Origin of the sequence: Nocardia brevicatena NBRC 12119, from assembly GCF_000308495.1 — a bacterium.
GTDB classification, from domain to species: domain Bacteria; phylum Actinomycetota; class Actinomycetes; order Mycobacteriales; family Mycobacteriaceae; genus Nocardia; species Nocardia brevicatena.
Genome location: NZ_BAFU01000023.1, coordinates 1 through 115343, shown reverse-complemented (window position 1 = coordinate 115343; position 115343 = coordinate 1). Strand labels below are relative to the sequence as shown.

General features: G+C 68.0%; 102 protein-coding genes, 2 tRNA genes and 1 pseudogene (1 of these 105 running past the window's edge). 42 read left to right on the top strand and 63 right to left on the bottom strand.

Annotated features, from left to right (window positions below):
- The 18 genes from ON20_RS05425 to argS all read right to left on the bottom strand — a co-directional run.
- Positions 1-609 carry the 5' portion of a F0F1 ATP synthase subunit gamma gene (locus ON20_RS05425; protein WP_040833855.1) on the bottom strand. The gene continues 363 nt to the left of window position 1, outside the view, so the window shows 609 of its 972 coding nt (coding positions 1-609); it begins with the start codon at positions 607-609; the stop codon falls past the left edge of the window.
- Between the two features lie 137 nt (positions 610-746).
- Positions 747-2381, bottom strand: coding sequence for a F0F1 ATP synthase subunit alpha (gene atpA, locus ON20_RS05420; protein WP_040833818.1), 1635 nt, complete (start codon positions 2379-2381; stop codon positions 747-749).
- 67 nt (positions 2382-2448) lie between these two features.
- The gene (locus ON20_RS05415; RefSeq protein WP_040833817.1) at positions 2449-3258 is read right to left on the bottom strand and encodes a F0F1 ATP synthase subunit delta; all 810 of its coding nucleotides are present in this window, start codon (positions 3256-3258) and stop codon (positions 2449-2451) included.
- Between the two features lie 19 nt (positions 3259-3277).
- The gene (locus ON20_RS05410; RefSeq protein WP_040833816.1) at positions 3278-3838 is read right to left on the bottom strand and encodes a F0F1 ATP synthase subunit B; all 561 of its coding nucleotides are present in this window, start codon (positions 3836-3838) and stop codon (positions 3278-3280) included.
- 5 nt (positions 3839-3843) lie between these two features.
- Positions 3844-4089: an ATP synthase F0 subunit C gene (locus tag ON20_RS05405; RefSeq protein WP_040833815.1), complete on the bottom strand. Its 246-nt coding sequence runs from the start codon at positions 4087-4089 to the stop codon at positions 3844-3846.
- 80 nt (positions 4090-4169) lie between these two features.
- A complete protein-coding gene (gene atpB / locus ON20_RS05400; RefSeq protein ID WP_498043792.1) occupies positions 4170-4949 on the bottom strand; it encodes a F0F1 ATP synthase subunit A in 780 nt (259 codons plus the stop codon).
- 329 nt (positions 4950-5278) lie between these two features.
- Positions 5279-5722 carry a Cg1360 family ATP-synthase-associated protein gene (locus ON20_RS05395; protein WP_174361854.1) on the bottom strand — a complete coding sequence of 148 codons (444 nt, stop codon included), beginning with the start codon at positions 5720-5722 and terminating at the stop codon, positions 5279-5281.
- Between the two features lie 11 nt (positions 5723-5733).
- On the bottom strand, positions 5734-6900 hold the full coding sequence (locus tag ON20_RS05390; protein WP_051161685.1) for an MraY family glycosyltransferase: 1167 nt from the start codon (positions 6898-6900) through the stop codon (positions 5734-5736).
- A 57-nt stretch (positions 6901-6957) separates the two neighbouring features.
- Complete coding sequence (locus tag ON20_RS05385; protein ID WP_040833852.1) at positions 6958-7623, bottom strand: L-threonylcarbamoyladenylate synthase; 666 nt, start codon at positions 7621-7623, stop codon at positions 6958-6960.
- Positions 7624-8240: 617 nt separating this feature from the next.
- Positions 8241-9113, bottom strand: coding sequence for a peptide chain release factor N(5)-glutamine methyltransferase (gene prmC, locus ON20_RS05380; protein WP_040833813.1), 873 nt, complete (start codon positions 9111-9113; stop codon positions 8241-8243).
- A gap of 60 nt (positions 9114-9173) precedes the next feature.
- Entirely contained in the window at positions 9174-10253 is a 1080-nt protein-coding gene (prfA, locus tag ON20_RS05375; RefSeq protein WP_040833812.1) for a peptide chain release factor 1, read from the bottom strand.
- Between the two features lie 96 nt (positions 10254-10349).
- Positions 10350-10580, bottom strand: coding sequence for a 50S ribosomal protein L31 (gene rpmE / locus ON20_RS05370; protein WP_040833811.1), 231 nt, complete (start codon positions 10578-10580; stop codon positions 10350-10352).
- 815 nt (positions 10581-11395) lie between these two features.
- Positions 11396-13405, bottom strand: a complete 2010-nt coding sequence (gene rho / locus ON20_RS05365; protein ID WP_040833810.1) for a transcription termination factor Rho — start codon at positions 13403-13405, stop codon at positions 11396-11398.
- A 321-nt stretch (positions 13406-13726) separates the two neighbouring features.
- Complete coding sequence (thrB, locus tag ON20_RS05360) at positions 13727-14671, bottom strand: homoserine kinase (RefSeq protein WP_040833851.1); 945 nt, start codon at positions 14669-14671, stop codon at positions 13727-13729.
- Positions 14672-14696: 25 nt separating this feature from the next.
- Positions 14697-15791: a threonine synthase gene (gene thrC, locus ON20_RS05355; RefSeq protein WP_040833808.1), complete on the bottom strand. Its 1095-nt coding sequence runs from the start codon at positions 15789-15791 to the stop codon at positions 14697-14699.
- Positions 15788-17143 (bottom strand): homoserine dehydrogenase, encoded by a 1356-nt coding sequence (locus ON20_RS05350; protein WP_051161683.1) that lies wholly within the window; start codon positions 17141-17143, stop codon positions 15788-15790. Before ON20_RS05350 ends, thrC begins: the two co-directional genes overlap by 4 nt.
- Positions 17144-17163: 20 nt before the next feature.
- Entirely contained in the window at positions 17164-18582 is a 1419-nt protein-coding gene (lysA, locus tag ON20_RS05345) for a diaminopimelate decarboxylase (RefSeq protein WP_040833807.1), read from the bottom strand.
- Positions 18583-18649: 67 nt separating this feature from the next.
- The gene (argS, locus tag ON20_RS05340) at positions 18650-20308 is read right to left on the bottom strand and encodes an arginine--tRNA ligase (protein WP_040833806.1); all 1659 of its coding nucleotides are present in this window, start codon (positions 20306-20308) and stop codon (positions 18650-18652) included.
- 92 nt (positions 20309-20400) lie between these two features.
- On the opposite strand from argS, the gene ON20_RS05335 reads away from it, so the two are divergent.
- The 5 genes from ON20_RS05335 to ON20_RS05315 all read left to right on the top strand — a co-directional run bounded on the left by ON20_RS05335 (position 20401) and on the right by ON20_RS05315 (position 24611).
- Complete coding sequence (locus ON20_RS05335) at positions 20401-21321, top strand: thioredoxin-like domain-containing protein (protein ID WP_040833805.1); 921 nt, start codon at positions 20401-20403, stop codon at positions 21319-21321.
- Positions 21321-22067 (top strand): DUF305 domain-containing protein, encoded by a 747-nt coding sequence (locus ON20_RS05330; RefSeq protein ID WP_438803381.1) that lies wholly within the window; start codon positions 21321-21323, stop codon positions 22065-22067. The genes ON20_RS05335 and ON20_RS05330 overlap by 1 nt, the downstream gene beginning before the upstream one ends.
- A gap of 103 nt (positions 22068-22170) precedes the next feature.
- Positions 22171-22243 (top strand) — tRNA-Arg (locus ON20_RS05325).
- 426 nt (positions 22244-22669) lie between these two features.
- Positions 22670-23182: an Rv0361 family membrane protein gene (locus ON20_RS05320; protein WP_245547065.1), complete on the top strand. Its 513-nt coding sequence runs from the start codon at positions 22670-22672 to the stop codon at positions 23180-23182.
- 16 nt (positions 23183-23198) lie between these two features.
- On the top strand, positions 23199-24611 hold the full coding sequence (locus tag ON20_RS05315; RefSeq protein ID WP_040833804.1) for a metallophosphoesterase: 1413 nt from the start codon (positions 23199-23201) through the stop codon (positions 24609-24611).
- Between the two features lie 43 nt (positions 24612-24654).
- Here the strand turns inward: ON20_RS05315 and ON20_RS05310 are convergent.
- Positions 24655-24728, bottom strand: a tRNA-Cys gene (locus ON20_RS05310).
- Between the two features lie 119 nt (positions 24729-24847).
- Here ON20_RS05310 and ON20_RS05305 point away from each other — a divergent pair.
- Together ON20_RS05305 and ON20_RS05300 are read left to right on the top strand one after the other, a co-directional pair.
- Complete coding sequence (locus ON20_RS05305; RefSeq protein ID WP_051161704.1) at positions 24848-25420, top strand: MarR family winged helix-turn-helix transcriptional regulator; 573 nt, start codon at positions 24848-24850, stop codon at positions 25418-25420.
- A gap of 118 nt (positions 25421-25538) precedes the next feature.
- Entirely contained in the window at positions 25539-26585 is a 1047-nt protein-coding gene (locus tag ON20_RS05300; protein WP_040833803.1) for an Hsp70 family protein, read from the top strand.
- A 19-nt stretch (positions 26586-26604) separates the two neighbouring features.
- On the opposite strand, the gene ON20_RS05295 is transcribed toward ON20_RS05300, so the two are convergent.
- Positions 26605-27381 carry an enoyl-CoA hydratase gene (locus tag ON20_RS05295; protein ID WP_040833802.1) on the bottom strand — a complete coding sequence of 259 codons (777 nt, stop codon included), beginning with the start codon at positions 27379-27381 and terminating at the stop codon, positions 26605-26607.
- A gap of 26 nt (positions 27382-27407) precedes the next feature.
- Here ON20_RS05295 and ON20_RS40445 point away from each other — a divergent pair, with 26 nt between their 5' ends.
- Positions 27408-28199, top strand: coding sequence for a helix-turn-helix domain-containing protein (locus ON20_RS40445; protein WP_368853918.1), 792 nt, complete (start codon positions 27408-27410; stop codon positions 28197-28199).
- A 75-nt stretch (positions 28200-28274) separates the two neighbouring features.
- Here the strand turns inward: ON20_RS40445 and mmsB are convergent, their stop codons facing one another.
- From mmsB to ON20_RS05265, 5 genes are all read right to left on the bottom strand, one after another.
- Entirely contained in the window at positions 28275-29177 is a 903-nt protein-coding gene (mmsB, locus tag ON20_RS05285) for a 3-hydroxyisobutyrate dehydrogenase (protein WP_040833801.1), read from the bottom strand.
- Complete coding sequence (locus tag ON20_RS05280) at positions 29174-30262, bottom strand: enoyl-CoA hydratase/isomerase family protein (RefSeq protein WP_040833800.1); 1089 nt, start codon at positions 30260-30262, stop codon at positions 29174-29176. The genes mmsB and ON20_RS05280 overlap by 4 nt, the downstream gene beginning before the upstream one ends.
- A complete protein-coding gene (locus tag ON20_RS05275) occupies positions 30259-31416 on the bottom strand; it encodes an acyl-CoA dehydrogenase family protein (RefSeq protein ID WP_040833799.1) in 1158 nt (385 codons plus the stop codon). Before ON20_RS05275 ends, ON20_RS05280 begins: the two co-directional genes overlap by 4 nt.
- A 10-nt stretch (positions 31417-31426) precedes the next feature.
- A complete protein-coding gene (locus tag ON20_RS05270) occupies positions 31427-32926 on the bottom strand; it encodes a CoA-acylating methylmalonate-semialdehyde dehydrogenase (protein ID WP_040833798.1) in 1500 nt (499 codons plus the stop codon).
- Positions 32927-33109: 183 nt separating this feature from the next.
- Positions 33110-34168 (bottom strand): DUF2157 domain-containing protein, encoded by a 1059-nt coding sequence (locus ON20_RS05265; RefSeq protein WP_040833797.1) that lies wholly within the window; start codon positions 34166-34168, stop codon positions 33110-33112.
- A gap of 210 nt (positions 34169-34378) precedes the next feature.
- Here ON20_RS05265 and ON20_RS05260 point away from each other — a divergent pair, with 210 nt between their 5' ends.
- Entirely contained in the window at positions 34379-35443 is a 1065-nt protein-coding gene (locus ON20_RS05260) for an amidohydrolase family protein (protein ID WP_051161680.1), read from the top strand.
- Between the two features lie 40 nt (positions 35444-35483).
- On the opposite strand, the gene ON20_RS05255 is transcribed toward ON20_RS05260, so the two are convergent.
- Both ON20_RS05255 and ON20_RS05250 read right to left on the bottom strand, forming a co-directional pair.
- Positions 35484-36248: an SWIM zinc finger family protein gene (locus ON20_RS05255; RefSeq protein WP_040833796.1), complete on the bottom strand. Its 765-nt coding sequence runs from the start codon at positions 36246-36248 to the stop codon at positions 35484-35486.
- 37 nt (positions 36249-36285) lie between these two features.
- The gene (locus ON20_RS05250) at positions 36286-39111 is read right to left on the bottom strand and encodes an SNF2-related protein (protein ID WP_040833795.1); all 2826 of its coding nucleotides are present in this window, start codon (positions 39109-39111) and stop codon (positions 36286-36288) included.
- Between the two features lie 405 nt (positions 39112-39516).
- Here ON20_RS05250 and ON20_RS05245 point away from each other — a divergent pair, with 405 nt between their 5' ends.
- Both ON20_RS05245 and ON20_RS05240 read left to right on the top strand, forming a co-directional pair.
- A complete protein-coding gene (locus tag ON20_RS05245) occupies positions 39517-39879 on the top strand; it encodes a hypothetical protein (RefSeq protein ID WP_040833794.1) in 363 nt (120 codons plus the stop codon).
- 64 nt (positions 39880-39943) lie between these two features.
- On the top strand, positions 39944-40651 hold the full coding sequence (locus ON20_RS05240; protein ID WP_040833793.1) for an HNH endonuclease family protein: 708 nt from the start codon (positions 39944-39946) through the stop codon (positions 40649-40651).
- Between the two features lie 43 nt (positions 40652-40694).
- On the opposite strand, the gene ON20_RS05235 is transcribed toward ON20_RS05240, so the two are convergent.
- The 4 genes from ON20_RS05235 to pdhA all read right to left on the bottom strand — a co-directional run bounded on the left by ON20_RS05235 (position 40695) and on the right by pdhA (position 45305).
- On the bottom strand, positions 40695-41513 hold the full coding sequence (locus tag ON20_RS05235; RefSeq protein WP_083864667.1) for a sulfurtransferase: 819 nt from the start codon (positions 41511-41513) through the stop codon (positions 40695-40697).
- Between the two features lie 134 nt (positions 41514-41647).
- The gene (locus ON20_RS05230) at positions 41648-43147 is read right to left on the bottom strand and encodes a dihydrolipoamide acetyltransferase family protein (protein ID WP_040833792.1); all 1500 of its coding nucleotides are present in this window, start codon (positions 43145-43147) and stop codon (positions 41648-41650) included.
- A 53-nt stretch (positions 43148-43200) separates the two neighbouring features.
- A complete protein-coding gene (locus ON20_RS05225; protein WP_040833791.1) occupies positions 43201-44175 on the bottom strand; it encodes an alpha-ketoacid dehydrogenase subunit beta in 975 nt (324 codons plus the stop codon).
- On the bottom strand, positions 44172-45305 hold the full coding sequence (pdhA, locus tag ON20_RS05220; RefSeq protein ID WP_040833844.1) for a pyruvate dehydrogenase (acetyl-transferring) E1 component subunit alpha: 1134 nt from the start codon (positions 45303-45305) through the stop codon (positions 44172-44174). The genes ON20_RS05225 and pdhA overlap by 4 nt, the downstream gene beginning before the upstream one ends.
- Before the next feature lie 146 nt (positions 45306-45451).
- On the opposite strand from pdhA, the gene ON20_RS05215 reads away from it, so the two are divergent.
- From ON20_RS05215 to ON20_RS05205, 3 genes are all read left to right on the top strand, one after another.
- Positions 45452-45946: an Lrp/AsnC family transcriptional regulator gene (locus tag ON20_RS05215; protein ID WP_040833843.1), complete on the top strand. Its 495-nt coding sequence runs from the start codon at positions 45452-45454 to the stop codon at positions 45944-45946.
- A gap of 203 nt (positions 45947-46149) precedes the next feature.
- Positions 46150-46974 (top strand): SDR family oxidoreductase, encoded by an 825-nt coding sequence (locus ON20_RS05210; RefSeq protein WP_040833790.1) that lies wholly within the window; start codon positions 46150-46152, stop codon positions 46972-46974.
- A gap of 903 nt (positions 46975-47877) precedes the next feature.
- Positions 47878-50499, top strand: a complete 2622-nt coding sequence (locus tag ON20_RS05205) for a helix-turn-helix transcriptional regulator (RefSeq protein WP_040833789.1) — start codon at positions 47878-47880, stop codon at positions 50497-50499.
- 326 nt (positions 50500-50825) lie between these two features.
- On the opposite strand, the gene ON20_RS05200 is transcribed toward ON20_RS05205, so the two are convergent.
- Positions 50826-51299 (bottom strand): acyl-CoA thioesterase, encoded by a 474-nt coding sequence (locus tag ON20_RS05200; RefSeq protein ID WP_051161679.1) that lies wholly within the window; start codon positions 51297-51299, stop codon positions 50826-50828.
- A gap of 5 nt (positions 51300-51304) precedes the next feature.
- Positions 51305-52282 (bottom strand): AraC family transcriptional regulator, encoded by a 978-nt coding sequence (locus tag ON20_RS05195; protein WP_040833841.1) that lies wholly within the window; start codon positions 52280-52282, stop codon positions 51305-51307.
- Between the two features lie 163 nt (positions 52283-52445).
- On the opposite strand from ON20_RS05195, the gene ON20_RS05190 reads away from it, so the two are divergent.
- Entirely contained in the window at positions 52446-53588 is a 1143-nt protein-coding gene (locus ON20_RS05190) for an MFS transporter (RefSeq protein ID WP_040833788.1), read from the top strand.
- Positions 53589-53622: 34 nt separating this feature from the next.
- Here the strand turns inward: ON20_RS05190 and ON20_RS05185 are convergent, their stop codons facing one another.
- The 4 genes from ON20_RS05185 to ON20_RS05170 all read right to left on the bottom strand — a co-directional run bounded on the left by ON20_RS05185 (position 53623) and on the right by ON20_RS05170 (position 57824).
- Positions 53623-54765, bottom strand: coding sequence for a DUF5925 domain-containing protein (locus ON20_RS05185; RefSeq protein ID WP_040833840.1), 1143 nt, complete (start codon positions 54763-54765; stop codon positions 53623-53625).
- 117 nt (positions 54766-54882) lie between these two features.
- Positions 54883-56301: an NAD(P)(+) transhydrogenase (Re/Si-specific) subunit beta gene (locus ON20_RS05180; RefSeq protein ID WP_040833787.1), complete on the bottom strand. Its 1419-nt coding sequence runs from the start codon at positions 56299-56301 to the stop codon at positions 54883-54885.
- A 3-nt stretch (positions 56302-56304) separates the two neighbouring features.
- Positions 56305-56640, bottom strand: a complete 336-nt coding sequence (locus ON20_RS05175; protein ID WP_040833786.1) for an NAD(P) transhydrogenase subunit alpha part 2 — start codon at positions 56638-56640, stop codon at positions 56305-56307.
- Positions 56640-57824 (bottom strand): Re/Si-specific NAD(P)(+) transhydrogenase subunit alpha, encoded by a 1185-nt coding sequence (locus ON20_RS05170; protein WP_245547064.1) that lies wholly within the window; start codon positions 57822-57824, stop codon positions 56640-56642. Before ON20_RS05170 ends, ON20_RS05175 begins: the two co-directional genes overlap by 1 nt.
- 230 nt (positions 57825-58054) lie before the next feature.
- Here ON20_RS05170 and ON20_RS05165 point away from each other — a divergent pair, with 230 nt between their 5' ends.
- The 5 genes from ON20_RS05165 to ON20_RS05145 all read left to right on the top strand — a co-directional run bounded on the left by ON20_RS05165 (position 58055) and on the right by ON20_RS05145 (position 62371).
- Entirely contained in the window at positions 58055-58498 is a 444-nt protein-coding gene (locus tag ON20_RS05165; protein ID WP_051161678.1) for an HIT family protein, read from the top strand.
- Between the two features lie 53 nt (positions 58499-58551).
- The gene (locus ON20_RS05160) at positions 58552-59388 is read left to right on the top strand and encodes a maleylpyruvate isomerase family mycothiol-dependent enzyme (protein ID WP_051161676.1); all 837 of its coding nucleotides are present in this window, start codon (positions 58552-58554) and stop codon (positions 59386-59388) included.
- 3 nt (positions 59389-59391) lie between these two features.
- On the top strand, positions 59392-60069 hold the full coding sequence (locus ON20_RS05155) for a Type 1 glutamine amidotransferase-like domain-containing protein (RefSeq protein WP_051161674.1): 678 nt from the start codon (positions 59392-59394) through the stop codon (positions 60067-60069).
- A gap of 303 nt (positions 60070-60372) precedes the next feature.
- Positions 60373-61059, top strand: a complete 687-nt coding sequence (locus tag ON20_RS05150; protein WP_040833783.1) for a TetR/AcrR family transcriptional regulator — start codon at positions 60373-60375, stop codon at positions 61057-61059.
- A gap of 151 nt (positions 61060-61210) precedes the next feature.
- Positions 61211-62371 carry an acyl-CoA dehydrogenase gene (locus ON20_RS05145; RefSeq protein ID WP_040833782.1) on the top strand — a complete coding sequence of 387 codons (1161 nt, stop codon included), beginning with the start codon at positions 61211-61213 and terminating at the stop codon, positions 62369-62371.
- A gap of 101 nt (positions 62372-62472) precedes the next feature.
- Here ON20_RS05145 and ON20_RS39790 read toward each other — a convergent pair whose 3' ends face one another.
- The 4 genes from ON20_RS39790 to ON20_RS05130 all read right to left on the bottom strand — a co-directional run bounded on the left by ON20_RS39790 (position 62473) and on the right by ON20_RS05130 (position 65674).
- Positions 62473-62607, bottom strand: coding sequence for a hypothetical protein (locus tag ON20_RS39790; protein WP_281032841.1), 135 nt, complete (start codon positions 62605-62607; stop codon positions 62473-62475).
- A gap of 153 nt (positions 62608-62760) precedes the next feature.
- Positions 62761-63096 (bottom strand): GNAT family N-acetyltransferase, encoded by a 336-nt coding sequence (locus ON20_RS05140; RefSeq protein WP_438803380.1) that lies wholly within the window; start codon positions 63094-63096, stop codon positions 62761-62763.
- Positions 63083-64441 carry an FAD-binding oxidoreductase gene (locus tag ON20_RS05135; RefSeq protein ID WP_040833780.1) on the bottom strand — a complete coding sequence of 453 codons (1359 nt, stop codon included), beginning with the start codon at positions 64439-64441 and terminating at the stop codon, positions 63083-63085. The genes ON20_RS05140 and ON20_RS05135 overlap by 14 nt, the downstream gene beginning before the upstream one ends.
- A gap of 219 nt (positions 64442-64660) precedes the next feature.
- Positions 64661-65674, bottom strand: a complete 1014-nt coding sequence (locus tag ON20_RS05130; RefSeq protein ID WP_040833837.1) for an NAD(P)/FAD-dependent oxidoreductase — start codon at positions 65672-65674, stop codon at positions 64661-64663.
- Positions 65675-65847: 173 nt separating this feature from the next.
- On the opposite strand from ON20_RS05130, the gene ON20_RS05125 reads away from it, so the two are divergent.
- Positions 65848-66375 carry a GtrA family protein gene (locus ON20_RS05125; protein WP_051161693.1) on the top strand — a complete coding sequence of 176 codons (528 nt, stop codon included), beginning with the start codon at positions 65848-65850 and terminating at the stop codon, positions 66373-66375.
- Positions 66376-66465: 90 nt separating this feature from the next.
- Here ON20_RS05125 and purE read toward each other — a convergent pair whose 3' ends face one another.
- Together purE and ON20_RS05115 are read right to left on the bottom strand one after the other, a co-directional pair.
- Positions 66466-66939, bottom strand: coding sequence for a 5-(carboxyamino)imidazole ribonucleotide mutase (gene purE / locus ON20_RS05120; protein ID WP_040833835.1), 474 nt, complete (start codon positions 66937-66939; stop codon positions 66466-66468).
- A 61-nt stretch (positions 66940-67000) separates the two neighbouring features.
- Positions 67001-68221 carry a 5-(carboxyamino)imidazole ribonucleotide synthase gene (locus ON20_RS05115; RefSeq protein WP_051161672.1) on the bottom strand — a complete coding sequence of 407 codons (1221 nt, stop codon included), beginning with the start codon at positions 68219-68221 and terminating at the stop codon, positions 67001-67003.
- A 98-nt stretch (positions 68222-68319) separates the two neighbouring features.
- On the opposite strand from ON20_RS05115, the gene ON20_RS05110 reads away from it, so the two are divergent.
- Positions 68320-68865 carry a GtrA family protein gene (locus ON20_RS05110; protein WP_040833779.1) on the top strand — a complete coding sequence of 182 codons (546 nt, stop codon included), beginning with the start codon at positions 68320-68322 and terminating at the stop codon, positions 68863-68865.
- Between the two features lie 430 nt (positions 68866-69295).
- Here the strand turns inward: ON20_RS05110 and ON20_RS05105 are convergent, their stop codons facing one another.
- The 5 genes from ON20_RS05105 to ON20_RS05085 form a co-directional block, all read right to left on the bottom strand.
- Positions 69296-70606 carry a sensor histidine kinase gene (locus ON20_RS05105; RefSeq protein ID WP_040833778.1) on the bottom strand — a complete coding sequence of 437 codons (1311 nt, stop codon included), beginning with the start codon at positions 70604-70606 and terminating at the stop codon, positions 69296-69298.
- 1 nt (position 70607) lies between these two features.
- The gene (locus ON20_RS05100; RefSeq protein ID WP_040833777.1) at positions 70608-71285 is read right to left on the bottom strand and encodes a response regulator transcription factor; all 678 of its coding nucleotides are present in this window, start codon (positions 71283-71285) and stop codon (positions 70608-70610) included.
- Between the two features lie 49 nt (positions 71286-71334).
- Positions 71335-71844: a PH domain-containing protein gene (locus ON20_RS05095; protein ID WP_040833776.1), complete on the bottom strand. Its 510-nt coding sequence runs from the start codon at positions 71842-71844 to the stop codon at positions 71335-71337.
- A gap of 414 nt (positions 71845-72258) precedes the next feature.
- Positions 72259-73059 (bottom strand): biotin--[acetyl-CoA-carboxylase] ligase, encoded by an 801-nt coding sequence (locus ON20_RS05090; protein WP_040833775.1) that lies wholly within the window; start codon positions 73057-73059, stop codon positions 72259-72261.
- Positions 73060-73104: 45 nt separating this feature from the next.
- Positions 73105-73305 (bottom strand): hypothetical protein, encoded by a 201-nt coding sequence (locus ON20_RS05085; RefSeq protein ID WP_040833774.1) that lies wholly within the window; start codon positions 73303-73305, stop codon positions 73105-73107.
- Between the two features lie 689 nt (positions 73306-73994).
- Here ON20_RS05085 and ON20_RS05080 point away from each other — a divergent pair.
- The 3 genes from ON20_RS05080 (at position 73995) to ON20_RS05070 (ending at position 76797) form a co-directional block, all read left to right on the top strand.
- A complete protein-coding gene (locus ON20_RS05080; RefSeq protein WP_040833773.1) occupies positions 73995-75632 on the top strand; it encodes an acyl-CoA carboxylase subunit beta in 1638 nt (545 codons plus the stop codon).
- Between the two features lie 144 nt (positions 75633-75776).
- A complete protein-coding gene (locus tag ON20_RS05075; protein WP_040833772.1) occupies positions 75777-76112 on the top strand; it encodes an acyl-CoA carboxylase epsilon subunit in 336 nt (111 codons plus the stop codon).
- 19 nt (positions 76113-76131) lie between these two features.
- Complete coding sequence (locus ON20_RS05070; RefSeq protein WP_040833771.1) at positions 76132-76797, top strand: Maf family protein; 666 nt, start codon at positions 76132-76134, stop codon at positions 76795-76797.
- Here the strand turns inward: ON20_RS05070 and ON20_RS05065 are convergent.
- Positions 76726-77610, bottom strand: coding sequence for a helix-turn-helix transcriptional regulator (locus ON20_RS05065; protein WP_040833770.1), 885 nt, complete (start codon positions 77608-77610; stop codon positions 76726-76728). The two genes, ON20_RS05070 and ON20_RS05065, sit on opposite strands and share 72 nt — an antisense overlap.
- Positions 77611-77774: 164 nt before the next feature.
- On the opposite strand from ON20_RS05065, the pseudogene ON20_RS05060 reads away from it, so the two are divergent.
- Together ON20_RS05060 and ON20_RS05055 are read left to right on the top strand one after the other, a co-directional pair.
- Positions 77775-78666 (top strand): annotated as a pseudogene (locus ON20_RS05060) (sulfurtransferase).
- 748 nt (positions 78667-79414) lie between these two features.
- Positions 79415-81205, top strand: coding sequence for an acetyl/propionyl/methylcrotonyl-CoA carboxylase subunit alpha (locus tag ON20_RS05055; protein WP_040833769.1), 1791 nt, complete (start codon positions 79415-79417; stop codon positions 81203-81205).
- Between the two features lie 370 nt (positions 81206-81575).
- Here ON20_RS05055 and amaB read toward each other — a convergent pair whose 3' ends face one another.
- A complete protein-coding gene (amaB, locus tag ON20_RS05050; RefSeq protein ID WP_083864663.1) occupies positions 81576-83108 on the bottom strand; it encodes an L-piperidine-6-carboxylate dehydrogenase in 1533 nt (510 codons plus the stop codon).
- A 109-nt stretch (positions 83109-83217) separates the two neighbouring features.
- Here amaB and ON20_RS05045 point away from each other — a divergent pair, with 109 nt between their 5' ends.
- The 3 genes from ON20_RS05045 (at position 83218) to ON20_RS05035 (ending at position 86423) form a co-directional block, all read left to right on the top strand.
- A complete protein-coding gene (locus ON20_RS05045) occupies positions 83218-83670 on the top strand; it encodes an Lrp/AsnC family transcriptional regulator (protein ID WP_040833768.1) in 453 nt (150 codons plus the stop codon).
- Between the two features lie 65 nt (positions 83671-83735).
- Positions 83736-85103 (top strand): L-lysine 6-transaminase, encoded by a 1368-nt coding sequence (gene lat, locus ON20_RS05040; RefSeq protein ID WP_083864661.1) that lies wholly within the window; start codon positions 83736-83738, stop codon positions 85101-85103.
- Positions 85104-85181: 78 nt separating this feature from the next.
- Entirely contained in the window at positions 85182-86423 is a 1242-nt protein-coding gene (locus ON20_RS05035; RefSeq protein ID WP_051161670.1) for a YncE family protein, read from the top strand.
- A 4-nt stretch (positions 86424-86427) separates the two neighbouring features.
- Here the strand turns inward: ON20_RS05035 and ON20_RS05030 are convergent, their stop codons facing one another.
- Positions 86428-86772 carry a hypothetical protein gene (locus ON20_RS05030; protein WP_040833766.1) on the bottom strand — a complete coding sequence of 115 codons (345 nt, stop codon included), beginning with the start codon at positions 86770-86772 and terminating at the stop codon, positions 86428-86430.
- 197 nt (positions 86773-86969) lie between these two features.
- On the opposite strand from ON20_RS05030, the gene ON20_RS32820 reads away from it, so the two are divergent.
- Positions 86970-88676 carry a serine/threonine-protein kinase gene (locus ON20_RS32820; RefSeq protein WP_169332315.1) on the top strand — a complete coding sequence of 569 codons (1707 nt, stop codon included), beginning with the start codon at positions 86970-86972 and terminating at the stop codon, positions 88674-88676.
- A 42-nt stretch (positions 88677-88718) separates the two neighbouring features.
- Here the strand turns inward: ON20_RS32820 and ON20_RS36100 are convergent, their stop codons facing one another.
- Positions 88719-89285, bottom strand: coding sequence for a histidine phosphatase family protein (locus tag ON20_RS36100; RefSeq protein WP_040833830.1), 567 nt, complete (start codon positions 89283-89285; stop codon positions 88719-88721).
- Between the two features lie 255 nt (positions 89286-89540).
- Between ON20_RS36100 and ON20_RS36095 the strand changes: the two genes are divergently transcribed.
- Positions 89541-90203 (top strand): pentapeptide repeat-containing protein, encoded by a 663-nt coding sequence (locus ON20_RS36095; protein ID WP_051161667.1) that lies wholly within the window; start codon positions 89541-89543, stop codon positions 90201-90203.
- Between the two features lie 293 nt (positions 90204-90496).
- On the opposite strand, the gene ON20_RS05010 is transcribed toward ON20_RS36095, so the two are convergent.
- Positions 90497-91129, bottom strand: a complete 633-nt coding sequence (locus tag ON20_RS05010) for a hypothetical protein (RefSeq protein ID WP_040833765.1) — start codon at positions 91127-91129, stop codon at positions 90497-90499.
- Between the two features lie 137 nt (positions 91130-91266).
- Positions 91267-91446, bottom strand: coding sequence for a hypothetical protein (locus ON20_RS05005; protein ID WP_040833764.1), 180 nt, complete (start codon positions 91444-91446; stop codon positions 91267-91269).
- Between the two features lie 594 nt (positions 91447-92040).
- Between ON20_RS05005 and ON20_RS05000 the strand changes: the two genes are divergently transcribed.
- Positions 92041-93279 (top strand): helix-turn-helix domain-containing protein, encoded by a 1239-nt coding sequence (locus ON20_RS05000; RefSeq protein WP_157228699.1) that lies wholly within the window; start codon positions 92041-92043, stop codon positions 93277-93279.
- Here ON20_RS05000 and ON20_RS04995 read toward each other — a convergent pair.
- The gene (locus ON20_RS04995; RefSeq protein WP_040833763.1) at positions 93276-93617 is read right to left on the bottom strand and encodes a hypothetical protein; all 342 of its coding nucleotides are present in this window, start codon (positions 93615-93617) and stop codon (positions 93276-93278) included. The two genes, ON20_RS05000 and ON20_RS04995, sit on opposite strands and share 4 nt — an antisense overlap.
- 216 nt (positions 93618-93833) lie before the next feature.
- Here ON20_RS04995 and ON20_RS04990 point away from each other — a divergent pair, with 216 nt between their 5' ends.
- From ON20_RS04990 to ON20_RS37795, 3 genes are all read left to right on the top strand, one after another.
- Complete coding sequence (locus tag ON20_RS04990; RefSeq protein WP_040833762.1) at positions 93834-94403, top strand: hypothetical protein; 570 nt, start codon at positions 93834-93836, stop codon at positions 94401-94403.
- A gap of 132 nt (positions 94404-94535) precedes the next feature.
- Positions 94536-94895, top strand: a complete 360-nt coding sequence (locus tag ON20_RS04985) for a hypothetical protein (RefSeq protein WP_218002439.1) — start codon at positions 94536-94538, stop codon at positions 94893-94895.
- A gap of 53 nt (positions 94896-94948) precedes the next feature.
- Positions 94949-95305, top strand: a complete 357-nt coding sequence (locus ON20_RS37795; RefSeq protein ID WP_040833760.1) for a hypothetical protein — start codon at positions 94949-94951, stop codon at positions 95303-95305.
- A 105-nt stretch (positions 95306-95410) separates the two neighbouring features.
- On the opposite strand, the gene ON20_RS04975 is transcribed toward ON20_RS37795, so the two are convergent.
- On the bottom strand, positions 95411-95749 hold the full coding sequence (locus ON20_RS04975; RefSeq protein WP_040833759.1) for a zinc-binding metallopeptidase family protein: 339 nt from the start codon (positions 95747-95749) through the stop codon (positions 95411-95413).
- Positions 95750-95908: 159 nt separating this feature from the next.
- Between ON20_RS04975 and ON20_RS04970 the strand changes: the two genes are divergently transcribed.
- The 4 genes from ON20_RS04970 to ON20_RS04955 all read left to right on the top strand — a co-directional run bounded on the left by ON20_RS04970 (position 95909) and on the right by ON20_RS04955 (position 102236).
- A complete protein-coding gene (locus tag ON20_RS04970; protein WP_245547062.1) occupies positions 95909-100567 on the top strand; it encodes an ATP-dependent helicase in 4659 nt (1552 codons plus the stop codon).
- 200 nt (positions 100568-100767) lie between these two features.
- Positions 100768-101088, top strand: a complete 321-nt coding sequence (locus ON20_RS37595) for a hypothetical protein (protein WP_051161663.1) — start codon at positions 100768-100770, stop codon at positions 101086-101088.
- A gap of 9 nt (positions 101089-101097) precedes the next feature.
- Positions 101098-101877, top strand: a complete 780-nt coding sequence (locus ON20_RS04960; RefSeq protein ID WP_040833758.1) for a DNA-formamidopyrimidine glycosylase family protein — start codon at positions 101098-101100, stop codon at positions 101875-101877.
- 176 nt (positions 101878-102053) lie between these two features.
- Positions 102054-102236, top strand: a complete 183-nt coding sequence (locus tag ON20_RS04955) for a hypothetical protein (RefSeq protein WP_040833757.1) — start codon at positions 102054-102056, stop codon at positions 102234-102236.
- Between the two features lie 44 nt (positions 102237-102280).
- Here ON20_RS04955 and ON20_RS04950 read toward each other — a convergent pair whose 3' ends face one another.
- A complete protein-coding gene (locus ON20_RS04950; RefSeq protein WP_040833756.1) occupies positions 102281-104014 on the bottom strand; it encodes a glycerol-3-phosphate dehydrogenase/oxidase in 1734 nt (577 codons plus the stop codon).
- A 432-nt stretch (positions 104015-104446) separates the two neighbouring features.
- Between ON20_RS04950 and glpK the strand changes: the two genes are divergently transcribed.
- A complete protein-coding gene (gene glpK / locus ON20_RS04945; RefSeq protein ID WP_040833755.1) occupies positions 104447-105943 on the top strand; it encodes a glycerol kinase GlpK in 1497 nt (498 codons plus the stop codon).
- Positions 105944-106095: 152 nt separating this feature from the next.
- Here the strand turns inward: glpK and ON20_RS04940 are convergent, their stop codons facing one another.
- From ON20_RS04940 to ON20_RS04925, 4 genes are all read right to left on the bottom strand, one after another.
- The gene (locus ON20_RS04940; RefSeq protein ID WP_040833754.1) at positions 106096-107271 is read right to left on the bottom strand and encodes an aminotransferase-like domain-containing protein; all 1176 of its coding nucleotides are present in this window, start codon (positions 107269-107271) and stop codon (positions 106096-106098) included.
- A 474-nt stretch (positions 107272-107745) separates the two neighbouring features.
- The gene (locus ON20_RS04935) at positions 107746-108852 is read right to left on the bottom strand and encodes a DUF8176 domain-containing protein (RefSeq protein ID WP_040833753.1); all 1107 of its coding nucleotides are present in this window, start codon (positions 108850-108852) and stop codon (positions 107746-107748) included.
- A 75-nt stretch (positions 108853-108927) separates the two neighbouring features.
- Positions 108928-109956: a hypothetical protein gene (locus tag ON20_RS04930; RefSeq protein ID WP_245547061.1), complete on the bottom strand. Its 1029-nt coding sequence runs from the start codon at positions 109954-109956 to the stop codon at positions 108928-108930.
- Between the two features lie 317 nt (positions 109957-110273).
- Complete coding sequence (locus tag ON20_RS04925) at positions 110274-111677, bottom strand: NAD(P)H-quinone dehydrogenase (RefSeq protein WP_040833752.1); 1404 nt, start codon at positions 111675-111677, stop codon at positions 110274-110276.
- 194 nt (positions 111678-111871) lie between these two features.
- On the opposite strand from ON20_RS04925, the gene ON20_RS04920 reads away from it, so the two are divergent.
- A complete protein-coding gene (locus ON20_RS04920) occupies positions 111872-112351 on the top strand; it encodes a gamma-glutamylcyclotransferase family protein (RefSeq protein ID WP_040833751.1) in 480 nt (159 codons plus the stop codon).
- A gap of 192 nt (positions 112352-112543) precedes the next feature.
- On the opposite strand, the gene ON20_RS04915 is transcribed toward ON20_RS04920, so the two are convergent.
- Both ON20_RS04915 and ON20_RS04910 read right to left on the bottom strand, forming a co-directional pair.
- Positions 112544-113740, bottom strand: coding sequence for a M20 family metallopeptidase (locus tag ON20_RS04915; RefSeq protein ID WP_051161687.1), 1197 nt, complete (start codon positions 113738-113740; stop codon positions 112544-112546).
- Between the two features lie 17 nt (positions 113741-113757).
- Positions 113758-114984: a M20 family metallopeptidase gene (locus tag ON20_RS04910; RefSeq protein ID WP_051161661.1), complete on the bottom strand. Its 1227-nt coding sequence runs from the start codon at positions 114982-114984 to the stop codon at positions 113758-113760.
- Between the last annotated feature and the right edge of the window lie 359 nt (positions 114985-115343).

Below are 115343 nucleotides of genomic sequence, written 5' to 3'. Positions count from 1 at the left end.
CCGGCGCACCTCCGGGGTCTGGGTCAGCATGGTCACGAACCGGGTGTAGACGATGTGCAGTTCGTCCACGCCCGCGGTATTTCCCGTGCCGTTCGGCGCCGGTACTTCGCCCTCGGAGCCCGCCATGAAACTGGCCACCAAGTGGTCGCAGGCCATCCGGGCATCCGAGTACTTCGGCTGCTGTGAGAACCCGGTCCACGAGGCCGTCGGCGTCCGGTTGCGGAAGGTGTAGTACGTCAGGCCCTTGTTGCCCATGACGTACAGCACCGGCTCCTTGCCCTCTTCGCGCAGGGTGGTCATCAGCTCCTCGGCGCGCTTGAGCACGTTCGAGTTGTAACCACCGCACATACCGCTGTCACTGGTGATGACCAGCACGGCCGCCCGCCGCGGATTCGGACGCTCGGTCAGCAACGGATGCGCCAGATTCTTCGACGCGCTCGCCAGCTCGGCGACCACCTTGGTGATCTCCTCCGAGTACGGCTTCGCGGCGGCGACCCGGGCCTGGGCCTTGGTGATACGCGAGGTGGCGATCAGTTCCTGGGCCTTGGTGATCTTCTTGATCGAATTGACACCGCGAATACGGGAGCGCAATTCACGCAAGCTTGCCATCAGCGGTTCACACTCCTGGCTCATCCCCGCATGAGCGGGGAGCTGGGGTGAATCGACGGCGAGCGCACGCCGGCGCACGGCCGTGCGCTCGCCTTTCGCTCCCGCCGAGGATTGTATGACTCATCACGGACCGCCGATTACTTCTCGACGTGCTTGCGGGTGACCGACAGCGACTCGACCTCTTCGTGATCCAACTCACCGGCCGGCTCTTCCACCACCCGGCTGCCGTCGGAGGCCAGGAAGCCTTCCTTGAACTGCTGGGTGGCCGCCTTGATCTGCTCGGCCGCCTCACCCTCGAGCACCTTGCCGCCCCCGATGGACGCGAAGGCCTCGGCCGCGGTGCGGTGCAGGTCTTCGATCAGCTCCCGGTTGAAGCGGCGGATATCGGCGACCGGCACCGAGTCGTAGTAGCCGTTGTCGACCAGGAAGATGGACACGATCTGGTCCTCGACCGGAATCGGGGAGTACTGCTCCTGCTTGAGCAGCTCGACCCAGCGGGCGCCGCGCTCGAGCTGGGCCAGCGAGGCGGCGTCCAGGTCGGAGGCGAACGCGGAGAACGCCTCCAGCTCGCGGTACTGCGCCATTTCCAGACGCAGCGAACCGGCGACCTTCTTCATGCCCTTGGTCTGGGCGGCGCCACCGACGCGGGAGACCGAGGTACCGACGTTGATCGCCGGACGGACACCCTTGTTGAACAGATCGGACTCGAGAAAGACCTGACCGTCGGTGATGGAGATGACGTTGGTGGGGATGAACGCCGAGATGTCGTTGGCCTTGGTCTCGATGATCGGCAGACCGGTCATCGAACCGCCACCCATTTCGTCGGACAGCTTCGCGCAGCGCTCCAGCAACCGCGAGTGCAGGTAGAAGACGTCACCCGGGTAGGCCTCGCGGCCCGGCGGGCGGCGCAGCAGCAGCGAGATCGCGCGGTAGGCCTCGGCCTGCTTGGTGAGGTCGTCGAATACGATCAGCACGTGCTTGCCCTGGTACATCCAGTGCTGGCCGATGGCCGAACCGGTGTAGGGAGCCAGCCACTTGAAGCCGGCGGAGTCGGAGGCCGGGGCCGCGACGATGGTGGTGTACTCCATCGCGCCGTGCTCCTCCAGCGCGGTCTTCACGCCCGCGATGGTGGAACCCTTCTGACCGATGGCGACGTAGATGCAGCGCATCTGCTTCGTGGGGTCGCCGGACTCCCAGTTCGCCTTCTGGTTCAGGATCGCGTCGATGCAGACCGCGGTCTTACCGGTCTTGCGGTCGCCGATGACCAACTGGCGCTGGCCGCGGCCGATGGCGGTCAACGCGTCGATGGCGGTGATACCCGTCGCCATCGGCTCCTCGACAGGCTGGCGCTCCAGCACGGTCGCGGCCTGCAGTTCGAGGACGCGACGCTCTTCGGCATCGATCTCGCCCAGGCCGTCGATCGGCTGACCGAGCGGGTTCACGACGCGGCCGAGGAACTTGTCGCCGACCGGAACCGAGAGCACGTCGCCGGTGCGGCGGACCTGCTGGCCCTCCTCGATCTCGGCGAATTCGCCGAGGATCACGGCACCGATCTCACGGTCCTCGAGGTTCAGCGCTACGCCGAGCACACCGCCCGGGAATTCGAGCAGCTCGTTGGCCATGGCCGAAGGCAGGCCACTGACGTGCGCGATGCCGTCACTGGTATCGGTGACGACACCGACTTCCTCGATGGAGGTTTCCGGGGTGTAGCTCTGGGTGTAGCTTGCGATCGCGCTACGGATCTCGTCGGAGGAGATCGTCAGCTCCGCCATGTTCTTCCTGCTCTCGGTGTCTGGTCTGGAATGTCGGGGGTGGGATGGGCCGGCCGGCGGCGAACCGCTAGCTCAGTTCGCGGCGCAGCCGTTCCAGTCGGCCGGTGGCGCTGCCGTCGATCACATCGTCGCCGATGCGCACGACGAGCCCGCTCAGCAGACCGGGATCGACCTCGACGTGCACCGTGACGGCTTGGCCGTAGATGCGCTGCAGCGAACTGGCGAGCCGTTCCCGCTGCTGGTCGGACAGCGTGATCGCCGAGCGCACATGCGCGACGACCTGGTGTCGCCGGGCCGCGGCCAGGTCGGACAGTTCATCGAAGGCCGTACCGATCCCGGCCCGGTTCCGGGTCACCACCTGCTCGGCCAGGGTCTGGGTGATGTCCTCGGTCTTACCCGAAAGCAGCCGGGACAACAGTTCGCGTTTGGCCGCGGCGGGTTTGCCGCGGTCGGACAGCGCCTGCTCCAGGTCGGGGTTGTCGGCGATAATCCGGCCGAGTCGGAACAGTTCGTCCTCGACCGCGTCCAGGCGGCCTCGTTCGGCGGCCGACTCCAACAGGGCCTGCTGCCCCAGCAAGACCAGGGTATCGACCAGATCGGCGGGGCGCGACCAGTCCTGGGCGACCGCAGTGGTCAGCACCGCCTGGGTGGCGGCGCTGACCTTGCCGCCGAAGACTCGCTCGCTCAGCTCGGCGCGCACCGAGCCGGGCACCGACACGTCCGCGAGCGCCACACGCAGCGAACGCTGGTCGTCGAGCACGGAGACAACGGCGAACAGTTCGGACCCCGTGGTGACCGCGACACCGTTGCTTCCGCTCAGCGCGGATGTCAGCGCCTCCCGGGACCGGGAACTGGCCTCGCGGCTCGCTGCGTACATGGTTCTCACGCCTCCGTCGTTACCTTCCGACCCCGATGCCGGCATTCGACTTGTCGATCTCGTCGAGGAATCGCTCGATCGTCGCCGCCTGCTTGGCCTCGTCCGACACCGACCGGCCGATGATCTTCTCGGCCAGATCCACGGCGGTGCGGCCCACATCGGCCCGCAGTTCGGTGAGGATCTGCTGGCGCTGGGCTTCCAGCTGGGTGTGCCCGGCCGCGACGATGCGGTCGCTTTCCGCCTGGGCTTCGGCGCGCATCTGCGCGAGAATCTGCTGCCCCTGGGCACGAGCGTCCTCGCGGATCTTCGCCGCCTCGAGTCGCGCTTCGGCCAGCTGCTGCTGGTACTGCTGCAGAGTCTGCTGGGCTTCTTCCTGCGCGGCCTCGGCCCGCTGGATTCCCCCCTCGATCTTGTCCGAACGCTCGTCCAGCACCTTGGACAGGCGCGGAATCACGTACTTGTAGAAAATAACGGCGATAATCGCCACACACACCGCCGACCAGACGATGTCGTACGTCGCGGGCAGAAGAGGATTCACATCCTCTCCTTCTTCGGCTGCGAGCAGAGTGAATTCGATCATCGGAATCAGAAGATGAAGCCGGCGACGAGGCCGATCAGGGCAAGCGCTTCGGTGAACGCGATACCGAGGAACATGTTGGTACGGATCTGACCGGCGAGTTCGGGCTGCCGGGCAATACCCTCGATCGCCTTACCGACGACGATACCGACGCCGATGCCCGGACCGATGGCTGCCAGACCGTAGCCGACGGCGCCGAGGCCTTTCAGCGTCGACTCGTTGGCAGCTTCCTGGGCCAAGTACGAGAGGCTCATGAGTCTTCCATTCCCTTTCTTTTGCTCACCCGCCGGTCGGCGTGGTGTAGCAGGTCTTCTGTGCGGTTGTTGCGGTCAGGTCAGTGTGAGTCTGCGTGTTCGGCGAGACCGATGTAGACGGCGGTCAGCAGGGCGAACACATACGCCTGCAGGAAGATCACCAGCAGCTCGAACAGCGTGAAGGCGAAACCGCCCAGCAGCGAGAACGGCGAGAACCCCTTCATCCACGCGGCGTCGGCGTCGAAAAGGAAGAACTGCGTCGCGCTGAAGAACAGCACCAGCATGATGTGACCGGCCAGCATATTGGCCATGAGTCGGACGGTCAGCGTGAACGGGCGCAGCAGGAAGGTCGAGATGAACTCGATCGGAATCAGCAGCACGTGCATGGCGGCCGGAACATTCGGAACCACGATGCTGCTGCGCATGTACTTGACGAAGCCGTACTTCTTGATACCCACGTAGTTGAACGCGATATAGGCCAGCACTGCCAGCACCAGCGGCATACCGATGCGGGCATTCGACGAGATATTCAGGAACGGGATCACGCCGGTGAAATTGAGGAAGAGGACGGTGAAGAAGATCGTCGCGATGAGCGGGAAGAACCTGCGCCCGGTTTCCTTGCCGAGAACCTCTTCGCAGATCTGCTCCTTGACGAAGACGAGACCCATCTCGGCGGCATTCTGCAGGCCGCGCGGCACGATACGCGGGGTGCGGAATGCCAGGAACATGACACCGGCCAACACCGCCGTCATGAGGATGCGGATCAACATCAGACGATCGAGTTCGAACGGTGTCCCCTCGAACAGCACCGCCGGAGGGAAGAAGTCGGTTAGCGATGGCGCGTGGAATTCCGCGGCCAAGGTGGTGACGCTCAGCGTTCTCTCCCGTGTTCGGGCCGCGGGGCCTGTACGCTCCCGCGGTTCGATCGGACATTGACGATCAGTGTGGGTCGACTCAGGTCGGCTCGAAGTTCGTCAGCAGCTGCGCGGCGTTCCCGCTCGGGCGTCTGTACGTGTCGGCGACATCGTCGACATGCAGAACCAGGCCTTTCGAGCCCGGTACGGCAGTTAGCATAGCGGCAGCCGGTGGGACCGCTTCATCCTCCCGCGCGGTCGCTTTGCTTACCAATACTTTACCAAGTTATCTACGACAACGTGTAGGTGGGGGCGGGCAACATGGATCACGCCCCTCAACTGCTCTCATCGGATTCGGGCACCGTCACGTACGGAACCTTCTGCCGTAATACACCATAAGTCTCCGCACCGAGCACGACGACCAGCGCGCCGACCACGGTCAGGAACAGGGCGACCCGGTCATAGAAATCGAACCGATTCAGCACGGCGATGACGATCAACGCCACCAACAATTTTCCCACCCAACTCACCAGCATAACCAATCCCGCGGTGGTGGGTGGCAGCTTCGCGCCGAACAGCACCACCACAACAGTGGTGAGAATGAACCCTCCGCCGATCGCCGCGCCCAGCAGCGCGCCCCACAAACCCGCCATGCCGCCGAGCACACCCCCCAGAACGACCGCGAGCACGGTCAGCACGGCCAACCCCACCACCCCGTAGCGCAGAGCTGCGCGCAGCGGGGCGTCGGCGCCGGCGGATCGGGTCGATGGTGTGTGCACGACCCGCAACTCTACCCGGCCTCCTCTTCGGCTTCCGCGGGCTCCCGCAGCGCCTGTCGTCGCCACAGGCCCGGCAGGGCGGTGGCGACCAGCGCGAACAGCAGACCCCCGGCCATCAGCAGCACCACCACGCGGCGGTCCATCAACGAGGTGCCCACCGCGCCGAAAGCCAGTACACAGACCCACAGGTAGATCAGCAGCACCACGCGCCGGTGCGAATGGCCGATCTGCAGCAGCCGGTGGTGCAGATGCATCTTGTCCGGAGTGGAGAAACTCACGCCCGCCCGCACCCGGCGCACCACCGCCAGGACGAGGTCCAGCACCGGGATGAACATCACAGCGCCGACCAGCAGCACCGGCGAGAGCAGACCGACGATATCCCGCGGCCCGTACCCCTGCAGCGGAATACGCCCCGAAGCACTGGTGGACACCGCCGCCAGGACCAAGCCGATCAGCATGGACCCCGAATCCCCCATGAAGATCCGCGCCGGCGAGAAATTGTGCGGCAAGAAACCGAGACAGGCACCGGCCATGGCGGCCGCCAGCAGGGCGGGTGGATAGGTGTCCACCGAACCGCCCTGTTCGGTGAGCAGGCCCACGGTGAACGCGAAAACCGCCGCGGACGCGATCAGGCCGAGTCCGGCGGCCAAACCGTCCAGACCGTCGACGAAATTCATGGCGTTGATCAGGGTGACCGCGACCGCCACGGTCACCAGGCCACCCTGCAGAGCGTCCAGTACCACGGTGCTGTTGTTGAACGGGTTGTAGATGACATACCAGCTCAGACCCATCACCGCCATCACCCCGGCGGCGGTGACCTGTCCGGCGAATTTCGTCAGCGCGTCCAAGCCCCATCGGTCGTCCACGATGCCGACCACCACGATGATCGACGCGGCCACCAGCACCGCGGAGATATCGGGCAGATAGTCGAACCCGCGCCGCAGCGCGGGCAGTTGATGGGCGAACAACACCGCCGCGACCACGCCGATGTACATGCCGACCCCGCCCATCCGGGGAATCGGTTTGACATGCACATCCCGATCGCGCGGCACCGCCACCGCGCCGAACCCGATGGCCACGACTCTGATCCCGCCCGTGGCCAGGAAAGTGACCACGGTGGAGATCAGCAGGACCAGCAGGAGTTCCCGCAGCGGGACGACCGCACCGGAACCGCTCATAGCACCAACCACCCCATCACCGGGGGTACCGCCTGTTCATCAGTAGATTGCGTTCCCTCACCGGGCGACAGGGCCGGCCAGGGCTTCGGGCTCCATACCGAGTACCGCGGCGACCTCGTCCACCGGCACCGCACCCGCGCGCAGAATACGCGGTTGGTCGGCGGTGAGATCGACGATGGTGGAGGCGACCGAATGCCGGGCCGGGCCTCCGTCGAGATATACGCCCACATGATCGCCGAGCTGTTCCCGGGCCTCGGTCACGGTCGTGGCCGCCGGGCGCCCCGACACGTTCGCGCTGGAGACCGCCAACGGGCCGACCTCGCGCAACAACTCCAGCGCGACCGGATGCAGGGGCATCCGCAGCATCACCGTGCCCCGAGCCTCACCGAGATCCCAGGCCAGCGACGGCGCCTGCTGCACCACGATGCTCAACCCACCCGGCCAGAACGCCCGAATCAACTCCCGCGCCTGCGGGCGCACCGAGAACACCAGCCCGTCAATGGTGTTCCACGAACCGACCAACACCGGTACCGGCATATCGCGCCCACGTCCCTTGGTGGCCAACAGCGCGGATACGGCCGCACTGTCGAATGCGTCGGCACCGAGCCCGTAGACGGTATCGGTGGGTAGCACCACCAACCGCCCGGACTTCAGGGCGCTGGTGGCGGCGGACAGTCCGGCGGCACGCGAATCGGAGTCGGCGCAGTCGTAGACGGTACTCACGGCATCCATCCTGTCATGCTGTGTTTCCGACGCCGCCTTCGGCGGCGCGGGGTTGCTGTGTTGAATTGCCCGCGCGTTCGCGCGGGCGGGGTTGCGGCCCTGGCGGGTCTCGCGTTTCGGCACCCGAGACTCGCGCCTTCGGCGCATGCGCTTCGGATGCCGAAACGCGAGACGGGCCGCAACCCTTTGTGGTTCTCGTGACCTCGGGTATCGCCCTTCCTGCGCACCACCGCTGCGCGAGGGCGCTCCGGTCGGGGCCCGACCACAGTAAGACCCAGGGAAGATGCCGTGGACGCTACCCGGGCGCACTTGCTCAGGCTCTCGCGAGAACGTGTTTTCTCCGGCCGAGCGATTTCGACACGACTGTATCGCTCCGGTCGGTTCAGGACCGGGACGGGCCCCGACCATCGGGTGAGCCGGTCCGGGCAGTGTCGTGGACGCTGCTCACGGTGCACGGCTCGGGCTCTCATGAGAGCGCGCTTCTCCGGCCGAGCGATTCCGCAACGGTTATATCGCTCCGGTCGGTCGGAGCCGGGACGGGCCCGACCACTGAAAGGCCGCTCGAGAACGGTTGCGGTGGTGCGCTTCTCGGAGAAAGCCGCTCGGCGGACGGGGACTCATGTGCGGGTGGCGGCGACGAAGCGTGGCTTTCCCGCCAGATCGGGGTGTTCGACGATTCCGGCGAAGCGACCGTCGTCGGCCAAGAGTTTGGCCAGGAGCGCGCCATTGGTGTCGTCGTGCTCGATGGCGACGCCGCCGCCCGGGCGCAAGAGGCGCGCGATGGTCGGGATCATGGGGCGGATGACGTCGAGACCGTCGGGACCGCCGAACAGGGCGCGATGTGGGTCGTGGTCGAGGACTTCCGGCGCCAGGTCGGCACCTTCGGGAATGTAGGGCGGGTTGGCGACCACGATGTCCACCTGTCCGTCGCGCCCGGTGAGCAGCTCCGGATCGGTGACATCGCCGTCGTACAGCGTGATCGGGGTATCGCCCGCGGCGATACGGATATCGGCGTTGCGCCGGGCCCACCGCAGCGCGTCCGGATCGATTTCCACCGCGTGCACGTCCGCGTCCGGGCGGGCGTGGGCCAGGGCCAGCGCCAAGGCGCCCGAGCCGGTGCACAGATCCACCACGACGGGTGGGCGATCGTGCGGGACGGCCTCCAGATGCGCCAGGGCCCACGCGAACAGCAGCTCGGTCTCCGGGCGCGGGATGAAAACCCCCGGTCCCACCTCTAGGTCGATATCGCCCATGACGGCCTGCCCGGTCAGATGCTGCAGCGGAATCCGCGCGGCCCGTTGGGCGACCAGCTTCCGATAGTCGTCGAGCTGCTCGATTCCGATCATCGGATGCAGCATCAGCCGGGACCGCTCCACCGACAGCACATGCGCCGCGAGCTGCTCGGCATCCGCCCGCGGACTCGGCACACCCGCCACCCGCAGTGTTTCGGTTGCCTCGACGATAATCGGACGCAGCTGCGCGCGACTCATGCGCCCCTATCCTTCACTTCGCGATGCCCACCGGAACCGGATCGAAGCACGGATTCCGCCTTATTCGACCGCCATCCGGGCGGCCCGATCCGCAGTGGCCAGCGCGTCCAACAGAGCATCCATATCCCCGTCCAGCACCGCGTCCAGGTTGTGCGCCTTGAACCCGATCCGGTGGTCCGCGATCCGGTTCTCCGGGAAGTTGTAGGTGCGAATCCGTTCCGATCGGTCCACGGTGCGAATCTGATCCGCTCGGCCGGCCGCTGCCTCTCGGTCGGCCTCCTCCTCGGCGAGGGCCTGCAGGCGAGCGGCCAGCACCTGCATGGCGCGGGCCTTGTTCTGCAACTGGGAGCGCTCGTTCTGGCAGGTGACCACGATCCCCGTGGGCAGATGGGTGATACGCACGGCGGAGTCGGTGGTGTTCACTCCCTGGCCACCCTTACCCGAGGACCGGTAGACGTCGATACGCAGGTCGTTCTCGTCGATCTGCACCTCCTGCACCTCGTCGGGCTCGGGATAGATGAGCACTCCCGCCGCGGAGGTATGCACCCGTCCCTGCGATTCGGTGACCGGAACGCGTTGGACCCGGTGCACCCCGCCCTCGAATTTGAAGCGCGACCACACCCCGTCGCGGGCGGCGTCCCGGCTCTTGATCGACAGTGTGGCTTCCTTGTATCCGCCCAGATCGGAGATGGTCGCGTCGAGAATCTCGACCTTCCATCCGTGCCGCTCGGCGTACCGGATGTACATCCGGGCCAGGTCCGCGGCGAACAGGGCGGATTCCTCGCCCCCTTCTCCGGACTTCACCTCGAGCACCACATCGTCACCGTCGTGCGGGTCCCGTGGGGCCAGCAGATCGGTCAGGGCCTGCTCGAGTTGGTCGACCTGCGCCTCGAGTCCGGGCACTTCGGCCGCGAACGCGGAATCGTCGGTGGCCAGTTCCCGAGCGGCCTCGAGATCGTCCCGCGCGGCGGCCAGCTTCTTGTAGGTGGTCATCACCGGCGCGAGTTCGGCGAACCGCTTGCCCACCCGACGTGCCGCCCCCGGGTCGTTGTGTAGTGCCGGATCGGCCAGCTGCGTCTCCAACCCGGCATACTCTGCCAGGATGTCGTCGATAGCGGACGGTGCAGCTCGATCGGCCATGACGTGAACTCCTCCTCGAGGACTGATTCCGGATACGGCAGCAGATAAGCGCGGACGCCCGGCCCTGCCGAGCAGGTCCGGGCGTCCGCGGTGAAGCTACTTGGAGTCGGCCTTCTTACCGGCGCGCTTGCCGTACCTGGCCTCGAACCGCGCCACACGGCCACCGGTGTCCAGAATCTTCTGCTTGCCGGTGTAGAACGGATGGCACTGCGAGCAGACCTCGACGGTGATATGCCCGGATTCCTTGGTGGACCGGGTCTGGAAGGTATTGCCGCAACCACAGACGACCGTGGTCTCGACGTAGGGCGGATGGATTCCTGCCTTCATGGATGTCCTCTCGATATCGGTCGCCGGGTCGCCCGCGCAAGCGTCGGGCGTGAACCGGAACCGGACCAGGCGTACATCCGCCTTCGCTCGGGCCGGTCTCGGGCCTCGTTCCGCGGCCCGAGCTCCAGCCGGCCGGTGACGGACCGATGTCCGACACCACCCTCAGGCGGGATTGCCCGCGGGGATCCGCGGGCGCACGGCGATCCAGTATGCCAGAAGCACCGTTGCCCGCTATAACGCGCCCACCCACGCAGTTGTTCCCTCGCGCCGAGTTATCCCCGGTTGCTATCGACCCTGGAAATGGGGGCAGCGGCGAACGCGAAGACGTGAAACCCTCGAACGAGGTAGTCGGTTACTCACCAATGCGCGGCGGTTGTGTTCACAACCCGGGATCTGGATACGCATGGGGCATGAGGGAGATACACATGAGGAGCCGAATCGCTTGGACGGTAATGATCGCGCTGTTCTCGGCCGCCGCGGCGGGTCTGCTCACCGGCCCTCATCCCCACACCGCCATGCACACGGTTCCCATCCCGGAAAACGGAAGCACACCCACTGTGAGCACGAAATTCACTTCCGCACCGCCACCGGGCGGGTATCCGGATAGAACCGCACGCGATACCGCGCCTATCGCAGCACAGCCGCCGAGAACACCGCCGGCGACCGCCCTGGTGGCGTGGATTCTCCTGCCCCTCGTCGTGGGAGCCGCCGCTATAGGAGCGATATTCTTCGCCCCCGCTCCCGAAAACGACCGAGGGCCCCGCGTACACGGGACCCTCGGTGCGATTCGAACCGGTATGGAATTCCGGAGACGGCTATTCGTCCAACGCGCCCGGCGCGGTCTTGGACACCTGCATCAGGAACTCCAGGTTGTTCTTGCTCTTCTTGAGCCGATCGAGCAGCAGATCGATCGCCTGATGCGAATCCAGCCCGGACAACACCCGACGCAGTTTGTGCAGTACTCCGGCCTCGTCCGGGCTCAGTAGCAGTTCGTCCTTGCGGGTACCGGACGGATTGACGTCCACCGCCGGGAACACGCGGCGCTCGGCGATCTTGCGGTCGAGTTTGAGCTCGGCGTTACCGGTGCCCTTGAACTCTTCGAAGATGACCGTGTCACCGGTGGACCCGGTTTCCACCATGGCGGTGGCGATAATGGTCAGCGAGCCGCCGTTTTCGATATTGCGGGCCGCGCCGAGGAACCGCTTCGGCGGGTACAGCGCGGTGGAGTCGACACCACCGGACAGGATGCGGCCCGAAGCCGGCGAGGAGTTGTTGTAGGCGCGACCCAGTCGGGTAATCGAGTCGAGCAGCACCACCACGTCCTTGCCCATCTCGACCAGGCGCTTGGCCCGTTCGATGGCCAGTTCTGCGACCGAGGTGTGATCCGACGGCGGCCGGTCGAAGGTGGAGGCGATGACCTCACCCTTCACCGAACGCTGCATATCGGTGACCTCTTCGGGACGTTCGTCGACCAACACCACCATCAGGTAGCACTCGGGGTTGTTGGTGGCGATCGCGTTCGCGATGTCCTGCAGGATCGTGGTCTTGCCGGCCTTCGGCGGCGAGACGATCAGCGCGCGCTGCCCCTTACCGATCGGCATGATCAGGTCGATCACCCGGGTGGTCAGCTTCTGCTGCGTGGTTTCCAGGCGCAGCCGCTGGTTCGGGTAGAGCGGGGTGAGTTTGCCGAACTCGGGGCGACGCTTGGCCGCCTCCACATCGCTGCCGTTGACGGTGTCCAGCCGCACCAGCGGATCGAATTTCTGCCGCTGATTGGACTGTTCGCCCTCGCGCGGCGCGCGCACCGCGCCGGTGATCGCGTCACCGCGGCGCAGACCGTTCTTACGCACCAGGTTCATGGAGACGTACACGTCGTTCGGGCCCGCCAGGTAGCCGGAGGTGCGCACGAAGGCGTAGTTGTCCAGCACGTCGAGGATGCCCGCGACGGGCTGGAGCACATCGTCCTCGCGGATCTCGAGCTCGCGCGACTCGCCACCGTCGCGCTCGCGACCACGGCGCCGTTCCCGGAACCGGCGTCCGCGCCGACCGCGTCCGCCTTCCTCGTCGTCCCGTCCGCCGCCGGAGCCGCGCTGCTCGGTTTGGGTGGACTGGTTCCGGTCACGACGGCGTTCGCCCTGGTCGGTGTCCGGTTTACCGTCCTGTTTGGCGTCCGACCGGCCGTCCTGCTTGGCGTCCTCGGTGCGGGTGTCGCCGACGGTCTCGGTCCCGGCCTTGGCCTGCTCGCGGCCGCCCTGATTGCGCTCGCGGCGCTGCCGGCCCCGGCCGCGCTGACCTTGGTCGCGCCCGGATTCCTCGGCCTCGCCCGCCGGTTTGCCGGGGGTCTCGGCCGCTCCGTTGGTTTCCGCGGTCTTGCCGGTCTTGTGCCCGGCGTCCGCGGGCGTGCCCGGCGCGACGGACTCGGCTGCCGGCGCGGCCGCCTTGGCCGCGCGCCGCGCGGCCGGGGCCTCGGCCTGTTCGAGCGGCTGGGTTGGCAAAGCGTCCTGGGTCGGCTGCTCGGCAGTCTTGCGGGTGTTCTTGGGGGCGGACGACTTCGTCGCACGGGCTCTGCCCGCGGTCGCCGCCTGAGCCTGATTCTCCTTGATGGCGGCGATGAGATCGCCCTTGCGCATCCCGGAGGTACCTCGGATACCGAGCTCCCCCGCCAGTGCGCGCAACTGCGGCAACAACATTCCAGTCAGCCCCGATCGTGCGACGTCGGTGTATTCGCTCATCTTCGAAATCTGTCCGGAGTCACTTTCGCGGTCGCCCGAGGGTTGGGTGTCGGATTCCACCCCGGGTGTCGCGAGCAGGTCCGTATCTGTCACGGAGATCCTTTCCTTCCCTCGGCGGCCGTGTGCTGAGTCGAGGGTTCGTTCCGTAGTCCGAACGCATACCGGACTCGGATTTATAGCCGTACCGCCTGCTCCGCCGGGCCCGGAGGCTTCACCACCGGTGATGAATGGTGGGAGAGATCATTCCAGCTGCGTAGCTTCCGAAGCTGCGCAGCACCCCCATGGCCTGGAGGCTCGAGCCAGGAGCCTGCTGGAGCGATTGCCCTGATGAAGCACCGGCGTCTGATGCGCGCGATGTACGGACTCGCCCAGGATAGCTGCCCACTGTCGACCTCGGCAAGGTGGGCGCGCCCGTCAGCCCACCCGAACACCTTCGGCCAGCCCCGGCTCCACCACCCGCAGCCCGTCCGCGACCGCAAGGTCGCGAAGTTCGGCCGGGAACGGCTCGGTGCCGAGGGCCAACACGGTGGGCCCGGCGCCGGATACCGTGGCGGCGATACCGGCGGCCCGCAGCCGTTCGATCCAGGCCGTGGTCAACGGGAGCGCGGGTGCCCGCTGAGCCTGGTGCAGCCGGTCCTCGGTGGCGGAAAGCAGCAGGTCGGGCCGCTGGGACAGCGCGACCACCGCCAATGCGGCCCGGCTCACGTTGAACGCCGCGTCACAGTGCGGAACGCTTTCGGGCAGTAGGCCCCGGGTATGCGCCGTGGAGGAGCGATCCTCGGGGATCAGCACCACCGGGTGCAGTCTCGGATGGGCCGCCAACCGCACGGCGCGGTAGATCCGCTCGGGACTGTCGGCATCGTCGCCGGGCCGAGCGGTTTCGGTCCACGACACCACGATTCCGCCCAGCACACTGGCCGCGGCATTGTCCGGATGCCCTTCGAACTCCGAAGCCAACTGCACCAGCAGATCGGTGTCGACGGACAACTCGGAATCGAATTCGGCGGCCAGTGCGCACCCCGCGGCGAGCCCGCCCACCACGGCCGAGGCCGAGGAGCCGAGACCGCGCGAATGCGGAATCGCGTTCCGGCACACCACATCCAGGCCGTCGGCCCAGACCCCGGCTGTCTCCAGGCCGCGTTCGATCGCCCGAACCACCAGATGCGATGGGCCCCAGGGCACTTCGTCGGCGCCCTCGCCCTCCACGCGAACGGTGAGCCCGGAACCGGTACTGTGCACCTCGATCTCGTCGTAGATACCCAGCGCCATACCCAGCGAATCGAAACCGGGCCCGAGGTTGGCGCTGGACGCGGGAACCCGCGCGGTCACCGTGAGACCGGCAGGCAGGGTCCGGGACATGAGTTGGCTGTCGCGTGTGTCCAACTCAGGCCAGCTCGAGTTCGGTGGCCACCGCGACCGGGTCCACGGGGATCGGCCGCACCTGCGGCATCCCGGACAGCGCGGTGTCGGGGTCCTTCAGCCCGTTGCCGGTCACCGTGCACACCACGGTCAGGCCGGATTCCATCCAGCCTCCTTCGCGGGCGGCCAGCAGACCGGCCACACTGGCCGCGGACGCGGGTTCGACGAAAACGCCCTCGGTCGCGGCGACCAGCCGGTACGCCTCGAGGATCTTCTCGTCGGTCGCGGCCCGGAACGCGCCGCCGGACTGCTCCTTGGCCTCGACCGCGCTGTTCCATGAGGCCGGGGCCCCGATCCGGATGGCGGTGGCGACGGTCTCCGGGTCCTTGACCGGAGCGCCCTGCACCAGCGGCGCGGCACCCGCCGCCTGCACACCGAGCATCCGAGGCAGGGAATCGGTGATGCCGTCGGCCTTGTACTCCCGATAACCACGCCAGTAGGCGGTGATATTCCCGGCATTGCCCACCGGAAGCACATGCACGTCCGGGGCCCTGCCCAGCACGTCGCAGATCTCGAAGGAAGCCGTCTTCTGGCCTTCGATGCGGGCCGGGTTCACCGAGTTGACCAGGCCGATCTCCGGGAATTCGGAGGTGACCTTGCGGGCCAGCTCGAGGCAGTCGTCGAAATTGCCCTCGACCTGGATGATCTTCGCCCCGAGCATAACGGCCTGGGCCAGTTTGCCCATGGCGATCTTGCCCTGCGGGATCAACACCGCGCAGCTCATCCCGGCCCGAGTGGCGTAGGCGGCCGCCGAGGCGGAGGTATTGCCGGTGGAAGCGCACAGCACCGCCTTCTGACCGCGGTGCTTGGCGTCGGTGATGGCCATGGTCATCCCGCGGTCCTTGAAGGAACCGGTCGGGTTCAGACCCTCGACCTTCAGGTAGACCTCACAGCCGGTGAGCTCGGACAGATGCGGTGCGGGGACCAGCGGGGTGCCGCCCTCGTAGAGGGTGACCGGCTCCCAGTCGGCGCCGACGGCGAGCCGGTCACGGTAGGCCGCGATCAGCCCCGGCCACCTGGTGTGGGTTCCCGCCTGCGGCCGGACGCCAGTCGTACTCATTCTTCGGTGCCTTCCAATCTCAGAACACTGGTCACGGAGATGACGGAATCCAGTTCCGCCAGCGCGGATACGGTGTCCGCGAGCGCCGATTCCGTCGCGGTGTGGGTGACGACGACCAGCCGGGCGCCCTCCCCGTGTCCTTCCTGGCGCACCGTGGAGATGCTCACCCCGCGCTCGGCGAATTCACCCGCAACCGCCTGCAGCACACCCGTTCGGTCGGCGACCTGCAGATTCACGTGATAGCGGGTGGGCGTATCGCCGATCGGCGCAATCGGTAGCTCAGCATAAACCGATTCGCCCGGAGCACGACCACCGAAGAACTTGTTGCGGGCGGCCATCACCAGATCACCCAGGACGGCCGACGCGGTCGGCGCACCGCCCGCACCCTGGCCGTAGAACATGAGCCGGCCCGCGTTCTCGGCCTCCACCACAACCGCGTTGAACGCGCCGGACACCGCCGCCAAGGGGTGTTTGCGGGGAATGAGCGCCGGATACACGCGCACCGAGACCCGCTCCTTGCCGCCCTCCTCCGGGTTCGGCTCCCCCGGCCCGGCGGGGACCCGCTCGCAGATGGCGAGCAGTTTGACGGTGCAGCCCAGCGCGGTGGCCGTTTCCAGATCTTCGGCGGTGATCTTGGTGATGCCCTCGCAGTAGACATCGGCGGCGGTCACCCGGGTGTGGAAGGCCAGCGAGGCCAGAATGGCGGCCTTGGCGGCGGCGTCGTAGCCCTGGACGTCGGCGGTGGGGTCGGCCTCGGCGTAACCCAGCCGGGTGGCCTCGGCGAGTATGTCGTGGTAGTCGGCACCGGTCTCGTCCATGGCGGAGAGAATGAAGTTGGTGGTGCCGTTGACGATGCCGATCACCCGATGCACCCGGTCGCCGGACAGCGACTGGATCAGCGGCCGCACCACTGGGATGGCACCCGCCACGGCGGCCTCGAAGTACAGGTCGGCGCGGCTGCGCTCGGCGGCGGCGGCCAGTTCCCCGGTGTAGTCGGCCAACAGCGCCTTGTTCGCGGTGATAACGGATTTACCCGCCTCGAGGGCGGCCAGGATGAGCCGGCGCGGCAGGGCGATCCCGCCGATCACCTCCACGACGATATCCACATCGGGGCGGGCGACGAGCGCGTCGGCGTCGGTGGTCAGCAGTTCGGCGGGGATGCCGCGGTCGGCCGTATTGCGCACCGCGACGCCGCGCAACACCACCGGCGCGCCGACCCGGGAACGCAGGTCGTCGGCGTGGTCACGCAGGATGCGCACCACCTCGGTACCGACATTGCCCATACCGAGCACGGCCACCCCGATCGGCCGTTCGGACCCCCATCGGCCGTGTTCGGTGGTCGACTCGGTCATGGTCGCCCCTTTCGTCTCGCTCATCGGACCTCCAGGCTCAGCAGGTCCGCCACCGTCTCCCGACGCAGGATCAGCCGGGCTGCACCATCGCGCACGGCGACCACGGCGGGACGGGTCAACATGTTGTACCGACTCGACATGGAATAGCAGTAGGCGCCGGTCGCGGCCACCGCGATCAGATCGCCCGGACCGGCGTCGCCGGGCATCCAGGTGTCCCGGATGACGATATCGCCGCTCTCGCAGTGCTTTCCCACCACCCGGGCCATCACCGGAAGCGCCTGCGACGATCGTGATACCAGTCGGCAGTCGTAGTCGGCCTGATACAGCGCCGGACGGATGTTGTCGCTCATCCCGCCGTCCACGCTGACATAACGGCGGCGCAGCCCGCCGTCGAGGCAGACATCCTTGACCGTGCCGACCTCGTACAGCGTCACCGTGCCCGGGCCGGCGATGGCCCGTCCGGGTTCGACCGCGATTTCCGGCATCGGCAATCCGGCCCGTTCGGCCTCCCGAGCGACCAGGTCGCGCAGTTTACCGGCGAATTCCTGCAATACCGGTGGATCGTCCGAGGGTAGATATGAGATACCGAGACCGCCGCCCAGATCCAGCAGAGAGATCTGCGCGGTCCGTTCGACCCCGAATTTGTCGATGGCCTCGCGCAGCAGCCCCAGCATCCGGTGCGCCGCGATTTCGAATCCGTCTATTTCGAAAATCTGCGAACCGATATGGCTGTGCAATCCGACCAAACGCAGATTATCGGCATCGAAGACCCGCGCCAACGCCTCCATCGCATCCCCACCGGCAATGGAGAAACCGAATTTCTGGTCCTCGTGCGCGGTGGAAATATATTCGTGGGTATGCGCCTCCACCCCGACCGTGACGCGCACCAGCACATCCTGCACCGCCCCCGCGCGCGCCGCGACGGCCTCCAGCCGTTCGATCTCGACCAGCGAGTCGACCACCACGTGCCCGACACCGGCGGCCACCGCGGCCTCCAGCTCGGCGACGGACTTGTTGTTGCCGTGGAAGGCGATTCGCTCGGCGGGGAACCCGGCATGCAGCGCCACCGCCAGCTCACCGCCGGAACACACGTCCAGCGACAGCCCCTCGTCCCGAATCCAGCGCGCCACCTCGCTGCACAGAAAAGCCTTGGACGCGTAGTGCACCCGGGCACCCGGGCCGAACGCCTGCACCATATCCCGGCAGCGGGACCGGAAATCATCCTCGTCCACAACGAACAGCGGCGTGCCGAACTGTGCCGCCAACTCGGTCACCGGCAGGCCCGCGACCCGGACGACACCGTCATCGCCGCGGGTGGCGTTGCGCGGCCACACCTGGGCGGGCAGGTCGATCAGTTCCCGCGGATCGGCCGGACGCTCCGGCAGGCTGGGGGCGTGCGGGATCTCGGCGTGCCGGGGGCCGGCCGGATGCGCGCTCATCGGTCTTCCTTCCTCGTCCGACACCGGAAGAGTCGGGCGATGCGGTCGGGGGATGACGGTCGGACGCTCACATGCGCTCCGGCGCGGTGACACCGAGCAGGCCGAGGCCGTTCGCGAGCACCTGTCGAGTGGCGTTGACCAGGACGAGCCGGGCGGCGTTGACCGGGGTCACGGGGTCGTCGCCCTGCGGTAGGACGCGCAGGGCCTTATTGGTCTGAAACGCGTGATAGGCACCCGCGAGCTCCTCGAGGTAGCGGGCCACCCGGTGCGGCTCGCGCAGGGTGGCGGCGGCGGCGACCACCCGGGGGAACTCGCCGATCGTCCGGATCAGCGCGCCTTCCTCGTCGGCGGCGAGCAGCGCGAAATCCGGTACCACCCTGTCGTAGCCGAACGCTTCGGCATTGCGCGCGATGGAGCAGGTGCGCGCGTGTGCGTACTGCACGTAGTAGACCGGGTTGACGCTGTCCTGCTTCGCCCACAGATCCAGATCGATATCGATACTCGAATTCACCGAACTGCGTACCAGCGAATAGCGGGCGGCGTCCACACCGATGGCCTCGACCAGGTCGTCCAGGGTGACCACGGTGCCCGCCCGCTTGCTCATCCGCACCGCGACACCGTCGCGCAGCAGATTGACCATCTGGCCGATGAGGACCTCGACGGTATTCGGATCGTCGCCGAAGGCCGCCGCGGCGGCCTTCAGTCGACCGATATAGCCGTGGTGGTCGGCGCCGAGCATATAGATGCACAGATCGAAACCGCGCGACCGCTTGTCCTGGAAGTAGGCGATATCACCGGCGATATAGGCGGCCTTGCCGTCGCTTTTTATGACCACCCGGTCCTGATCGTCGCCGTATTCGGAGCTGGCGATCCACCATGCACCGTCCTTGGCGTACAGGTCACCGGAATCCTTCAGCTGCTCCACCGCGCGGTCCACCGCGCCCGAGGCGAACAGCGAACTCTCGTTGAAGTACACATCGAAATCGGTGCCGAATTCGTGCAGCGTTTCCTTGATATGGGCGAACATCAATTCGACGCCCTCGGCACGGAACAATTCCAGCCGCTGCGCCTGCTCCAGTCCGAGCGCCTCCGGATGGGCGGCGACGATCTTGTTCGCGATTTCGCCGATATAGGCGCCCGCGTACCCCTTCTCCGGGGTCGGCGCCCCGGTGGCGGCGGCGACCAGCGATTCGGCGAACCGGTCGATCTGCGCACCGTGGTCGTTGAAGTAGTACTCCCGCACCACCTCGGCGCCCTGCGCGGCCAGGATACGGCCGAGCGCGTCGCCGACCGCGGCCCAGCGCGTACCGCCCAGATGGACCGGACCGGTGGGATTGGCGGAGACGAATTCCAGATTGATCCGGGTACCGCGCAGCGTCTCGGCGGTGCCGTACGCGGCGCCCGCGCGACCCACCTGCTCGAGGATGGCGCCCTGCGCCGAAGCCGCCAGCCGGACGTTGAGGAAGCCGGGACCGGCCGGTTCGGCCGAGGCCACACCGTCGGCACCGTTCAGCGCCTCGGCCAGCCAGCCGGCCAGATCGCGCGGGTTGGTTCCGGCTTTCTTCGCGACCCGCATCGCCAGGTTGGTCGCATAATCGCCGTGCTCGGGGTTGCGCGGACGCTCCACATCGACCTTGTCGGGCAGGACGGCGGGGTCCAGTCCACGTTCGGCGAGAACCTTCGCCGCGGTGGCACGAAGGAGATCTGCAAGGTCAGCTGGAGTCACGAGTCTCTATCCTATGGTCCGGGCAGGTGCGCGCCGCGAGTGGGCACCGCCGCTCCGCACTGTCCATACACGGGAAGAGCGAGGACCAGTCGATGCCGAACAAGACCAGCGCCAAATCGGCGAAGGCCGTCAAGGCGGCGGGGAAGGTCGGCCCCGCTCGCAAGAGCGGCGGCACAGGGAGCGGCGGAAAGGCGAAGCCGCCGGGGATTCGCCGAATTCCGTGGCTCACCGTCGGCGCGGCCGTGATGATCATCGGGCTCATCGGCGCGCTGGCGGTCTACCTGGTCCCGAAATATCAGGAAAAGGCCGAGCTGGACAGATACACCCCCAGCGAGGCGCACAAGGACCCCTCCGACGGGATCGAGGGTGTGGCGAAGCGGGACTACCAGGCCGGTCTGCACATCGGCCCGGACCAGCGGGTCGCCTATGACCAGAACCCGCCGTTCGGTGGCCCACACGACTCGTCCTGGGCAACCTGTATGGGCACGGTCTACGACAAGGCGATCCGCGAGGAGAACGCCGTCCACTCCCTCGAACACGGTGCGGTCTGGATCACCTACAACCCGGACAAGATCGACGCCGCGGGAATCGAGAAGCTGAAGGACCGGGTCGAGGGCGAACAGTACATGATGCTGTCGCCGTATCCCGACCAGGAAGCGCCGGTCTCGCTGCAGTCGTGGGGCCACCAGTTGACCGTCGACAACGCCGACGACAAGCGGATCGGCCAGTTCATCACCGCGCTGCGGCTGAACCCCAACACCTATCCGGAGATCGGCGCGGACTGCTCGACCATCGTCTTCGACACCGAGAACCCGCCGCCGTACGACCCCACCCCGCCCGGACCGGACGCGGTCCCGATGGACGGCGGTGGTCTCGCCCCCGACCAGTCGGAACTGGGCGGTCTCTCCGGTATGCCCGGCCTGCCGCCCGGTATCCCCGGTGTGCCCGCCATCCCCGGAATGCCGGGCACGCTGCCCGGCGAGCCGCAGACCCCGGCGGGAACGGGCCGGTAGTGCCGGAACCCGACGAACGCACCTCCCCCGCACCGGCCGAGGCCGCCGTTTCGACGGATTCTCCGGACGCGCCGGTATCCGCCGATACCGGCCTGCGCGCACAGCTGCGCGCCCAGCACACCCCGCTGCTGGTCCTCGCCGCGATCGGGCTGCTGGTGCTCGGCTTCGCGGCCGGCGCGCTGGTGTGGGCGAGCGCGGACGGCGACCCCACCCCCACGCCCGGTCCGGTCGACATCGGATTCAACCAGGACATGTCCGCTCACCATGCCCAGGCCGTGGAGATGGCGGGGGTGGCACTCGTCCGTTCCACCGATCCCGATGTGCGCCGGCTGGCCTACGACATCCTCACCACCCAGCAGAGCCAGCTCGGCCGTATGCAGGGCTGGCTACAGCTGTGGGGCGCGCCGGCCCGCGGCGCGGACGGATACATGGACTGGATGGCCGGGCACGCACACGGCGATCACACCGGTCACGGCGCCGTCTCCGCGATGCCCGGTATGGCCGGCGACGAGGAACTCGCGGCGTTGCGCCGCGCCGAAGGCAGGGCCCTGGACGTGTTGTTCCTCCAGTTGATGCTGCGCCACCACCAGGGTGGCCTGCCGATGCTCGAATACGCCGCCGAACACGCGGAAACCGCCGTGGTGCGCGGGCTCGCCGAGAAGATGACCGCCACCCAGCAGGGTGAATCCCGACTGATTACCGATATGCTCACCGCCCGCGGCGGCAGCCCGCTCCCGCCGAACTGATCCGAGCCCCACCTGTACCGCGCGTTTTGGCGCACGCCCGCCGATGCGATACGCTGTGGTCCGCCCGATCGGCCGGCCCGCCGAGCCGATCGGATGGATCCCCGCCCTCGTAGCTCAGGGGATAGAGCGTCTGCCTCCGGAGCAGAAGGCCGCAGGTTCGAATCCTGCCGAGGGCACACACGACGACGGCTCCCGACCAGCTGATTACCGGTCGGGAGCCGTTCTCGTTCCCGCTCTCGGCCCGCATCGACGCCAGGAGATGGCACGGCCGCCCCATCCGAATTCCGCGCTACCGCCTCGGCGCCTCACCTTGCAAGCGGGTGTAGACCCTCGCCGTGACACCGGCGACAGCGCGCCCCACCGGTGAGTTTCATCCGCGTATACCGCCGCCGACTGCCGTAATCTGCGGAGGACATTCGGGAACGAAGGATGTGATCATGACCTACCCACCGGGGGGACAACCACCTCAGGGCATGCCTCCGTACGGACAGCAACCCCCATATGGGGGACAGCCGGGATACCCGCCACAACCCGGGATGCCACTCCAAGGCTTCCCGCCACAACCTGGGATGCCGCCGCAAGGCTTCCCACCGCAGCCGGGGATGAGTCCGCCGGGCGGTTTCCCGCCACCGGGTATGCCGCCGCAGCCGCGGAAGAACCGCACCGGGCTCATCATCGGCCTGGTCGCGGCCGGCTTGGTGGCCGTCGTAGGTATCGCGACCGTGGTGGTGCTCACCGTCCAGGGCCGAACTCCGATCGCGTCCGACGAGCAGCGGATCGAGGCGGCCATCCGCGATTTCTACGACACCCTGAGTAACGACGGTATGGCGGCCGCCGCCGCCATGGCCTGCAAGGCCGACCGTGACGAGTTCGACGACATGTCGGCCTCGGAGAAGGTCGAGATCGGACGGGCGGACTTCTCGGTCACCATCGAGTCGGTGGAGAACATCGTCATCACCGGCGATCGGGCGACCGCGCATGTCACCGGGCAGATGACGTTCTCCCTTCCCGGTAAGGACGAAACGAGTACCGATTCCGACGACAGCTCCGAGGAAACGTTGAAGAAGGAGGACGGCGAGTGGAAGGTCTGTTCCGGCAGCAATATGAATTCCTGACCGGGCCCGTCCGCCGGTGAACTGCTGCGGGCCGTCGCGCCGCACGGTACTGGGCGCGTCGGTTCTGGCCGCGCTGCTTCCCGGCGCCGCCCTGCCGCGCGCGGGCCGGGCAGCGGCCCAGGCACCGGTGACGGCCACCGATCTGGAGGTCGTCACGGTCACCGACCGGTCGGCGGTGCTCACCTGGACCAGCCGTGCCCTGGACGACACCCGAGTGCCGGTGGCCACTGAGGCCGAGGTACTCCTCGGGCCGGCCGACAGCCCGCGGGCACCGGTGCCGGTATGGGCGTCCGTCGAGTCGACGCCGTTTCACTACGCGCAGATAGACGGTCTGGAACCGGGCCGCACCTATTGTTTCGAGGCCCGGTCCGCGGGCGTGCGCGCTGTCGCCGCCCCGACGGTGACCACCCATCTGCCGGGTGCCCCGGAGGTCGTCGGCGAGTTCACCACGCTGGTTCCGCCGCCGGGCCGGCTGCTGCGCACCATCGCGCTGGCCAATGACGTGCACTACGGCGAAACCGTCAGCGGTCTGCTCGTGGACGATCTGCCGCCGGGTTTCCGGCAGGAGCCGGGGCTGCCGCCCTACCCGGAGGTCATGCTGGACGCGCTGCTCGACGATCTGCGCCGTCCCGACCGTGGGGCCACCACCCTGCTGCTGGCGGGTGATCTGACCGCCGAGGCCGCCCTCACGGATATGCGCGCCGTGCGGTCCCGACTCGACACCTGGGGTGTCGCGGACATCGACTACCTCGCGGTGCGCGGCAACCACGACCGCCCGCATACCGGTGCCGACTACACGAGCTGCCCGTCCGTGCCCGACGCACCGGATCACCACGACTGCTGGGCCGAGGTTTTCGGCGCGCGAGGGCAGTTGGTCGAACACGATCTCGGCGGGCTGCGTCTCCTCGGGCTCGACACCAGCGCCCTGGATGGTTCCGGCGGGGAACTGGATCCGGCGCAACTGGACCGGCTCGTCCGACTGTTGCGAGATGAACCCGACCGCCCCACCCTGGTCTTCGGTCACCACCCGGTGACCGCGGAATCGGGACTGACCAATCTCGGCGGGCCGGGTTTCGTACTGAACCGCGACGACAGCATCCGCCTGCAGGCCGCCTACGTACGCGCGCCCGGCGTTTTCCTGCACCACAGCGGCCACACCCACCGCACCCGCCGAACCCGACCCGATGCCCCGTGCGCGGTGGAGTTCCTGGAGGTCGCCGCGGTGAAGGAGTATCCGGGCGGATACGGCCTGCTGCGGATCTACGAGGGCGGGTACATGGTGAACTTCTACAAGACCCGCACCCCTGAGGCGCGGCGCTGGAGCACCCTCACCCGCGGTGAATATCTCGGCCTGTTCCCCGACTACACACTCGGCAGCTGGTCCGACCGCAATCACGTTGTGCAGCGGGATTTCTCCGGGCTCGGCTGAACCCGGAGCCGGTTGCGCCGACCAACAGACGGCCTGCCGGCTGTGGAGCGAGCGGCGGGAATCGAACCCGCGTGAACGGCTTTGCAGACCGTCGCCTAACCTCTCGGCCACACCCGCGTACCTTTCCATGGTGGCCGAGCGGCACCCGCATGCCGAGTGTTTCGTGCACCGTGATCGGAATCCGTGCCGACCGCGCCCGCACTCGCCGGTATCGGGCACATGCAATGATCAACGGCATGTCCCGCCCCCGCCCGTTACCGCTCGACCCGATCCAAGAGGCCCACCGCCAGTGGGTAGGTCACGGCTGGGGCGCGGTGGCCGACGGGATGGCGGCGGTGACGTCGCTGGTGCGGGCCCAGCAGATCGTCATGGCCCGGGTGGACGAGGCCTTGCGCCCGACCGGTTTGACCTTCTCCCGCTATGAGCTGCTCATGCTGTTGAGCTTCAGTTCGACCGGCGCGCTGCCGATGGCCAAGGCCAGCGCCCGACTGCAGGTGCACCCGACGAGTGTGACCAATACCGTGGACCGTCTGCAGGCGGCGGGTCTGGTGGTCCGAGTGCCACATCCGAGCGACCGACGGGCGACCCTGATCGAGATCACCGACGCGGGAAGGGAATTGGCCGCCGAGGCGACCGTCCACCTGAACGAACAGGTTTTCGACCGGCCGGGGCTGCCGCCGGACCGGTTGGGAACCCTGTTACAACTGCTCGCGGAGTTCCGCCACGCGGCGGGTGACTTCGATACCGGGTCGGAGCCGGTGCGCTGGACGGGAGCGCGCAGTGCGCAGTACACCGACGGCCCCCAATAGAGACCGGTCGGTCTTTTATATTCCCGGGGAGACAATCGGATAACAGCGGTGCATCCGAGCCGCAAATTTATCACCTCATTCACTTGGCAAGGTCACGCCCAGGGCGCACCATTGGTCCATGGTGCTGGTCCTAGGGGTATCGGCGGGTGCCGGAGGCGCACACGCCGTACTGACTCATTCCGATCAGCCGCACCTACCACCGATCGACTGCTGTCACGTCCCACTGCGTGCGGGGGCCGGCGTCGAGGAGCCGGTTTTCACCGCCATCCAGCGCATGCGCACCGCGGCCGGTCAGCGCGACGAGCTCATCACCGGAACCGCCGTGACCTGCCGCAGCGAGCGGCACGCGAACACCGTTCGGGCCGCGGCGGGCCGGATCCAACTCACCATCGTCGACGAACCGCTGGCCCAGCTGCGCTATCTGCGGTTCACCGGCGCCCTCACCGACGAAGGCAGGGTAGCCCTCTACGACCTGGGCAGCTCCGGCCTCACCCTCACCCTCGTCGACTGCCGTACCGATTCGGTCCTGCTCGACGCCCACAGCATCGCGCCCGGCGGCGACAACTTCGACACCCTGCTGTGCCGCCGGCTCGCGCACGAGGGGGTACGTATCGGCCAGGCCACCAGCCGCCGCCACCGGGAGGCCTTGAGCAGCAGCAAAGTGGTCACCGCGACGGATCTCGGCGGGTCCGCACGGGCGGTCATAACCCACAACGACCTTGCCGAGCTGTTCCCCGATGGCCTGCGGTACTCGGCGGAACTCCTGCACCGGATGACAGCGAAGGCCGAGGTCGAGCCCGACGCCCTGGTCCTGCTGGGCGGCTGCGCCCGCAATCTCGACCTGCGCATCCAACTGGCCGAGATCATCGACCTGCCGATCGTCTACGACGCCGAACCGGAATACGTCTCCGCCCGCGGCGCGGTCCTGATCGCGGCCGAACGCCCGGTCCCCGAGGTACGGATGGCCCGGATCGGAACCGGTATCCGAATGCCCCGGCAGACCTCGCCCGTCGGCCGCCGCAAACTCGTCGCCGCGGCCGCCGTCACGCTGGGCCTCGGGGCCACGGTGGCGGGCCTGCTCACCGCCCAGGACGGCTCGGCGCAACCCGGGGACACGCCGCGGACCACCAAGGTCGTGGGCATCCCGTCCGGCCCCGAACGCTGATCCGGGGCCGGAAACCCGCTCAGCGGTTGATGAACTTCGCGGGCCGCTTCTCCACGAAGGCCGCCATACCTTCCTTCTGGTCCTCGATGGCGAACAGCGAGTGGAACACCCGGCGCTCGAACCGCAGCCCCTCGCTCAGCGTGGTCTCGAATGAGCGGTTCACCGCTTCCTTGGCGACCATGGTCACCGGCAGCGACATGGACGCGATGGTCGCGGCGACCTCGAGGGCGGTGTCGAGCAGCTCCGCGGCGGGCACGATCCGGGATACCAGCCCCGCCCGCTCGGCTTCCTCGACATCCATATTGCGGCCGGTCAGCACCAGGTCCATGGCCTTGGCCTTGCCGATCGCCCGAGTCAGCCGCTGCGAACCACCGATACCGGGGATAACGCCCAGCTTGATCTCCGGCTGCCCGAACTTGGCGGTATCCGCGGCGATCAGGATGTCGCAGATCATGGCCAGTTCACAGCCGCCGCCCAAGGCGTAACCGGCGACCGCGGCGATGGTGGGCTTGCGAAACTGGGCCAACCGGTCCCAGCGGGCGAAATAGTCGTCCATGAACATGTCCATGTACGACCTGGGTTGCATCTCCTTGATATCCGCGCCCGCGGCGAAGGCCCGCTCGGAGCCGGTGATCACCACCGCGCCGGTCCGCTCGTCACGCTCGAGTTCCTCGAGGGCCGCGATGACGTCGTCGAGGACCTGGGCGTTCAGGGCGTTGAGCGCCTGCGGGCGGTTCAGCGTGATGAGGCCGACCTTGTCCTTACGCTCCAGCAGAATCGTCTCGAAGTCGGTCACAGCGCATCCTCACGGTCGAAACGGTCATGATCACCGGTGACGATACCTCGGCCACGGGCGTGAACGGTGCGGTGGTTCGGATCGCTCAGGGTGAGTCGCCACGTTCACATATCCGGCCGGGCCGTGATGTGCTCGATCCGGGCGCCCACCCGGTCGACCATCGCGGCGGTTCCCGTATATCCGCGCCCACCGGAGGGTCGACGTCCAGGTGTCGCGGGTACCGGCCGTCGTGGGCATGTACCGCCACAGCAGATCCATTTCGAAGATTCCTCGCACTGGGTGGGCCAGGCACCCCTGGAACACCCTCAGAAACCACCGTTCACCACGGGGGCTGCCGAAAGGCCCGTACGCGAGCAGGTTTCGCCCCTCCCCACCGCGACATACCGAGGCCCGGTTCCGCTTCGGTGCCTGCACGGCGGGCAACTCGCCCGTCCCGGCACAGGGCAGTAGTTCGAACGCCGACTCGGCCAGTGCCCGGGCATCGCAGCAGAACACGTCGAGACCGCCGCCGCCCCAGAGTTTCCCGGTCGCTGGATGAGCACATCTCCCGCGTCTCGCCGACATACCGCGTGCACCCGTGGCGGAGCCGTTACGAACTCGAGGCCGAGGTGCGGCGACAATGCAAGGAACTCGGCCTCACCCGAGCCGAGCTCGCCGCCCGCACCGGCCTGAAGCAACCCGCGGTCGCACGATTCGAAGCCGGCGGCACGGAGGCCTACGATTCCGATGCCGGAAAGGTACGCCGAGGCGCTACACATGCGCCTCAGCGTTCGATTCGACCCCCGCTGCCAGGCGGGTTGGGCAGAAACTCGATGTGATACCCCGTCTCCACCGCAATGGTGGAGACGGGGTATCACATCGGTATGGCTCTGACCGGCAGGTTCGGGCCGGACCTACTCGGACGAACCGGCGTTCTCGCTCCGCTCCCGAATCTCGGTGATGATGGCGGAGAAATCCCGGTCGGCGGAACCCTCGTTGAACCGGGTGTAGATCTCGGCGGCCAACTGCCCGAGTCGTCCGTCGACCCCGCCGGCGCGCAACGCCTCCACGGCCAGACCGAGGTCCTTGGCCATCAGGGCGGTGGCGAAACCGGGCTTGTAGTCGTTGTTGGCCGGGCTGGTCGGCACCGGACCCGGCACCGGGCAGTAGGTGGTCAGCGCCCAACTCTGCCCCGACGCGGTGGAGACCACATCGAAGAACGACTGATGGCTCAACCCCAGCTTCTCACCGAGTACCAGGGCCTCCGACAGCGCGATCATCGACACGCCGAGCAGCATGTTGTTGCAGATCTTGGCCGCCTGGCCGACCCCGGACGCACCACAGTGCACCACCTTGGCACCCATCACCTCGAGCACCGGCAGCGCCTCGGCGAAATCGACCTCCGCGCCGCCGACCATGAAGGTGAGCGTTCCGGCCGCCGCACCTGCGACACCACCGGAAACCGGTGCGTCCAACGCCCGGTGACCCGCCGCCACCGCCGCAACGGCCGCGGCCTTGGCATCGGCCACGTCGATGGTCGAGCAGTCGATGAACAATGTGCCCGGACGGGCGGCCGACAGCAGCTCGGCGTACACATCGCGCACAAGCTTGCCGTTGGTGAGCATCGTGATGACGATATCCCGGTCGACGACCGCGGCCGGACCGGAATCCACCAGGGGGACGCTGTCGGCGCGGGCCTGCTCCCGCGCGGCCGGCGACGGGTCGAAGGCGCGGACATCGTACCCGGCCTTCACCAGGTTCGCCGCCATCGGCCCGCCCATGTGGCCGAGGCCGAGGAAACCGATCGTCTTGCTCATGGCTGTTCCTCCGGTGTCGTCAAACCCAGTTCCCGCGTGCCCAATTCGGCGAAATACGCGTCGACCTGCTCGGCGGTCACCTCGTCCAGGGTGGGCGGTGACCAGCTCGGATCGCGGTCCTTATCGATGACCTGGGCGCGAATACCCTCGACCAGATCGTGTGAGGCCAACGAGGCGATCGAGACCCGATACTCCTCGTTCAACACCGCCTCCAGGCTGTCGGCACCCCGAGCCGAACGCAGGGACCGCAGCGTGACCTGCAGCGCTACCGGGGATTTCGACAGCACGGCGGTCGCCGCGGTCGCCGCCTCCGAAGCCTCGTGGGCATGCAGCCGGGCAACGATCTCGGAGACCGAGTCGGCGCTGTAGCAGGCGTCGATCCACTCGCGCTGCGCCAACAGCTCCGATTCCGGTGCGGCCGTGGCGAACTTGGCGATGGCGATATCGGCCGTCTCGGTCCGCAGCGTGGTGAGCAGGGCCGGGACCTGGTCGGCCGGAACGTAGTAGTCCGCGAAACCGGCGGCGATGGCGTCGCCGGCCTTCATCCGCGCAGTGGTGAGCGCGATATGCGTACCGATCTCACCGGGCGCCCGTGACAGCAGGTAGGTGCCGCCCACGTCGGGAATGAAGCCGATACCGACCTCGGGCATCCCGACCGCCGACCGTTCGGTGACGATCCGGTGGCTGCCGTGCGCCGACAGTCCGACCCCGCCGCCCATCACGATGCCGTCCATCACCGCCACATATGGTTTCGGGTAGCGGCCGATCAACGCGTTGAGGATGTACTCGTCGCGCCAGAACTTCCCCGTCGCCGAATCCGCCGCGGAACCGACGTGCCCGGCGGCCTGCTGCTCTTTGGCATCGTGGTGGATGGCGACGATATCGCCGCCCGCGCACAGGCCCCGCTCCCCGGCTCCGGTGATCGCCACCGTACGCACGGAGTCGTCGACCGCCCAGGCCCGCAACTGCTCGGTGATGGTGAGTGCCATCGCGTGAGTGAGCGCGTTGATGGCCTTGGGACGGTTCAGGGTGATGAGTCCGAGTCCGTCACGCTGTTCGATCAGGACTACGGGTTCGTCGCTCATGCTGCTCCTTGTGCGTTCCGGGCGGCCATCATCGACCGGGCCACCACCATCCGCATGATCTCGTTGGTGCCTTCCAGGATCTGATGCACCCGCAGATCCCGGACGATCTTCTCCAGGCCGTACTCGGCGAGGTAACCGTAACCGCCGTGCAGTTGCAGCGCGGTATTGGCAACCTCGAAGCCGGCGTCGGTGGCGAACCGTTTGGCCATGGCGCACAGCTCCACCTTGTCGGGGGTGTCCGCGTCCAGCGCCGCCGCGGCCCGCCACAGCAGGGTGCGGCCGGCCTCCAGTTTCGTGCGCATATCGGCGAGTTCGAACTGCAGGACCGGGTTGTCCAGCAGCGGCGCGCCGAACGCCGAGCGCTGCGCCAGGTACAGCACGGTCTTGTCCAGGGCCGTCTGGGCCCCGCCCACCGAACAGGCCGCGATATTGAGGCGACCGCCGTTGAGTCCGTTCATGGCGATCCGGAAACCGTCGCCCTCGGCGCCCAGCCGGTTGGCCACCGGCACCCGGGCGTCGGTGAGGATCACCTGCCGGGTGGGCTGGGCGTTCCAGCCCATCTTCTTCTCGTTCGCCCCCACCGAGAGACCGGGGGTGTCGGCGGGCACGATGAGCGCGGAGATACCGCGCGGACCCTCGCCTCCGGTGCGGACCATCATCACGTACAGGTCGTTGGACCCGGCACCCGAGATGAACTGTTTGGAACCGTTGAGCACGTAGTCGTCCCCGTCGCGCACCGCCTTGGTGGCCAGGGCCGCGGCGTCCGAACCTGCGCCCGGTTCGGTGAGAGCGTAGCTGCCCAGCAGTTCCATGGACGTCATCCCGGGCAGCCAGCGGCGGCGCTGTTCGGCGTCGCCGTAGCAGTCGATCATCCAGGCCGCCATATTGTGGATGGAGATATAGGCGGCCACGGCCGGGCATCCGGTGGCGAGTTGTTCGAAGATCCGCACCGCGTCCAGCCGGCGCAGCCCGGAGCCGCCGAACTCCTCGCCCACATAGATACCGCCGAGCCCGATTGCGCCCGATTTGCGCAGCACATCCACCGGGAAGTGTTTGCGCTGGTCCCATTCCACGGCATGCGGGGCCAGGAATTCGTCGGCGAACTCACGGGCGGTATCGCGGATCGCGCGCTCGTCGTCGTCGAGTGTGAACATGGACGCGACCTCAGTCCATGGTCGGGATGACGAAGCTGTTGCTCTCCTTCAGACCGGCGGGCCAGCGCTGGGTGACCGTCTTGGTCTTGGTGTAGAAGCGGATGGAATCGGGACCGTGCTGGTTCAGGTCACCGAAACCGGAGCGCTTCCAGCCGCCGAAGGTGTAGTAGGCGATCGGCACGGGGATGGGAACGTTGACGCCGACCATGCCCACCTGCACCCGGGAGGCGAAATCGCGGGCGGTGTCGCCGTCGCGGGTGAAGATCGCGACACCGTTGCCGTATTCGTGATCATCGGCCAGCCGCAGACCCTCCTCGTAGTCCTTGGCGCGGACCACGCTGAGCACCGGGCCGAAGATCTCATCGGTGTAGATCTTCATCTCGGGGGTGACCTTGTCGAACAGGGTGGCGCCCACGAAGTAACCGTCCTCGGCGCCGTCGACGGTGAGGCCGCGGCCGTCCACCACGAGCTCGGCGCCCTCGTCGATACCGATCTGGATGTACCTGTGCACCCGGTCCACGGCGTCGGCGCCGACCAGCGGGCCATAGTCTGCGCCCGGCTCGTCGGAGCGGCCGATATTCAGCTTGTGCACGCGCTCGGTGAGCTTGGCGACCAGCCGGTCGGCGGTCTCCTCGCCGACCGGGACGGCGACCGAGATGGCCATGCAGCGTTCGCCGGCCGAACCGTAGCCGGCGCCGATCAGCTGGTCGGCGACATCGTCGAGGTCGGCGTCGGGCATAACGATGGCGTGGTTCTTGGCGCCGCCGAAGCACTGGGCGCGCTTGCCGTTGGCGGTGGCGGTTTCGTAGATGTACTGGGCGATGGGGGTGGAGCCGACGAAGCCGACGGCCTTGATCCGCGGATCGTGCAGCAGGGTGTCGACGGCCTCTTTGTCGCCGTTGACCACGTTGAACACACCCGCCGGGAGCCCCGCCTCGAGGAATAGCTCGGCCAGGCGCAGCGGCACCGAGGGGTCGCGTTCGGAGGGCTTCAGAACGAAGGCGTTACCGCAGGCCAGGGCGGGTCCGGCCTTCCACAGCGGGATCATGGCCGGGAAGTTGAACGGGGTGATACCGGCGACCACGCCGAGCGGCTGACGCATCGAGTAGACGTCGATGCCGGTGCCCGCGCTCTCGGTGTACTCGCCCTTGAGCAGGTGCGGGATGCCGATCGCGAATTCGACCACTTCGAGACCGCGCTGGATATCGCCCTTGGCGTCGGCGATGGTCTTGCCGTGTTCGCTCGACAGCAGCGCCGCCAGGGAGTCCATTTCGGCGTTGACGAGGTTCAGGAACTTCATCAGGACCCGGGCGCGCCGCTGCGGGTTGACCGCCGCCCATTCCGGCTGCGCCGCGGCGGCATTGGCGATGGCGGCCTCGACCTCGGACGCGGCGGCCAGCGGCACGCGGGCCTGCACCTGGCCGATATTCGGGTCGTAGACATCACCGAACTTGCCGGACGTGCCCGGGACGTGCTGCCCGCCGATGAAATGAGTGAGTTCACGAACCATGCGAATCCTGCCTCGGGTAGACGGTGGTGGAGTACGGCGCTGTCGTCGATCTACCACGCGAAGATCATTTGCGGGCATCCGATAATTGGACGTCCAAGCAAAAATATACACCGGGGCGCTCCCGGACACCAGAGCCCCGGAAACTACCCCCGCAACCCGCGCCGGCGTGTCCCGGCGCGGGTGTCAACTCGGCTTCGCCACCCGGGTGAGCAGGACGCTACCGATCCCGAGCACCACCGCACCCGCGACGAGAACCGCGCCCGCCGCGCTGACCGAGCCGTCCGTCCAATACCAGACCGCCTCGGCGGCGGCCAGCGACAGCGCCACCGAGCCACCGAGAACCAGCACCGGAGAACGGTCGGTGGCGTAGACGGCGAAACACACCACCGCGAGCAACGCGGTGAGCACGGACGCCGTGACGAGTTCGGTGAACAGATCGGTGACCTGGGCTCCCCACAACGCCACCATGATCCCCACCGCGTAACCGGCCCAGCGCTCGAGGACCGCCCCGAGCCGGGCGACCCCGAGCCACACCGAACCGAGTACGAAGAAGCCGATGCCGATCAGATCGTCATCGATACCCCAGAGTTCGGTCGACACCCCGCTCAGCGCGGCCACGGCGAAACCCGCGCAGACCAGCACTCCGACCAGCGACGGGAACGCCGCGTAACCGATCACCCCGACAACCAGGCCGGCCAGACACCCGTACACCCAGGCGAAATCGGCGCCACCGTCGTCGATACCGGAACCCACCGCGGCGGCGACACCCGCCGTGGCCAGCGCGAACAGGACAACCGCCAGCCGAGTACGGGAGGTATGGCCGGTATCGCGAATCCGGCGGCGCGCGGCACCGAACAGGGCCGCCGGCCCACCCGCCAGAGCGACACCCGCCGCGGCCAACCCCAGCGCCACGAGCGCGAACAGCGCCACCCGGCCGATACGCGCCATATCCTCCCACGATGCCGCCAGCAGCAGGATGAACCCGCTCAGCAGCAGACCGGCGCCCGCGTAGGCGGCGATCTCGGAGAGTAGTTTGGCCGGTGTCGGCGGCGGCCGGTCCTCGGTCAGGGCCGTGACCACCGCGTCCAACTGGGATTCGGTGAGCACCCCCTGATCGACCAGACCGCGCAACGCGGCGGGGGCGCCGGCATCGCGAGCGGATGGCGCGGACGCTGTTTCGGGTGTTTTCTCCGACCCCGACACCGGCTGTGACGCCTTGGGCGCCGAATCCCGTTCGGCCACGGAACCATTATGCCGACATACCCGGGTTCTTCCGGGCCGATGAGACACTCCGCCGCCGACCGGACCACGCCCGGACCCACACTTCCGTCGACGCCGTGCACCGCGCACCTCCGTCTCCACTGGCCACGCGCGGCCGGGGACGGCGGGTGCCCGATAGGGTCCGGTAGGCTTCGGCGATAGGTCGACGACTATGGATGCGACGGGAGCGGCATGGAACTCGGCGAAACCGGCCTCGGCGGTATCGACATCATCGATGCGCATATCCATCAGTGGGATCCGCACTCCACCCCACGCGAATTCAGTGGCCTGGCCAAACTCTTCCGCTATCTGCCGGTGCCGATCAATATCGCGGCCCGGCTGGCACCGCGGCGCGACCGCGAGTTCGTCGGCGACCCCTCGGCGTATATGGGTCCATACCTACCCGCGGACTACCGCGGCGATACCGCCGGCCTCCCGGTCAAGTCGATCGTGCACATCGAAGTGGAGTGGACCGGCCCCAAGACCGAGGAAACCCGATGGGTGGCCGGCCTGCCGTTCGGGGTCGACACCCCCGCTCTCGCCGCGATCAGCGCGAGCGCCGACCCGGCCGCGCCGGGCTTCGCCAACCTGTTGGACGCCCACCTGTCCGCGTCCCCACTGGTGCGCGGGATCCGCACCATGGTCGCCAACCACCCCGACCGGGACGTGCGGGACTTCGCCGGACCCGGTGCCCTGCGCACCCCGGCCTTCCTCGACGGTTTCGCCGCGCTCGTCGAACGCGAACTCGTCTTCGAGGCCTGGGTGTATTCCCATCAACTGCCCGATCTCACGGCACTGGCCCGGCGCTATCCGGAAGCATCCATCGTGCTGAACCACCTGGCCACCCCGGCCGGGATCTTCGGACAGGTCGGCGCGGAAACCGGCACCGATCCACGACGGCGACAGGAGATCTTCGAGCGCTGGCGCGACGATATCGCCGAACTCGCCGAGCTGCCGAATGTCGTGGCCAAGATCAGCGGATTGATGATGCCGATCCTCGGGCATCCGGTACCCCACCGCGGCAGCACGACACCGGCACCACAGCTGGTGGACCGGATCGGTCCGATGCTGCGCCACTCGGCGGACGTCTTCGGCGTGCAGCGGCTGATCTGGGGATCGAATTTCCCGGTCGACAAACCGATCACCACCATCGCGGACAGCGCGACAGTAGTGGCCACGGTGCTCACCGAAGCCGCCGGCCCCCAGGCGTTGGAGCCCGCCTTCTGCGGCAACGCCCAGCGCGTATATCGCCTCTGAGACCGGGGCGCCGCTCCGACGCACCCGATATCCGCGTCGCTCAGCGTGCGGTCAGGTCGGTATAGACGACGGTGAGTCCGCGAAGACCCGCGGCGGCGGTGGCTTCGTCCTCGGACATCATCCGCAGGGCACGACGCAGCAGGGTGGGGTCCAGGTCGTCGAGCGCGGGGCGGGTTTCGGGGGTCGGCAGGGCGGGCAATTCCGTTCCGTCCCCGTAGGGGTCGGTGGTATCGGTGGGGTCGGCGCGCTCGACGCCGCCGATCAGGGTTTCCATACTCACGCCGCGCAGGGTGAGCAACTCGCGCGGCCGCTCGTCGAGGTCTTCTGCCAGGAGATAGCAGACGGCGGCGACGTGTTTACACGGCCAACCGTGATCCGGACAGCTGCAGCCGAAGTCCAGATCGGCCGCGGTATCGGGCAGCAGGTGCTCGGCGAGCGCGGTCGGCAGCGTGCCCGAGACGATCCGGGCCAACATGCCCGGTTCCGCGCGGATCGTATCGATCAGCAGTTCCACTTCTTCCTCGCGCAGTTTCCGGACCCGGCAGACCGAGGCGAACGGGCGCGGCTGACTGCCCTGGACCTCGGCGACCACCGCGCCCGGTTCGACCCGGTAGCTCACCACCTGGCCGGCGCGGGCATAGGTTCGTCCTCGGGCCAACCGCCCTGGATCTTCGGCCACTCGCTCGACGGCCTCGACGAATGCCCGGCCCCACATACTGCGGCCGAACCCGCCGCGGCGGTTGCGCGAGGCGGCACCGCCGACAACCGGACGCCGGCGCCGGTCACCGTACTCGGGCCGGCTCATGGGCCCACATCCCGCGTGGGCGCGGCGAATACGGACATCAGTCCCCCACCGCCTCGGCGCCGAGGGTGAACAGTTCACGCAGCTCGTCGGTGCTCAATTCGGTGATCCAGTTCTCCCCGGAGCCGACGGCCAGATCGGCGAGCCGGCTCTTACCGCCGATCATCTCGTCGATGCGTTCCTCGACGGTGTCCACGCACACCAGTTTGCGCACCTGGACGGTGCGATGCTGGCCGATACGGTAGGCGCGGTCGGTGGCCTGGTTCTCCACCGCCGGATTCCACCAGCGGTCCAGGTGAACGACATGGTTGGCGGCGGTGAGGTTCAGTCCGGTACCACCGGCCTTGAGCGACAGCAGCATCAGCGGTGGGCCGGCCTCGCGCTGGAAATCGGCAACCATGGTGTCGCGGTGTTTCTTGGCGACCCCGCCGTGCAGGAACGGCACACGCGTGCCGAAACGTTCGGTGAGATACGGGGCGATCAGCTCGCCGAATTCGCGGAACTGGGTGAACAACAAGGCCTTCTCGCCCTCGGCGAGCACGGAGTCGAGCACATCCTCCACCAGCGCCAGCTTCCCGGACCGGTGCGTGCCGCGCCGCAACACGGCCGAATGATCGCGAAGGTAATGCGCGGGATGGTTGCACACCTGTTTGAGGTGGGTGAGGGCGGCCAGTACCGCGCCCTTGCGGGCCATCCCCTTGGCGTCGCGGAGCTTGTCCAGCATGTCCCGCACCACGGCCTGATACAGACCGGCCTGTTCGACGGTGAGGTTGGCGCGGACCGTCATCTCCAGCTTCTCCGGCAGATCGCCGATCACCGCGGGATCGGTTTTCACCCGGCGCAATACGAACGGCGAGGTGACCGTGCGCAACCGGGTGACGGCGTTCTGGTCGTTCTCGCGTTCGATGGGCACGGCGAAACGGGCGCGGAATGTCTGCGCGCTGCCCAGCAGCTTCGGCATGGCGAAATCGAGGATCGACCGCAGTTCCTCCAGGCGGTTCTCCACGGGAGTGCCGGTGAGCGCCAGCCGATGCCGGGCCGGTAGCGCCCGCGCCGCCCGCGCCTGCCGGGTGGCGGCGTTCTTGACGTGCTGCGCCTCGTCCAACACCACCCGTTCCCAGGACTGTCGCGCCAGTTCGCGGGTGTCGCGGGCGAGCAGCGTGTAGGTGGTGATCACCAGATCGGCGTCGGCGACGGCGGCGTCCAGCTCGGGCCCGCGCCGACGGGTTGGGCCGTGGTGCACCAGGAACCGCAGGTCGGGAGCGAAACGCAGGGCCTCCCGTTGCCAGTTGCCGACCACCGACATCGGGCAGACCAGTAGCGTCGGCCCCGGCGGCGTCGTGGCGGTTTCGCGTTCGTGCAGGAGCAGGGCCAGTACCTGAACGGTTTTCCCGAGACCCATATCGTCGGCGAGGATCGCACCGCAGCCGAGTCGGTTCATGGTCGCCAGCCAGGACAGGCCGCGCAGTTGATAGGGACGCAGCTGAGCCTTCAGCCGGGCCGGCGGGGACACCGGTTCGGGTTCACGGCCGGGGTCGAGCAGTGCGGCGGCCCAACCGGTCGCGGTGACCTCCGTGATGGGGACTCGGTCCACGTGCGTGTCGACGATCTTGCCGACCAGGTCGGCCAGGGTGACCTCGGTATCGGCGCCGTGCCACGCGACGTAGCGCGCGGCGGCGGCGAGCACCCGGTGATCGGCCTGCACCCATTCCCCGCGCAGCCGCACCAGATCCGATTGGGCATCGATCAACCGTTCCATCTCGGCCCGGGTGAGCACCATGTCCCCGAGCGCCAGCTCCCACCGATAGGAGACGAGCCCGTCCAGTCCGACGGAGCTCCGGGCCGCGGGCACGGCGGCGCCGTCGACGCGCAGCCGCAGGCTCGGCTCGGCGACACTCCAGGCCCGTGGCAGCAGCAGCCGGACACCGGCCTCCGCCAGCGCGTGCGCGCCGTGCGCCACGAGATCGGCCACCACCGCGGTCGGCAGCAGCAGATCCATACTGCGCGGATCGCCCGGCAGGTCTCGCAGCCGGGGATAGGCCCGCTGCGCCGCACCGAGCCGCTCCACCGCCGTCCGCACCGACTGCGGATCACCCAGCAGCGGCACCGGGCGGGGCGCCGCCCCGTCGACGCGCAGGCACACCTCCAACCGCCACAGTGCCGCGCCGTCGGCGTCGACGCCCGACTCGCCGTCGGGTTCGCACAGCCGCAACACCAGTTCGGGTTCGTCGACGAGCACGCTGTCGCGCCAGCGGTCGAGCAGTTCGGCGACCTGATGGCTGCCACCGTCCACAGGTGTGTCGACGGACAGCCCGTGCACCAGCGGATGCGGGTTCGGCCGTTCCCCGACCAGCTCCCGCACGATGGGATCGGTGAGTTCGTCGACCATATCGGCGAGCAGATCCCCCGGAGCACCCGCGACCTGCAGCGCCGGCGGCATACCGGCGGCCAGTTCCGCCAGCCACGCGCGCTGCCCCGCACCACCGGACAGTCGCCACCGCGCCCACCACTGCCCGTCGTCGCGGACCAACCGCGGTACCACCCGTCCGGCCCGCACCCACCGCTCGATACCGAGCGCGATATGGGCGAGAAAACGCAGATCACCGGATACCGCGCCGGCCGGCAACCGCTGCCGCAGCGCGGCCGCAGCGGCACCCGGTGCGAGCGCGTGCGCCCGCACCCGCTCAGTCCGGACCCCGGCGGCGTCCGCGACGAGTACCTCGGCGTGGTGCCGGAAACGCGCCTCCCGCAGCACGCTGCCCAGCAGCCCCGGTAGCGCGCCCGCGGACTCCCCCGGCTCACCGGGGCAGTCCGGCGCGGGCCAAAGCAGGAGCCCAGAACCGGGTGACCACATACCGTGCAGCACCGCCCCATCAAAGCAGGCAGGTCCGACAGTTGGTCGGCATGGATACCTGGATTTCCGCGCCGAGGCGGAACATACTGATGTATCCACTGTTGACCTTCTCCCCTTCTGAAAGGAAGGGATTTCAACTCTCACGAGTTGGGCTTCCTGTTTCACCGCAGACAGCTGGAAGGCGAGCCTTGCACAGTCTTACGTCCGCTCCGCAGGCGTTCTATGTCTCCACCGGCCCAGCGGCGACAGCGCCGAACGACACCAGACGCACTGGCCTCTGTCCGAACGTCGGGCCTGCACTACCGTTCGTTGGTCATCGCCGAAGTCCGAGCCCGCCGATCATCGCGTACCGGGCGGTATAGCCCGGCCGGCGGAGATCGTTGGCGGCGCCATTCCACAACATCGGAGGGCAACAGTATGACGATTCTGCTCCAAGTCCTAGAGCAGAGCTACACACCGACCATGCCCTGGGAACGGCGGCAGTTCACCTTCGTCGACGCGGCGAAGATCGTGGGAATGCGGTTGGACGGACAGTGCGGGGTGTGGCTGGATCTGTCCCGTCCAGGCGAGTCGCAGCGTCTGGCCCACACCACCCGACCGGGCGATGCCATCACCTTCCTGCTCACCACCTTCGCCAAGATCGCCGAATGCACCGACAGCGGCGGTTCCTGGCTGATCGGCCACGACGGTGTGCACCCGGAAACCCTGGCCGCCATGCGGTTCCCGCCGCGAACCAACACGGCCCGCGACGACGAGATCTTCGCCCGCGCCTGGCTTTAGCCGCCGACCGGCGGTTGTTTTGAAACCGGAAACCTGTCGGACGGTTCCGGTAGACCTGTGAACCATGAGAAGGCGGGGGACGGTAGGGGCGGCGCTGTTCGCGGTCGTCACGGTACTCACGACGATATGCGGCTGCGCGGTGTTACCGGAGCGGACACCCGCGCCGGGCAGCCCCGCCCGGATCCTGCTGGAGCAGTGGCTCGCCACGGTGCGAGTGGTCCCGGACCGGCCGCATCCCGGCGGCTACGAGCGTGGCTGCCGGGCCGAGCAGGCCTGTGTCTTCGGACCCGCCTGGTCGGACGACCACGACGGTCCCGGCGGGCACGACGGCTGCGATACCCGCAACAATGTGCTGGCCCGCCAGCTCACCGAGGTCGCGTACCGCCCCGGCACCCGGGGCTGCGTGGTGCTGTCCGGGACGCTGGCCGACCCGTACACCGGCGCCCTGATCACCTTTTCCAAGCAGGCCGCCCAGGAGATCCCCGTCGACCACGTCTACCCGCTGGCCGCGGCCTGGGATCTCGGCGCCTCGAGTTGGCCGCTGTCGCAGCGTATCCGGTTCGCCAACGATATCGACTACAATCTGCAGGTCACGACCCGCGCGGCCAATACCGACAAGGGCGACGGCACTCCCGCCGAATGGCTGCCGCCCTCACGTCCGGGTCATTGCTTCTACGCGGGCAAATACCTCACCGTCGCCATCCGCTACGACCTACCGGTCACCGCCGCAGACCACGAGGCACTGCGTGATATCGCCGCGACCTGCGGCTAGGCACGCGGCGACCCCGGTGTGCCGCACACCGGGGTCGGCCCGTTCAGGCTCCGGTGGCGACCGGACGTTTCGGATCGTGCGCCCACTGCGACCACGAGCCCGGATACAGCGCGGCCTCCACCCCCGCCACGGCCAGCGCGGCGATCTGATGCGCGGCGGTCACCCCCGAGCCGCAGTACACCGCCACCGGTCCATTGCCGAAACCGGCGAACCGCTCCCGCAGCACTTCCACCGAACGGAAACACCCGTCATCACCGAGGTTGTCACTGGTGGGTGCGCAGATGGCGCCGGGGATATGCCCCGCCCGCGGATCGACCGGCTCCTGTTCGCCGCGGAACCGATCCACCGTGCGCGCATCCAACAACACCCCGTCCCAGCGGGCCACCGCGTCCGCGTCGATAACCGGCAGACGTCCGGGCACGACCTCGAGATCGCCGGGTGTGGGATCGGGCTCCACCCCGATGGCCAGTTCCCCGCCGACCCGGGTCCACGCCGGGAGCCCGCCGTCCAACAGGCGTACATCCGCGACACCGGCCCAGCGCAGCAGCCACCACGCCCGTGCGGCCGCCATACCGCCGCTCGCGTCGTAGACCACCACCAGATCGCCGGCGCAGATACCCCAGCTCCGGGCACATCGTTGGAGGTGTTCGGGTGCGGGCAGCGGATGGCGCCCGTGCCTGGGCGAGGGCAGGCCCGCCAGCTCGGTATCGAGGTCGACGAATACCGCGCCCGGGATATGCCCTTTGCGGTAATGCTCCGGCCCGTCCGGATCACCCAGTGCCCACCGCACATCCAATAGGCGAATGGTTTTGTCTCCCAGTGAGTCCCGGAGTTCGGCCGCCGAGATCAGTACCGGATTCAACGCAGCTCCTCGTGCCGGCGTCTTTGGTTCAGGTTTGCGTCACCCTACGCAGCGGTGCGTGGGGCATCCATACGACCCCCGGAATACCCTCGCCGGGTTCTGTTGAACCGTGGACTTCTCGAACCGCGTCCCGGTCACACCCGCCCGAGCAGGGTGAGCGGATCCTCCAAGAGACCGGCGACAGTGCTCAGGAATCGGGCGGCGAGTTCACCGTCGATCATGCGGTGATCGAAGCTCAGCGTCAGGGTGGTGACCTGTCGAATCGCGAGCTCGTCACGAAACACCCAGGGCCGTCGGGTGATCGCGCCCAGACACAGGATCGCGGCCTCCCCCGGATTGACCAGCGGCACCCCCGAATCCACGCCGAACACCCCGACATTGGAAATGGTGAAGGTGCCGCCGCGCAGATCGCTGGGTGTGGCGCGGCCGGTCCGCGCGGTCTCGGCCAGCCAGCCGATCTCCCGGCACAGCTCACGCAACGTCAGGGACTGCGCCTCCTTGACATTCGGCACCAGCAGCCCGCGTTCGGTGGCGACGGCGATACCGAGATTGACGTAGTGCTTGGTGACGATCTCCTGGTTCTTCTCGTCCCAGAACGCGTTGACCCCCGGGAATTCGGTGAGTGCGACCAGAACCGCTTTGGCGACCAGCGCCAGGGGCGTCGGTGACAGCTGCGCGAAGGCCGGGGTGGTACGCAGATGGTCGAGCAGTTCCATCGACGCCGTGATATCGATGGTCACCGAGGTGGCCGCCTGGGGGATGGTGTGCGCGCTGGCGCTCATGGCGGCGGCGGTGCGTTTGCGGATACCGCTGATGGGGGTACGTTCCTCCCGCACCGCCGGGGCTTCCCGCGGGGGCCGGTCCACAACTCCGGAGTCGGCGCGCGCGATCTCCCGGCCGCGCCCCTGCGTCACGGGGACGGCCGCGCGCACATCGTCCACGGTGACCGCACCGGCCGGTCCCGACCCCGCCACACACCACAGGTCGATACCGAGTTCCCGAGCCAGTTTCCGCGCGCCGGGAGTCGCCGCGACCCGCTGCCCCTGCGCGATCTGCCCCAGGGCGTCGTGAGTTACACCCGATGGCCCGGTATCGTCCGCCGCCTCGTCGCGAGCCCCGACGCCGGCCGATGCCGCCGTGTCCGGGACGCGGATTCCGGTGTCACCGGGGCCGGTATGACCGCTGTCGATCGCCGCCGCTCGTTCACCGTCGCGCATGCCGGGGTCCGGACCGGTGTCGCCGGTATGGTTTCCGTTGTATGCCGCGACCCGGCGGGTCTCCGGTCGCCGCCGACGGCGGGTGACCGGCTCGTCCTCCGGTCCGTAACCCACCAGAACCGAAGACCGCCCGCCGCCCACGGGAGGACCGTCACCGCGCACGCGCAGCAGCGGCGCGCCCACCGGGATCGTCTCGCCCGGTTCGGCGAGCAGTTCGATCACCGTCCCGGTGAACGGGGAGGGCAGAACCACCACGGCCTTGGCGGTCTCCACCTCGGCGACGGTCTGGTTGAGTTCCACCCGGTCACCCACCGCGACCGACCAGCTCTGCAGTTCGGCGTCGGTCAATCCCTCCCCGAGGTCCGGCAACCGGAATTCGAGAATGTCCCCCTGGTCCGCGGCGCGGGCGTCGTCCACGTGATACCTCCGTATCGGGAGGCCGATACTCTCGGCCGGCTGGGTGTCGTCGGTCAGGCGGCGAGCGAACGGTCGACCGCGGCCAGGATCCGGTCGGGGTCGGGCAGATGATGCTTCTCGAGCTTAGCCGGGGGGTAGGGGATATCGAAGCCACCGACGCGCAGAACCGGTGCCTCCATGTGGTAGAAGCACCGCTCGGTGACCCGGGCCGCCAGCTCCGCGCCCAAACCGCCGAAGACCGGCGCCTCGTGCGCCACCACCAGTCGGCCGGTACGCGTCACCGATTCCGCCACGGTATCGATATCCAGCGGCGCCAGGCTGCGCAGATCGATGACCTCCAGCGAGATCCCCTCCTCGGCCGCGATCCGCGCCGCCGTCAGCGCGGTCGCCACCGTGCCGCCGTAGGCGACGAGGGTGGCGTCGCTGCCGGGAACACAGACCCGGGCCCGGTGCAGCGGGAGTTCGACCGGAGCGTGCGGGTCGAACTCGGCCTTGTCCCAGTAGCGGCGCTTGGGTTCGAAGAAGATCACCGGATCGTCCAGTGCGATCGCCTGCCGGATCATGGTGTAGGCATCGGCGGGATTGCTCGGCGTCACCACCCGCAGTCCCGCGGTATGGGTGAAATAGGACTCGGGGGATTCCGAATGGTGTTCCACCGAGCCGATACCGCCGCCGAACGGAATACGGATGGTGAGAGGAGCGCGTACCCGCCCCTGCGTCCGATAGTGGATCTTGGCGATCTGGGACACGATCTGGTCGAAGGCCGGGTAGACGAACCCGTCGAACTGGATCTCGCACACCGGCCGGTACCCGCGCAGCGCCATTCCGAAAGCCGTTCCCACGATACCGGATTCGGCGAGCGGGGTGTCGATGACGCGGCTGTCGCCGAAATCCTTCTGCAGTGTGTCGGTCACCCGGAACACACCGCCGAGGCGGCCGACATCCTCTCCCATGATCACCACCTTCGGATCGTCCTCGAGCGCTCGGCGCAGTCCCGCGTTGAGAGCCGCGGCGAAGGTGGTGATCATGACGGAACTCCTTCCGCGCGCCGGGTGGGCGCCTCGTGGGGGAGGGCGGTATCGGCCGGATCGGCGGCCAGGTACTCGGCGTACTCCTGTCGCTGGGCGGTGAGCAGCGGATGCGGTGTGGCGTAGACGTGGTCGAACAGCCGCATCGGATCGGGGTCGGGCATACCGATGGTGGCGGTGCGCAGCTGGTGGGCCACCTCGTCCGCGCGTTCGTCGACCTGCCGCTGCGCGACCGGGTCGAACAGTCCCTCCCGTTCCAGCAGCAGCCGTATCCGGTCGATCGGATCGCGACGCGCCCACTGCTCGTTCTCGGCGGCCGTGCGGTAGCGGGTCGGATCGTCGGCGGTGGTGTGCGGGCCCATCCGGTAGGTGATCGCCTCCACGAACGACGGCCCGCCACCGGCCCGCGCCCGGGCCGCCGCCTGTCGGGTCATGGCCAGCACCGCCAGCACGTCGTTGCCGTCGACGCGGGCGGCGGGGATACCGTAGCCGCGGGCCCGATGGGCGATCGGGGTGGCGCTCTGCAACCGCACGGGTTCGCTGATCGCCCAGTGGTTGTTCTGGCAGAAGAAGACCACGGGCGCGCCCCAACTCGCCGCGAAGACCATGGCCTCGGCGATATCGCCCTGGCTGGTGGCCCCGTCGCCGAAGTACGCTACGGTGGCGATCTCGGCACCGTCCAGCTGTGCGGCGTAGGCGTAGCCGGTGGCGTGCAGCCCCTGGGAGCCCACCACGATCGCCGGGTTGGTCATATTCACCGCGGTAGGGTCCCAGCAGGAATGCGATACCCCGCGCCACATGCGGGTGAGTTCGGTCGGCGGGACGCCGCGGCAGTAGGCGACGGCGTGCTCGCGGTAGCTGCAGAACACATAGTCGTCGGGTGTCAGCGCCCATGCCGAGCCGACCTGGGCCGCCTCCTGACCGAGCAGCGGGGCCCACAGCCCCAGTTGGCCCTGCCGCTGCAGGGCCGTGGCCTCGGTATCGATCCGGCGGGCCACCACCATGTCCCGGTAGAGCGACCACAGCCGGTCGGGGCCGATATCGGCGACCCACCCGGCGTGTTCGGGATCGAACACCCGACGTCCGTCGGGCTGTACCAACTGCACGGGGTATTCGTGTTTGCCAGGCATGGGTATCGCCTCCTCGGCATGGGCACCAGCCATTGTGTGGCTTGTATCACTCAGCATGCACGGTAAAGCGATCTGCGCAAGTGTTGTACGAACAACTGAGCAAAGTGCTCGGTTTTCTCACCCTCATGACTGTCATACTGCGTTGTATGCCCAGTCGAGAAACCACCGAGCCGACCCTCGACGCCACGGACGCGCGGCTTTTGCTGGAACTGATCGCCAACCCCCGCGCGACCGGTGTCGAACTGGCCGCCCGGCTCGGCCTGTCCCGCAACACCGTGCAGGCCCGCCTGTCCCGCTGGGAGGCGAGCGGGGTGCTCGGCAGCTTCGAACGCCGCGTCGAGCCCCGCGCCCTCGGCTACCCCTTGAACGCGTTCGTCGCGGTGGTGGTGGACCAGCATCGGCTCGACCCGGTGGTGGACGAACTGGCCGAGATCCCGGAGGTCACCGAGGTGTGCGGAATGACCGGACCCACCGACCTCACCGTCCGGGTGGTCGCCTGCGACGCCGATGACCTCTACCGCATCACCGGCCAGATCCTGAAGATCCCGGGCGTACAGCGCACCAATATGGCGCTGATCATGCGCGAACTGGTCGGGCCGCGCATCGGGCCGCTCCTGCACCGGCTGATCGACTCGAGCTGAACCATACAGAGTCCGACAACACCAATCTCCGCCCCGCACCTCCTCGGGCACCTCACCCCATGGTCGGGGCCCGCCCCGGGTCCGGACCGACCGGATCGACGCCGCGTCGGCGGCGGCGCAGAGGGAGGGAAGACCCAGGTCGCGAGGGCCCCGGCCCGCGCCGCCGAAGGCGGCGCAATCAAACACAGCCGTAGGGTGCGGGTATGGACATTGCGGGAAAGGTCGCCGTCGTCACCGGCGGTGGATCGGGTATCGGAGCGGCGCTGGCGCGACGGGTGGCCGAACGCGGGGCCCGGGTGGTGGTGGCCGATCTGGACGGACGGTCGGCCGACGCGGTGGCCGCCGAGATCGGGTCCGCGGCGGTGGCGGTGGGCGGCGACGTCTCCGACGAGAAGGTCATCCGCGACCTGATCGAGCGGGCGGACGCCGATTTCGGCCCGGTGGACATCTATTTCGCCAACGCCGGAATCGGCGGCGGCCCGGGGCTCGACAGTACCGACGCACAGTGGGCGGCCGCGCTGGATGTCAATGTGCTCGCCCATGTGCGGGCCGCACGGTTGCTGGTCCCGGGATGGGTGGAGCGAGGCGAGGGGTACTTCGTGAGTACCGCGTCGGCGGCCGGGCTGCTCACCCAGCTCGGGTCGGCGCCGTACTCGGTGTCCAAGCACGCCGCCGTGGGGTTCGCCGAATGGCTGTCGGTCACCTATGGCGCCAAGGGGATCCGGGTGAGTTGTGTCTGCCCGATGGGCGTGGACACAGCGTTGCTGCGCGAGGGCATGATCACCTCGGAGAACGCCCAGTTCGGGCGGCTCGCGATCGCGGCGGTGAAAACCGCGGGTGCCGTGCTCACCCCGGCCGAGGTCGCGGACACCGTCCTCGCAGGCGTCGAAGATGAGCGCTTTCTGATCCTGCCGCATCCGGAGGTGCTGACGATGTACCAGCAGAAGGGCTCGGACTACGACCGCTGGCTCAGGGGTATGCGCCGGTTCCAGGACACACTCACTAACACGGATTCCCGACCCGCGTAGGACACCACCGCTGCACCCGGTGTCTTCCGCGGGGTTTGCCCAGATCACTATCACGACCGCGCAGGCCATGAAGCAGGGTGCAACCATCGGGACACAACGACAGCCGCCTCCGTGGAGTGCGGGGCGGCATCGTCGATCGAGCGGTGTTATCGGCTTGTGTGAATACGGTCGTCGCCGGGATCGTCTGCGGTGACCACAGTGGGCCGGTTGTCTCCCGTGTTGACGTCGGCCCCCCGCTTGTGCAGCGCTACAGGCATGCGGTTCCCTTCTTGTATATTTCAGATCAATCCATTCCGGCCGACCGCCGGGAAGTCCTCACTTCGGTTCCTGCCGGCCGGGTTGCCGTCCACTGGATGAGTGCCGCCTCACCGGTGCCGACTGCCGGTAATACCACCTTGATGCCGGTGCGGAGCATCACGAACTGCACTGGGCTTCCCTCTCGGATTCCGATGGTTCCGGGTCAATGGCGATTCGATGCCCGCACAGCCGTGCCGGTGGAGGGGGCGGGGGCTTGGTGGCAATGGCGGCCGTGAGCCAGACCGCAATTCGGTTCGGTGGGTAGGCACCGTCCGAGGTCTGCGAGGGCTTCGGCCTGCTCGTCACGTTGCCCGAGCGTTCGGTCGAGGTGTCGGTGGTCGATCGGTCTCCCGCACGGATTGCAGGTTTGCGTTGGTTGTGCTGCTGTGGGCGGGGTCTGTTCGGCCATGCGGTCCAGCCGGCCTGGTAGTGCTCCTCGTGCGCATACATCACCCTGTCAGGTGTTGGTGAACCCGCCGTCTCGGTGACTGTGGCTGTCGATACGGTCCGTGGTGGCGCGGTCCGCAGCTGGATGTTCGCTGCGGTCTTGTCGGGTCGGGTACAGGCGAGAACGACAGGCCCTGGTAACGCGATATTCTTTCTATCGTGGAAGCACCGCCGAGAGGCCGTGTCGGGGGTCTGCCGGCACCCGACCTCACCTTCGTGGGTCGGGAGCGGGAGTTGCAGGAAATCAGGACGCTGCTGCTGGGTACGGCCCGGTTGATAACCCTGACCGGGCCGGGTGGAATCGGAAAGACCCGACTGGCCGCCGAGGTCGTCCGTGACTATCGTCGGGGGTCTGTCGGGCAGTCGTTCGTGTTCTGGGTACGGCTCGCGCGTCTGCCCAGGCGGTCGGGGACCACCGCGGTGGAGGAGGAGATCGCTCATGCGGTGATCGACGGCGACTTCTCCGGGCGCTCGACCTGGGATGCCCTCGTAGATGCCTTCACCCGCACCGGACCGACCGGGCAGGCACCGCGCACCGTGTTGGTGCTCGACAACTGCGAACACGTGCTCACCGGCGTCGCGCATGTGATCGCCGACCTGCTCGAGGTGGTACCGGAGTTGACCGTGCTGGCCACCAGCCGTGAGCCGATCGGCTGGGTCGACGAGCACCTCGTCCCGGTGCCGCCGCTGACCGACCAGCAGGCATCGCTGCTGTTCCGACGCCGCGCCGAGTTGACCGGGTACCCGCTGTCGGGCAGGGATCAGATGCGGACCGCCGCCAAGATCTGTCGCCGGTTGCACAATCACCCCCTCTACATCCAGTTGGCGGCCGCACGGTTACAACATCAGCCGCCCGCGCTGGTGTTGAGCGGGCTCACCGGACGGGCCGACGATACCCGACTGCGGTGGTCGCGTACCGTTCGCGCGGGCGCCGAGCCCCGCCATTACGGGGTCGGTGATGCCATCGCCTGGTCTTATGAGTTGTGTACGGAAAAAGAGCGCCTGCTGTTCGACCGCCTGTCGGTCTTCGCCGCGGGCTACCACACCGGTTCCGACGATGCCGATCCGGATGCGCCGGCGGACGTCGGTGCCGATCTGGATGCCATCCAGGCCATCTGCGGCGATGAGGAGTCGATCGACGACGACGGGTCGGTCGACGGCGGAAACGACGTGGGTGTGGCCTTGGCCCGGGACGAAATCGAGGACCTGCTCGACCGGCTCGTCGATCACGCGCTGGTATCGGTGCACAGGACATCGACCACGGTGCGGTACGCCCTGCTGGAAAGCCTGCGGGTGTATGCCCAGGACCGGCTGCGGCAACGCAGCCACGCCGGGATGGACGAGCCCGCCGTATTGGCCGATCGGCATTTGCGGTATTACCGGGACAAGATCTGTTACGCCGCCACCTACTGGCCGGTCTCGGAGGGACAGAACCTCATGAGCTGGGTCCGAACGAGCTGGGCCAACACCCTGATCGCGCTCGAACACAGCCTCACCACCCCTGATCGGGCCTACCTCGGTCTGGAGCTCGGTATCGGCCTGTTCGCCATGCAGAATTACGTCAACGGGTCGGTACGAGAAACGCGCAACTGGATCGAACGCTGCCTGAACGCGACGCGGGTTTCGGGCACTCGCCCCACCGAACTCCAGATCGCGGGCATGGCCGCAATCGCCGTACTTACTCTGACTCAGGGCAGGCTGGAAGAGGCCGAGCGGATACTCGAGGACTGCGTCGCCGCCTGCATCGATGACCCGGACACCAGAGCGGACTGGCGGAACACCGCCGAGACGGATATCGGCCTTCCTGCCGCTGTCGAACACGCATGGGGGGAAGAGTTACTGCTCATCCACAACGGCATTCATGCCGTCGAGGTTTTTCTGCGCGCCCGAGACAAATTCCTTGCCGAGAACAATCATGGCTCGGCAGCGATGAGCGAACTGCATGCCGCCTTCACTGCGGGCCTGCTGGGAACCGCCGATCAATCCTATGAGATCGCCCAACGGTACTACGACCGCGTCGGTACTTCCGGTACACTGCGGGAGAAATCATTGGCCGAGCTCACCCAGGCGATCGCGCTGACCCAGCACGGTGACCCGGTCGAGGCATTGGAGCTCGAGCGGTCCTCGCTGGCCTATCAACTCACCGTCGGTGACCGGTGGGTGGGGATGTGGGTCGTGCAGTTCTATATCTGGACGTTGGCTCGTCTGGTAGCCGATCTACTCGCCGCCGACAACCCTGACCGTGCCAGGTTGGTGGCACTTGCCACCGAGATCGCCCATCTGACGGGGGGAACGGCGGCCATGGCCGACAGATCCGGCCTGGCCGGCGATACAATGGGCCCCTTTACCGAGAAGACCGTCGAGGCCGTCGCGGTTGCCCATCGGGTACTGGGACCCGACGCATACACCGCGGCGGAAGCGCGCGGCAGGCGTCTGCGCCCCGAGTACAACGAGACAGAACGGCTCGTCCTGGGCGCCTTGACCGTTGAAACTTCCTCCGACGATCGGTTGGACGAGGTCGGGCCCGCCTCTGCCTGGCACGATTTGACCCAGGCCGAACGAGATGTCGCGGTCCTGGCGGCGGCCGGCTGGACCAACCCCGCCATCGCCGCCCGCCGGGGGAAATCCATCAGGACCATCGATGCGCAGATCGCCGCTATTCTGCGGAAACTGGCGGTCGTGTCCCGCGAGGACATCATCGAATATATTCCTCGGGACACCATCGACGAAGTCCGCATCGAAGCCGCGCGACAGCCCGACCGAAAGGGCCGAAAAAAATAGTACCGATTCCATTGTCCCAGAAAGTAAGGTACAGAGGATCAGCTCGACGAGACGACACTGAAGCCGCCACATTTCTCGCTCAGGCCCGCATTGCGTTGGCCGTGAACGAGCTGCTGCCCGTCACGGGACGGACGGCATGTGCCGTGATCTCGCAGTGTGTTATGTGCGGAAGCAACGAAACTGTCGATATAAAATTGACGGAGCCCTTCACACGATGCTTTCACCCGGCAATGGACCGATAACACTCGCCGTATCAGGACAACCGATCGATACCCGCGAACTCTCTGCAAGAGTTCCTCCGGTCGACAGAATATCTATTACTGCACCTACGCCCCCGCGTCATCGACCACAAGCACTTCGGCGGCAGTTCGGATGACGTCCGGAATCCCCACCGGCTTTCGGGTTTCCGCGTCCACATAGACGTGGACGAACGTCCCGGTGGCAGCCAACTCCAACGGTTCCGTGCCACCGGTCTCCCGGAAGATCGCCAGATCGTAGGTGATACTCGACCGCCCCAGACGCGCGATCCGCAGCCCGACCTGAAGTTTGTCGGGGAAGCTGAGCGAGGCGTGGAACTGGCACGAGGTCTGCGCGACGATCCCGACGGCGGGCAGTTCCCGGATATCGGTGCCGGTGGCGTGCATGAGCCAGGCATTGACCGCGGTATCGAAATACGCGTAGTAGGTCACGTTGTTCACGTGCCCGTAGTGGTCGTTGTCGGCCCACCGCGTGGGTATCGGCCAGAGCACAGGGTACTGCTGCGTCACCCGGCCGACGATACCGGCGCCGGCGGCCGGCATTGCCGTCACCCAGCCGACGCCACCGAGGCGGCCGGGCTCCCGCGACGGTGATCGCGCGGACTCACCCCGAAATGCCGTTTGAAAGCGGTACTCAGCGCGAACGCGCTCCCGTATCCGACCTGGCGCGCGATCGCCTCGACGGTGGCGTCGGAGCCCTGCAGCAGGTCGGCGGCCAACTCCAGCCGCCATTCCGTGAGGAAGGCCATGGGCGGGTCGCCGACCAGTTCGGTGAACCGCCGGGCCAGCGCCGCCCGAGAGGCGCCGACCGCGCTCGCGAGATCGGCGACGGTCCAGTTGTGCGCCGGGTTGTGCTGTAGCAGCCGCAGCGCCTTGCCGACCAGTGGATCACCGTACGCCTGATACCAGGCGGGCGCGTCGTTGCCGGCGAACCAGGTGCGCAGGGTGGCGATCAACAGTAGGTCGAGCAGCCGGTCCAGTACGACACTCTGCGCGGGCCGGTCCTTCGCCGCCTCCTCCACCAGCAGCGCCAGCAGTCGGTCATCGCAGTCCTCGCCCGGCACCACCAGTACCGGCGGCAGCGCCCGCAGCAGGCGTCTGCTCACCGCGCCCGCCGATTCGTAGGTCCCGGTGACCATCATGGTCTCCCCGTCGGGGTCGTTGCCCCATTCCCGGATCCCGAGACTCAGTGTCTCGCAGAGGATTTCGCCGTCCAGAGTGGTGGTCACCTGGCCCGGATGGATGACGATCTGCGGTTCGGTGGCCGGGTCGTCGGCCACCGTGTACGGCCGCGGCCCCCGGAAAACCGCCACATCACCGGCGTTCAGCCGCCGCGGGGCCGGGTGTGTGGCACCGTCGGGCTCCTCGGGATCGGTGATGACCCAGGCACCGCCCCGGACCATCGCCACCAGGGTCAGCGGCGCCTCGTCCTGGATGCGCAGCGACCACGGCGGGGTGAGCACCGATCGCATCAGAAACGCGCCCCGCGCCCGGGGCCCCTCCAATAAACCGGCCAAGGCGTCCACTCCCCGACGATAGCCCCGGCGCGAATGGCCGGCGAGACGGTCGGCGAATCGCATCCTGCACTCGGCCTCCTCGCCGTGGCAGCCCGTCCGAGCGGAAGGTGACCACCGTGGCGCCCGGGCCGGTACCGTCGAATCGGTGAGCCTTTCGACGATCGACCGACGGATGCGAACGGCCCGGGCGGCCGTATTCACCGTGTTCGGGCTCAACGGCTTCCTGTTCGCCATGTGGGTGGTCCATATTCCGGCCGTCACCGAACGCACCGGGGTATCGCATTCGGTGTTGGGGATGTTCATCCTGCTGATGGCGGGGGCCGGAATCATCGGCATGCGCCTGGCCGGGCCGCTGGCCGACCGGTTCGGCAGCCGGGCATTGGTCGGCGGCGCGGGGGCTGCGGCCTCGGTTTTCGTGCTCGGGCCCGGGCTCGCCCAGGGACCGGTCACCCTGGCAATAGCGCTGTTCGCCTTCGGTTTCGGCAACGGCGCGCTCGACGTATCGATGAACACTCAGGCGGTACACGTGGAACGGGAGTACCGGCGCCCCATTATGTCGGCGTTTCACGCGTTGTTCTCCGGCGGTGGTCTGCTGGGTTCGCTGGTGGGCGCCGGAACGCTTCGGCTCGGCTGGGGTCCGTCGGTGACGATGGGGTTGGCCGGGGCGGGCGGCGTGTTGATCATCGCCGCCTGTGTGCCTCGCCTGCTCGCGCATGCCGCTGTCGAGCATGCTCCGGCGGCCGGGGGCGGGGGCGGCCGGTCGGCGAAGGTCCTGGTGTTGGCCGCGATAGCGTTCGGCCTGCTCCTGGCCGAGGGGGTCGCCAACGATTGGAGCACATTGCAGATGCGCGAGCATCTAGGTGTCGACGAGGCAACGGCCGCCCTGGCGTTCGGCGCGTTCTCGGTGACGATGACCCTAGGCCGGTTCACCGCCGACCGGGTGAGCGGCGTATACGGGCGGGTCGCGGTGGTTCGCTACGGATGCGCTCTCGCCGCGGTCGGTTTCGCGCTCATCATGGTCTCGCCCTGGGTGCCCCTGGCCCTGGCCGGATGGGCGCTGTGCGGTCTCGGACTGGCGGGCGGCATACCCCAGATCTTCACCGCCGCGGGCAATCTCGGCGGCGCGACCGCCGCCACCGATATGTCCCGGGTGTTCAGTGTGGGCTACCTGGGCCTGCTCGCCGGTCCCGCGGTGATCGGCTGGCTCACCGCCCTGGTTCCCCTGACCGCGACCTTCGTTGTCCCCCTGGTCATTGCGACCGCCTGTGCGGCGGGCGCGGGCGTGGTCGCCCCGCCGGCGGGCGACCACCGGTGAACCGGGCCATGCCGGCGCACCGGCCGCGACACTCCTACAGGTACATCCCGGCGTCCGTCCGCTCCACGTTCACCGCGATACCGTCCACGCCGTTGCGCAGCGCGACCAGTTCCGCGAGGGTGGCCCCGTCGGATGGGATCGCGGCCCTGGTGTCGCCGAGCCAGGCGTGGGCCTCGGCGGCGGACAGTTTGCCGATTTCCAACTGGGCCAGGCAGCGGCCGGGACGGGTGACGGCGGGGTGTAGCCGGGACAGGTCCTCGTTGGTGGTGATGGCGACCAGGACATCGCGGCCCTGTCCGAGCATGCCGTCGGTGAGGTTGAGCAGTCGGGAAAGCCCCTGCCCCGCCGAGGCCTTCGCCTCACCGCGGATCAGCTCGTCGCAATCCTCCAATACCAGCAGCCGCCAACGGTTCGGCGTCTGGTCGTCGTCGCCCTCGACACCCATCGCGGCCCGCATCAGATAGCCGGGCTTGGCGAACAGCACCTCGGGGTCGAGCACACAGTCGACCTGACACCACGCCGACCAGGAACGGGCCAGCGCCCGCAATACGGTGGTCTTCCCGGTGCCGGGCGGCCCGTGCAGCAACAGGAGCCGACCACGGATGTCCTCCGGGCGCAGGGCCAGCAGACGGTCCAGCGCGCGCGCCGCGGCGGTGCCGTAGTTACCGCGGATTTCGGCCCATTCCGGTGTGCTCACATCCAGCACACGGCGGCGGGCACCCTGGTCGTCCTGGTGCCAGAAGCCCATCTTCACGGTGGTCTCGTCGGGGCCCGGCTCGTCCACCGCGTCCCGGGTCGCCTCGATGACGATCCGTTCGGCCAGGTCGTCGGTGACGGCCACGACCTCCACCTGCGCCGACTTGTCCGACCAGCGGTCGGCACGCAAGGTCCAGCCGTCTCCGAGCACGAGTATCGCGGAGGTATCGGATTCGGTGATCTGCCGGGCGATCTCCGAGTCCGGCGGACGTAGCGGCGCCTCGGGTCGCACCCGCTCCAACTGCAGTTTGCGGTAGTAGGGCTGAATACCGCGGGCGAACGGGGATACCGCCAGGATGTCGAGGACATCGCGCTGTGAGGTGTACGAATCGAGTGCGACGGTCCAGTCCAGATCGTGGAACGGATCGGTGGTGGGGGAAGCGAGTTCGACCAGCCGCAGCGGCTCTTGGGGTTTCGACATCGCCGACCATGATCCGCGTACGACCGCCGCCTCGTCCACAGATTTTCCGGTGTCCGAACGGTGGAACGCCTCGGCCCTCCCGGCCGTCGCGGCGGGAGGGCCGAGGCGCACGCCGATTCACAGCGCCTTGAGTTCCTCGGTGACCTCACCGACGGACTTCTTGGCGTCGCCGAACAGCATGGAAGTGTGGTCGGCGTAGAACAGCGGATTGTCGATACCGGCGAAACCGGAGTTCATCGACCGCTTCAGCACGATCACGCTCTTGGCCTGGTCGACATTGAGCACCGGCATACCGTAGATCGGACTCGCCGAGTCCTCGCGGGCCGCCGGGTTGGTGACATCGTTGGCGCCGATCACCAGGGCGACGTCGGTGCGGGCGAACTCGCCGTTGACCTCGTCCATTTCCTTCATGGCGTCATAGGACACCTCGGCCTCGGCCAGCAGCACGTTCATATGGCCGGGCATGCGGCCGGCGACCGGGTGGATGGCGTATTTGACCTCCACCCCCTTGGCCTCGAGCAGGCCGGCCATCTCCTTGACCGCGTGCTGGGCCTGCGCGACCGCCATACCGTAGCCGGGAACCACGATCACCTGGTTGGCGTAGGCCATCTGGATGGCGGCGTCCGCGGCGGAGGTGGCCTTGGCCTGCTTCTGCTCCCCACCGGCAGCGGCCGCGGCGCCACCGCCACCGCCGAAACCACCCGCGACGATCGCCGGGATGGACCGGTTCATGGCCTTGGCCATCAGGTTGGTGAGGATGGTGCCGGACGCGCCGACGATCATGCCGGCCACGATCATCGCGGTGTTGTTCAACGCCAGCCCGGCGGCCGCGGCCGAGAGTCCGGTGAGCGCGTTGAGCAGCGAGATGACCACGGGCATATCGGCGCCACCGATCGGCAGCACCACCATGAGCCCCAGCACACCCGCGGCGAGCAGGAGTCCGATCATCCACCACTGCGATACCCCGCCATCGGCGGCGCCGAGTCCGATCACCACGGCCGCCGCGATGGCCGCCGCCAACAGCAGCAGGTTCACCAACTGCTGCACGCGGCCGAGCCCGATCGGCTTGCCGGGCAGGATCTCCTGCAGTTTGCCGAAGGCGATCAGCGAACCCCAGAACGACACCGAGCCGATGATCGCGGCGAACAGCGAGCCCACGATGATGTGGACAGTCGGCTCCTCACCGTGCTGGAACTGTGAGAAGCCCGTGGTGTCGATGAATTCCGCCCACGCGATCAGCGCGACCGTACCGCCGCCGACCCCGTTGAACGCCGCCACCAGCTGCGGCATGGCGGTCATCTTGGTGAACCGCGCGGGCGGCACGCCCAGTGCCACGCCGAGCAGCAGGCCCGCGACGATCAGAATCCAGTTGCCGGTATCGCGCACCGCGATCAGGGTCGCCACCACGGCGATGCCCATACCGACGGCGGCGATCCAGTTGCCGCGCACCGCGGTCTTCGGACCGGTCAGACCCATCAGACCGTAGATGAACAGCGCGAACGAGATGATGTAGAGGATGTTGACCAGGTTGTCCATGGCTCAGCTGCCCGCCTTCTCCGACGCGCTCGCCTTCGCGGCGGTCTTGGCTGTTTTGCCTTTGAACATGCCCAGCATGCGGTCGGTCACCACGAAACCACCGATCACGTTCAGGGTTCCGAACACCAGGGCCACGAACAGGATGATCTGCACCCCGATCGACGGATTCTCCATCCGGCCCAGGGTCACCAACGCGCCCAGCACCACGATGCCGTGAATGGCGTTGGTACCTGACATCAGCGGGGTGTGCAGGGTGTTGGGCACCTTGGAGATCACCGCGAAGCCCACGAACCCGGAGAGCACCAGAATCGCGATATTCGCCAATAGCTCGGTATACATCACTCGGCCCCTGTGGTCGTCGGTTCGGCGGCGGGCTCCGGCTCATCGGCGTCGTTCGCGGAACGGGTGGCCTCCGGGGAGCGGGTGACACACGCGTCGGCCAGCACCTGATCGGAGAAATCCGGTGCGAGCCTGCCCTCGGAGAGCATCAGCTCCAGCAGCGCGGCGATATTCTTCGAATACAGCTCGCTGGCGTGCTCGGGCATAGTCGCGGGCAGGTTCAGCGGGGAAGCGATGGTGACCTCGTGTTTCACCACCGTCTGCCCCGGTTCGGTCAGCTCGCAGTTACCGCCGGTCTCCCCGGCCAGGTCCACGATCACACTGCCCGGTTTCATCCCCTGCACCGCGGCGGCGGTCACCAGCCGCGGCGCGGGACGACCCGGCACCAGCGCGGTGGTGATGACGACGTCGAAGCCCTTGATGGCCTCCTCGAGCGCCTGCTGCTGTTGCGCCTTCTCCTCCTCGGTGAGCTCCCGGGCGTACCCGCCCTCACCGGCGGCGTCGATACCCAGATCCAGCCACTGCGCGCCCACCGACCGCACCTGGTCGGCCACCTCGGGCCGCACGTCGTAGCCGGTAGTGCGTCCGCCCAGCCGCTTGGCGGTGGCCAGCGCCTGCAGGCCCGCCACACCGACACCGAGCACCAGCACCGTCGCGGGTTTCACGGTGCCCGCCGCGGTGGTGAGCATCGGGAAGAACCGCGTCGATTCCGAGGCGGCCAGCAGGACCGCCTTGTAGCCGGCGACGTTGGCCTGCGACGACAGCGCGTCCATCACCTGCGCCCGCGAGATCCGCGGAATCGACTCCACGGCGAACGCCTGCACCCCCGCGGCCTTCAGCGCCTCGATCCGGTTGTCGGCGTTGCGGGGGGCCAAAAACCCGATCAAGGTCTGGCCGGAGGACAGTTTCGCCACTTCCTCGGCGCTCGGCGGGGCCACCTTGACGACCACGTCCGCCTGCCATGGGTCGCCGATGGTGGCGCCCGCCTGCTGATAGGCCGTGTCGGGGAGGAGGGCACCCAGGCCGGCGCCTGCTTCGACCACTACCTCCACACCCTGTTTCACCAGGGCGGGAATGATCTTCGGCACCAACGCGACCCGCCGCTCGTCTGCGGCGGTCTCGCGTACGACTCCGACACGCGCCCCGTGCGACCCCTGGTCGCTTCCGGTCTGCGTTGTCTCCACTTGTCTGACTTCCTTCTCCTACTGTGCTTCCATCACCGAACCACGGCTACCGAACTTACTGGCGAGTAGGTTTGCCCGGAATCCTCGCAACTGTATCCGGCCGGCGGTGAGCATAGCCGAGATGTCCGTCACATCCGGCGGGACACGAGGTCCGGCCGGTACAGTTCACCTGCGAAGAACAATGCCGCTCGGGGTGCCGCATTCCGCCCGTACGCCGTAAGGTCGGCATCGTGAGCGACTGCGTCTTCTGCCGGATCGTGGCAGGCACCGCACCGGCGACCAAGGTATACGAGGACGAGACCGTCTTCGCCTTCCTGGACGTCCGGCCCATCGCCCGCGGCCACACCCTGGTGGTCCCCAAACGCCACGCGCGCGAACTCGACGACCTCGATGCCGAGACCGGAGCGCATATCTTCCGCATCGGGCATCGACTCGCCCAGGCCGTCCGCCGCAGCGAACCCGCCGCGGATGGTGCCAACCTCGTCCTCAACGACGGCGCCGCCGCATTTCAGACCGTCGGCCACGTGCACCTGCACGTCATCCCGCGCCGCCACGGCGACACACTGCGTTTTGCCGCCGGTTTCCTGCTGCGCCGCCTCCACGACGCCGAGACCACGGCCGCGACCATCCGCGCAGGCCTGGCCGCGCTCGACGACCCGAAAGCGACCCCGTAGCCGGCGAACCGGCCACGGGGGACACCCCCACACCTCCCTGGAGAAGAAATTCGATGACCGACACCCCGGATCGGGCCGAAATGACCGCCCTGCTGTCCGACCAATGGGATGCCCTCACCGAACTGCTGACCGGACTCGACGAGCACCGCTGGCGCACCCCGTCACCGTTGCCGGGCTGGACCGCGTTCGACGTGCTCGCCCATATCGTCGGCACGGAATCACTGCTGCTCGGCGAACAACCGCCGGCGCCGGAACCGAAACAGTCGAAGGTCGATGTGCAGAGCCTGCCGCACGTGCGCAACGAGATCGCGGTGCTCAACGAGACCTGGGTTCGAGGGCTGCGTCCGCTGTCCGGGGAGCAACTGTTGCAACGGTTCCGGGAGGTCACCCGGCGCCGGTTGGACGCGTTGGCCGCCATGAGCGACGAACAGTGGGCGGCGCCGTCGCTCTCGCCGGTAGGGGAGGTCCCGTACGCGCGCTTCATGCAGGTACGGCTGTTCGACTGCTGGATGCACGAACTCGATATCGCCGACACCTTGGATGTGCGGGCGGACGAGGGCGGGCCACGTGGCGAGATGGCGTTCGCGGAATTCGCAGTCTCCCTGCCCCGGGTGCTGGTCAAACGCGGGAAGGCGCCGGAAGGCTCGCGGATCGTCTTCGAACTCACCGGTCCCTTGGCCCGCACCCTGAACATCCGGGTGGACGGCCGAGCTCGCTATGTCGACGAACTCGACGGGCCCGCCACCGTCACCATCGAAATGGATTCCGGCCTGCTGGTGCGACTCGGCGGCGGGCGGGTGACCGCCGACTCCGAACTCGGCCGGATCCGTTTCCGTGGCGACTCCGATCTGGGCCGGCAGTTGGTCCGGAAACTGGCGTTCACGATCTGACCCATGCGGCTGTTCCTCTCGAGCTACCGCTTCGGCGCGCACTACGACATGCTCGCCGCGCTGGTGGGCGCGCCGGGCCCGGTCGCGGTGATCGGCAATGCCTGTGACGCCTGGCCGGGGGCACGCGACGGCGCCATGACGAGTGAAATGGTGCCGCTGCGCCGGCTGGGGTTCACGCCCCGGGAGATCGACCTGCGCGACCACATCGGACGGCCCACCGAACTCGAACGACAGCTGAGCGGTTTTCCGCTGGTCTGGGTGCGCGGTGGGAACACCTTCGTGCTGCGCGCCCAGTTCGCCCGCAGCGGCGCGGACCGGATCATCCCGCGGCTCCTCGCCGCGGACACGCTGGTATACGCCGGTTACAGCGCGGGCGCCTGCCTGCTGTGCCCCGACCTGCACGGTCTGGAAGCCGCCGACGATCCGGCCGAGGTGCCGCCGACCTGCGGTATGGAGCCGTTGTGGGACGGACTCGGACTCGTCGACCGGCCGATCGTCCCCCATGTGGACTCCCCCACCGATCCCGCCGGCGCCGGGAACGCGCTGGCCGCCCACTATCGGGCGCGCGGGATCGCGCACTGGGCGCTCACCGATGACGATGCCATCGTGGTGAACGGCGACGATATCCGCTGCCATACGGGCCGAGACCGACCCCGCCGCGAGCACAACGATACGGCGTAACCACCGGTGAGGGGCCTTCGCCGGCGTATCCCTTCTCCTCGGCACAAGGTCATCACCCTGTGCGGCGCATCGGTTCGCGGTAGCGGGTCCGACCGGGGATCGCGCTGTCGGCTCGGCCGAGCGTCACCGGACGCGCGCCTCCGGACGAGCAACCGGCCGACGAACTCGTCACCGCCATAACCCACGTACCACCCATCCGATAAGCGCTTCCATGACGTACCAGCGCACAGTGTGGGTCCGCGAACCGGCCGATCACGACACCGATACTGCCGGGCCGGTGCGCACACTCGCTACGGTTGCGCCATGGGCAATGAAGGAACCGCTCGTTCTCGGGCCGGTGCGCAACCGGTCCGGTTTCGGCTGGCCGTGGTGGACGAGGCCTTGCGGTTATTCGCGGATCAGGGGTATGAGGCGACCTCGGTGGACGAGATCGCCGAGGCCGCCGGGATTTCGCGGCGTACCTTCTTCCGGCAGTTCCGGTCCAAGGAAGACGTGATCTTCGCCGATCACGAGGCGCAGCTGGCCGCCGCGGCGGAATACCTGGCCCTGCCGCACGCCGATCCGTGGGACGCCGTCTGCGAGGCCGTGGTGCAGGTTTTCGAACGGTTCACCCAGTGGCGGGAGATCGCGGTGCGGCGTTATCACGTGGTGCGGCGGGTGCCCGCCCTGCGAGACCGGGAGATCGTCACGGTGTTCCGCTACGAGCGGCTGTTCACCGACTATCTGCGCGATCGGCTGCCCGACTCGTCGGATCTGGCGCGGGTGCAGTTCACCGCCGCGGTGACGGCGACCCACAACTACCTGCTGCGGCGGATGGTGCGCGGCGAGTCCGCGGCGGGCCCCGCCGACCTGCGCGCCGAACTGGCCGCCATTCCCCGGGGAGACCACCGGCGCGACGGTGACGAGGAGCTGGTCGTAGCCGTTTTTCCGCGGAATATGGCGCCCCGGCAGGTCGTCGATCTGCTGCATCAGCGGCTGGGCGCCCTGTGAGCGATACCCTGCCAACGCTGGCACTCGGTGTCAGAAGGATGACCAATCCCGGTGAAGGGTCGGGCGTATAGTGGCCATATGGCCGGCACCGAGTGCCGGATACTTTGGAGAACCTGTACAGCGCAGCAACCGGACCCAGGAGTGTGCCCCGATGGCGGGAAACCCCGATTTCGACCTGTTCAAGCTCGAGGACTTCCACGAGGAACTCCGCTCGGCCATCCGCGGGCTGGCCGAGAAGGAGATCGCCCCCCACGCCAAGGACGTGGACGAGAAATCGCGCTTTCCCGAGGAAGCGCTCGCGGCACTGAATGCCGCGGGTTTCAACGCCGTGCACATCCCGGAGACCTATGGCGGCCAGGGCGCCGACTCGGTCGCGACCTGCATCGTGATCGAAGAGGTCGCGCGGGCCTGCGGCTCCTCCTCGCTCATTCCGGCGGTCAACAAACTCGGCACTATGGGCATGATCCTCAACGGCTCCGAAGAGCTGAAGCAGAAGGTGCTGCCCGATATCGTCAACGGCGAGATGGCCTCCTACGCGCTGTCCGAGCGCGAGGCCGGTTCCGACGCCGCGAGCATGCGCACCCGCGCCAAGCGCGATGGCGACGACTGGATCATCAACGGCTCCAAGTGCTGGATCACCAACGGCGGCAAATCCTCCTGGTACACCGTGATGGCCGTGACCGATCCCGACAAGGGTGCCAACGGTATCTCCGCGTTCCTGGTACACAAGGACGACGAGGGCTTCGTGGTCGGCCCGCTCGAACACAAACTCGGTATCAAGGGCTCCCCCACCGCCGAGTTGTACTTCGAGAACTGCCGGGTACCGGGCGACCGGATCATCGGCGAACCGGGCACCGGTTTCAAGACCGCCCTGCAGACCCTCGACCACACCCGCCCCACCATCGGCGCGCAGGCGGTGGGTCTGGCCCAGGGCGCACTCGACGCCGCCCTCGCCTACACCAAGGACCGCAAACAGTTCGGGCAGTCCATCGCCGACTTCCAGAACACCCAGTTCATGCTGGCCGATATGGCGATGAAGATCGAAGCCGCCCGGCTGATGGTCTACACCTCCGCCGCCCGGGCCGAACGCGGCGAACCCAACCTGGGCTTCATCTCCGCGGCCGCCAAATGCTTCGCCTCGGACGTGGCGATGGAGGTCACCACCAACGCGGTACAGCTGTTCGGCGGCGCGGGCTACACCACCGACTTCCCGGTGGAGCGAATGATGCGCGACGCCAAGATCACCCAGATCTACGAGGGCACCAACCAGGTCCAGCGAGTCGTGATGTCTCGCGCCCTGCTCAAGGGCTGAACAGGGTCTGCCGAATACATGGGTACACATGTATTATCTGCCATGTCACTCCGGTGATGCTGGGGGTGAGGCGCCGCGGCTACGACGCCCCACCCGGTGGGTCACTTGACCCGCAACCAGCGGACCAACTCGAAGGTCGCCCCGGTCACCAGGGCAATGCCGGCTACGACGGCAGCCCGGTTGGCCGGGGCATTCTTCTTGCGGTGTCTACCCGTAGATTTACGGTGTTTCCCCATGACCCACACCTCCTTCCTGGGCGCGGAGTGAGGACCAGGTCCTCCGCCCCTCGGAACGAGGTGGGCTCACATTACCTCACGCGAAGGTGCGAATAACCGAATGACCGGGCCCGCTTGCGTTCCCGGAGACGGTCACGCGAAACCCGCTGACGCTCAGCGGCGTACCAAATCGGCATACTCCGGGTGGGCGCCGATGTACTCCTCCACATACCAGCAGGTGGGGACGACGGTATAGCCCGCGGCGCGGGCATCGTCCAGGGCATGCTCCACCACCTGGGCGGCGACACCTCGCCCCCGGAATTCGGGGAAGGTCATGGTGTGGTGGAAGTTTCGCACCTTGTCGGCCGCGTTCTCGGCGTAATCGGCGTAGCCGGCCAAGGTGTCGTCGATATAGATCTCGTAGCGGGTATCGGCGGTGTTGTGTTCGATCCGTGTGGTCACGTCGGGACTCCTGGTCGGCGAGCGGTTCGGACGGTTACAGGATGGCACCCGGGTTGAGGATGCCGTGCGGGTCGAGGGCATCCTTGACGCGGCGGGTCAGCTCCATGACATCCGGCCCCAACTGGTCCGGCAGCCATGCCTTCTTGAGCCTGCCGACACCGTGTTCCCCGGTAATGGTGCCGCCGAATACAATGGCCAGATCCATGATCTCGCCGAACGCGCGGTGCGCGCGGACGGTCTGATCGGGGTCGATGGGGTCGTACACGATCAGCGGATGGGTGTTGCCGTCGCCGGCGTGCGCGATCACCGAGATGATGACGTCGTTGCGTTCGGCGATATCGGCGATTCCGGTGACCAGATCGCCCAGTCGGGGCAGCGGCACCCCGATATCCTCCAGCAGGAGCGGACCCAGCCGTTCCACCGCGGGGATCGCGAAACGCCGGGCGGCGGTGAAGGCCTCCCCTTCCTCCGGGTCGTCGGTGTGGAAAACCTCTGTCGCCCCGGACTTCTCACAGGCCTCGACCATGAGTCGGGCCTCATGCCCGGCATGCTCACCGGGGGCGTCGGAGCGGGCGACCAGCAGCGCCGCCGCACCGCGGTCCAATCCCATCCGCAGTTCGTCCTCGACGGCATTGACGGCGACGGTGTCCATGAACTCGAGCATGGCCGGCCGCAACGCGCCAGTGATGGCGAGGATCGCCTCGGTGGCCCCGATGAGAGTCGGGAAGGAGGCCACCACGGTGCTCTGCCGCGGCTGCGCGGGCAGCAACCGCAGGGTCAGTTCGGTGATCACGCCGAGGGTTCCCTCGCTGCCGACGAACAGCTTGGTCAACGGCAGCCCGGCCGAGTCCTTCAATCGCGGCCCACCCAACCGCACTGGGGTGCCGTCGGCCAGCACCACCTCCATGCCGAGCACATAGTCGGTGGTCACACCGTATTTCACACAGCACAGACCGCCCGCGTTGGTGGCGGCGTTACCGCCGATCGAGCACATCTCGAACGACGACGGATCCGGTGGATACCACAGCCCGTGCGCGGCGGCGGCCCGTTTGACCTCGGCATTGAGCAGTCCGGGCTGCACCACGGCGGTCCGGGTTACCGGATCGACGGTGATATCCCGCATCAGCTCGGTGCTCAGGACGATCCCCCCGTCCAGCGCGGTCGCGCCACCGGACAGTCCCGAGCCGGCCCCGCGGGGTACCACCGGAACCCGGTGCTCGTTCGCCCACCGCAGGGTCGCCGACACCTCGGTGGTGCGGCGAACCCGCACCACCGCCGCCGGGGTACCGGCGTCCGGGTCCTTCGCCCAGTCCTGCCGGTACCCGGCGAGTCGGTCGGGATCGGTGATGACGGCGCCGTCCGGCAGTCGGGCGATCAGCTCGTGCAGGTCCACATATCCACGCTAACGCCCGACACCGATCCACTCACCGGCCGTACCCGAATTGATCCGGACACGGCCGGTGATCGGCCCGACGCCGGATACCTCGCCACCCCTGCCTTCGTCCCGACGCCGATTACCCGTGAGTCCGGCCCGACACCGACGACCCCGCACCGGCGCGGCGGTGACCGTCGTGTATCTCGGTCCGGCGGCCGGCGCCGCGAGGTATCCGTTTCAGCGGCGGCCCGCCCCGGCAACCGGGTCACCGACCGCCGCGTACGACCCCGTGGCGGAACCGTCTCGGTAGGCCGCCACGGCCTGATGGGTTTCCTCCTCCACCAGGTCGGCGTTGATCTGGGCGCCCGCGAAGGCGCCGGCCGCCGCGGAGGCGCCGACCTGGGCCGACGGATCGGTGACATTGCCCGCCACCCACACGCCGGGCACCTCGCTGCGACCGGTGGCGTCGGCGGGTATGTGCAGGCCGACCCCGGCCGGATGTTCCACGGCCCGCAACCCGATACCGTCCAGGAACTCCGCCCGCGCGACCATTCGCGGCCCCACCGCCACGGCCTCCCGGGCGACCGTTGTGCCATCGCCGAGCCGGATACCGACGAGCCGGTCGTCGACGATGTCCAATCCCGCGATCTCCCCCTCGACCACGCGGATACCGCGGGCGGCCAGGCGTTCCGCCTCGGCTTCCGTGGGGGCGGGCCGGGTATGGGTGAAGAAGACGACGTCCTCGCTCAACTGACGGAAGAGCAGCGCCTGGTGCATCGACATCGGACCGGTGCTCAACACCCCGATCGCGCGGTCGCGCACCTCCCAGCCGTGACAGTACGGACAGTGCAGGGCATCGCGGCCCCACCGCTCCCGCAGGCCGGGGATATCCGGTAGTTCGTCGACCAGCCCGGTCGTCACCAGCAGTCGGCGTGCGTGTACGGCGCGGCCGTCGGCCAGGGTGACCGTGAAACCGGCCGCACCCCGGGATACCGCGGTGATCCGCCCGGGCTCCACCCGGCCGCCGTAACCGCGGACCTCGGCCCGCCCCCGTTCCAGCAGTTCGGCTGGGGGCATCCCTTCTCGGGCCAGTAATCCGTGCACCCCCGAAGCCGGGGCATTACGCGGTTCGCCGGCGTCGATCACCAGCACCGACCGGCGCGCACGAGCCAGCATCAGGGCCCCGTTCAGGCCGGCGGCGCCACCGCCTGCCACCACCACGTCGTAGTCGTCGTTCAATTGTTCGGTCACCCGGACCACCTCCTCGTCGACGACTATCCGAACCCCTGGGCGATACAGCAAGGAAATTTGCCGAAACAGCAAAGCATGGGTTTCGTGACCCGATCGACAGCTCCTGTTCGCGGCCGGACCGGTGTTTGCCGGTCGCTCATCTCCCGGACATCTCGTTCCGGCACGCTGACGGCGTGCACGAGCCGGCGACCCGCACCGAGACCTGGGCGGACCGATACACCCGGTGGTGCGTGGCGGTCGTCGCCCACCTGCCCTGGGGACTGGAGCGTATCGTCGCCCCGACCTTCCTCGGTTTCGCGATCGTCAACAGCTTCACCTTCGGCGTCGATCTGGTGCTGTTGACCGCCTTGCGCAGCGGGTTCGGGCTGCCCGGGTGGCTGTCGGTGACGCTTGCCTACATCTGCGCGTTCGGGCTCGCCTACCTGCTGAACCGCGTCTTCAACTTCCGTTCCCACGCCCCGGTCGAACGCCAGCTCATGGCGTACGCCGTGGTCGTGGTCGTCAACTATCTGGCCTTCATCCTCGGAGTCGGCGTCGGACTGGCCGAACTCGGCGTCCAGTACCACATCTCCCGGCTGCTGGCCGGGGCCTGCGAGGCGGCCTATATGTATGCCGCCATGCGGTGGGTGGTCTTCCGGGACCGACCCGAACCCACCCGATACCGCGACGACCACATCGAGCCGGAATCGCGCTGCCGGTGAGGTCGTCTTCGCGGGCCCGATTATGCGGGCATGTCATGGGCGGGAATCCGGCCGGGCGAATCGGGGACGGTCGTCCACCGCCGGTACGCGTCAGCCCAGCAGGCGCCGGCGCAGCGCCTCGTCCTTTTCCAGCACCATCTTCTCCAGACCGGCCTGGAACTGTTCCATGCGCGTGCGCAGGGCCGGGTCGTGGGCGGCGAGGATGCGGACCGCGAGCAGACCCGCGTTGCGCGCGCCGCCGATGGAAACGGTGGCCACCGGGACACCTGCGGGCATCTGCACGATCGACAGCAGCGAGTCCATACCGTCCAGGTACTTCAGCGGGACGGGGACGCCGATAACCGGCAGCGCGGTCGCGGAGGCGACCATACCCGGCAGATGGGCGGCCCCACCCGCACCGGCGACCAGGACTCGCAGACCGCGACCGGCGGCGTCGCGGGCATAGTCGAGCATCCGCTGCGGGGTGCGATGCGCGGATACCACGCCGACCTCGAAGCGGACCCCGAACTCGGCGAGGGCCTCGGCGGCGGCCTCCATTGTCGGCCAGTCGGAATCGCTGCCCATGATCAGGCCCACGGCAGGCGTTCCGGGGGCACTGCCCTCCACCACGGAGTCGTCCGCTGTCTCACTCATGTGGGTCCCATCCGTCGGTCCATACCGCGTGCGACATCCAGTACGCCGCGCGCTCCGCCTTCTCCCGAACCACGGCGACATCGTCGCCGAGCACGTTCACATGCCCGATCTTGCGGTCCGGGCGTTCGCTCTTGCCGTACAGGTGCACCCTGGCGTCGGGCATCCGGGCGAACAGATGGTGCAGACGTTCGTCCATCGACATGGCGGGCGCCTCGGGCGCGCCGAGGATATTCGCCATCACGGTCACCGGCGCCAGCGGACTCGTATCGCCGAGCGGATAGTCCAGTACCGCCCGCAGATGCTGTTCGAACTGACCGGTGCGGGCACCGTCCATACCCCAGTGGCCGGAGTTGTGTGGGCGCATGGCCAGCTCATTCACCAGCAGTTCCCCGTCGGAGGTCTCGAACAGCTCCACCGCCATGGCACCGACCACGCCCAGTTCCTGCGCCAACCGCAGTGCCATCGACTCCGCCGCGGTGGCCAGGTCCTCCGACAGATCGGGCGCGGGCGCGATGACCACCGCGCACTGGCCGTGCCGCTGCACGGTCTCCACCACCGGCCACGTCGCGGCCTGCCCGAACGGGGAACGCGCCACCATCGCCGACAACTCGCGCCGCAACGGAACCCGAACCTCGGCCAACAGGCGTACCCCGCGTCCGAGCTGTTCGGCGGCGATCTTCGCGGCCGCCTCGGCATCGGCCGGCATCCACACGCCGCGGCCGTCGTAGCCGCCGCGGATCGCCTTGAGCACAATCGGCCACCCGTGTTCCTCGCCGAACCGCACCGCGTCCGCCTCGGACTCGACCGCGGCGAAGGCCGGCACCGGCAGGCCCCGCGCGGACAGTTCGGTGCGCATGGCCAGTTTGTCCTGCGCGAAGCGCAGCGCCGAAGGCGGCGGCTGCACATTGACCCCCTCGGCGACCAGCGCCTCCAGGTATTCGGTGGGCACATGCTCGTGGTCGAAGGTCAGCGCATGTGAACCGACGGCGGCCCGGCGCAGGGCGGCCAGATCGGTGTGACTGCCAATGACGATATCGGGACTGACCTGGGCGGCGGGATCGTCCGGACGCTCGGCGAGCACCCGCAGCCGCTGACCGAGCGCCACGGCCGCCTGATGGGTCATCCGCGCCAACTGCCCGCCGCCGATCATGGTGACGGTCGGCATCGCCGCGGAATCGAAGGTACGTGCACTCACGTCGGTCAATACTGTCATGCCGGTAACCGGCCGATATCACCCAGGGCCCGTCTTCCGAATCACCACCGGAACCGCCAGGGCCTCGCCGAAACGCCGGAGCGGTATGCTCTGGCTTTGTGTCAATCGTCGACGGCGTGGTCAGCGTCCTCCCCACATCTCTACAGGAGATCGCCTACCGTCATCGCGAGCTGATCAAGTTCGCCATCGTCGGCGCGACCACCTTCGTGATCGATAGCGGCATCTTCTACATCCTGAAGTGGACGGTTCTCGCCGAGAAGCCGGTGACGGCGAAGATTATCGGGGGTGTGATCGCGGTGATCGCCTCCTACATCCTCAACCGCGAATGGTCGTTCAAGAACCGCGGCGGCCGGGAACGCCATCACGAGGCGCTGCTGTTCTTCGCGGTCAGCGGCGTAGGGGTGGTGCTCAGCTTCCTACCGCTGTACCTGTCCCGCTACGCTTTCCACCTGCAGCAGCCCACGGTCAGCTTCACCGTGGAGAACATCGCCGACTTCTTCAGCGCCTACGTCATCGGCAACCTGCTGCAGATGGCCTTCCGCTTCTGGGCGATGCGCCGCTGGGTGTTTCCGGACGAGATGGAACAGATCATGGAGGAATGGGAGGACCTCGTGGAAGAGGAACGCCGCCAGTTCGGCCATTAGCCGAGAGCACTCCTCCCCATCGGGCAGGCCCACCCGGACCCCCATTCGCACCGACGGCGTCGCCCGAAGCGGTACCGCACCACACAGCCCCACCCCCACCTCCTCGAACGCCTCGCCCCACGGTCGAGACCCGCCCCGACCAGAGCGCGACGTCACGCAGCGGCGACGCGCAGAGAAGACCCGGGTCACAAAGACCCCACAGCGCCATCACCAAGCGGCGCAATTCAACCCAGTCCGCCCGGCTCACCCGCCCGCAGCGGTGGCGCAGGAAGGCAAACCCAAGGTCATCAGAACCACAAAGGGTTGCGGCCCGTCTCGCGTTTCAGCGCCCGAAGCGCATGTGCCGAAGGCACGAGTCTCGGGCGCCGAAACGCGAGACCCGCCGGGGCCGCAACCCCGCGCCGCCGAAGGCGGCGCCAAAAGACACAGCTCAGCGCGGTTCCGTCAGCGCCGGGTTCGGCTGTCGTGTGGCCGTAGGTGTGCCCAGGAACACCGCGAACAGCGCGGGCCGCCGCCGTTGTAACTCCAACCGGCCGCCGTCGGCCTCGATAAGCGCCCGGGCCAGTGCCAGGCCTACGCCCGTCGACCCGGCGCCCGAGAAACCCCGGTCGAAGATATGCGGTGCCAGCTCATCGCTGACCCCCTCGCCCTCGTCGGCGATCTCCACGCATACCAGTGGCTCCCGGTTACCGCCCGGCCGCACCGTGCGCACCGATACGGTGCAGGTGCCGCCGCCGTGCATGAGCGCGTTATCGATCAGCACGGTCACCGCCTCCCGCAGCCGTGACCCGCTCACCGGTGCTCGCAGCGATTCGTCGCCGGTCAGCCGCAATATCCGGCCCGCATCCCGGAACGGGTGGTTCCATTCCGTGACGATGCCGCGCAACTCGTCCATGACCACCACCGGATCACGGTCGGCGGCGTCCTCGTCCCGGGATGCGCGCACCAGTTCGTCGATCGCCTCGGTCAGACGGTCGACCTGGGCCATCGCCTCCTCGGCCTCGTGCACCACCGCGGGATCGTCGTGTGTGGACAGTTCGTCCAATCGCAGCCGCACCGCGGTGAGCCGGCTGCGCAACTGATGCGAGACATCGGCGACCAGCGCGTGCTCACGCTGCAGGCGCCCGGCTATCTCCACGGTCGCCGAATCCAGCACATCGGAAACGCGGTCCAGTTCGGGAATACCGTGTCTCCGCGGGTCCGGTCGGAAATCACCCATCGCCAACCGGGCGGCGCGGGCGGCCACATCCCGGATCGGATCGGCCACCCGACGCGCGGTGAGCACCGCCACCGTGATCGCCGCGGCGAGCGACAGCAGAACCGCGAACGCCACCCCGGCCACGGCCTGCCGCTGCCGGGCCTGCATCGGCGCCTTGGACACCTCGAGCCGTAGCGACCCCGAGGAGCCCATCGACAGCGACTCCACCATCGGTTCGGAGACGGTATCGGCCCCCAGGTCCAGCTGCGCCGCACTGTCGCGGGGCGTGGGATAGACGATGGTGAGCCTGCCCGCCTCCGGGACCAGCGGACGCACCGTGCGCAGATCCAGGCCGTCGTGCACGGTGCCGTCGCCGGCCTCCTGTGCGATCAGCTCGATCGCGATCCGCTCCAACCTGTTCCGCAGATCGTTACGGGTGATGTCCTCCACCCACAACCAGGCCGTATAGGTGAGCGGCACCCCGAGCACCACAGTGGTCAACAACAGCACGGCCAGCATCGACCGCAGAATCCGGCGCCGCACGTCAGTCGGTGTTCAGCCGAAAACCGACACCGCGCACGGTGACGATACGGCGTTCGGCCATCGGCCCCTCGTCGCCGATCTTGCGGCGCAGCCAGGACATATGCATATCCAGGGTCTTGGACCCGCGCAGTTCGACATCGCCCCACACCTCGCGCAGGATCGTCTCGCGCGGCACCACCTGGCCCGCGCGATCGATCAGCACCTTGAGCAATTCGTACTCCTTATTGGCCAGCCCCACCTCGACGCCGTTGACCAGAACCCGACGGGCCGCGGGCTCCAACCGGATACCGCCCACCTCCACCGCGTCGTCACCGATACCGCTGCGCCGCAGCAGGGCACGCACCCGGGCCAGCAGTTCCGCCAACCGGAACGGTTTGCCGACATAGTCGTCGGCGCCCGCGTCCAGTCCGACCACGAAATCGACCTCGTCGGTGCGCGCGGTCAGCATGAGCACGGCCAGTTCGGCGCCGCGGGCCCGCACCTGCCGACATACCTCCAAACCGTCCATACCGGGCAACCCGAGATCCAGGATGAGCAGGTCGTATCGGTCTTCCAGGGCGCGCCGCAGCACCTCGGGACCGAAACTCTCCACGGTGACCGAGTAGCCCTCGCGGCCCAGCGCACGCGATAGCGGCGCGGCGATCGCGTCGTCGTCTTCGCCCAGTAATACGGCCATCATGGGACCAGGTTACGGTTCGTACCGATAACGACCGGGCCGCTCGCCCCCATCAGCGGGAGTCGTCCCGCGCCGCGTCGAACACCTGGTGGTACAGCAGCGCGTGCACCTGCTCCACCGCGGGAATATCGTCGTATTCGAGGGGCTCCTCCGAGGAGGAGCCGATGATCAGCGTTCCGGTACCGAGCAGCCGATCGAACAACCCGTGCCGGAACTGGACACTCGAAATCCGGCTCATCGGAATATCGATACCGGTATGCGTGAGTACACCGGCCCGCACCAGTACCCGACGGTCGGTCACGATGAAATGTGTCGACTTCCAGCGGAGCACCGGAGCGATACACCGCCACACCGCCACACCCAGCCACACCGCCAGAATCAGCAGCAGCACCGGCGACCGGACCGGCGCCTCGAGATTGCGCCAGGCCAGCCCGCCCGCGAACCCGACCAGGGCGGTGGCGACGACGAGGGTCACGACCGGCCAGAACAGCATCTTCCAATGCGGATGTCGATGCAGGATCAGCTGTTCTGAGGGCGCCAGCACATCCTCCGGATAACCCATGGCCGAACCCTACCGCGTGTGAAGGCCACAATGCCGAGACAAACCCGGGATTCGCCCGCACGAGGTCCGATTCCCCCGTGGGCTCGCACGGTTCGCGTACCGCGGCACCGGCCGGGCCGGCGACAACCCGTCACCGAGGACATATCGCAGCGCATCGCGACCGGCGAGGACCTACGCACGATCTTCCGGCGCACCCCGACCTCGTCCGACACGGTTCCGCCCGCGATCCCACGTATGCCGCGGAGTTTCCGGATACCGCCACTGGGCTGCCCGGTTTTCGACGCACCGCCGGCCGATGGCCGAGCGCGTCCGCTCCGGCCTGCGGTGCTACCCGGACGAGAGGGTGGATTCGGCGCCGAGGACGCGGAACGACTTCGACCACAGTGGTTTCGGGCCGCTCGGTGATCAGGGCCCTCAGTCCTCGGGACGCAGGTGGGTGACATCGGCGGCGGATACCGGTTCGCCGTCTATGAGCAGACGGCCGGAGGAGTCGATATCGCGGGCGGTTCCGGTGAGGGCACGGCCGCCCGGGAGGGCGGCGCGGACTCGGGAACCGAGGGTCGAGCAGTAGGCGCGGTAGGCGGCGGCGAGCTCGTCGACCGTCCAACCGGCGGCGCTCCAGGAGGTGAAGCGACGCGCGAATCCGGTGAGCAGCGAGGTCACCAGCACCGTGCGGTCATCCACCGTCGCGCCCGCCAGGGTGAGCGAGGTGGCATGCGGGACCGGGAGCTCGGCCTCGGTGAGGCTCACGTTCACCCCGATACCGACGACCACCGCGGGCGCCGCTCCGCTCGCGGCGACCTCGGCGAGGATGCCCGCCACCTTGCGGCCCTCGATCAGAACGTCATTGGGCCATTTCAAGGTCGCGGGCACCCCGGCGGTCGCGCGCAGCGCGTCCACCGCGGCCACGCCGGTGAGCAGCGGAAGCCAGCCCAGAGCGACGGGCTCGATCCGCGGCAGCCGCACCAGGATCGACATGGCGATCTGGGCGTGCGGCGGCGAAAACCAGGAACGGGAATGCCTGCCCCGCCCCCGCTCCTGGGTTTCCGCGATCAGGACGACCCGGTCGACGGCCGGGTCCGCGGCGCGAGCGATCAGATCCGCATTGGTGGATCCGGTCGAGGGCACCACATCGATCCCGGTGAAGAAACCCAATTCCGGGACCGTGGTGAGATCGCGGCGCAACTGTTCGATATCCAACGGTGGCCTCTGCACATCGGCAGGCTACTCGGCAACCGAGCGCCAGGACCCGGACCGGGGCTAGCCGGCCAAGGCATACCCGATCGGCATCGCCTCGGATTCCCCCGCTCGGCATACGAGCCCATTCCCGTCGTCGTGGCGGTCCTCGTCCGTTTCGACCGCGAACTCGGGTTCGGTGACAGTCGGCTCCGGTTCGTATTCGACCCGGGTGAAGGCCGCCGCCCGGGCGTGCTCGGCCACCCGTGTGCTCCAGTGCCACATGATATTTCCTCCCCTCGCTCGGGAAATCGAGCTATTCCAGGGTATTCCGCGGCCCCTGGGCGGGGAAAGCGATTTTCCGGCCACCGGGGTCCCGGGTCGAGGTGGTCGCGGTGGTCGCAGGCACGCGGAGCCGTGCCGCACCGGCTCCGAAGTGCACGGGCGGCCGCCCGCGAAGGCCTCGGGTGCCGCGCCGCTCATCATCGTCACCGGCTCTATGCCCGGGTTGTGGCCAGGCTCGGCGGGGCGGCCCGGGTGTCCATGGCCCGAGCCGTACCCGCGCCGGCACGGTACGCGCACTCGACCACGGCACCGCGGGCAGCCCGGCGAAGCTCCGAATGGTGGACACCCCTGTTCCACGCTGTGCCATCCCCACGGGCGACGCCGAGTACACCCCTTCACTCGGGCCCGGCAGGGACGCAGGCGCTCGGAGCGCGCCGGATCGATACGCCCGAGGACACGGCGGGATGTGGTGTTCGGACTCATGGCCCCGTTTCGGGTACCTCATCAGCATGTCGCCGGTGGTCGACGGCGGCCCGACATGTTCATCGTGAACCGTCACCATGTCGGTTCGCGGTGAACATTCCGGAGTGGACAACCTTGCCCACCTGCACTTTTCTCCACTGGGCTCTACTGATGAGTAGCCCTTCCCGGGTTAACGGAACGCATTGGCACTGGTTACACTCCGAGCCATGACGAGTGTCCAGCAGCCTACGCCGGGATCGGCGGGTGCCCCCGACATCCACACCACCGCCGGCAAACTGGCCGATCTGCGGAACCGGCTGGAACAGGCCAAGCACCCGATGGGCGAGGCCGCCGTCGACAAAGTGCACGCCAAGGGCAAGATGACCGCCCGGGAGCGCATCCTCGCACTGCTCGACGAGGGTTCCTTCGTCGAGCTGGACGCCTTGGCCCGGCACCGCAGCGTGAACTTCGGCCTGGAGGCGAATCGTCCGCTCGGTGACGGCGTGGTGACCGGCTACGGCACCATCGACGGTCGCGACGTGTGCATCTTCAGCCAGGACGTCACCGTGTTCGGCGGCAGTCTGGGCGAGGTCTACGGTGAGAAGATCGTCAAAGTGATGGACCTGGCGCTCAAGACCGGCCGGCCGCTGATCGGTATCAACGAGGGCGCGGGCGCCCGTATCCAGGAAGGCGTGGTCTCGCTCGGTCTCTACGGCGAGATCTTCCACCGCAACATCCAGGCCTCCGGCGTGATCCCGCAGATCTCGCTGATCATGGGCCCCGCTGCCGGCGGACACGTCTACTCCCCGGCGCTCACCGACTTCGTGGTGATGGTCGACCAGGCCAGCCAGATGTTCGTCACCGGCCCGGACGTCATCAAGACGGTCACCGGTGAGGAAGTCACCATGGAGGAACTGGGCGGCGCGCACACCCATATGACCAAGTCGGGCGTCGCGCACTATGTCGCCTCCGGCGAGCAGGACGCCCTCGACTACGTCAAGGACCTGCTGTCCTACCTGCCCAGCAACAACCGGGCCGAGGCGCCGCGCTACCCGGCGAGCGACCCCATCGACGGCGCCATCGAGGACTCGCTCACCGACGAGGACCTCGAGTTGGACACCCTCATCCCGGACTCGCCGAACCAGCCCTACGATATGCACGAGGTCATTCGTCGCCTGCTCGACGACGACGAATTCCTCGAGGTGCAGGCCGAGCGCGCGATGAACATCATCGTCGGCTTCGGCCGCGTCGACGGGCGCAGCGTCGGGATCGTGGCCAACCAGCCCACCCAGTTCGCCGGCTGTCTCGATATCGACGCCTCGGAGAAGGCGGCGCGATTCGTGCGCACCTGCGACGCGTTCAACATCCCGATCATTACCCTGGTGGACGTTCCCGGCTTCCTGCCCGGTACCGGCCAGGAGTACAACGGCATCATTCGCCGCGGCGCGAAGCTGCTCTACGCCTACGGCGAGGCCACTGTGGGGAAAATCACGATCATCACCCGCAAGGCCTACGGTGGCGCCTACGACGTCATGGGGTCCAAGCACATGGGTGCCGACGTGAACCTGGCGTGGCCGACCGCTCAGATCGCCGTCATGGGTGCCTCCGGGGCCGTCGGGTTCGTCTACCGGAAGAAGCTGACCGAGGCCGCCAAAGAGGGTGCCGACGTGGACGCTTTGCGTCTCGAACTGCAGAACGAGTACGAGGACACCCTGGTCAATCCGTACGTCGCGGCGGAGCGCGGTTACGTGGACGCCGTGATCCCGCCGTCGCACACCCGCGGCCAGATCGTCTCGGCGCTGCGGTTGCTGGAACGCAAGATGGTGACCATGCCGCCGAAGAAACACGGCAACATTCCCCTGTGATCCGGCGATACGCTCATTAGGCCGCACAATGCCGTCGGCGACGGTGCCGGACGGAGAGAATGTCGACAGGCACCACCGCCGCCGGGTGATGGTCGAACCGGGCGTCCCGACGCCCGATCAAGGCAAGAGAGAGGACCTGGCACCGTGACGATAGTGGCAGAAGAGGAAGTGTTGGCCGCTGCCGAACTGGACCTCACCGCCGAGCCGACAGCAAACGAGCCCGCGGGCGACGCCGATACGAGCACTGCCGCCACGACGGCCGGGGGCCGGGAGCCGTTTCTCGTGATCGAAAAGGGCGCACCGACCGACGAAGAGATCGCCGCGCTGGTATGTGTATTCGCTGCCGCCGCCGCGAGCGCCGGGACGGATACGGCACCGACCGGACCGCGGGATCTGTGGGGAATTCCGACACTGCTGCACCGCGGAACCTCGCCGTCCTCGCCCTACTCCTACCCCCACCTGTCGAATCTGCGCTACTGACCCCAGGGAGGGCAGGAATTTGATCCGGCTGGTTCTCGCTTCCGCGTCACCGGCCCGGCTGTCCGTGCTACGCGCGGCCGGAATCGACCCGCTCGTCCGGGTATCGGATGTCGACGAGGACGCTGTGATCGCAGCGTTGCCGGCGGACACCACGCCGCACGCCGTGGTGAACGAACTGGCGCGGGCCAAGGCCCGAACCGTGGCAACCGCCCTCGCCGATTCCGACGACCTCACCGGGCTCGGGGACGACCTCGTGGTGGTGGGCTGCGATTCGATGCTGCTCCTCGACGGTGTCCTGCAAGGGAAACCGCATACCCCCGAGGTCACCCGGAATCGCTGGCAGGCCATGGCCGGGCGCAACGCCGACCTGATCACCGGCCACTGTGTGCTGCGCCTGCGGGCCACGGGGTCCGCCGAACCGGCCGTTACCGCGGAGGCGGTCGACTGCAGTGCCACCACAGTGCATTTCGCCAAACCGGAACCCACGGAACTGGACGCCTATATCGCCACGGGGGAACCGCTCCGGGTCGCCGGCGCCTTCACCCTGGACGGACTGGGCGGATGGTTCGTCGACCGAATCGAGGGCGACCCCTCGAGCGTGGTGGGAATCGGTCTACCACTGTTGCGCCGACTGCTCCAGGATGTCGGCATCGGTGTCGCCCAACTGTGGCGCGCTCCCGCCTGACGGGGGAACCATCCGACCCGACGGGCCGATCAGGTCCGCCGATCGCGGAACCCCGTTCGGGGGCATAACCCCCGGATCCGCCGAAGCGCCGATGGGCTCCACTACCCGCGGCGGCCCGCCCCGCGCGGATACGGCCGAAACCACATCGGCCGCCATGGCGGGTGGGCTGTCCGGCTGTTCGCCGCACAGCCGCATACGCAGCTCGCAAACCTCGTCGGAGACGAACGGGGTCAACGCCACCTGGACGACGTCCCCGGCGCCGTTGCGGTTCAACAGCTCTTCCAGCATGCCGCGATGCACACCGCACACCACCTCGGAGTGCGTGCGAGCGAGATCCCGCAATGGACAGGCGGTCAAGGGGATGACGACCTGGTCGTCGGTATCGCGCGAGGAATCCCGCTCCGGGGCGAACCCCAGCTCCGACATCAGCGAGACGGCCAGCTCTCGGACCTCACGCAGCGTGGTGACAGGCTGGTCGGGGACATCCATCTTGGCGCCCCAGGCGCGTCCGGCGGTCACTCCGGCCGCCTCCCGGCTCGCCGGATCGGGGCCCAGCTGATCGGCGAGCATCTGGGCGAGGTCCTGGTATCCGACGGACCGCTGTACGGCGCGATACCCGATCCTGGGGCGGCCCCGCCCCCGCGGCGGCTGCTGGAACTGGCGCACCAGAGACTCGCGGGTGAGGATATCGAGGTGGAACCGGACGGTGGTGACATGCTGTCCGGTGATCCTGGCCAATTCCTGGGCATCGAGGGGCTCGCTCGCGCCGCGTAGGATCGCGAGCAAGCGCCGCCGAGGCCAAGAATCTGACATAGCTCACCCCTCCTCCGGGGAGACTTTATCGGATGCACGTGCGATTTAATCGTCCGTTCACCCGATTCGCACGGGAATCCGGTTCACTTCACGTCACACATACCATGCAGGATGCGATCCGAACCCGCTCCGTCCACTACCCATACGTGCGAAGGACCCTGAACGTGCCCGTTGCACCGGATCCACATCCCGCTTTCGCCTCCTATGCGAATCCGCACCGGCTGGTGACCACCGAGTGGCTGTCGGCGAATATCGGCGCGGCCGGTCTGAAGGTCCTCGAATGCGACGTGAATATGCACCTCTATGACGTAGGTCACGTTCCCGGGGCGGACAAACTGGACTGGCGTACCGACCTCGATGATCCGGTCACCCGTGACTATATCGACGGCACCCGGTTCACCGAGCTGATGCGGGCCCGAGGAATCGAGCGCGACGACACCATCGTGCTCTACGGCGACCGCGCCAATGCCCGAGCCGCGCACGCGCTGTGGGTGTTCGCCCTCTTCGGACACGCCGACGTCCGACTGCTCGACGGCGGACGCGACGCCTGGATCGGCGAGTCCCGGGACACCGCCTTCGACTCGCCCTGTCCGACACCCGGCCGATACCCGCAAGTCCGGCGGGACGACGAAACGGACCGCATATTCCGAGAAGAGGTCCTGGACCGACTCGGTGATCGATGTGCGCTCACCGGCGGAGTACGCGGGCGAACGCGTGAGCCCGCCGACCACCCGGGAGGACGTGGTCCTGCGCGGCGGTCACATACCGAGCCCGGTGAACCTGCCGTGGAACGAGGCGGTCGGCCCCGATGGGCGATTCCGCGACCGCGACGCGCTGGACACGGTATACGGCGAACTCACCGACGCCGGCCCGCTGGTGGTGTACAGCGGTATCGGGGAACGGGCAAGCCATACCTGGTTCGTCCTGAAATACCTGCTCGGTGCCGACTCGGTACGTAATTATGACGGGTCCTGGACCGAATGGGGAAACGCGGTCCGTATGCCCATAGCCGTGTTCGATGGCGCCGCCTCCGGCGGCGCGGGGTTGTGGCCCTGACGGGTCTCGCGTTCCGGCGCCCGAGACTCGCGCCTTCGGCGCATGCGCTTCGGGTGTCGAAACGCGAGACGGGCCGCAACCCTTTGTGGTTTCGTGAGCCTGGGGTCTGCCTTCCGCCGGGTCGCCGCTGCGCGATGTCGATGCGGATGGTCCGGAGCCGGGGCGGCCGTGTTGGACTGCGCCGCCCAGCGGTGGTGCGGGCGGGTCCTCGTGATCCCGGCGGGGCGCTCGTGACCCCGGCCCTCTCCCTACGCGAATCCGCCGACGCGATGTCGCTCCGAGCGGTCGGGAGCCGTGGCGGGTCGACCACCGGAGTGAGGCGTCCACGAAGGTGTCGACGGGGGCTGTTATCCCGGATTCGCTATCCATCCTTCGGGATGTCGCCGGTCGGGTGAAAGGGCCTTGTGGTGGCGGAGTGCGCTTGCCGGCAGTTTCCCCGCAGGTGAGGGGTGGTTTGTCGACGCGGTTCGATGCCGGGGTCGCGGGAGTGTGATCTACGACCTACTCTCCGGTAGGGCTATCCGGGTTCCGCGTCTGTTGGCAGACTGCCTACACTCGCCCGAGACGACAAATGTCGACTATGGGCGCGGAGCCCGCGCAGCGGATCCGAACCCACTTCGGCGGAACCCGCCCAGCGACCGATCCGATTCCACACCGGCCGGGGTCGCGGACTCCGCCTACGGGAGCAGGAGCCTGCGCAGCGACCCATCCCGCGAAGCGAACACAGAGATTGCACACAGGAGGCTCAGTGCCCAGCCAAGCCAACGCTCGGATCACGAAGGTACTCGTAGCTAACCGAGGCGAGATCGCCGTGCGTGTCATCCGGGCGGCCAAGGACGCCGGTCTCGGGAGTGTCGCGGTGTACGCCGAACCCGATGCCGACGCGCCCTTCGTCGAACTCGCCGATGAGGCCTTCGCCCTCGGCGGGCAGACCTCGGCGGAGTCGTACCTGGTGATCGACAAGATCCTCGACGCCGCCGCCAAGTCGGGTGCCGACGCGATCCACCCGGGCTACGGCTTCCTGTCCGAGAACGCCGACTTCGCCCAGGCCGTGCTCGATGCCGGCCTGATCTGGATCGGCCCGCCCCCGCAGGCCATCCGCGACCTCGGCGACAAGGTCACCGCCCGGCATATCGCCGAACGCGCCAACGCGCCGATGGCCGCGGGCACCAAGGACCCGGTCGCCAATGCCGACGAGGTCATCGAATTCGCGAAGAAGTACGGCGTGCCGGTGGCGATCAAGGCCGCGTTCGGCGGCGGCGGGCGCGGTATGAAGGTCGCGCATTCGATCGAAGAGATCCCCGAACTGTTCGAATCCGCCACCCGCGAGGCCACCGCGGCGTTCGGACGCGGAGAATGCTTCGTCGAGCAGTACCTGGACAAGGCCCGCCACGTCGAGGCCCAGGTGCTTGCCGACCAGCACGGCAATGTGATCGTCGTGGGCACCCGCGACTGCTCGCTGCAGCGCCGCTTCCAGAAGCTGGTCGAGGAGGCCCCCGCGCCGTTCCTCACCGACGATCAGCGCAGGCGCATCCACGAATCGGCCAAGGCCATCTGCAAGGAGGCCGGCTACTACGGCGCCGGCACGGTGGAATACCTGGTTCAGGGCGATACCGTCTCGTTCCTCGAGGTGAACACCCGCCTGCAGGTCGAACACCCGGTCACCGAGGAAACCTCCGGTATCGACCTGGTGCGTCAGCAGTTCCGCATCGCCAACGGCGAGAAGCTGGAGTTCACCGAGGATCCGACCCCGCGCGGCCACTCCATCGAGTTCCGTATCAACGGCGAGGACGCGGGTCGCAACTTCCTGCCCGCTCCCGGCCCGATCACCGTCTACAAGGAGCCGACCGGCCCCGGCGTGCGCGTGGACTCGGGCGTGGTGGCCGGCAGCGTGATCGGCGGCCAGTTCGACTCCATGCTGGCCAAGCTGATCGTCACCGGCGAGAACCGGACACAGGCGCTGGAACGGGCGCGGCGCGCGCTGGCCGAATACCAAGTGGAAGGCCTGGCCACGGTCATCCCTTTCCACCGGGCGATTGTCGAGGACCCGGCGTTCGTGGGCACCGGCGAATCGTTCGACGTCTACACCAAGTGGATCGAAACCGAGTGGAACAACACCGTCGAACCGTTCACCGGCGGCGAGCCGATCGATGACGAGGAGAAGACGCCGCGCCAGAACGTGGTCGTCGAGGTCGGTGGGCGCCGGGTCGAGGTGTCGCTGCCAGGTCAGTTCGGCATCGGCGGCGGCGCCGGCAATGCCGGCGGCGCTGTCCACAAGAAGCCGAAGCCGCGCAAGCGCGGTGGCGCGGGCGGCGGTGCCGCCTCGGGCGACGCCGTGACCGCGCCGATGCAGGGCACCGTCGTCAAGGTCGCGGTCTCCGAGGGCCAGACCGTGGAAGCCGGCGACCTGGTGGTGGTGCTCGAGGCCATGAAGATGGAAAACCCGGTCAACGCGCACAAGGCCGGGGTGATCACCGGGCTGAACGTGGAGGCCGGTGCGGCCATCACCCAGGGCACGGTACTCGCCGAGATCAAGTAGCTGTGTCTTTTGGCGCCGCCTGGCGGCGGCGCGGGGTTGCGGCCCTGGCGGGTCTCGCGTTTCGGCCCCCGAGACTCGTGCCTTCGGCACATGCGCTTCGGGGGCCGAAACGCGAGACGGGCCGCAACCCTTTGTGGGCCTCGTAAGACTCGGCATGTGGGGTGGGTGTGGTGGGGAGTGTGCGGTGGGATGGGGGAGGGTGCGTGGGTGTGGGAGTGCATCGGTTCGGGACCGATGAGTGGGTGAGCGGGGCTCGGACTCGCAGGAGCCCGGGACCGCGCGGGGTCGGTGGCGGCCTCTAGGTCGGATCTACGTTCCCGATGCTCGCCGTGGCCACGGGCTCCGCGCCCACGCCGTCGGCGGTACACCCTCAGGAGCCGAATATGATTCCCTGCGCCAACACCGGCGCGGCGGAGTAGTTGACGGTGTTGGTGGCCCGGCGCATATACGCTTTCCAGGCGTCGGATCCGGATTCCCGGCCGCCCCCGGTGTGCTTCTCCCCGCCGAACGCTCCGCCGATCTCGGCACCCGAGGTGCCGATATTGACGTTGGCGATACCGCAGTCGGATCCGTCCGCCGCGATAAAGCGTTCGGCCTCGCTCTGATCGGTGGTGAACACCGCCGACGACAGACCCTGCGGCACCCCGTTGTGCAGGGCGATGGCCGTATCGAAATCACGGTAGGTGAGCACATACAGGATCGGGGCGAAGGTTTCCTCGCGCACCACCGCGGTCTGCGCGGGCATCCGTACGATCGCCGGACGCACATAGAAGGCGTCGTCGCCGAAGCCGTCGACCCGTTCGCCGCCGCAGAGCAGTTCGCCACCGTCGGCGAGGGCACGCTCCAGCGCCTCTTGCATGGCCGTATACGCCCGTTCATCGATGAGCGGGCCGACCAGGACAGCGGGGTTCAGCGGGACGCCCACGGTCAATTGCAGGTACGCCTGTTCGAGCCGATACAGCAGGGGCCCGGCGATATCGGCGTGCACGATGAGCCGGCGCAGCGTGGTGCAGCGCTGGCCCGCCGTGCCCGCCGCCGCGAAGACGATGGCGCGCGCCGCCAACTCCACATCCGCCGAGGGGGTGACGATCGCGCCGTTGTTACCGCCCAGCTCCAACAGGCACCGACCGAACCGAGCGGCGACCCGCGGCGCGACCTGGCGGCCCATCCGCACCGAACCGGTCGCGCTGAGCAGGGCGACCCGCTCGTCGTCGACCATTCGTGCCCCCACTTCGGCGCCGCCGAGCAACAGTTGGTGGATCTGCGGATCGGCGCCGACCTCCTCGGCGGCCCGGCACAGCAGGGTATGACAGGCCAACGCGGTCAGCGGCGTGGTTTCCGACGGCTTCCACACCACGGCGTCCCCGCACACCAGTGCGAGGGCGGTGTTCCACGACCACACCGCGACCGGGAAGTTGAAGGCGGAGATCACGCCCACCACCCCCAGCGGATGCCAGGTTTCCATCAATCGGTGGCCCGGCCGTTCCGAGGGCATGGTGCGACCGTAGAGCTGCCGTGACAGTCCGACGGCGAATTCGCAGATATCGATCATCTCCTGCACTTCGCCCTCGGCCTCGGCCTCGATCTTGCCCACCTCCAGGGTCACCAGTCGGCCGAGGGCGATCTTGTGCCGCCGCAGCAGTTCGGCCAGCCGCCGCACCACCGCCGCGCGCTGCGGGGCGGGTACCGTACGCCAGGTGTGAAAGGCGGCGGCGGCGCGCCCGATCGCGGTATCGGCGTCGTCGCGGGTGTCGGCACGCAGGGTGGTCAGCTGCTCCCCGGTGATCGGGGTGCGGGCGACGAGAGCACCGGGGCCGGGGATATCGACTCCCAGGGAGTGCAGCAGGGTGTCTGCGATCGCGGGCAACCGGCGGGTGTCATGGTCGCCGAGAAGTCGGGTCATCTGACGCTCCACGGTATCGGTCGGCCGGTGTGCGGACAGCCGCCACGGCCGAAGAGTGGGCAATTGAAAGGGTATTCACGGACCGGGGCGCCTGGGTTAGCCTTCGCTGGTGGCGGAAACACCGGCGAGACCAGCCCTGGACGAGATCGATCGGCTGCTGGTCCGAGAACTGATGGCGGACGGACGCGCGACCCTGTCGAATCTGGCCGAGAAGGCGAGCCTGTCGGTATCCGCCGTGCAGTCCCGGGTACGCCGGCTGGAGTCGCGCGGGGTGATCCGCGGCTATTCCGCGAAGGTCGACCCGGAGGCATTGGGTCAGCTGCTGTCGGCATTCGTCGCCATCACTCCTCTCGACCCGTCCCAACCCGATGACGCGCCCGCATTGTTGCAGCATCTGCCCGGTATCGAGGCGTGCCACTCGGTGGCCGGCGACGAGAGTTACGTCCTGCTGGTCCGGGTGGCGTCCCCGCGACACCTCGAACAGCTGCTGCAGGAGATCCGGGCGACGGCCAATGTTCGAACTCGAAGCACGATTATTTTGCAGACATTCTACGAGAAGTAGACTCATACCGTAACAACTTCATTTAACCATAGAGTTGGCGTTAAATTTTTCGTACCCTTCGGGGTGTGACCATCGAACTGGAGCACCCCGGCGCGGGCGGTGACGCGATATCGGCCCCGGTCATCCCCGCCATCCGCGTACACGAGGTCCTGTCGGCGAGCATCCTCGCCGACGGCTTCGACCTCGTACTGGACCTGCGCACCTCACGCGGCTGCCGCCTGGTCGACGCCCGCGACGGAACCGTCTACCTCGATATGTTCGGTTTCTTCGCCTCCAACGCGCTCGGTATGAACCATCCCGCCCTGGCCGACGACGGCCGCTTCCGCGCCGAACTCACCGCCGCCGCACTGAACAAGCCGAGCAACTCCGATGTCTACACCGTCGAGATGGCACGTTTCGTACAGTCCTTCGCGCGTGTCCTCGGCGATCCTCGGCTGCCACACCTGTTCTTCATCGACGGTGGTGGACTCGCAGTAGAGAACGCCCTCAAAACCGCCTTCGACTGGAAGAGCAGGCACAACGAAATACACGGCCGCGCAACCCCTTCCGGCAGTAACCGCGACTTCGCGGTGCTGCACCTGACCGGTGCCTTCCACGGCCGCACCGGTTACACCCTGTCGCTGACCAACACCGATCCCGTGAAGACCGAGCGTTTCCCGGTCTTCGACTGGCCACGGATCGAAACCCCGCATATCGGCGCGGAGCCCGATCTCGCGACCGCCGAACGGCGCGCCCTCGACCAGGCCGCCCGCGCCTTCGCGGCGCGCCCGCACGAAATCGCCTGTTTCGTGGCCGAACCCATTCAGGGCGAAGGCGGCGACCGACATATGCGCCCGGAGTTCCTGCAGGCCGTGCAGCGGCTGTGTCACGACAACGACGCGCTGTTCGTGCTCGACGAGGTGCAGACCGGGGTGGGGATGACCGGAACCACGTGGGCCTATCGACAACTCGACCTGTCCCCGGACGTGGTGGCCTTCGGGAAGAAAACCCAGGTGTGCGGGATCATGGCCGGCGGCCGGGTCGACGAGGTGGGTGACAATGTGTTCACCGTGTCCTCCCGGCTCAACTCCACCTGGGGCGGCAATCTCGCCGATATGGTGCGGGCCCGGCGCATCCTGGAAGTGATCGAGCGCGACGGCCTGATCGAACGGGCCCGCGCGCTCGGCATCCATCTGCTGGAACGGCTGTACGATCTCGCCGCCCGGTACCCGGCCGTCACCGAACCGCGCGGACGCGGTCTCATGTGCGCGGTGACGCTACCCGACCCCGACTTCCGCGACGCCGTGCTCACCGCACTGCGGGAACGCGAACGGGTGCTGTTCCTGGGCACCGGAGAGCGCGGAATCCGATTTCGCCCCCCGTTGACCGTGCGGGCGGACGAGTTGGACGCCGCCGTGTTCGCCCTGGAGCGGGCACTGTCCCACCTGTGTTGATACCTATTTCATATGATTGTCAAGGGGTGCGGCGCGGATGCCCGATGCGCCCGCGGACGGCGCATAGGCTTCGCAACCATGTCCACTCGTCTTCACCACACACATTCGCGGGCGACGCGCGTGAACCGGCGTAAGGCGACACCCCGCGGAATCCTCGTCTCGCTCACGGTCTGCGCGGCCGTGGCCGGCTGCGCCAACAGCGAGGCCGGTACGACCGATCCCGCCGACAACTACACCAGGTCACCCACGGTGGCCACCGCACCCCTGCATCTGCAGCACCTGCTGCCCGGGATGCCGCCACCGCTGCGGCCGGACGACGTGTACGCGGCGAACCGCGAGCTGAGCCCGGCCGTGACCGGCCATCGGGAGCTGGTGTATGTCCCCAACAGCGAATCCGATTCGGTGTCGGTGATCGACCCCGTCACCTTCCGGGTGATCGACACGTTCCATTCGGGCGGGCAGGAACCACAGCATGTGGTGCCGTCCTATGACCTGCAAACCCTCTACGTCACCAACGATATGCCCGTCGGCGCCGGCAGCCTGACGCCGATCGACCCACGGACCGGGAAACCCGGCGCGTCGTTCCCTGTCCGGGACCCGTACAACATGTACTACACCCCGAACGGTGAATACGCCCTCGTCGTGGCCGAGGCGGACAAATCCCTCGACTTCTACGATCCGCGCAGCTGGCAGAAGGTGCATACGTTACCCGTGCCCGACTGCGCCGGCATCGACCATATGGATTTCACGGCCGACGGCCGACTCGCCCTGGCCAGTTGCGAGTTCATCGGCCGCATGCTGGTTTTCGACGTGGCCGAACGTAAACAGCTGAAGGTCATCGATCTGCCCACCGGCCCGTCGGGCAAACCGCAGGACGTCAAGCTGTCGCCGGACGGACGGACGTTCTTCGTCGCGGATATGGAAGCAGGCGGTGTCTACACCTTCGACGCGCTGACATTCGACAACACCGGGTTCGTGCCCACCGGCCACGGCACCCACGGACTGTATGTCACCCGGGATTCGAAGCAGATGCTCATCACCAACCGGCACGAGGGCAGTATCTCCGTCTGGGACTTCGCCGAGAAAAAGTTGGTGCGCAAGTGGTTTCTGCCCGACGGCGGCAGTCCCGACATGGGCAATATCTCCGCCGACGGACGGGTGTTCTGGGTGGCGGGACGACATCACAACGAGGTGTACGCCATCGATATCGCCGAATGGAAACTGCTGGCGCGGATACCGGTCGGGCAGGGACCGCACGGACTGGTCATCTGGCCGCAGCCCGGCCGCTACTCCACCGGCCACACGGGGGTGATGCGCTGAACGCTCACCCGGCCTGCGGCCGCAGCCCCAACGCCGCTTCGGTGAAGCGGCGGACCGCGACCAAACCCGCTTCCAGGGCTTCCTCATAGCCGGGGCGGGCCCAACCGCCCACCGCCGCGGTGGCGTCGTCACCGGGTGTCACGCCGATCTCGGCGACCATCTCGGCGGTGGTCGGCTCGCAGACCGCCCAGGAGAAATGAGTTTCGTCGTCCCATTCGGCACCGCGCCGTGCCACGTAGCCGGGATCGGTGATCCCGGCCGACGCCAGCGCGGGCCGATCATCGATTCGCTCGTCGGCGCGCAGGGCGCGCAGGTACCAGGTGCCCGCGTTGATCTCGATCGGCTCCACCTCCCCACCTTCGCACAGCGGTCCGCGCGGGACGGGCCGGGTGCGGGTCGCGCGTGCCGTGGGCCCCGGAACGGGTAGTTTCCCGTAGGGGACCTCACACTGTACGGCGACAGGGGCCGGGGATAGGGTCGGTGTACGCTCCACCGGCCGCGAGAGCACCGGACGGGTCGACGGTGATGTGGAAGGAAAAGCCCGCCATGGCGGAGAAGCGTTTGGGCCGGTATCGGCTCGATCGCCTGCTCGGTAAGGGCGGGATGGGCCAGGTGTGGCTGGCCGTCGACACCGCGAGCGATCGTCGGGTCGCGCTGAAGCTGCTGCCCGCCGAACTGGCCGGCGACGAAACCTACCGCGCCCGGTTCGAGAAGGAGGCCGAACTCGCCGCCCGCCTGCACGATCCGCATATCGTGCCGATTCGGGCTCACGGTGAACTCGACGGCCGGCTGTTCATCGAGATGGAGTTCATCGACGGCACCGACCTCGCACGGCTGCTGCACCGCGACGGCCCGCTGCCGTCGACGCGGGCCGTCGATATCGTCGCGCAGACGGCCGCCGCGCTGGACACCGCGCATCGGGCCGGGCTGGTGCACCGCGATGTGAAACCGTCCAATATCCTCGTCCGCCCCGACGGGTTCGTGTATCTGATCGACTTCGGTATCGCGCACGGCTCCGACAGCACCGCCCTCACCACCGCCGGTTCGGCCATCGGCACCTGGGCGTATATGGCACCGGAGCGGTTCACTGGGTGCACCGACGCCCGCTCGGACGTGTACTCGCTGGGCTGTGTCCTCTACGAATGCCTCGCGGGTGCCCGTCCGTTCGGGGACATCGACCCGGCCCGGCAGATGCACGCGCACCTCACCACCCGGCCGCCCAGCGCGCACGCCGCCAACCCCGCCGTCCCGGCCGGACTGGACCGGGTGATCGCGCGTGCCATGGCGAAGGACCTCGCGGCCCGGTACGGCACCGCCGGTGAACTGGCCCGCGCCGCCGCCGCGGTGATATCGGCCGGTGGTGCGGGCTCCCCCGCACCGACCCGGGCATACGAACTACCCGACCGGTCCGGCGCGGTCCCCGCCGGATCGGCCCTACCCGGGACGCGCCCCTACACCGAAGCGTATGTCGAGCAGCGACCGCTCTCCGCACCCACCGAACATCTGCGCGTTCCCGAGTATCCGCCGACCATGGCCTATACCCGGCTCGAGACGGCGCGACCCGCCGAACGGGCCCAACCGGTCGCCTATGCCCCCGCGCACCGCCCCGGACCGCCTGCCGGGTACCGCCCGGTCCCGGCCGTACCGGGACAACGCCGGGTGGTGTTCGGCGGTGGGCGGACACCACGGCCCCGTCCGGCCGTCCCACCGCGGCCGCGGCGCAAACGCCGGCCGCTGCGGACCGTCCTGCTGCTTCTGACACTGGTCGTGGTGCCGCTCGTACTGATCGGCGGATGCGTGGCGGCGCTGGTGGACTGGTCCGGCGGCATGATGGTTCGGGTCGGGGCGAGTGATCCGCAGCAGCCGATAACGGCGGCTCCGGGAACCCCGATCCGGGACGGCAAACTCGAATTCACGGTGACGAACACCGAAACGGCGGTGCAGACCGTGGGGATCGAACGCGCGGACGGCGATTTCGTCGTGGTGAGCCTCACCGTCACCAATATCGGCGCGGAACCGCACACCTACCTGCCGCTCGGGCAGGAGCTGTACGACACCGCGGGTACGCGCTACACGGCCGATATCACCGCCACCGCGCAGCGCGCCGCGTCCGCCGCCGGAACACGGACCCTGCAGCCCGGCGAAACCTTCGCCACCCATCTGGTATTCGGTGTGCCGAAACAGACGGTCCCCGACCATCTCCGGGTCCGGGATTTCCCGCTGTCGCTGGGCACACCGGTCCCCCTGCGCTGAGCTCCGGCGTTCGGTACCCGGTCCGCGTGCGGCGGCGCCGGTTCAGTTCAGCCGCAGCGTCCACAGGCCGCGGTGGTGCAGCCGGGTTCGGCCGCCCGGTGGTACATCGATCCGCCAGAAGGCCGCCGGAGTCGCCTGCAGCGTCACCACCAGCGCCGCGCGGATCACGGCGGGATGGGTCACCGCGACGGTGCGCGGGGGCGCGGTGGCGGCGAGTTCGCCCATCAGATCCCGTACGCGGTCGAGCAATTCGAGTACCGACTCCCCGCCGTGTGCACAGTATCCGGGGTCGGTGAGCCACCCGTGTGCCTCCGCGGGTGTCAGATCCGACATGTCCCGGCCGCCCCAGTCGCCGGAGTCCAGGTCCCGCAACCGCGGCTCCGGCATCGGGGCCAGACCGAGCAGTTCGGCGGTTTCCATCGTGCGACGTTCCGGGCCCGCGAGCATCCACGTATCCGGACGCGACGGGTCGTACGCCGCATCGTCCGCCTGATCCGCGACGACCGCCCGACCCGCTTCGGTCAACGGTTCGTCGACCGGGAACCGGGCCGCTCGCAGCGCATCGGTGACACCATGAGAGATGAGATCCAATTTCCGCACAGACACCAGGGCAGCGTACGCGTCGGGTTGTCGGTGCCTCGGTGCACACCGGGATCCGTGCCCGTGTTCTCTCCCGCCACCCAGGAATGGTTCGACGGCGCCTTCCCCGCGCCGACGGCCGCCCAGGTCGGCGCGTGGCGCGCCATCGCCGCGGGCGAGCACACCCTGTGGGAAATCGAATCGGTACAACGCATTTCACCGCGGCGCGAAGCCGGTGGCGTGCTAGGTTCGGTACCAATTCCACGTCACGAACAGGGGGAGTCGATGGGTGTCACACGCATGCAGGTCACGCCGATGCGACCGAAAGTCGCGAGTACGCTTCGCGACGCCGGGCCCGCAGACGTGTTCGCGGACGAACTGACGGTGAGCGGCGTCCGATACACCGGTGGGGCCTCGGGTGCCGGCGGGGGTGATGTGATCGCGGTAATCGCATCCGAGTTCTCCGGAGCGCGGATCGTCGGCGAACTCAGTCGCACCACGTTCGACAACTGCGTGTTCGATTCGTCGGATCTGTCGAACCTGCGTGCGGACGAGACGTCGTTCCTGGAATCGGCCATCGTTGGGTCGCGGCTGACCGGGCTTTCCCTGACCGACGGCGTGCTGCGTGATGTGGCGGTCGATGACACCCGCGCCGATCTGGTGTCATTCCGGGGCAGCAAGTTTCAGAAGGTGGTGTTCACCGGCTGCAACCTCGCGGGCGCGGATTTCCAGCGGGTGAGGTTCCGCAGTGCCCGGTTCGAGGGATGCGACCTGACCGGGGCGCAGTTCTCGCAGGCGAGTATCGAGCACAACACCACGTTCGTGGACTGCCGGTTGGTCGATGTGCGCGGAGTGCGTGAGTTGAAGGGCGCTCAGGTGCGCGGTGACGACCTGCTCGGGCTGGCGGGAAGCCTGGCCCGAGAGGTCGGCATCCACGTGGACTGGTGACCCAGGCCGCGACCGCGTAGGTGGAGAACTTGTTCCCAGAGATCGACTCCTCAACGTAATCCCAGTCGAGGGTGAACGCGAACTCGGCGAGCTGGTGCACGAGCAACTGCCCGTAGGGCGTGAACAGGGCACGCTTGGAATTCAGGCTCTCGCAACATTCCCGCCGGCATTCCTTATAGATTTCTTGATTCCCTGGTCAGGGCTCAATGGCGGGCTTGATTCCCGCCGGCTTTCTCGCATGAGTATGAGGGTGAGTCGGGTGCGGAGTATGGCGCATTTCCTCACCGGTGGACCTACAGCTCGGCCCATGGTTCGACGATCGTCTCCGGGTTCGTGGTGATGATCCGCACGCCGGGCCACCGATTTCCGGGTTCCAGATGGGCGAGGTCGGGCACGATGACTGCGGTTGCTTCCAGCCGGGGCAGCGCCTTGGAGAGCTTGTCGAGGGGGTCTCCGGGGTGGGCGGTGACGGTGGTCGCGAGCCGGTAGCCGAGGGCGGTGGCGCGGGCCTTGATCTGTCGTCCGACCCATTGCGCGTAGTCGGGGTTGTCTGCGACCACGTATCCGACCGCTGTTTCCGGGTCGAGCAGCGCGGGCGGTAGGCCACGGTTGTGGACTCGCACGCCCACCCATGGGCATTGGAGCGGGATGTCGCGAGCGTTGTCGCCGATCATGCCGTGGACATCGACCGGCGCGTAGTCGAGGCAGTGCAGGGAGCCAGGGCAGCGCAGATCCCGCACGGGCCCGAACGGGAAGTTGCCTTTGCGCAGGACGATCCGTAACTGCCGGGTAGTGATGTACGGGGGTTTCCCGCAAGAGCAAACGGTGTGGGTATCGCCGACGACGCGGACACCGACCCACGGGCAGGCGCCGGGCACTGTGCGGGGGTGCCGGGTAATGTGCCCGGTGTGGTCGACGGGTGCCATGTGGTGGCAGAAGTCGCTTTCGGGGCAGCGGACAGCGGCGATGCATCCGTTTCTGTCGTACCGGGCTCGCCCGAATACGCGCGCTGGAACCCAGGGACCGGTACGGCATTCGCAGTTGGCGGTGTCCTCCTCGTGCCTCATGACGTCTCCTGTCCGGTGTGGGCCAACCGGGCGCGCACTGCGGCGACACCTTCAATGGGCATCCGTTCGGCGAGGGTGGCGCGGTCGTCTGCGGTGATGACGTCGGCGGCGAGCGCTTCGTCGAGGAAGCGGGCGTATCTCTCCAGGGTGGGTGGGCGGCGCTGGTAGTAGCGCACCTTGCCGATCAGCCCGTCTGCGGCTGTCGGAGGCGGGGGGCCAGCTTCCTCAAGTTTCGCCCGGAACACATGTGTCGGGGGATAGTGCCTGCGACACCAATCCAGTCACGCATAGTACATCTGCTGTGGGGTGAATCGGTCATTCCAGTCGCTAACTTCACCCATGGTGCTGTTCCGTGGTGTGATGCAGTGCGTCGTAATAGCGTCGGCAACGGTGCGCGGCGTGCCGGCTGAGCACCTGATGGGCATGTGAGTTGCCGTTAATGGGGGCGGGGCTGCGACAGTCGTCACCATCGCCGGGTTTGATCGCTCCTCTGGTGGGGAGCCCGCTTATGGGTGCCTTACCAGCGTTGGGTCTCACGGGGGGGTTCGGCGCCCATATGCTCGACCGCATCTCGGCGGCGGGGTCAACGATCTCTGGCATGGGGGACCTCGGTGTGGTGTTGTGTGGTGTCGGCCGACCCCGCGCCGGAGTCGGTGCACAACTGCGCGGGGTGGTGTATTCAGCGTCGGCGTGGCCAGATGTGTTGCGCTAGCGTTGCAGTGTTGGCAATCCTGCAACGCAGGTAGATGGGCTCATGGGAGGGTCGGGCCATGGATCAATGGCGTTTTTTTGGTGATGAGTTGAAAAGACTCCGCGGCCAGGAATCGCTGCGGAGCCTGGCTCGCCGGATCAATTACAACGCGGGGAACCTGTCGCGGATCGAACGAGGGCTCCGCAAGCCGGCGCCGGACGTCGTCCTGCTACTCGACCGGGAGCTGTCGGCATCCGGGCGTTTGATCGAGATCGCCGCTGTGGCCTCGTTCCATCTCGACGTCGATGGGCGCGGTATGTTGGGCCACGACGATCTTCACGAGAATGGAGAAGGCTGCATGCCGCTCTCCCGGCGCGACTTCATCGCGACAGCGACGCTCGGGACTTCCGTCCCGCAGATCATGTTCAATCGCAACGCGGATATCGATTATCTCGACCACTTCCGTCAGCTCAAACGGGTGCTCGTCGACCAGGACAGCCTCCTGGGTCCGACGACCGTGATCCCGATCGTGCAGCAGCAGATCCAGGTCATGAGTCAATTGCGCAAGTTGCACGGTATGGACGCCGTCGGGTTGCTCAACATGCAAACCAACTATGCGGAGTTCGCCGGCTGGCTCTACCAGGATCTGGGGGACTTCGCGGCAGCGGAGTATTGGACAGATCGAGCGTTCCAGTGGTCCATGGCAGCCGGAAACGACGTCATGTCCTCCTACATCCTCAACCGCAAAGCACACTTGTCCGGCGACGCAGGAGACGGTGGTGAAACCGTCGCGCTCGCTGCCGCCGCGATCCGCAGGGCCCTGGGCGACGCACCGATCGAATCCCTCGCAAACATGCGGGCTGGGCACGGGCACGCACTACTGGGCGACCATAAAGCGGCAGAAAACGCCTACGACGAGGCGCTGAAATCGCTCGATGATCCTGATATGGACCCAGACCTGCCATGGTCGGGCCGGCTCGATACCTCCTATATCACCGTCCACCGAGCAGACAGTCTGTCTACACTGGGCAAATTCGACAGGGCGGTAGAGCATTTCACTCAGGTACTCGACGCTCTGCCACCGCGCTATGCCAGGGACAGGACCGTGTACACGGTACGCGCGGCAATAGCGCATGCTGGCAACAATGAGGTCGAACACGCCGCCGGACTCGGGATGGAAGCCCTGACAGCCGGGCAGGGGTCAGGCTCGGGACGGTTGGCGATGGAACTGCAACGCTTGGACAAGGTACTGATTCCGTGGCAGAGTCAGCCCGCTGTCGCGCAGTTCTGGGCAGCCCGCAGGTCGCTGCCCGTTTAACGGGCAAGCTGCAGATCGAGGCGGAACCCACCTGCCATGGATTCCGGGCCGCGTGAGATCCGCACCCGCACGGTCACCTCTTGAGGGTAGCTTGGGTCGGCTGCGCTGAAGCTGCAGTACAGCCCCTCCACGGAGGCGTGAGCGTCGCCCTCGGCGGTGGCTTCCACCATGGAGCGGCTGGTCGACGGCTCCATGGTGGTGAGGAACGCGACGTCGAAAGCGCCCGAAGGGAAGGGCTGTACCCGGATATCGGCAACCTGTTCCCCATCGTGGGTCGCCTCGATGACGGAGCCATCGGCGGCTACTACGACAGACACGTTCACGTACTCGTCGGGCATTGTCTCAGGATAGGGCTCCGGGCACTGGCAGTGCTCGTCTAGAAGAGAAGGCGGTTACGCGGCCACGGCTACGGTTGGCCCCGCCCGCCGACCGGACAGAGAACGGCCTCGTTTCGGGGTGTCAGGGTTCGGTCGTTGCCGCGACCGGCGGCTGCGTCGTATCGTCTACCGCACCGCGACACTCGGTCGGTCGGCAGCGAGGGGAAGGCTCGTTCAGTGGACGACGGAATTGACAAAGCCGCTCAGGACGACCCCGAGTGGGTGGTGTGGTCCAGCCCGCAACATATCGCCGAAGAGATAGACCGGCTGTTCACCGAAACCCTCCCCAGTGTCCCGATCGGCGGCCTCACAGGCTGGACGACTCCCGCCGGTAAGGTTGTGGGACCCATGCCGCAGGGGGTTGATCGGTACAGCAATGAGATGGCAGACCATTGGCTCAGTGACGTGTTCCGCTACTTCTTCCCCGATGAGGACGCGCTGTTTGAACCCGACAGGGCCGATGTCGTAACCCAGTTCCTCTGCTACATCGGCGAATACTTCGTGCGGTACTGCGGCGGCCGATGGATCAACGACCCTGAGGCGAGAGTGTTGCACGAGTTCGGCCCGACGATCCGCTACGACTGGGCTGAGACCGTCGACTACCCGGTCAATATGCTGTTCGATGCCGCTGAGGCAGGTTTTATATCGATAACCTTCGAGTGGCATTCACGGGCCGTCGATTACGCCGAGGCCCATGGGATACCGCACGAGGGTGTCGAGCTACGGCGGAAGCACGGACTGGCCTGACCGGGGTGCGGGGGGATGGCCGGCAACGATGAGTACCAGCGCCGAGCTGTCGAAAACGCTCGCCGTGAGCAGCGCGAAGTCTCCGAACGAGCACGCAGATCCCACGATCTCGGTCGCTGGTTCCATCGTGGGATGGCGGAGCTACGGGGTGAGACGCGCGAAAATGGGTGGCACCACGAGCAAACCCTAGATCTGGAATCGGGCCGATCGCGTAGGCACGACACCGCCCTCGCCGTCAACGAACTCGGCGGCCGGGACTTCACCGAATACAAGTGGGGCGAAAACGTCGGCGGCGAGCTCACCATGGAGCAGATAGCCAAAGATCGCGAAGCCCTCACGCTCGACCCGAACGCTCGCGGCACCTGGGTTCTCCAGCAAGGCGCTGCCGATTCGGCCACCCGCAAAGGACTCGACGCCCTCGTCCGCGACTTCCCCGGCCGATTCCATATCGAGGAGATCACCAAAGAGCAGGCCAAAACGCCCTGGAAGTAGGTAGGGACCTCGAGCGTAACCGCGACCAACTGGAGCTCTTCGACTCCCCGAAGATGCGGGGCCTGCAAAAGGCGAAAGAGCTTCGCGAGAAACGTCAGGAGAAGGAGCGCACCCAGGAGTCGGCTCGGCGTGCCGTGGAGCAAGCCAAACGCGAACGCCAAACGCGTGAGGCCCAGCAGAAACAACGCGAGGCCGCTGAGCGGCTGGCGGACCATATTCGCCGAGAACGGGAAGCCGCAGCACGGGGGCAGATACTGCCCATGACCGGTCGAGAGGCGGCGGATCTGCTGGCCGTCTCACGGCCGACACCGGGAATCGAGTCGCCGCATCGGGAACCCCCTCGGGCGGGTTCGACTCGCGGCGGCCGGGAAAGGTCCGAGAGGGAGCGGGGTATGGAGCGAGAACGTTGAAGGCTGGCTGGCCGTCGCCCTTCAACCACTCGATCAGCCGGCCACCTTGGCAGGGGAAGGAGGGTCACGAACTCCTGGTCCTCACTCCCCAGACGGCGCTGCCACTCACATGTCGAAGGCGTCGGGTCCGGTGGCGATTCCGTCGGTGATCGAGAACGGCCAGTCCGCGGTTGTGCCCACTGGCCACACGGTGTCGAAATGGCCCAGCACCAGTACTCCGGGATCGGGGGCTTCGGCCAGGATGTGCACGTTCTCGCCTGTGCGTTCCATCCGGACGGGACGCTCGAGCGCTGCCGACAACCATGGCCGGATCAACGAGGCACAGAGTTCGAGGCCCGGGCGGTAACTCGACGGCGACTCGCGATCCACGAGCACACGAAACCGGGCCGGCAGGTCGGGAAGCTTGCGCGCAGCGGTGTCGAGTACGTCGTTGCGGTTGCCCATCTGCTGATCTCCTACGCCTGGCTTCTGAGTTTTTCGTTTCGGGGTTCGTCGAGGCAGACTTCGCGGGGCCGCTCGATGCCGCACCCGCCCGACTGCGAATATGTGGCGCCTTCGTGGAGGCATGCCGACCTGTCGGTGCCTCGGTGCAGACTGGGAGCCGTGCCCGTGTTCTCTCCCGCCACCCAGGAATGGTTCGACGGCGCCTTCCCCGCGCCGACGGCCGCCCAGGTCGGCGCGTGGCGCGCCATTGCCGCGGGCGAGCACACCCTGGTGATCGCGCCCACCGGCTCGGGCAAGACGCTCTCGGCGTTCCTGTGGGCGATCGACCAACTGGCGACCGGTGTGCGACCGGAGAGCGGCGGCACCTCGGTGCTCTACGTATCCCCGCTCAAGGCGCTGGCGGTGGATGTGGAACGCAATCTGCGGGCGCCGCTGGTGGGGGTGCGGCGGACGGCACAGCGACTCGGCCTGGAACCACCGGAGATCAGCGTGGAGGTGCGCTCCGGCGATACCACCGCCAAGGAGCGCCGCGCCCTACAGCGCACCCCGCCCGACATTCTGATCACCACCCCGGAATCGCTGTTCCTCATGCTCACCTCGGCGGCCCGGGAGACGCTGCGCGGCGTGCGGACGGTGATCGTGGACGAGGTGCATGCCATCGCCGGCTCCAAACGAGGTGCGCATCTTGCGTTGTCGCTGGCCCGGCTGGATCGGCTCACCGAGCGCCCGGTCCAGCGGATAGGACTGTCGGCGACGGTCCGGCCGCCGGAAGAGATGGGGCGGTTCCTGGTGGGCTCCGCCCCGATCACCATCGTGTCTCCGCCCGCGCCGAAGACCTTCGACCTGTCGGTGCGGGTCCCGGTCGCGGATATGACCGAACCCGGCGAATCCGATCAACCCGGATCGATCTGGCCGCATGTCGACGAGGCCATCGTGGAACTGGTTCTGGCGCACCGGTCCTCCATCGTGTTCGCGAACTCGCGCCGGCTGGCCGAGCGGCTCACCGCGCGGCTCAACGAGACCTACGCCGAGCGGCTGGGCGAACCGGTGGACACCGAACACGCCCCGCCCGCTCAGATCGGACCGTCCACCGAGGTCGTCCACGGGGCCGCGCCACTGTTGGCGCGGGCGCACCACGGTTCGGTCAGCAAGGAACAGCGGGCGCTGATCGAGGACGATCTCAAGAGCGGGCGGCTGCGTTGTGTGGTCGCCACCAGCAGCCTCGAACTCGGGATCGATATGGGCGCGGTGGAACTGGTGGTGCAGGTGGAGGCGCCGCCGTCGGTGGCGAGCGGGCTACAGCGCGTGGGACGGGCCGGTCACCGGGTGGGCGAGATATCGCGTGGGGTGTTGTTCCCGAAGCACCGCACCGATGTCGTCCACTGCGCGGTGGCGGCGCGACGGATGGCCACCGGGCAGATCGAGGAGATCCGGATTCCCGCGCACCCGTTGGACATTCTGGCCCAGCAGACGGTCGCCGCCTGCGCCCTGGACACACTGGACGTGGACGCCTGGTTCGAGACGGTGCGCGGCACCGGCAGTTACGCCGCGCTACCCCGGTCATCCTACGAGGCGGTGCTGGACCTGCTGTCCGGCCGCTATCCGTCCGACGAGTTCGCCGGGCTGCGCCCGCGGCTGGTCTGGGACCGCGACGCCGGCACCCTCACGGGCCGTCCGGGCGCCCAGCGGCTGGCGGTGACCTCCGGCGGGGCGATTCCCGACCGCGGCATGTTCGCGGTGTACATGGTGGGCGAAAAGGCCTCCCGGGTGGGCGAACTCGACGAGGAGATGGTCTACGAGTCGCGAGTGGGCGATGTTTTCGCACTCGGGGCCACCAGTTGGCGGATCGAGGAGATCACCTACGACCGCGTACTGGTCACCCCCGCCTTCGGCCAACCGGGTCGGCTACCGTTCTGGCACGGCGACGGGCTCGGCCGGCCCGCCGAACTCGGCGCGGCGGTAGGCGAATTCGTGCGTCGCGCGGGCCGGGAAGGAGCAGGCGAGGAGACCTTCGCGGAACTGACGACAGCCTCCGGCCTCGACGAGAACGCCGCGAACAATCTGCTCGCCCTGCTGGAGGAGCAGCGCACCGCCACCGGCCGGCTGCCCACCGACCGGACGCTGGTAGTGGAACGTTTCCGCGATGAACTGGGCGACTGGCGGCTGGTGCTGCACTCCCCGTACGGGATGCCGCTGCACGCGCCGTGGGCGCTGGCCATCGGCTCCCGGCTGCGGGAGCGGTTCGGGGTGGACGCCGCACCCACCGCCTCCGACGACGGGATCGTGGTCCGGCTGCCCGACACCACCGATGATCCGCCGGGTGCGGAGCTGTTCGTCTTCGAACCGGACGAGATCGAGGACCTGGTCACCGAACAGGTGGGGGCCTCTGCCCTGTTCGCCTCCCGGTTCCGCGAATGCGCGGCGCGGGCGCTGCTGCTGCCGCGCCGCGATCCCGGCCGCCGCGCCCCGCTGTGGCAGCAGCGGCAGCGTTCCGCACAGCTGCTCGATGTGGCGCGCAAGTACCCCGAATTCCCCATCCTGTTGGAGACGGTGCGCGAATGCCTGCGCGATGTCTACGATCTGCCGTCCCTGCGTGATCTGCTGGGCCGGCTCGCGCGTCGACAGGTGCGGTTGGTGGAGGTTGAGACGGCCACCCCCTCGCCGTTCGCGAACTCACTGCTGTTCGAATACATCGGCCAGTTCATGTACGACGGCGACAGCCCGCTGGCCGAACGCAAGGCCGCGGCGCTCGCCCTCGATTCGGGGTTGCTCGCCGAACTCCTGGGCCGGGTCGAACTGCGTGAGCTGCTGGACAGGCAGGTCATCACCGAAACCGAACAGGAACTTCAGCGGCTCACCCCCCAGCGGCAGGCCCGCGATATGGAGGGTCTCGCCGATCTGCTACGGCTGCTCGGCCCGCTCACCCCCGACGAGGCCGCGCAACGCTGCCGCAGCGATCCCGCCGAATGGTTCACCGAACTCCTGCATTCCCGGCGCGCCCTGGAGGTTTCCTACGCCGGGCATATCTGGTGGGCCGCGGTGGAGGACGCCGCGCGGCTGCGCGACGCCCTGGGGGTTCCGCTGCCGGTCGGTACCCCGGCCGCGTTCGTCGAACCGGTCGCCGACCCGCTCGGTGATCTGGTGGCCCGGTACGCCCGCACCCACGGTCCGTTCGCCACCGAGGCCCCCGCTCACCGGTTCGGTCTCGGCACGGCCGTGGTGGCACCGGTACTGCACCGGCTGGCCGCCGAAAAACGGGTGGTGGAAGGGGAATTCACTCCTGATGCCGCCGGCTCGGAATGGTGCGACGGACAGGTACTGCGTCGACTCCGCCGCCGCAGTCTGGCCGCCGCGCGGCACGAGGTGGAACCGGTATCGATCGCCGCGTTCGGCCGTTTCCTCCCCGACTGGCAGCAGGTCGGCAGCGGTGAACTGCGCGGTGTGGACGGGGTCGCCGCCGTGGTGGAACAGCTGGCCGGGGTGCCGATCCCGGCCTCGGCCTGGGAGTCGCTGGTCCTGCCCGCCCGGGTGGCCGACTACTCGCCGGCCATGCTGGACGAGCTCATGGCCACCGGCGAGGTGCGCTGGTCGGGACACGGCGCCATCAACGCCAAGGACGGCTGGATCGCCCTGCACCCGGCCGAACTCGCGCCGACCACGCTGGCGCCGGCCGACGAGATCGAGTTCACCGAGGCCCATCTGCACCTGCTCGCCACCCTGGGGGCGGAGATCCCCACCTGGACACCCGCCCCGACACCGGCCATCGGCGCGACCGGTTCCGACGGCCACGACGCCCCGACACCCGGTGCGGACACGGCTTCGGCGAATCCCGCCACTCGCGGACCGGCGGGACAACCCGTGCGACCAGGGCCGCAGCCCGCGCCGATGGCCATCAGGCCGGGGCCCGGCGGTGGGGCGTTCTTCTTCCGGCAACTCGCCGACTCCACCGGATTGTCCGACGAGAGCGAAGTGGTCACGGCACTGTGGGACCTGGTGTGGGCCGGGCTGGTATCCGGTGACACCTTCGCCCCCGTACGGGCGCGGCTGTGCGGCGCCACCCGAACCCCCACCGCGCACCGCACACCCCGGCGCGCGCCACGTGCGCGCGCCTACCTGCCCCGGCCCGCCGCGCCGAGTCGTTCGAGCCCGCCGACCGTGGCGGGCCGCTGGTCGCTGCTCCCGGATCGGCTCGCCGACAACACGGTTCGCGCACATACCACCGCCGACCTGCTGCTCGAACGCTATGGTGTGTTGACCCGGGGTTCGGTGCAGAGCGAGGGCGTACCCGGCGGCTTCGCCCTCATGTACCGGGTGCTGAGCGAGTTCGAGGACCGCGGTCGCTGCCGCCGCGGTTATTTCGTGGATTCGCTCGGCGGGGCCCAGTTCTCCACCACCGATGTGGTGGACCGGTTGCGCTCGTTCGAGGGCGAGCAGCGCGTCACGGGCACCGCCGTCGCCCTCGCCGCCTGCGACCCGGCCAACCCGTATGGCGCCGCCCTGCCCTGGCCCAAAACCGAGGCCGATTCCGGGCACCGCCCCGGCCGTAAGGCAGGCGCTCTCGTGGTACTGGTGGACGGCGATCCGGTGCTGTACCTGGAACGCGGCGGCAAAACCCTGCTCACCTTCACCGAGGACCCCACCGTCCGCCGCGCCGCCGCCCACGCCCTCGCCGACCTCGTCCGTTTCCGGCGGGTGGACTCCCTGGTCATCGACCGCGTGGATGGCGACACCGTCCACGGCAACACCTTCGCCGACTTCCTCACCGAGGCCGGATTCAGCCCCACTCCCCGGGGGCTGCGGCTGCGTGGGCGGGTATGAGCGAGCCGATCGCCGTTCGGCCTGCGCCGACCGGCGGGCCGGATATACACACCTATTGCGTATATTCTCGGCATGGCTCGTCCGAACGTCTGCGTCCCCGACGAATTGGCCGAGCGCGCGCGAACAAGGCCTCGATGTGTTCGCCTTGACGCAGACGGCGATCCTGGCAGCTCTCGAATCGGCCCGGGGGGAATTCGCCGGTGAGCGCCTCCGGTCAGATCGTCCTCGATGCCAGTGCGATGGTCGACATCCTGGTGCAGGACGATCGGGCGGCCGCGGTAACGACGAGGATCGCGCCTACCGTTATCCATGTCCCGGCTCGTTTCGACGTCGGAGTTCTGTCGGCATCGGGCAGGCCGAACCGCGCCGGCGAGGTGACCGACGCCGAGACGGCCGTGGGACGGTCGGTTTGCGCGCCCATGACCCGTCATCCGCTCGCGAATCCGACCCGTGGCGCCTGGCATCGGCGGGCCGGGGACGTCCGTCCCGCTGCCGAAGAGCTCGGACAGTCCACCTGGTGAGGTGCGGCGATGCCCGAAGGTGATGTCGTCTTCCGTACCGCGGACAGACTGCGTGCCGGCCTGGCCGGGAAAATTCTCACCCGCAGTGACTTCCGCGTTCCGCGTTATGCCACGGTGGATCTGCGCGGACAGCGGATCGACAGCGTCGGCAGTTACGGCAAGCACCTGTTCATCCGCACCGAGTCGGTGAGCCTGCACACCCATCTGAAGATGGAGGGCAGTTGGCGGGTGTTCCACTGTGGTCAGCGCTGGACCAAACCGCGGGTCACCGCACGGGTGGTTCTGGCCACCGACGAGGTGGAGGCCGTCGGTTTCGAGTTGGGTACCGTACAGGTGTTGCGCCGCGTCGACGAGCACATCGTCATCGACCATCTCGGCCCCGACCTGCTGGGCCCCGACTGGGATCCCGCCGAGGCGGAGCTCCGGCTGGCAGCACATCCGGAGCGATCGATCGGTGACGCACTGCTGGACCAGCGCAATCTCGCAGGGATCGGCAATATCTACCGCAGCGAGATCTGCTACCTGCGTCGTGTCCACCCGGCCACCCCGGTCGGCGCGGTACCCGATCTGCTCGCCCTGGTGCACGAGGCCCACCGGGTGTTGCGCAAGGCAGCGGTCGAACCGCCGTGGCGGCCGCTGGTCTACGACCGCGCCCGCCGCCCCTGCAAACGGTGCGGGACACCGTTACGGGTGGAACTGCTCGGCGAGACCGTCCCCGGATTCGACCGGGTGAGCCGCCGCGAGCGCGGTATCTATTTCTGTCCCCGCTGCCAACCGCCGCCGGACTGATCCGCGCCGGCCCGGCCGTGGAGAGGCCCGACTCGAACCACATGTCTGCCCTCTACTTCACCGAGGTCACGTACGGGGCGGGACCGAAAACATGTGAGGTATGCCATCGACGGCTAATACGCGATATCTATCGCGCGACACACAGGATGTCCGCGTCGAGCCCCGGAGCAGGCCCCATGATTTCCCGCAGCACCCGGCCGGCCGCCATTACCGGCAGGCTACTGATCACAGCCCTGGCCATAGCGGCGACCGCGGTGTTCTGCTATTTCCTGCTGCACCCGGCACCCGCGCACCGCGCGCCCGCCACCCCGTTCACGCCGACCCCGACGCAGCAGGAACCGCCCACCATCCGGCCCTGATCCCACCCTGGCACGGTCACCGGGCGGCACCCGCTACCACGTGCTCAAGGTTCGACGGGCACCGGTTCCAGGATCTGCGGCCGCGGTTCGGGCGCGGCGATGCGCAGGGCGTCGGCCGCCGCGTCATCGGGCTGGGTCTGCGAACGCACCTCGGCGTCCACCCGCGCCCGATACGTCCGCACCTCCCGGTCGATCTCCTCCTCGTCCCAGCCCAGTACCGGCGCGACCAGCCGGGCGACCTCCTCGGCGCAGTCGGAGCCGCGGTGCGGGTACTCGATGGAGATGCGGGTGCGGCGGGCCAGCACATCGTCCAGATGCAGCGCCCCCTCGGCCGCCGCCGCGTACACCGCCTCCACCTGCAGATACGACGGCGCCTCGATGATCGGCTGCAGGAGTTCGGGGCGGCCGGCGGCCATGGCCATCACTTCGTCGATGAGCGAGCCGTACCGGCCCAGCAGGTGTTTCACGCGGTAGGGGTGCACACCGTATTCCTCGGCGAGTTGCAGTGTCTGGTTGACCAGGGCGAAGTATCCGTCGGCGCCCAGCAGCGGCACCTTCTCGGTGATCGATGGCGAAACCCGCGCGGGGATGTCCTGGGCGGCCTCGTCCATGGCGTCGCGGGCCATTACGCGGTAGGTGGTGTACTTTCCGCCGGCGATGGCGACCAGACCCGGCGCGATCCGGGCGACCGCGTGCTCGCGGGACAGTTTGGAAGTCTCGTCGCTCTCTCCGGCCAGCAGCGGGCGCAACCCGGCGTAGACGCCGTCGATATCGTCGTGGGTCAGCGGGGTGACCAGCACCTGGTTCACTCGGTCGAGCAGGTAGTCGATATCGACCTTGGTGGCGGCCGGGTGGGCGAGATCGAGGTTCCAGTCGGTATCGGTGGTGCCGATGATCCAGTGCGCGCCCCACGGGATGACGAACAGCACCGAGGTCGCGGTGCGCAGGATGACCGCGGTATCGCTGGCGATCCGGTCGCGCGGCACCACGATGTGCACCCCCTTGGACGCGCGCACGTGGAACCGCCCGCGCAGCTGCGACAGCGCCTGGATCTCGTCGGTCCACACCCCGGTGGCATTGATCACCACATGACCGCGCACCTCGGCGGTGCGGGCGTCCTCGCTGTCGCGTACCTGCACCCCCACCACCCGGTCGGCTTCCCGCAGGAACCCGACCACCTGGGTGGAGGTGCGGATCACGGCACCGTAGTGGGCGGCGGTACGGGCGACGGTCATGGTGTGCCGGGCGTCGTCGACAACCGTGTCGTAGTAGCTGATCCCGCCGATCAGCGAGGTGCCACGCAGCCCCGGCGCCAGCCGCAGCGCGCCGTGCCGGGTGAGGTGGCGCTGCCCGGGGACCGATTTGGCGCCGCCCATCGTGTCGTACAGCATCAGCCCGGCGGCGACATAGGGCCGTTCCCATACCCGACGGGTCAGCGGATACAGGAACCGCAGCGGTTTCACCAGATGTGGGGCCAGGGTGGACATCGACAGCTCACGTTCCGCGAGCGCCTCCCGCACCAGTCCGAACTCGAACTGCTCCAGATAGCGCAACCCGCCGTGGAACATCTTCGACGACCGGCTCGACGTCCCGGACGCCAGATCCCGCGCCTCCACCAGCGCGACGCTCAGACCTCTGGTGGCGGCGTCGAGCGCGATACCCGCACCCACCACTCCGCCGCCGACCACCACGACATCGAAGTGGTCCTTGTCCAACCGCTCCCACGCCGATCGGCGCTGTTGCGGTCCGAGAAACTGCGATCCCGGCTTCTTGGTCATCGGTTCGACTCCTCGAGTACGGGTGCTACGAGACCACCTGCATATCCCCGCGTCCGCCGTACAGCCTATGCGCAACCCAGCCCAACATCCCGCATCGAGTTCACCATCAATCCCGTATCGAGACCACCATCACCCCGCACCCCACGGACACCCCCGAAGGAACCAATCCCCACTGGGCTGCGCCACACCACATCCCACACTCCCCGCCCCTCGCCGAACCACGCGCCATTCCGCCCACCACACCCACGCACCCCCCACACCCACGCACCCCACGTGCCGTGTCTTACGAGGCCCACAAAGGGTTGCGGCCCGTCTCGCGTTTCGTCGCCCGAAGCGCATGTGCCGAAGGCACGAGTCTCGGGCGCCGAAACGCGAGACCCGTCAGGGCCGCAACCCCGCCCGCGCGAATGCGCGGGCAATTAAGCTCAGCCAATGCGCTATGTGGCTGCGATAGACCAGGGCACCACGTCGAGCCGGTGCATCCTCTTCGACCGTCGGGGGCATGTCGCAGGGATGGCCCAACGGGAACACGAGCAGATCTTCCCGCACCCCGGCTGGGTCGAGCACGACGCCGAAACACTTTGGCGCAATACCGAATTCGTCCTCGGCGCGGTGATGGACGAAGCCGGGGTCGATGCGGCCGATATCGCGGCGGTCGGGGTCACCAACCAACGCGAGACCACGGTGGTGTGGGATCGCGAGACCGGTGTTCCCGTGCACAACGCCATCGTCTGGCAGGACACCCGCACCGACCGGCTGTGCACCGAACTCGGCGGGTCCGTCGGCCCTACCCGGTATGCCGACCGCACCGGACTGCCGCTGTCCACCTATTTCGCGGGCCCGAAACTGCGGTGGATCCTCGACACCGTCCCGGGCGCCCGGGAGCGCGCCGAAGCAGGCCAGTTGTGCTTCGGCACCGTGGACAGCTGGCTGCTGTGGCGGCTCACCGGCCGGCATATCACCGATGTCACCAACGCGTCCCGAACGATGCTCATGGATCTGCGGACGTTGCGGTGGGACGAACGGATCTGCGCCGACTTCGGGGTGCCGATGGCGATGCTGCCGCAGATCCACAGTTCGTCGGAGGTGTACGCGGAGATCACCGCGGGGCCGTTGGCGGGTGTCCCGGTCTCCGGCATTCTCGGCGATCAGCAGGCGGCCACCTTCGGACAGGCGTGCCTGTCGCCCGGCGACGCCAAGAACACCTATGGCACCGGCAATTTCATGTTGCTGAACACCGGGAACACACCCGTGTTCAGCAGTCACGGACTGCTCACCACCGTGTGTTATCGGTTGGGCGACCAGCCCGCGGTCTACGCACTGGAGGGCTCGATCGCCGTCACGGGTTCGCTGGTGCAGTGGTTCCGCGACAATCTCGGCATCATTTCCGATGCCGCCGAGATCGAAGCGCTGGCCCGCACCGTCGACGACAACGGTGGTGCCTATATCGTCCCGGCGTTCTCCGGTCTGTTCGCTCCCCGCTGGCGCCCCGACGCCCGTGGCGTCATCGCCGGTCTCACCCGTTTCGTGAACAAGGCCCATCTCGCCCGCGCCGTCCTGGAATCGACCGCGTTCCAGACCCGCGAGGTCATCGACGCCATGCGCGCCGACGCCGAATCGCAACGGCTGGAATTGGAACTCGGCACTCTCAAGGTGGACGGCGGAATGGTCGCCAACGATCTGCTCATGCAGTTCCAGGCCGATATCCTCGACCTCCCGGTGGTTCGTCCCTCGGTCAACGAGACCACCGCGCTCGGCGCCGCCTACGCGGCCGGTCTCGCCGTGGGCTACTGGTCGGGGCTCGATGATATCCGCGCCAACTGGTCCGCCGACAAAACCTGGCATCCCGATATGTCGGCCGAGGACCGCAAGGACCACTTGACCGCCTGGAACAAGGCCGTAGAACGCACCTACAACTGGGCGGATTGACACGGTATGTCACAGATCAACCGTGCTGCGTCGGTCGGCCGTTTCAGGGGTAACAACCCACTGGGTGAGTTGCCCGGTGATGTCGGCGATCATGTCGTGGTCACTGTCGTAGTGGAGCACTGTGACGCGGCACCGAACCGGCGTGGCACGTCTCATCCGAGGGCGCGGCCCAGTCGGGCGACCGCCTCGGTGAGGGTTTCCGGGATGGCCGTGGTGAAGCACATGCGGAGCGAATTCGAGTATCCCGCGCCGACCGCGAATGCCCGGCCGGGCACATAGGCCACACCGGCGTCGAGGGCGCGCGGCAGCAGGGTTTCGGTATCGGTGCCGTCGGTGAAATCGGCCCAGACGAACATACCGCCGGAGGCGTCGGTGCAGGCCAGTCGGTCGCCGAGCTGTGCGCGGACGGCGTGGACGAGCGCCTTGGCCCGGTCGGCGTAGGCGCCGCGGACGGTGTCGATATGCGCGCGCAGCCAGTCGGTATCGGCCAGTAGGTCGGCGGCGATCTGCTGGGTGAGCGCGGATCCACACAGATCGGCACCCTGTTTGAGCAGTTCCACCGCGCGGCAGACCTCTTCGGGTGCGTTCATCCAGCCGACCCGCAGGGTGGGGGCGATGATCTTGGATGCCGACGACAACCGGATCACGTGACGCGAGTAGGCGGCGACCGGCGCCGGGGCGGGACCGTCGAACCAGAGTTCGCCGTACGGGTCGTCCTCGATCACCCAGAAGCCGTGGGTTTCGGCCAGTTCGGCGAGCGCGCGGCGTCGCGCCGGGCTCATGGTCACTCCGCCGGGATTGTGGAAATTGCTCACGGTGTGCACCACGGCGGGTTGTTCGCCGCGGGCGAGCAGCTCGGCCAACCGATCCACCCGCAGCCCTTCGGCGTCCATCGGCACTGCCGTGATCCGGGCCCCGGCCGCACGGAAGACCTGGAGTGCGCCGACATAGGCCGGGTCCTCGACCACCACCGGGGCACCCGGGTCGAGCAGCACCTCGGCCAGCAGCGACAGCGCCTGCTGAGAACCGTGGGTGACGAATATCTCGGCCGTATCGACGGGCCGACCGAGTCGCGTCGATTCCCGACCGGCGAGCACCTCCCGCAACGGGCCCCAGCCGGGCGATTCGGTGTACTGCAGGCTCGCGCTGTCGCGGAGGGCGGCTTCCGCGGCGGCCGCGATCCGCTCGCCCGGCATGAGGTTCGCGTCGGGCAGGCCGCCGGCGAGGCTGATGATATCCCCGCGTGCGGTGAGTTTCAGCAGGTCACGAATGGCGGAGCTGGTGAGTCCGGAGAGTTTGCCGGCCAACCGTGGGCGATGCGGGGACATGGGACCTCCGGGATAGCGGAGCTGCGCGTTACCCCACTGTCTCATACGCTTACCATAATATGAAATTGTTGTCTCATATTTTGAGAAAGGTCAATTCCGTACCCGGCCATCACCGCGCTCCCACACCGGCCTCGCTCCGACACGGGTGGCTCGCCGTTTCGCCCTCACACGATTCGACCCCACCCGATTCCGAGATGGGGTCGAGTTACCGGTACGCCCAACCCGGACCGCGAGGGGACCGCTCGGAATTCGGATCTATCGAGGGCAGTCCGTAGCGACACTCGGCCGGCACCGCGGCGAGGCGTGTCGGTGCGGTTCGTCGATATACCCGGCCGACGGGGAGCGACCACGGCAATACTCCGCATGAGCGATACCGAACCGGCCGGCAGACGGTCGATTCCGGGAGCAAGGAACGAATCCGTCCCGTCCCGGGCACAAAGGGTTGCGACAGCCTGCTACGAGCAGTGCTCGTTACTACTCGTACGGGTCGATCAACTGGATAAGGGTCCGCCCGTCCCGGTTCACGGTCGTGACGCCCTGCCAGTACACCAACCGGGTACCGTCGGGACGAAGCTCGGTGATCTCCACATTGAAGTGATCCGGGGCCGTTTCCACGATGCGCAGACAATAGGTCGTGCCCTGCGGGATCTGCTCGTCGATGGCCTTCTGCAGTTCGGCGGGCGCCAGCAGGTTCGCGCCCGATGCCGCGAACGTATGCGCCAGGGTCGCGTCACGATCGGAGTAGTACGCATGCTGGAAACCGAGGATCGCGCCCGCCCCGCTGGCGGTGTCCCCCGGGCCGTTGCCGGTGGTCATTTTCCCGTCCTGGGTGGCCGGGCAGTCCAACGTGGCGCCGCCGGCGGGAGGCGCCGGGGCGGCGGTGCTATCCGTGCCTGTGCCCCGGATCAGCGCCCACACCCCGGCGGCGACGGCGAATACGGCCACGACCACGGCGGCGATCAGGACCAGTCGGTTACCGGTCGAGGTGCGGCGCTTGGCCGGGGTCAGCGCGCTCGCCACGGACTGCGGCGTGAGTTGCTGCGCGATCGGGTCGTTGTCCCAGGACAGGCCGGACGGTGAATGGCTCTCGGCCGATCCGGACCGCTCGGTCGACGACGCCGACGTATCGGCCGAGGAAGGACTCCACCGGGTATCCCGGTCGATCGGATGGCGGACGGTGGTGTCCGCGTCCTGTTCCCGCGGCGCGGGACGAAACACCGGCGACGACAACTCTGGACCGAAAGTCGACTCTGGAACAGGCCGGGATACCGGGACCGACAGCTCCGGACCGAAAGCGTCCGGGGCAGGCCGAAACACCGGCCTGGACATCTCCGGCGTGCCGCTGTCCGGCGCCCGGAACTGCGGTGCAGGGGCGGGCACCGACGGGGACGGCGCGGATTCCATGGCCGGCCGCCAGGTGAGCTCGGAATTCTCCGGTGCCGACTCGGGCTGCCATCCCGGGACGGGCAGTTCCCCCGTCGGTGGACCGAAATCGGAAACCGGCGGACCGAACTCACCGGTCGGCGGACCGAAGTCGGCCTTATCGGAACCGCTGTTGCTGCCTTCACCCTCGCCCGTCACAGCCCATCCCTTTCCAGGACACACGGGTGGGGCGGCCGCACACAGCAACCGCCCCACCCGTCCGATCTGCCCATGTCAGTACTGGAGTGAACCACCCCACTGGGTGGTGGCGCCACCGAGGTTGATCGTCTGCGGCCCGAAGTCGCCCGCGGGGAACACCGGCGGCGGCTTGATCTGCGCCGCGGCATCGAGTGCGGCCTGACCACCCGGCTGGGTGGCGATCCACTGTTCCACGGCCGCGCGAGCGGCGTTCACCTGGGTGGTGTCGATCACGGTGCCGACCTTCTGGTCCGCCAGACCCGGTCCGCCCACGAAGGCGTCCACCTTGATGGTGTTCACATCGACGAACTCGACCGACACCCCGGCCTCGCCGGGGCCGTCCGGCGTCCGGTAGCCGACGGTGCCGACATAACCCGACTCGTTGGTGAAGTGGTGCGTATTCGCGATATGGCCGGGAAGCAGGCTGCCACCGTCGACGCTGGCGCCGAACTCCGCGTGCGGTCCCTGCATCTCGACCACCGGCGCGGCGGGGGCCGATTCGAAGCGGGGAACCCAGGCCTCCGGCTGGACCAGGGTGTCCATTTCCGGAGCGGGGGCCTCGGAACCGGGGGCCACGGCACCGTCGGCACCCGGAGGCGGGGTCCGCGGAGCCGCCCCCTCGGGAGCGGGCGCTCCCGGCTCGCGCGGGGTCAGCGCCGGATCCGTGGGACCGGGCTGACCCGGCACCGGCAGCGGCGCCACGCGCGGCGGGGTGACACCCGGCTGAACGGGCCGGGTCGGCTTCTGGCCCTCGGGTCCGGAATCCTGCTCCGGGGTCACAACACCCGGCTGGCTCGGTGTCGGCGGGTTGTTCTGCCCGTCCTGCCGGTCCCGCGGGTCCTGCACGCCCGGCTGGCTCGGGCTCGGCTGCGTGGTCTGCGGACCCTGCTCAGGATCGGTGGTACCGGGCTGCACCGGAGCCGGAGTGCTCGGCGTGGCCGGCTGATCGTTCGGAGCGGCCCCCGCGGGCGACGCGAAGAGCGTGGCCACAGCGGCCGCCGCGGCCAACGGCAGCGAGGTACTCACCGCGGTGCGCTGCGCCCGATTCGGCTTATGATGTCTCACTTCTCGCCCAATCCCTCTCGAATGCGGCCCTACCGACCCGCACCCAGTCATCACACTGACGAGATACGCGACAACGGAACGACCCGGGGCCGTTCGCCGTTCGCGCCCGGATAGGGCGAGCCCCCCGACAACAAACCACGCGACCGCCCGCCGATCGCATCTCTGCCCCGGAAGTGAATCACACCCGGGCCGATACGGCAACGCGGCGAAGGCATCCCACCAGGAGGAAGACCTACCGGTCGAAGGGGGTATCGGAACCGCCTGCGGACAACAGGTTCCGGCGCCTGCGGAACCACCTGCGCGTATGCCCCCGGCGCTCAGCCCAGGTCGTCGTGCCGCATGAGCTGCCGCGCGGCCTCGGTCACCGAGCCGGTCAGCGACGGGTACACCGAGAAGGTCTGCGCCAGGTCGGTGACCGTCAAATTGTTCTGCACCGCCAGCGCGATCGGCAGAATCAGCTCGGAGGCGATCGGCGCCACCACCACACCGCCGATCACCACACCGGTGGCGGGACGACAGAAGATCTTGACGAACCCGCGCCGCAGGCCCGACATCTTGGCCCGCGGATTGGTGTTCAGCGGCAACATCACCGTGCGGGCGAGCACTTCACCATTGTCGATGGCCGTCTGGCTCACCCCGACCGTGGCGATCTCCGGACGGGTGAACACCGCCGACGCGACGGTCTTGAGCCGAATCGGACTCACCCCCTCGCCGAGCGCGTGATACATCGCGATCCGCCCCTGCATAGCGGCCACCGACGCCAACGGCAGCAGTCCGGTGCAGTCGCCCGCGGCGTAGATACCGGGCACAGCGGTGCGGGAGACCCGGTCCACCCGCAGGTAACCGCCGCGATCCAACTCGATACCCACCTGCTCCAGACCCAGATCGGTGGTGTTCGGGGTGGAGCCGACGGTCATCAGGGCATGCGAGCCGGTCACCGTGCGGCCGTCGGCCAGCATCACCTCGACACCGCTGTCGGTCCGCCGCACGGAATCGGCCCGCGCGTTCCTGATCAGCTCGACCCCGCGTTCGGCGAAGGCGTCCTCGAGCACCAGGGCGGCGTCGGCGTCCTCACCCGGCAGCACCCGGTCCCGGCTGGACACCAGCTTCACCTGCACGCCCATCTCGGTGTAGGCGGAGACGAACTCGGCGCCCGTCACACCGGAACCCACCACCACCAGTGTCTCCGGCGGTTCCGTCAGGTCATAGAGCCGGCGCCAGTTCAGGATGCGTTCCCCGTCCGGTACGGCTCCGGGCAGCACCCGCGGACTGGCGCCGGTCGCGATCAGCACCACTTCGGCCTCGACGATCTCCTGCGTCCCGTCGGCGAGCCGTGCCTCGACCCGGTGCGTCACCCGCCCCGCGCCGCCGTCCAGCAGCCGCCCCCGACCCGCCAGCACCCGCACTCCCGCGGTCTTCAGCTTGGAGCTGATATCCGATGACTGGGCCAGCGCCAATGCCTTCACCCGCTCGTGCACCTCGGGCAGCCGGACCTCCGCCTGGCTCGGATCGAGCGTGATCCCGAGGTTGCGGGCGCGTCGCAGATCGGTGCGCACACCGGTGGAGGCGATGAACGTCTTCGACGGCACACAGTCCCAGAGCACACAGGCCCCGCCGATACCGTCCGAATCGATCAACGCGACCTCGGCCCCGTGTTGAGCCGCCACCAGCGCAGCCTCGTAGCCGGCCGGTCCACCACCGATGATCGCAATACGGGTCATGCACCCCTCCGCTCGAACAGTTCGGACCGGGATCTCCGGCACTCGTCAACGTTATCGGTCGTGACGAACAGGTGCGCGTGCGCGGGTCGCCGCTGCTCCGACTCCGCCGCGACCGGCGGCGGACCAATGTCCGGCCGCGCCCATCGACGCGGCGACAAACACACTCGATGGGGTACCGGCTACCCTTTCCTACCGTGCCGATCTACGCCGCTTACGGGTCCAACATGGACTCGACCCAGATGCTCGAGCGCTGTCCGCACTCCCCCATGTTCGGAACAGGCTGGTTGGAGGGCTGGCGACTCACCTTCAGCGGAGACGATATCGGCTGGGAGGGCCCGCTGGCCACGGTGGTGGAGGAACCCGGCTCACGCGTCTTCGTCGTGCTCTACGACGTCTCCCCGGAGGACGAGCAGCGGCTGGACCGGTGGGAAGGCTCGGATTTCGGTATCCACCGCAAGATCCGACTGCGGGTGACACCGAATCCCGGCAGCGGGACCGAACCGATCCTGGCGTGGCTGTATGTGCTCGACGCGTACGAGGGTGGTCTGCCGTCGGCACGGTACATCGGCGTGATGGCGGACGCGGCGGAGAAGGCCGGAGCGCCGGAAGACTACGTGCACGCCCTGCGCACCCGCAACAGCCGCAACGTAGGCCCCGGCAACAACTTCACCTGAGTTCCCGGCCCGAAACCGATCGGGCACCCACCCCACCGCCCGTATCAACCGAGATCCCCAGACCCCACCGTCCCCAGGTGCCAGGTGCCGAGTCTTACGAGGCCCTCAAAGGGTTGCGGCCCGTCTCGCGTTTCGGCCCCCGAAGCGCATGCGCCGAAGGCACGAGTCTCGGGGGCCGAAACGCGAGACCCGTCAGGGGCGCAACCCCGCGCCGCCGGAGGCGGCGCGATCGAAATCGAACACAATATTCGTGAAGGTGCGCACACCGACGGCGAGGGCGCGTTCGTCCAGGTCGAATGTGGGCTGGTGCAGGTCGAGCTGTTCGCCCTGACCGGACCACACGCCCAGGCGGGCCATGGCACCGGGGACTTCTTCCAGATACCAGGAGAAGTCTTCCCCGCCCCCGGACTGCGGGGTGTCGGCGAGCGCGTTGGGACCCAGCTCGGCGATGGCCCGTTCGAACATGCGGACCGAATGCTCGTCGTTGACCACCGGCGGCACACCGCGGCGGTAGTTGAGCTGGTAGCGGACGCCGGTGGGGGCCAACAGTCCGTCGACGATCTCGTGCACCATCGGTTCCAGCAGCGACCAGGTGGCGTGGTCGCCGGTGCGGACGGTGCCGGTGAGCATGCCGGTCTGCGGGATCGCGTTGGGGGCCTTACCGGCGCTCACCGCACCCCACACCATGACCGTACTGGTGCGCGGGTCGATACGACGGCTGAGCAGCCCGGGCAGGCCGGTGATGACGGTGCCGATGGCGTAGACCAGGTCGCTGGTCAAGTGGGGGCGGGAGGTGTGGCCGCCGGGCGAGTCCAGCACCAGTTCCACGGTGTCGGCGGCGGAGGTGATGGCGCCGACCCGGATACCCACCCGTCCCACTTCCAGACGCGGATCGCAGTGCAGCGCGAAGATGCGCTCGATACCCGCCAGGGCTCCCGTGTCGACCACATCCAGCGCGCCGCCGGGCATGACCTCCTCGGCATGCTGGAAGATCAGTCGGATACCCACCGGTAGATCCAGGTCGGCCAGCGCCAGCGCGGTGCCGAGCAGAATGGTGGTGTGCGCGTCGTGGCCGCAGGCGTGCGAGACACCGGGAACGGTGGAGGCGAAATCGTGGCCGGTGAATTCCTGCAGCGGCAAGGCGTCCATATCGGCGCGCAGGGCGATCCGTGGGCCGTCGTCGGGACCGATATCACAGATCAGACCGGTGCCACCGGGTAGTACCCGGGGGGTGAGCCCGGCCTTGGTCAGCCAGGTGCCGACGAATTCGGTGGTGGCGAATTCGGTGCGGGAAAGTTCCGGGTTGGCGTGGATATGCCTGCGCCATTGGACGAGATCGACCGTGTGCTCGGCCAGCCACGCCTCGACCGCGTCCTGTCCGCTGCGCACCGAACGGCCGCTTGTGCTCACCGAATATCCTCCTGTCGTCGAACGACCCCCTGCAACAATCTCTCCTTGTGCATTTCATCGCCGGCGACCGCGATTGCGGTACGCGCGAGCGCCGTCGCCCCGTCCAACACGGCGCGATCGGCCGAGGCGTTCACACTTGCCGCCGCGAACCCGGGCTGATGGGTCACCGAGCCACCGGCATCGATGCCGATGACGGGGTGAATCCCCGGGAGGACATTGGTCACATTGCCCATGTCCGTACTGCCGAGCGGTCGCTGCGCCTCGAGCTCGGGTGCGATCGGCACCCGGCCCAGTCCGGCGATCTGCTCTCGATAGGCAGCCAGTAGTGCCGGGTCGGGCGTGAGCTCGGTGTAGGTCGGAGCGAGCATCCGTATTTCGTGGGTGCAGCCGGCCGCGAGGGCGCCCGCCTCGAAGCAAGCCGACGCACGTCGCATCAGATCGCCGAGGGATGCGGAGTCGACTGCGCGTAGGTAGTACAGCAGTTCCGCACGGCCGGGCACGATGTTCGGGGCTACGCCGCCGTCGCCGACTATACCGTGAAGTTGCTGGCCGGGCCGCAGGTGCTGCCGCAGCAGGCCGAGAGCGACCTGCGCGATCGTCACCGCGTCGCCCGCGTTGCGGCCTTCTTCCGGGGCGGCGCTGGCGTGCGCTTCCCGACCGTGGAAAACCACGGACAGATCGGCCAGCGCCAGGGACCGCGCGCCGGCGATATCGTACGGGCCCGGATGCACCATCATGGCCAGCGCCGCATCGTCGAAGGCACCGCGTTCGAGCATGAGCACTTTGCCGCCACCGCTCTCCTCCGCGGGGGTGCCGAGTACCAGGACGGTGATATCGAGCTCGTCGGCCACCTCGGCCAGCCCGAGTGCCGCCCCCACCGCCGCCGCGGCGATGATGTTGTGCCCACAGGCATGTCCCAGTTCGGGGAGCGCGTCGTATTCGGCGCACAGCCCGACCGTCAGCGCCCCGCTGCCGTAGCGGGCCCGGAACGCCGTGGGCAGTTCGGCGACCCCGCGCTCGATCTCGAAACCGCGTTCGGCCAGCGGTGCGAGCACTTTCGCCACACTGCGGGTCTCCTCGAAGGCCAGTTCGGGTTCGCGGTGGATATCGTGCGAGAGCGCGACCAGGTCACCGCCCGCCGCGGCGATCGCGGCATCCGAGCGCGCGACCCGATCGTCCACCGACCGGACCCCGAACTCACCGGAGCCACCGATAACTGCCATAGCCCCCAGTCTGGCACCACTTTGCCCCGAACCCGCTCACCCACAACCCCCTGTCGCGACACGCCGGACCCTTCATCACCTACCCACCGCACCCCACCAACCCCCCATCCCCGACGCGCACCACCGAACAGCGACCCGAAACCCACCAAGCCCTCACCCCGAAAACGCCGCGACCTCTACCGATTCATCTCCCCGTCTCTACCGATTCATCTCCCCGTCGGGGCTGCGCCGTCGCGGCCCCGTTCGCGGCCGTCTCGTGTTCCGGCGCCCGAAGCGCATGCGCCGAAGGCGCGAGTCTCGGGCGCCGAAACACGAGACCTGAAGGCCGCGAACACGCCGCGCCGAAGGCGCGGCCTCAA

Excerpts from the sequence above, each read along its gene's own strand:
- ON20_RS05200 (WP_051161679.1), bottom strand. The coding sequence starts at position 51,299 with ATGCCGGCCGCCGGCGCCGGTATCGTCGGCCGGGTGACGCAGCAGTAC.
- ON20_RS05100 (WP_040833777.1), bottom strand. The coding sequence starts at position 71,285 with ATGATGGCCGTATTACTGGGCGAAGACGACGACGCGATCGCCGCGCCG.
- ON20_RS05415 (WP_040833817.1), bottom strand. The coding sequence starts at position 3,258 with ATGTACGCAGCGAGCCGCGAGGCCAGTTCCCGGTCCCGGGAGGCGCTG.
- ON20_RS05185 (WP_040833840.1), bottom strand. The coding sequence starts at position 54,765 with ATGTCGAAACCCCAAGAGCCGCTGCGGCTGGTCGAACTCGCTTCCCCC.
- atpA (WP_040833818.1), bottom strand. The coding sequence starts at position 2,381 with ATGGCGGAGCTGACGATCTCCTCCGACGAGATCCGTAGCGCGATCGCA.
- ON20_RS05035 (WP_051161670.1), top strand. The coding sequence starts at position 85,182 with ATGTCCACTCGTCTTCACCACACACATTCGCGGGCGACGCGCGTGAAC.
- ON20_RS05280 (WP_040833800.1), bottom strand. The coding sequence starts at position 30,262 with ATGAGCGACGAACCCGTAGTCCTGATCGAACAGCGTGACGGACTCGGA.
- purE (WP_040833835.1), bottom strand. The coding sequence starts at position 66,939 with ATGGGCAGCGATTCCGACTGGCCGACAATGGAGGCCGCCGCCGAGGCC.
- amaB (WP_083864663.1), bottom strand. The coding sequence starts at position 83,108 with ATGACCCGACTTCTCGGCGACCATGACACCCGCCGGTTGCCCGCGATC.
- ON20_RS05390 (WP_051161685.1), bottom strand. The coding sequence starts at position 6,900 with ATGAGCGGTTCCGGTGCGGTCGTCCCGCTGCGGGAACTCCTGCTGGTC.
- ON20_RS04910 (WP_051161661.1), bottom strand. The coding sequence starts at position 114,984 with ATGGCAGTTATCGGTGGCTCCGGTGAGTTCGGGGTCCGGTCGGTGGAC.
- ON20_RS32820 (WP_169332315.1), top strand. The coding sequence starts at position 86,970 with ATGGCGGAGAAGCGTTTGGGCCGGTATCGGCTCGATCGCCTGCTCGGT.
- ON20_RS05410 (WP_040833816.1), bottom strand. The coding sequence starts at position 3,838 with ATGATCGAATTCACTCTGCTCGCAGCCGAAGAAGGAGAGGATGTGAAT.
- prmC (WP_040833813.1), bottom strand. The coding sequence starts at position 9,113 with ATGAGTCGCGCGCAGCTGCGTCCGATTATCGTCGAGGCAACCGAAACA.
- glpK (WP_040833755.1), top strand. The coding sequence starts at position 104,447 with ATGCGCTATGTGGCTGCGATAGACCAGGGCACCACGTCGAGCCGGTGC.
- ON20_RS05115 (WP_051161672.1), bottom strand. The coding sequence starts at position 68,221 with ATGACAGTATTGACCGACGTGAGTGCACGTACCTTCGATTCCGCGGCG.
- ON20_RS05225 (WP_040833791.1), bottom strand. The coding sequence starts at position 44,175 with ATGATCACCACCTTCGCCGCGGCTCTCAACGCGGGACTGCGCCGAGCG.
- ON20_RS37795 (WP_040833760.1), top strand. The coding sequence starts at position 94,949 with ATGCGGGGCCTGCAAAAGGCGAAAGAGCTTCGCGAGAAACGTCAGGAG.
- ON20_RS40445 (WP_368853918.1), top strand. The coding sequence starts at position 27,408 with ATGATCACCGGTGACGATACCTCGGCCACGGGCGTGAACGGTGCGGTG.
- ON20_RS05335 (WP_040833805.1), top strand. The coding sequence starts at position 20,401 with ATGCCGAACAAGACCAGCGCCAAATCGGCGAAGGCCGTCAAGGCGGCG.
- prfA (WP_040833812.1), bottom strand. The coding sequence starts at position 10,253 with ATGGCCGATCGAGCTGCACCGTCCGCTATCGACGACATCCTGGCAGAG.
- ON20_RS05270 (WP_040833798.1), bottom strand. The coding sequence starts at position 32,926 with ATGGTTCGTGAACTCACTCATTTCATCGGCGGGCAGCACGTCCCGGGC.
- ON20_RS04995 (WP_040833763.1), bottom strand. The coding sequence starts at position 93,617 with ATGCCCGACGAGTACGTGAACGTGTCTGTCGTAGTAGCCGCCGATGGC.
- ON20_RS05240 (WP_040833793.1), top strand. The coding sequence starts at position 39,944 with ATGAGAAGGCGGGGGACGGTAGGGGCGGCGCTGTTCGCGGTCGTCACG.
- ON20_RS05405 (WP_040833815.1), bottom strand. The coding sequence starts at position 4,089 with ATGAGCCTCTCGTACTTGGCCCAGGAAGCTGCCAACGAGTCGACGCTG.
- ON20_RS05000 (WP_157228699.1), top strand. The coding sequence starts at position 92,041 with ATGGATCAATGGCGTTTTTTTGGTGATGAGTTGAAAAGACTCCGCGGC.
- thrC (WP_040833808.1), bottom strand. The coding sequence starts at position 15,791 with ATGAGTACGACTGGCGTCCGGCCGCAGGCGGGAACCCACACCAGGTGG.
- ON20_RS04960 (WP_040833758.1), top strand. The coding sequence starts at position 101,098 with ATGCCCGAAGGTGATGTCGTCTTCCGTACCGCGGACAGACTGCGTGCC.
- ON20_RS05155 (WP_051161674.1), top strand. The coding sequence starts at position 59,392 with ATGCGGCTGTTCCTCTCGAGCTACCGCTTCGGCGCGCACTACGACATG.
- rpmE (WP_040833811.1), bottom strand. The coding sequence starts at position 10,580 with ATGAAGGCAGGAATCCATCCGCCCTACGTCGAGACCACGGTCGTCTGT.
- ON20_RS05255 (WP_040833796.1), bottom strand. The coding sequence starts at position 36,248 with ATGAGCCGGCCCGAGTACGGTGACCGGCGCCGGCGTCCGGTTGTCGGC.
- ON20_RS05085 (WP_040833774.1), bottom strand. The coding sequence starts at position 73,305 with ATGTGGCACTGGAGCACACGGGTGGCCGAGCACGCCCGGGCGGCGGCC.
- lysA (WP_040833807.1), bottom strand. The coding sequence starts at position 18,582 with ATGAGCGCGCATCCGGCCGGCCCCCGGCACGCCGAGATCCCGCACGCC.
- ON20_RS05150 (WP_040833783.1), top strand. The coding sequence starts at position 60,373 with ATGGGCAATGAAGGAACCGCTCGTTCTCGGGCCGGTGCGCAACCGGTC.
- ON20_RS05010 (WP_040833765.1), bottom strand. The coding sequence starts at position 91,129 with ATGGCACCCGTCGACCACACCGGGCACATTACCCGGCACCCCCGCACA.
- thrB (WP_040833851.1), bottom strand. The coding sequence starts at position 14,671 with ATGTCCCGGACCCTGCCTGCCGGTCTCACGGTGACCGCGCGGGTTCCC.
- ON20_RS39790 (WP_281032841.1), bottom strand. The coding sequence starts at position 62,607 with ATGGGGAAACACCGTAAATCTACGGGTAGACACCGCAAGAAGAATGCC.
- ON20_RS05260 (WP_051161680.1), top strand. The coding sequence starts at position 34,379 with ATGGAACTCGGCGAAACCGGCCTCGGCGGTATCGACATCATCGATGCG.
- ON20_RS05080 (WP_040833773.1), top strand. The coding sequence starts at position 73,995 with ATGACGAGTGTCCAGCAGCCTACGCCGGGATCGGCGGGTGCCCCCGAC.
- ON20_RS05145 (WP_040833782.1), top strand. The coding sequence starts at position 61,211 with ATGGCGGGAAACCCCGATTTCGACCTGTTCAAGCTCGAGGACTTCCAC.
- ON20_RS05065 (WP_040833770.1), bottom strand. The coding sequence starts at position 77,610 with ATGTCAGATTCTTGGCCTCGGCGGCGCTTGCTCGCGATCCTACGCGGC.
- ON20_RS05300 (WP_040833803.1), top strand. The coding sequence starts at position 25,539 with ATGGTGCTGGTCCTAGGGGTATCGGCGGGTGCCGGAGGCGCACACGCC.
- ON20_RS05215 (WP_040833843.1), top strand. The coding sequence starts at position 45,452 with ATGCCCAGTCGAGAAACCACCGAGCCGACCCTCGACGCCACGGACGCG.
- ON20_RS05245 (WP_040833794.1), top strand. The coding sequence starts at position 39,517 with ATGACGATTCTGCTCCAAGTCCTAGAGCAGAGCTACACACCGACCATG.
- ON20_RS04950 (WP_040833756.1), bottom strand. The coding sequence starts at position 104,014 with ATGACCAAGAAGCCGGGATCGCAGTTTCTCGGACCGCAACAGCGCCGA.
- ON20_RS04940 (WP_040833754.1), bottom strand. The coding sequence starts at position 107,271 with ATGTCCCCGCATCGCCCACGGTTGGCCGGCAAACTCTCCGGACTCACC.
- ON20_RS05210 (WP_040833790.1), top strand. The coding sequence starts at position 46,150 with ATGGACATTGCGGGAAAGGTCGCCGTCGTCACCGGCGGTGGATCGGGT.
- ON20_RS05350 (WP_051161683.1), bottom strand. The coding sequence starts at position 17,143 with ATGACCGAGTCGACCACCGAACACGGCCGATGGGGGTCCGAACGGCCG.
- mmsB (WP_040833801.1), bottom strand. The coding sequence starts at position 29,177 with ATGAGCAAGACGATCGGTTTCCTCGGCCTCGGCCACATGGGCGGGCCG.
- ON20_RS05320 (WP_245547065.1), top strand. The coding sequence starts at position 22,670 with ATGAGTCCGCCGGGCGGTTTCCCGCCACCGGGTATGCCGCCGCAGCCG.
- ON20_RS04985 (WP_218002439.1), top strand. The coding sequence starts at position 94,536 with ATGGCGGAGCTACGGGGTGAGACGCGCGAAAATGGGTGGCACCACGAG.
- ON20_RS05305 (WP_051161704.1), top strand. The coding sequence starts at position 24,848 with ATGTCCCGCCCCCGCCCGTTACCGCTCGACCCGATCCAAGAGGCCCAC.
- pdhA (WP_040833844.1), bottom strand. The coding sequence starts at position 45,305 with ATGCCTGGCAAACACGAATACCCCGTGCAGTTGGTACAGCCCGACGGA.
- ON20_RS05275 (WP_040833799.1), bottom strand. The coding sequence starts at position 31,416 with ATGTTCACACTCGACGACGACGAGCGCGCGATCCGCGATACCGCCCGT.
- ON20_RS05180 (WP_040833787.1), bottom strand. The coding sequence starts at position 56,301 with ATGGACAACCTGGTCAACATCCTCTACATCATCTCGTTCGCGCTGTTC.
- ON20_RS04975 (WP_040833759.1), bottom strand. The coding sequence starts at position 95,749 with ATGGGCAACCGCAACGACGTACTCGACACCGCTGCGCGCAAGCTTCCC.
- ON20_RS05175 (WP_040833786.1), bottom strand. The coding sequence starts at position 56,640 with ATGTATACCGAGCTATTGGCGAATATCGCGATTCTGGTGCTCTCCGGG.
- ON20_RS36095 (WP_051161667.1), top strand. The coding sequence starts at position 89,541 with ATGGGTGTCACACGCATGCAGGTCACGCCGATGCGACCGAAAGTCGCG.
- ON20_RS05190 (WP_040833788.1), top strand. The coding sequence starts at position 52,446 with ATGCGAACGGCCCGGGCGGCCGTATTCACCGTGTTCGGGCTCAACGGC.
- ON20_RS05160 (WP_051161676.1), top strand. The coding sequence starts at position 58,552 with ATGACCGACACCCCGGATCGGGCCGAAATGACCGCCCTGCTGTCCGAC.
- ON20_RS04955 (WP_040833757.1), top strand. The coding sequence starts at position 102,054 with ATGATTTCCCGCAGCACCCGGCCGGCCGCCATTACCGGCAGGCTACTG.
- ON20_RS04925 (WP_040833752.1), bottom strand. The coding sequence starts at position 111,677 with ATGACCCGTATTGCGATCATCGGTGGTGGACCGGCCGGCTACGAGGCT.
- ON20_RS05095 (WP_040833776.1), bottom strand. The coding sequence starts at position 71,844 with ATGGGTTATCCGGAGGATGTGCTGGCGCCCTCAGAACAGCTGATCCTG.